Genomic DNA, 115,343 nt, shown 5'->3' on the forward strand with positions numbered 1-115,343 from the left:
CCCTATTTTTATCGGCGAGTCGCTGATCGATTGGCGGGTGACCAATGAGCAATCAGACGTCCGTATGCTGGCCCCTGACCATCCGATGTTCCAGGAGCCAAATGTGATTACCCAAGCAGACTGGGATGGATGGGTGCAGGAGCGCTCCATCTACAATCCTTCTCGCTGGGGAAGCGAGTATACCGAGCTGATTGCGACAAGTGATCCGGGAGAACCGGAGTTTCGCGGCATTTTCCTCACGGCGCACTATGGAAAAGGGACGTACACCTACAGCTCGCTTGCCTGGTTCCGCGAGATTCCACAGCTAGTCCCTGGCGCTTTTCGTTTGTTCGTCAACATGATCAGTCAGAAGCAGTAATGCCCCATCCACTCCGGGCCAACCGTGGGTCGATCCATGGCTACATCAATGAATTACAAACGTACAGACCGCCATGATTGATATAGACATCAATCTGAAAATGGAATGGAGGAACGTTCATTGAGTAAGGGGAAACTTGCCAAGCTGTACACGATTACGACTGCAGCGGTGCTAGCCACGAGTCTGATTATGCCGGTAGCACCCGAGACCGCCCATGCAGACCGCGGGGTTGTCGACCTGTGGAAAGCCATTAAGCCGCTCACCACGATTGCCAGTGCGATGAACACCGGAGCACATCCGGACGATGAGCACAGTTCGATGCTCGCGTATTTGTCGCTTGGCAAAGGGGTGGACACATCCAGTGTCATTGCGAACCGAGGCGAGGGAGGACAGAACGAGATAGGCAGCGAGCTGGGTAATGCGCTGGGGATCATTCGTACCCGCGAATTGCAGGAAGCTTCCAAAATCACGAACATCCATCTGGAGAACCTCAGTGAAAAAATCGATGACCCTATTTTTGACTTCGGCTTTTCCAAAAGTCCGGATGAAACTCTTCAAAAATGGGGCGAGGATGTCGCGTACGAAAAGCTCATCCGCCGTATCCGGACACTGAGACCCGATGTCGTGATTCCCGCATTTTTGAACGAACCTTCGACTCACGGTCATCATCGCGCGATTAATGTCATTACGGTACGGGCATTCAAGGATGCCGCAGATCCAAACGTTTTTCCGCAGCATGCAAAGGAAGGCTTGGCTCCTTGGCAGGTGAAGAAGCTGTATCTGCCTGCAAAGGAACAGGATTACTCGGTCAAGGTGCCTGTTGGCGACTATGACGAAATTTATGGTGCCTCTTACGTCCAACTCGGCGAAGAATCCCGTTTTATGCACAAGAGCCAGGGGATGGGACGTCACTATGACGAAGGGCCAAGCTTCAATTATTACAAGCTCGATCAATCCATCGTAGAGACAAAAGACAAGGAAGCGGACTTTTTTACGGGAATTGCCTATTCGTTTGACGATTTAGCCAAGGAAGTTGCCAGACAGTCTGGCGGGGAAAAAGTCGCGGGTGAACTGAAAAAGCTGCAAAAGGATGCCGCAGAAGTCATTGCTGCGTACCCAAGCTTTGCCTCAGTAGCCAAGGAAGCACATGAAATGCTGGCGGATGTGGAAAAAGCGACGGCAGTAGTCGAAGCGTCCTCCTTGCCAACTGACACGAAAACAGACTTGCGCCATCGATTGGGAGTGAAGAAATCCCAGTTGAACAAGGCTAGTGCCGAAGCGCTCTCGCTCGTAACCAAGGTAAAGCCTGAGACAACTGAGCTGGTAGCAGGCCAAACGACAAAAGTAACGGTTACGGCTTACAACGGCGGCCAAGCAAAAGTCGGGAAGATCAATCTCGCGCTGAATGTACCAAAAGGCTGGCAAGCCAAGCCGCAATCGTCCACCAGTTTCTCATCGCTCGGCTACAATCAGACGGTGAAAACGACATTTGATGTTACGGTTCCTTCTGATGCCGCTCTGTTCCAACCGTATGCCGCTCCAGCCATTACGGCAGATGTCAGCTACAACTTCGCAGGCTCGACGGCGAATAGCCATGTGACACCAGCAGATGCCATTGCAGTTCTTCCATCTTTTTCTATGGTGCTGAGTCCAAATGCGACGGTTTTGAATACGCAGAAGCCAGAGGAGCCAATCCCTGTCAAGGTTACGGTGAAAAACTACAATCCAGGTGCAGCCAAAACAACCATTACTCTCGATGTGCCAAAAGGCTGGAGTGTAGAACCACAAGCAGCACCGCTCGCCTTTGAGGCCAAGGGAGAAACGAAGTCGGTTGCCTTTACAGTCAAAGCAGATGCTTCGGTCCAACCGAATAAGTATACGGTGACAGCAGTAGCATCTGGCAATGGTAAAGAGAGTCGACACGGCGCCCAAGTCATCCGTTACCCGCATATCGGCACGACTTACTTTGTTCAACCAGCGACGCTTGCGATCCAGGCATTTGACCTGAAGGTGCCGGAAGGATTGAAGGTCGGTTACGTATCCAGTGGCTTTGACAATATCGATCAGTATTTGTCCCAATTGGGAGTCAATGTGACCAATTTGTCGGCAAAAGACATCGAGTCTGGCGATTTGGATCAATACGATACGATCGTGCTGGGCATACGCGCTTATGGTTTCCGACCTGAGTTGATTCCTTCAAATGCACGCTTGTTGAAATACGTGGAAAACGGCGGAAATCTGGTCGTGCAATACCACAAGCCAGAGGATAAATGGAAGCCGGAGCTGGCTCCTTATCCGATCAAAATCGGTGCTCCGCTGATTCAATGGCGTGTCACAGACGAAAAATCCAAGGTAACAGTATTGGCGCCTGATCATGCATTATTCCATTCGCCAAACAAAATCACGGAGGAAGATTGGGACAACTGGATTCAGGATCGTTCCGCTTACAATCCTTCCGAGTGGGGCAAGGAATACACAGAGCTCATCTCCAATGGAGATGAAGGTGAGAAGGAATTTACGGGTACGTACCTCACTGCCAAGTATGGAAAAGGAACGTATACCTACAGCTCGCTCGTGTGGTATCGCGAAATTCCGTCACTCGTACCGGGTGCGATCCGATTGTTTGTCAACATGATCAGCCCACAGCAGTAATCATAGTAGAAGGGAAGGCGATCGTTCGGCGGTCGCCCCCCTCCTAAAAGAAGATCAGACGCAAAAATAGAAGCGGCATACGAATGGGTAGGAAGGAGATGCAAGAAAGATGAATTACAGAGATCGAATTTTTCAACAGGAGGGAGCCAGTTTCCCTGGCAAGACATACGTGGAGGCGGTTTTGGAGCCTGCATTCAATGAAGCGAAGCACCATTTGCTGCATCCGATGATGGCGATCAACAAGGCACATTTGATCATGCTTCGTGAACAAGAATTGCTCACAGACGATGAGGCCAAAAGAATTGCTGGTGCACTGTGTGGGATCGAAATGGAAGAGCTGCGCCAATCGCATTACACCGGACAGTTTGAAGATTTGTTCTTTCAGGTAGAGAGCCGTTTGCTGGAACTGGCTCCTGATGTGGCAGGAAATCTGCATCTGGCTCGCAGCCGCAACGACATGGGGATTACCATATACCGTATGGTGCTGCGTGAAAAATTGTTGGTGACCTTGGCTTCTGCCCTCTATCTGAAAGAGCATTTGCTCCTCTTTGCAAATGAGCATGTGGATACGATCATGATTGGCTACACGCACACACAGCAGGCACAGCCGACGACCATGGCGCATTACATCATGGCGGCTACTGACATGCTCAGCCGTGATATCAAACGACTGATCCAAGCCTATCACACAGTCAATCGCTCACCGATGGGGGCAGCGGCCTTGACGACTTCTGGCTTTGCGATCAGCCGGGAGCGGATGCGCGAATTGCTCGGATTTGATGAGCTGGTGGAAAATTCCTATGATGCAGTCTGCGGCGCTGATTATTTGGGGGAAGTAGCGACAGCCGTACAATTGGCAGCGATTAATTTGGGGCGTACGGTTCAAGATATGCTACTGTGGTGCACACAGGAATTCGCGGGGTTAAAAGTCGCGAGTCCATACGTGCAGATCAGCTCCATCATGCCGCAAAAGAGAAATCCGGTTTCCTTTGAACATATGCGCTCTCTGTTGTCCAGTGCAGCAGGCAATGCGACGACAGTGCTTACGATGATGCACAATACGCCTTTTGGCGATATCGTGGACACCGAGGATGACATGCAGCCGTACGCGTGGCGGAGCATGGGAGTACTCGAGCAGATGTATCGCTTGATGGCGAGTGTTGTGGGTACGATGGAAGTGAACAAGGACGTCCTCTTGGAGCGGGCAAAGGGCAGCTTTGCGACCGTCACAGAGCTGGCGGATACATTGGTGCGCACGGATCAGCTTTCGTTCCGCAAATCTCATCACATCGTGAGTCGTGTGGTAAAAGAAGCGATGAGCGAGCAACTCGCTGCAAACCAAATCAGCTTGGAGCTGGTAAACCGTGCAGCCGTGGAAGTAATCGGGCGGGAGCTGTCGCTCACAGCAGAAGAGCTCAGACTGGCGCTTGACCCCGTTCATTTCGTAATGATCCGCAAGCTTCCTGGTGGACCAAATCCAGAGGAAATGAAGCGCATGATCGCCGTTCGCCAAGCGGTTCTCCAGCAGGAAACAGAATGGCTGGCACAGAAGAAGCAGGCGAATGCGAATGTGATGAAAGGGCTTGATCAGATGACAGCTGAATGGAGTGTGGGGTAATGGCAGTGGTGCGAATACCTCTTCTGGCAGTGGACGGAGGGGGCACCAAGTGTCTGGCGGTACTGGTGGACCGCTCCAGAAATGAAATCGGTGCAGGACGCTCCGGTTCATGCAATTATCAAGGGATCGGGGAGGAAGCGGCAGCTCGTGAGTTGGTTGCCGCGATCAGCCAAGCTCTGGACGATGCGATCGCTCGTCAAACAGTTGCCCCCTTTATGAGTGGCACTTCGACACTGGATGGACCAATCGAATGGGAAATCGAGTGCGCGGTGTTCGGGATCGCTGGCCTGGACACAGAGTATGATCGACAGGTAATCTCGCGGATGGTGAGCAAGGTACTGCACCAGCTCGATATTCGCGTCCAGCACCTGATTGTGGAAAACGACGGATTTGCGGCATTGCTCGGTGCGACCGGAGGCAAACCCGGCATTCTGGTCATCGCAGGCACAGGTTCGATTGCCTTTGGTGTAAACGATGAACAGGAAACGGCTCGAGCAGGAGGCTGGGGGCATCGGGTCGGTGACGAGGGTAGCGGCTACTGGATCGGCAAGCAAGCGATTATGGCTGTATTAAAAGCAGCGGATGGCCGTGGCGAGCCGACCGTATTGAAGGAGCTGCTCCTCCCGCACGTTGGACTGGGACGCGTAGATGAATTGTTTAACTGGACGTACAGTGAGCATTATTCCGTAGAGAAGGTAGCAGAGCTGTCGCCGTTGGTCAGTCAAGCAGCACTTGCCGGAGATAAGGTGGCAGCAGCTATTTTGCAGGTCGCAGGCGAAGAGCTTTTCGATGCTGCTCGGGCTGTCATTGATACGTTGCAAATGAAAGCCAAGCCGTTTCAGATGATCATGCAGGGGGGCGTTTTGCAAAACGATGATCGGGTACGTGAGATCGTCGTAGAGCGCGTCCGAGAGTACGCTTCGCAGGTCGTCATCGAAAATGCACAAAACGATCCTATTTACGGTGTCATTGCAAAAGGATTGGCTTATTTAGAACGCCAATCGGGCGGCAAGTGAGGTGCTAGAAATGAAAAAAGTAATGGTTGTCTTTCCACATCCGGACGATGAGTCTTTTGCCTGCGGGGGAACGTTGGCAAAGTGCAAGGACGCCGGACATGAAACGTGCTATTTGTGCATTACCTCCGGCTGCAAAGGACGCAGTGGTCCATTCGATATCGATTGCCGAGTCAAGCTGGCAAAACATCGAGAGCTAGAGCTGAAAACAGCGGCGGAAGTGCTCGGAATCAGTCGTCTTGACTTGTTCCGGTACCCGGATGGTTCCTTGCAAAATGCCGATCTGGATGAGCTGGTGGGTAAGATTCGGGAAGCGATAGAGGAATGGAAGCCCCATGTCGTCGTGACGTTTCCGCCGGACGGGGTAACGGGTCATCCCGATCATATCGTCACGTGCGAGGCGACGACGCGAGCGGTCGAACAAGCGGAAGCGAGCTTGACTCCCGCAGAATATCCTGATCTGTACTATGTTTCGATCCCGCACTACTACGATCATTGCCCGGATCATGGTCCAAAGCCAGCAGTTCCGATTACAGGCAAGGTCGATATTTCGAGCTATCGGAAACAAAAAGGAGAGGCGCTGAAGGCTCACTTGAGTCAGGAGTATTCCGTGAATCGCGCTTATCCGGGTGTGATCGATGGGGACTTTGGTGTCATTGGCTGCTATGAGTACTTTACTTTGGTGCGGTCAGCGGGCAAGGCGATCGAGCCGGTTAGTGTGGGTGGGAGTATTCCTCTCATTGACCTGTAATCTAAAAAGTAGAAAGGGCTGACCAGCATGATTTTTGCTTGTCAGCCTTTTTCGTTGGATAGAACATCAGTCGGATTGTTTTGCCCTGCTAGATTTGCTTACAATGTGATCAAGTGCAAGTGGAAATCAAAGGGAGAGAAGACATGTCACACAGAGTCTATGTATATAACGTCAGTGAGCCCTCTCAAGCGCAAGACAACGACACGATGATGGTGGAATGGGGCTATGAGGTCCCACTACTCTTGCAGCCGCTCTTCATAGAAGGTGGTTCAATCGCCGGAAACAATTACAACAACCATACCGAGCCGGACAATTCCGGACTCTATTACGACGCGCAGACAGGCATCGAAAACGTGAAGCGATTCTACGATTTTCTGGAGAGACAGGAAGGGCTAATCCGTAACAAAGAAGCATTTTTATATGCGAGAAATCAGCTTCTGAGCTATCTGGAAAAACGAACGCTTCCGTATTTTCACATCGATGCCTGGGATGTATTCAATATGGATGACATCCCTCATGACGAGCAGGCGGAAACTTTGCGCGCCAATATTGCCAATAACAACGAGATCATGACAAAGGCAATGGACAACGATGACATCTCATTGCTGAACTACTCCGAATTGATGGACGTGAACCCAGGCTTTCGTTCTTTTGCCGAGCTGCTCAATTATGAGGACTACCAATACGGCTGGGGACACATCTGGCAGCCTTATGAAGAGCATTCCGACGTGGAGATTTTTGAGGAAGCTGGCTTGCTTGGTCTAAAAGACGCAGAGGGAAACGTATTGCTCGCTCCTCAGTTCGATGCCTTTTATGATTTCGCTTCCGAAGATCTCGCTGTGGTCGCCCGAGATGGTAAATACGGCTATGTACATAAATCCGGGAGAAGTGTCATTCCATTGGAGTGGGAGGATGCCTACGATTTTGAATACGGCTCTGCTGGTGCCATTGTCAAACGAAACGATCGATATGGTCTGATCAATCTGGAAGGCAAAACAATTGTCCCTACCGACTATGAAGAATTGGAACCGCTCGATTACCAACGATTTTATACGGCAAAGAAAGACGGAAAATGGGGCGTGCTGGGGGAAGCTGGTTTTGTAACGATAGATTTTGAGCATGAAGAAGCTTTCAAGTGTGGGGACGGATTTTACCATACAGCGGTTAAAGGCAGGAAAAATCAGAAAATCTTTAACGAATATTGGAAATACATCGGGGAATTCCCTCTGGCGGCGGTGGAACAGATCGACGAAGGGCTTATCCTCGTCAAACCACACAAGGATGCAAGTCATAGCACCTTGTACAAAAGAGACGGCGCTGTCGGCGCATCCGGCTTCGATAAATTGAATCGGCAAACCCATTTTCCGAATCTACTTGTTCTACGCAAGGGAAAGAGGTACGCCGCTTATGGCAAGCAGCAGGAGAGCCTTCTGTTGCCGTATGAATACGATGAACTGATTGATTTGCAGGTTTATACGGAGACAAGGCAGGGCAATCAGGTGCTGGCCAAAAAAGATGGAAAGCTAGGCGTTTTTTATGGAGATGCCGATCAGCCAGCATGGTTATTCCCCTTAGACGATTATGAGAATATTTTTCGGATGCATCAGGATGCGTATGCTTTGAAGAAAAATGGATTATGGAGCATTGCCTTATCGCCGGAAAAGAGATGGAGTGATTTTGAATTCGATTTGGTGGTGAAAAAGGCATTTGTCGGGGGTTTTGCTTATGCCCTCAAGGGTCACGACGTTTATGTAGTAAGCGAGTATGGGCTGTCGAGGGCAGAGAAAACGCTCGTTCTGGAGGATGTAGAAGATCGTTATTCCAGCTATTATTTTGATGCTGAGGTTCGCAAGCGACTGCTGGCCTATGCCAAAGGGGAGCAATCCGATGTTGACAGTGTAGATCAGTACACGCCAGTAGAAACGTTGTACAATCTGGGCATGGAAGCGTATGAAGCAGGTGATTATGAGAAAGCCATTCTGTACGATACGCTTGCTGCTAAAAAGGGCTATGCCCCATCCATGAACAACCTTGCGCATATGTATTACAGTCGAGAAGGCTTCGAGGATGCTGATAAAGCTTTTTACTGGTATGAATTAGGGGCTGCGGCAGGCAACCACCATGCTATGAATGGATTAGGCTGTTGCTATCGACACGGGGTAGGCACGGAAGCTGATGCCGATCAGGCAATGTACTGGATGGGCAAGGCGGCAGAACACGCTCATGCGCTGGCTCACAACAATTTGGGCGCCATCTATTATGACGGAGAACTGGTGCCGCAAGATTTGGACAAGGCCCTCTGGCATTATGAGCAGGGGGAGTTATTGGGCTCGCCGGTTTATGGTTGGCTTGGCTATCTTCACGATTCAAAAGCAAACTACGAAAAGGCGCTGCATTATTATCACCAAGATTACGAAGTAGGCGGCGATATCAGTGCCTATAATTTGGGGATCTTCTACTATAATGGCTACGGTACAGCCAAAAATATCGACGCCGCTATCACTTATTTTCACGCTGCTTTGGAAAGAAACTACCCGCATGCGCATCTCGAACTGGCAAGGATTTACCGGAATGAAGAACAATTTACGGACGAGCTCCTGGTGAAAAAGCACATCGAAGAAGCGGAAAAGGCAGGTCTTGATATTCCTGAGGAGCTTGCACAATCGTAGAAAAAGCAAAAAGCGGATCGACAGGAAAAGTCGTCGGTCCGCTTCCAACTAACCAGCATGCTAAATAATGGCTTCCACTTCAATTTCAACGAGCAGACGCGGGTCAATCAATGCCTTGACCTCAACCATCGTAGCGACAGGCTGAATCTCGCGGAAAAACTCCCCGTGTGCTTTTCCGATCTCTTCCCACTTGCTGATATCCGTTACAAACATCCGCGTTCTGACCACATGAGACAAATCGGCATCTAATTCTCGCAATGCTTTCTCAATCGTCTCCAGGATGAACCGCGTTTGTTCATAGGCATCGTCCACACCAACGACTTCCCCGTCCTTCATGGCGGTTGTGCCAGCCACTTCAATCCGGTCGCCGATTCGGATTGCGCGACAATAGCCTACAACCGGTTCCCAAGGTGAACCTGTGAATACTTTCTTTCGATGCATAGTAGAAAGCCCCTCTCTTTTCCGCAATAATTGGAATATACTACAAAAAGGAAGGCGAGTGGAGCGGATGATAGACTTTTTTTTCACCCTTTTTTCCAAGTACAAGTGCTTGATACACACCGCGTTTGGTCATGAAGAATACATCCGCGTGGTAAACAAGCTAAGTGCTCATGGCATTCGTTTTCGGACACGCAGTCACTCTCAAGCAGTTCGTCATTTAGGGGGAGACATGGGGATGTTGCCCCAAGAACAAGACCATAAGCAGTATGACATCTACGTGGCGAAAGAAGATGAACACCAAGCACATTTGGCGATTCATTCCCGTTGATGGATACCTATACGATCATGACAACCTCTTATATAATGAGTGGGATCAGTAAGAAAATGGTACACCCGAGGAGGAACCAATATGTCCGTACTAGAGGCACTCAAAAGCAGAAGAGCCGTGCGTAACTATATTCCAAAAGAAGTAGAAACAGAAAAAATCCAAGCGCTGCTAGATTGCGCAGTGTTAGCGCCGAATGACCGCTTGCGTCAGCCGTGGCATTTTTACGTGATCAGAGGAGAAGCAAAGCTGCGGTTTGAGGAAATCGCGAAGGAATTTTTGCTGGAGCGTTTTCCGACCAAGCCGAATCTCGTGCAGGATTCCTTGGCCGTCCTGGAAAAAACACCGCTCGTCATTGTCGCGACTGCTGATGTGATCCCAGGGGATGAAGCATCTTCAGAGGATAACGAATACGCGGTTTGCTGCGCGATTCACTCCATGTGGCTGGCAGCGAAGGAACTCGGACTTGGCATGGTATGGCGCACAAGAGGAGTCGGCTTGGTTCGCGACGAGCGCTTGCTGCAATTCCTCGGATCGCCTGAAAATAAAAAGGTCGTGGGCACGCTGTTCATTGGTTATCCCGAGGCAGATGCGCCTGAGACGAGTCGGGTGGCGGCGGAAGAAAAGACGACCTGGCTGTAATCAATAGAATAGCAATCGAGAAGAAGCCTCCTATTGCATCTGTCGATTATCATAAAGACTAGAAGCACCATCACTTTTGGGAAGCGGAGGACTATTCATGAATCAGCAAGTAACGGATTATATTCAAAACATAACCAATGAATCTCAGGTAGAAGTTTGCAAGCGGATTCGCCAGCTCATTCATGAAAATATCCCGAATGTAGAAGAGCAGGTGAAGTATAAACAAGCCTTTTATGCCATTCAGGGCAAGCAGACATGTGTGTATTTTCCGGCAAAGGATTGGATTAATGTGACGCTGTTTCAAGCGGCGAATCTGGATGCTCCAGCTGGCTTTTTTGAGAAGTCTGATCATGCTGACCGGAAGACCATCAAAATACGGAACGGAAAAGAATTTGATTTTGATGTTCTTGCAGGCCTCCTCAAAAAACTGGGTGAAGCGCAGTAGTTGTTTGCAACTAAGTCTCCCCACGCACGTATAAATGGATAAGGTTAGACCGTACATATCGAGGGGAGCTGTTTCATTATGTTTGGAAAGCTTGCGGCAGATGCGCTTGGCTTGAGCAATGTGGGAATCGTGGTAAAACCAGCAGATTACGACAAGGTGGATGCTGATGATTACATCATGCACGAGGACAATGAGAAAATTTATTTTTTGATCAAATCAAAGTCCGACGAGTATTGCTTCACCAATCTGGGGCTAGTTCATCTGGATGGAACGAGTGCCACCAGCAAAAAACGCATGCTGCGCCGCTATTCCTACCATACACACCCGATCTCTGACGTGTATCTGGAAACAGCGGGGACCGTAGATTTGGATGTAGAAATCAAGTTCACCATGGGCAATGAGCACTACTCGATCGATGTCAACAAAAAGCATTTGGAGGAGCTAAAAGACCTCTACAAAGCTCTTGTGAAGATCGCATCGATTATGCACGATAACGAACTCGCGCTCCAGCATGCAAAAGAAAGCCTCCACGTCGCCCAAAGCACACTGGGCCGCGTAACAGGCCAGCAAGCAGACGTAGCTTCACAATTCAAGTCCATCAACCAATACACCTTCGATTGGTTGGAAGACATCCGATACAAGTATGTCGTGAAAGACTTTGGGAAAGTCTTTGAAAAATACATTCAAAACTAAAAAGGAAGAGCCTCTTTGAAGAGGCTCTTTTTGTATTTTAGCGAAATCTTCGATAAGCCCCTACTTCTTACGAGTAGAACTAATCGGGCAAAACAAACAGCTGTACGGGAAGGCGTGTCACATGTTTGGAAGGAGACCGCCCGAACAAAGTGAGGATACAGGCGACTGGAAAACATGTGGCACGCCTTCCACCCGACCACAGCAGCAGGAAGACAACGCTCCTTCGAGCTCTACTCCTTGTGCAAAAGCTTGCCGATCTTGAGCGCCAGCTGGATTTGAAGCAACTCCTCCGAGTTTTTCAAATCCATGTTCAAAATCTCTTTGATCTTTTCGATCCGGTAAATAAACGTATTGCGGTGAATGAACATTGCTTTCGCCGCTTCACTGACGTTTTGATTGTACAGAAAGTAATTGTCCAAAGTCACCATGAGGCTCGTGCCGAACTCTTGATCATGCTCGTACAGTTTCCCCAGTCGCTTCAAAAAGAAGTCTTCCAGTTCAATGTCCTTAATGTTGGAATCCAGGAAATGATAGACGGAGTAATCATCGAAATGAGAGACGTCGCCCTTGCTGTTGAACTTCTGCATCAGGCGGATCGCTTCATGTGCTTCGGAAAAGCTTTTATGAAGCGAAGCGATGTTTTTATACTGACGTCCTACCCCAATAAAGAACAAGGTTTTCTTGATTTTATCCACGAGAGCGCTGTACAGCTCATTGGCGAATTGTTTGGCTTCACTTGCAGACACCACGGGTTTTTGCTCATTTTGTCCGATAAGGATGATGATCCGATTGTTTCGATAAAAGCAGGTGATTTCTCCAGGAGCTTTGCTCGAATGGTCATAGACGAGATCGACGCATTTTTTGGCGATCCGATCCAGCTCGTACTTGCGATCGATTATATCCTCCAAATTTTCTAGCTCAACCGGCTCGATATTAATAACCATACAAAAATACATGTAGCTCGATTGCAGCCCGTGTAAATCGCACAACGTTTGAAGGGAATCAGCCGACGTGATTTTTCCCGTTAATAGATCATCGAAAAAGTCTTGTCTGATCTTCAGCTTCACTTCCTCGATTTCCCTCGCCTTGATCCGCTCCAGCGCCACGATGGTGGACGCCTGTTCCAGCACAATGTAGTCAAATTCAGTTAGCTCCCAAATGGTTTGCCAGACGACGATGTATCCATAGATGTGATTGGCCACAGCAACAGGTAGAATCCTGCATTTAATCTCATCATCCTTTACATGGTAGATACGCTTGATCGACTTTTTGATCTGGCTAATATTTTTCGGGACGGACTCCGTGAAGTCACGGGTAAAAACAGGTCTGTTTTTGATCAAGGTCAGGCAGGAGTCAAGCGGAATCGGATTGTGCCAGATTTCTGTGTAATGAAGCAAATGCCAGTCCTGATCCAGAATAAGGATCGGGTTGTTGATCGTCTCAGATAGCTCGGAAGCGATGCGATCCAGTCCGCCACCTTCCAGCGCAATGCGAAACAGTGCGTTATGCATGTCCAATGTTTTGCGGTTCAACAAATCATAACGCCCAGAGGCTTTTTCGTTAATAATGGCAATCACTTTAGACAACGTGTATTCAAAAGGCAGGGCCAAGAGCGGCAGACCGTACTTGTTGGCATGCTCAATCATGTTTTGCGGGATTTGATCGAAATAGCGATGCATCTTGATTACGAGCCCGGAGCAGTTGATTTCCGCCAGCTCTTTGATGATTTTATTTTGTAATTCAGGATTGTCCTTGAAAATATACCCGGTGGAGAGCAACAGTTCGTTGGAAGACAGCCAGTCAAAAGCATCCGGGTTTTCCATAATATTGACGATGGAGATAATGTTGTTGATGCCTTGCTCTCCGGCGATGATTTTGATGCCGTCTATGGATTGAATGGTAAGCAAATCTTTGATGGTCAGCACCCTGTTCACTCCTTTGCCACAAAGGGATTCCTGTAATTGTGCAATGTGCACAAGTGAACCTCAGTTTTTTTAGTTTCGATACACAATGACGATTCCATTCACCATGTCTAAAATAATGATGTAAGTACGAGGGCTTGTCTAATTGTTTTTTAAAAGAGCAAGCGCTCAGCCAATCTTGGCGGGTTGTTCAATCACGAGATCATGGAGGGCTTACTATGACAGACAAAAGCGTAGTACAAGCATTTCTCGAGGCAGCGGCTGAGGGGAATATCGAAGCACTGAAAAAGCATTTGGAGCAGGGCGTAGATATCAATGCAAGAAACAGACAAAAGCGTACAGCGATTCTGACTGCTGCCATGAATGACAAATTGGAAGCGGTATCGTTTTTGGTAGAGGCGGGTGCAGATGTAGATTTGCAGGATGAGACATGCTTCAACCCGTTCTTATTCGGATGCATCAACGGTAAGCTGGAGCTTGTCAAAATGATGATCAAGGCAGGAACAAACCTGGAGCTGTTGACTCGTTTTGGAGGAGTAGGGATTACACCAGCGTGCGAAAAAGGCCATGTGGACATCGTACGTGAGCTCGTAACGACGACTGACATCAACGTAAACCATACCAACTTTGTGGGTTGGACACCACTCATCGAAGCGATCATCCTCAATGATGGCGGTGAGAAGCAACAAACGATCATCAAGCTGTTGATTGAGCATGGCTGCAATGTGCAGATGGTAGATAAATACGGCGTAACACCGCTTGAGCTTGCGAGAAGAAAAGGCTACACCGAGATCGAAAAAATCTTGCTGGAAGCAGGAGCAAAGTAAAGCGTCCCATGTACATCCAGGCGTTGTCTGGCGATGCCGGTTTCCTTGAGCGATTGGCACGAGCAAACTTTAGCGGGACCGTACACAGTATTTTTGAGCGAACGATCAATCTGACATGCAGCGAAAACGGGGAATTGTACACCATTGGAAACTATCAGCTAGACAATGCACCGAACACGCTCATCATTGATAGAAAAGGCTTTTCAGAGCTGGGGCTGTCAACTAACGCTCCGGTTATGACCGAAAATAACACGCTCGTTATCGGAGCGAATTTACGAATATGGATCCAGCAAGCAACAAAGTGGGAAGGTGAGCTTCCTTCCTATCCTTGTGACATAGAAGGCGTAGATGTATTGCGCAGAAATGTGGCGTTCACGAAAAACTACGTGGACGTATACGGCAAGACGGGGGGCATGAAAATGTCCTCCCACCCTGCCAGTCCGTTTGAGAAAGAGATGTCCCGTATGCTGATCCAGCGTGCAGGCATGCTTTCCGACGATCTGGCGAACAACCGCATAGAGTCATCTACTCAGCATGCGATAAGTCTTATCGGACTGGGGCCGGGGTTAACACCCTCAGGTGACGATTTTTTAGTGGGATTGTGCAGTGTATACAAAATGCGAAACATTTCCTCTTGTTTGTCATGCCCATTTTTCGATGAAATCGTCCGTTCGTCCCAAGTATTAACGAACGAAATCAGTGCGATCACGCTGAAAAAAGCAGCCCATGGACAAGTAAGAGAGTCGCTAAATGACTTACTTTCATGCATGGTGTCCGGCTCCATGGAAGAGCTTGTCCCTGCTTTAGACAAAATCATCGGGATCGGCTCGTCGTCGGGTACGGATATCCTGCTTGGCATCCTATGTGGTTTGGAACGAAATCTAGAAGCTGGAGGTAACGTATGTCTACCAAAGTCGTAATCAAGCAAAGCACGTATTTTGACTCGGTATCCCTGATGTCTCTCTCTACAAAAGCAAATCAAATTGAAGGTGTCGAACAAGCGGTTATTGCGATGGGCACCGACATGAACAAAGAGGTATTGAAAAACGTAGGCTTGCTCACACCTGAGCTGGAAGCAGCGAAAACGAGCGACCTGATGATCGTGGTGAAGGCGGCGACAGACGAGCTGTGCGAGAGCGCTCTCATCGCCATCGATGAACTGTTCAAGAAAAAAGGCGGCAGTAAATCCGCAACGGAGATCAAATACTCCACGATTGATTCAGCGGCAGCCAGCATTCCAGAGGCGAACCTCGCTGTGATCTCTGTAAACGGCGCGTTCGCGGCGAGAGAAGCAAGAAAAGCGTTGGAAAACGACCTGCACGTCATGCTGTTCAGTGACAACGTGAGCATCGAGGAAGAGATCGCTCTGAAGCAATTCGCGCATGAAAAAGGCCTCTTGATGATGGGACCTGACTGCGGTACAGCGATTATCGGCAATGTGGCACTGTGCTTCGGAAACGCCGTGAGAAAAGGCAACATCGGCATCGTGGGTGCATCTGGCACAGGTAGCCAAGAGGTAAGCGTGCGTATTCACGACTTCGGCGGCGGTATCACGCAGCTGATCGGTACAGGCGGTCGCGACCTCTCCGAGCAAGTAGGCGGCATCATGATGCTCGACGGAATCAAAGCACTGGAAGAGGATGAGGCGACAAAGGTTATCGTGCTCATTTCCAAGCCACCAGCACCGAGCGTTCAGGAAAAAGTATTGGCGCAAGTGAAAAACTGCAAAAAGCCTGTGGTTGTGTACTTCATTGGTGGAGAAGAAACGCCAGTTCTGGAAGCAGGCGGGCATTTTGCAAAAACGAGTAAGGAAGCAGCCATTAAAGCAGTTGTATTGGCAGGTGCCAACGAAGACGAGCTCAACAAGCGCGCCCTCAACTGGCCACTGATTGAAGAAGTTCGGGCAAAACTGACACCTGAGCAAAAATACGTTCGAGGTCTGTTCTGCGGCGGTACACTGTGCGATGAAGCGATGTACCTCGCGATGGACAAGTATGAAGACGTATACAGCAACATTCAAAAGAAAGCAGACTACAAGCTGAAAAATATCCATGAGAGCAAGGCTCACACTTTCCTCGACATGGGCGATGACGACTTTACAAATGGCAAGCCGCACCCGATGATCGATCCTTCCACGCGCATCGCGAGATTTTTGGAAGAAGCAAAAGATCCTTCCGTCGGCGTGATTTTGATGGACTTCATCTTGGGCTTCGGTTCCCACGAAGATCCAGTAGGCGTGATGCTGCCAGCGATCATCGAAGCAAAAGCGCAGGCTGCCAAGGAAGGAAGACACCTGGAAATCTTGGGCTACGTGCTGGGTACCGACCTCGATACACCGAACTTCGACGAGCAAGTGAAGAAGCTGATGGATGCGGGTGTAACGATTGCGAGCAGCAGTACGAATGCAGGTCTTCTTGCTAGAGAATTTGTTGCGAAAGGGGAATAATCATGAGCAAAATCAACGAGCTGTTTAACGGAAAAATTCATGCGATCAACGTAGGGATCGAGTTTTTCAAAGACGATATCATCAAGCAAAATGCGAATGCGTCTCATCTGGATTGGAAGCCTCCAGGCGGCGGAAAGCCTGAGCTGATCAACGCTCTCGACAGACTAGAAAACGCTGCTGTCGCTGATAAAATCGCTGCGGCAAACAAGCTGGCGGTAGAGCGTATCATCAACTCCCAGCCGATGCTTGTTGGCTTCGACCAAGCGATCAATGTGGTGCCAGGCATGACAAAAACCACGATTCTGCACGCGGGTCCGCCTATTACGTGGGACAAAATGTGCGGCGCGATGAAAGGTGCCGTAACCGGAGCAATCGTATTCGAGGGCTTGGCAAAAGACATCGAGGAAGCTGAACAGGTAGCTGCTTCCGGCGCAATCACGTTCTCTCCATGCCACGAGCATAACTGCGTTGGCTCCATGGCAGGTGTCACATCCGCTTCGATGTTCATGCATGTAGTCAAAAACAAAACGTACGGAAATGTCGCGTATACCAACCTGAGTGAGCAAATGGCGAAAATTTTGCGCATGGGTGCCAACGATGAAAGTGTCATCGCCCGTCTGAACTGGATGCGCGATGTATTGGGACCAATGCTGCGTGATGCGATGAAGATTGCAGGTGAAATCGATCTGCGTCTCATGCTGGCGCAAGCGCTGCACATGGGCGATGAATGCCACAACCGCAACAACGCGGGTACGAGCTTGTTGATTCAAGCACTGACTCCGTACATCTTGGAGACAGATTTCACCAAAGAACAAAAACGCGAAGTATTCGATTTCGTAGCAAGCAGCGATTACTTCTCCGGTCCGACATGGATGGCGATGTGCAAATGCGCGCTGGATGCAGCACATGGAATCGAGAACAGCACGATTGTCACCACAATGGCGCGTAATGGCGTAGAGTTCGGTATCCGTGTAAGTGGTATGGCTGGCAACACTTGGTTCACAGGACCTGCTCAAAAGGTAATCGGTCCCATGTTCGCAGGCTACAAGCCAGAGGATTCCGGTCTGGATATCGGAGACAGTGCGATTACAGAAACGTACGGTATCGGCGGCTTCGCGATGGCGGCAGCTCCAGCAATTGTTGCGCTCGTAGGCGGTACGGTTGAAGAAGCGATCGGTTTCTCCACCACGATGAAAGAAATCACGACAGCAGAAAATCCAAACGTCACGATTCCTCTCCTGGACTTCCGAGGTGTAGCAACAGGCATCGATATTCGTCAGGTGATCCAAACGGGCATCCTGCCAATTATCAACACTGCCATTGCGCATAAAGACGCAGGGATCGGTATGATCGGTGCGGGGATTACGTATCCACCGATGGAAGCTTTTGAAAAAGCATTGCTCGCAGTAACGGAAACGGTTAGCTAATTGCTTTTCATCCTAGGTGACTCAGCTTTCGCAGCAAAAGAAGGTTGCGAAAGCTGGGTTGAATGAGGAAGGTGAATGAACATGGGACAGGCAAACGTAAAGGAATCATATGAAGAATTCAAGTCCTATGGATACGCGGACGATATTTTGCCAAAGACTTCCGAAAATCGAGATTGGGGCACCTTTAACTACGTGACCGTGTGGATGGGCGCTGTGCATAATCTCATGTCGTACATGACTGTAGCCGGATTCTTTGTCCTCGGATTATCCGTTCCGCAAGTCTTGTGGGCAGTCATGATTGCTGCCTTGATTGTTTCGGCGGGCTATGTGTTGAATGGCTATGCGGGACAGAAATACGGGATTGGCTATTCGATGCTGTTGCGCAGCTCTTTTGGTGTAAAAGGCTCGATCATTCCTGCTATATGTCGCGGGCTTATCGCTGGTGTTGTGTTTTTTGGGACAAAAACAATTATTGGCGCACAATCCTTTAATGTCATTTTTGAGAAAATATTCCCTGGTTATATGAATATGGTTCCAGGTTTTGATTTTCTCGGATTAGATTTCCCGACGATGCTTTCTTATGTGATCCTCTGGGTCATTACAGTTGGATTGTTTTTAGGTGGAATGAAAATTCTCAGTCTGTTTAGTAAATGGTCTTCCCCGATCATCTATATTTTCATTGTAGGTGCAGCGATTTGGGCGATCAGCGTTGCTGGCGGATTTGGTCCGATCTTTGCTTATGCTCCTGCCAAACCGATGGAGAATTGGCTTGTATTTATCGCATGTGTAAGTGCATTGGTATCGAACTGGGGTGGCCCGATTGTAAATATTGCAGACCTTACGCAAAGGGCAAAACACCCGAAAGCTCCGATGATTGGTCTGCCGCTTGGAATGATTACATCCTATATCCTGTTTGGAATTACGTGTGTAGGATTGTTGGTTGGAACGCAAATTGCGTTTGGCATCAAAGACTTTAATGTCGTCGCTGCCATTGATCAAATTGGGAATCCTGTTGCCGTCATTGTCTTGTTGCTGGCACTGAATATAGGTTCGACGAGCTATGTTGTGTTTGGGAATTTGCTTCCATCTGGACTACAGATGACAGCGCTTCTTCCGAAAATGTTTACAGTGAAATCAGCGGCTATCTTAACAGCTGTATTGGGGACTGTCATTTTACCTTGGAAGCTGGTGAATGGTACCGCCGCGCTGTATATGTTCTATAGCTTTATCGGCTCCATGTACGGTCCGATTACGGGGATCATGCTGGTTAGTTTCTTCATTGAAAGAAAAAGAAAGCTGGATTTATCCAGCATCTACGTAAAACCAGGTGAAAACGGAGAATACAAAAACGGCGTTAATATGGTGGCATGCGGCGTATTGATTGTCAGCTTCTTGATTACGCTATCCGGCTCTTTCTTGCCAAATGTGCCACTATTGGCAAACATCAGCAAGTCTGCTTTCCTTAGCGGGATGATTATCTCCAGTGTTCTCTATGCATTGAGCTATAAATGGAACAAATCAAGTGCGATCACGCAGCGTGAAACCACTGCAAAAGTATCTTAACCAAAGGAGAAGTGCCCAGTGGAAAAACTCGTAATTGTTGCTATCGGCGGCAACTCGTTAGTGAAAGATAATGGTCGCAATACCATTCAAGACCAATATGAAGCCGTATGTGAAACCACGGCAAATATCGCGGATATGGTGCAAGAAGGCTACAACGTTGTCGTTACTCATGGCAACGGACCACAGGTTGGATTTGCTTTGCAAAGATGCGAAATTGCCAATGAAGTGTCCGGGATGCCTACGATCCCGCTAGTCAATTGCGTGGCGGATACGCAGGGGGGAATCGGCTACCAAATCCAGCAGGCACTCACCAACGAATTCGCCAAAAGAGGAATTAACAAAAAGGTTGCGAGCGTCATCACACAGGTAGAAGTCAGCAAGGATGATCCGAACTTCGAAAATCCAACGAAGCCAGTCGGCTCCTTCTTCACACTGGAGCAGGCGGAAGAGATGCGCAAAGAGCATCCGGACTGGGTATTTATCGAGGATTCCGGTCGTGGCTACAGAAGAGTGGTTCCTTCCCCGAAGCCAATCGACATCGTGGAAAAAGACGCAATCAAATCGTTGATCGAAGCGGGATATGTGGTAGTCGCTGTTGGCGGCGGCGGTATTCCGGTTGTGAAAACGGGCGAAAATACGTACGATGGGATTGATGCTGTCATCGATAAAGACTTTGCTACCAGCTTGCTGGCAGAGCAAATCGATGCACAAACATTGATCATTACGACAGGTGTCCCGCAGGTATGCATTCACTTCGGCAAGCCGAATCAAAAGGCGCTGGAGCGCATCACCGTAGAGGAAACGAAGCAATACGTTCGTGAAGAGCACTTCGCAAAAGGCAGCATGCTGCCAAAAATCGAGGCCAGCCTGAGCTTTTTGGAGAAAAACGGATCAAGCGTGATCATTACGAACCCAGAGAGCTTAAAGGATGCCATTACGAACAAAGCAGGGACACACATCGTAAAATAAAGGCCTCTTGAGGGAGGGTGCAAGACAATGGATTACATGAAGCTGGCAGTGGAAAAAACGATAGAAGGCATGAACAACAAGCTCGGTGGACCTTTTGGAGCGGCTGTGGTGAAAGGGGACGAAATCATCGCCGTATGCAGCAATCGCATGATGGCCGATATGGACCCGTCCCAGCACGCAGAGATGGTAGCGATTCGTGAAGCGTGCAAGACCTTGGGCACGATGGATCTGACAGGCTGCGAAATTTACGCGACATGCGAGCCTTGCCCGATGTGCGTGGGGGCTATCATTTGGTCTGGCATCAAGGTCGTTCATTACTGCTCGACTGCGGAGGATGCGCATGAGAATGGTTTTTCGGATAAGCATCTGCGCGACTATTTTTCCGGTAAGGATACGAGCGTTTTGAACATGATCAAGGTCGAGAAGCGTGAGGACTGCGATCAGCTGTTTACCCACTTTCATCAGTTGAGCAAAGAGTAGAAGGTAACTGAATAGCAGACAAGAAACACGGATGTTCGGAGCATGAAAAAAGGGCCTTATAAGGGCCCTTTTCTTCTTTGTTATTTTCCCTAAATTCAAAAGTTTTGATGCTATCTCATTTTGTTGAATATAGTGCAGCTAGTCGAGCTGCGTTATGAACGGAAATGACTCCTGATTATGGTATAATCTACCTAATCAGGAGGTATTAAAGATATGTCAATAAAAATGAAACGGAGTTTACTCCTAGCTTCAGTTTTGGTGATTTGCGTGAGTATATGGACGATTGTCATACAAAATATGACAGGTTCGAATTCATTATCAAAGCCAGCCTTCACTTCTACTAATCAACAACAGAAAACGATTGTTAATGAGGAACTACTTATTAAGGAACCGGAGCCTGAAGATAATCAAGAACTTCCAAATCAGCAAGAAGATACTGCTAGTAGCAATCCTAATTATAGAGTACCTAGTGAGGTGGAGCAGCTATCAATAAATACTCTTCAAGAACCCGAGGTATCTATGAATCTCGATTATGAACAAATTGTAAGAATTGGCCCGAATGTTAAAATTGTAGCCATTTCAGATGATAAGATGGCTTCTGATGAAGCAAGACAGGCAAGAAAAGAATTAGAGGCTTTAGTTCCTCAATTCAACGCACTATTTTTCATTGATGCCGCTTCTGAGAATGAATTAGATATTCTAAAATTATTTTTGAAAGCTGGAATGGACCCTGATGCATATGTAGAAGTGAAAGAAGGTTCCAAGAGTACTGCACTCGATCTAGCAGTTTCAAACGGCCACCTTGATGCTGCAAGGTTACTTCTAGAAAACGGGGCAAATCCGAACTTACTGATAGAAATTAAAGGAGGTTTCAAGAGTACTGTACTCCAAACAGCAGTTTCAAACGGCCGACTTGATCTTGCGAGGTTACTTCTAGAAAACGGGGCAAATCCGAACTTACTGTATGATCAGTTCACCATAATCACCTTAGCAGTAGCAAAGAATAATTATGACATGGTAAACGAATTACTTAAGTATGGCGCTGAGCCTGATTTGAATTATCAGAACTTTAGATCACCACTAATGCGTGCAGTTCAAGATAACCGCTTACATATTGCAAAGTTGTTATTGGAACATGGAGCTGATCCTCTTCTTGCTACACAGTATGCCCCAGAGCACCCGACCAAGTTGGGGAGTCCGATCGCAGAAGCAAGAATGTTGGGGAATCGAGAAATGATTGCTTTGCTAGAAGCATTTATCCGTGATTAGAACCAGAGATTGCTATCAATCAAACCTCATTTTCAAGGGATCATGCTCAAAAGCGGCAGGAATCACGCTAAAGGTAGCATTGCTAGGTTTCAATGCATACCTGTGGCAGTAAGCAAGCCTGAATCGAAAAAGCAGTCGTCGACAAAGGCCGTGCAGACGGCTTCTAGCAAACAACCAAAGAAAGCGGTCAAAAAGCCTTCAACCCATCGAAACAGTTGGATGGTCCAGACGTTCAGATAAGCTTTACAGTTGAACCAACTACGATACATTATTATGAAGAGACGACTTATATAACAACGTGCAGCTACGGCGGTGGGTCGTTCAATATGCCGCTCGAATATAATTCGTATACGGGATGTCATTTCACATGTTCCTCATGCAGGAACATTTTTTTTGCAAAAAATTGGTCGAATTTGAATTTAATAAGGGATAGTTGTCCAATTAGATTATTTGGAGGATATGGATTGATCACCATGGAAAGCCAGAGCAATGAATTTCGTTTCTACCTAAAAATTTGAATCGTGCATGAGGCGATTCCACGAGTGATGTGACAATTTTTGCCAAGCGCCGTCTTATTGTGTAAGCTTCAACTTCAAGAAAAAATGGAGGATAGACGTATGACCTCTCAAAGGCGTTATCCTGTACTAGCAAGCTGCGTACTAACAACCACACTGCTCCTGTCACCAGCCTCGGACACAGTCATGGCAAATCAGACAGGGAACCAACAAGCAGCCGCTCACCTTCAGGAAAATCAGTTAAGCGAAAAGGCAAAACGAACGGAGCAAAAGCTGCAAATGCTCTTCCCAACGCTCGATGACACATCAAGACAAATTACCTTGGAAACGAAAGACCAGCCTGTGTACGATATCGGTTATGAAAAAAATAATGAAATCTTTGCCAGAGCCAATATCCATGCAGAAACCGGGAAACTGCTTTCGTTTTATTGGGATAGTAAGGTTCAGGATTTTAAAATTCCTGATGATAAGCTGGCCTATAAGAGCGCCGATACCTTCATGGAGGGCTTGATCGGTGAAATGCGCAGCTTGTACGAGGTAACGCGGGCTCCTGTAGGCGATGTCATCTATCGTCGCTATGTAAATGGCATCGAGGTAGATGGCGATGAGTTTCGGGTGGCAGTAAACAGTGCGGGACAGGTAACCGGCGTTTCGGCAGGTGAAAACACGCTGACCAACGTCAATCCCGCTGACTTCCTTCCTCCAGCCCAGGCGATGAAGAAAGATCAGCTCAGTCGCTGTATCCCACCCCTACTGCAACTCATGTACAAGACTGGTGAAAATCAGACCGATCTCGTCTACTCCGCTGTATTCTCCGGTTATGTGGACGCAGTAACAGGAGCTGAGCTGATCACTGATCGGCAATACAGAACCTGGAGGTGGAAACCAATCTCCCTCACGCCTGGTGGAAAGGTAGTAAAGGTGAAGAATGAGCAGGAGGCAACGCGGATTTACGAAAGCGAGTTTGGTATCAGCCTGAAGGGTAGGACCTTCAACAGCAACGGCGGCAATAGCGAGAAGGAAAGTGTTTATTTTTCCCCTGATGAAAAAGAGTTTTTATTTACGAAGGATGACGTTGTGATCGGATTTCAAAGCTATGCGAACGGCCAACCCCAAAAAGGGAAGGCAACATTGTCGGAAAAGCAGGTTCTTGAGAAAGCTGTTCAGTTCCTGCAAACCTATCTCAAACGGGAAGAAAAGGAGTTCTACTACAGGGTGAATCATCCTGGTACGCAGAATCCACATGTGTACGTAGTAACGTTTGTGCCATCTGTTGAGGGACTTCCTTTGGACTACCGAGGAGGCAGTGGTATGGGTGTAAATGGAGAAACGGGGAAAATCACATGGTACAATCAAAGCCTCGACCAAAAGCCCGCCAAGCTCCCGGATAAGAGGAAGGCTGTCTCCATAGATGCAGCAGCCAAGGCCCTGCTGGCGAAACCCACTGAACTGCGATACATCTACCCATTCGTTAATGGTGAGAGGTTAGCCAAACCGGTCCTTGCCTATTCAATTCATATTAACACTATCAATGCCCTGACAGGTAAGGTCGAAGAGTAGGTAGAATGAAAATCGACAGTTAGAACACATCATTTGTGATAAGATAAGAAAAAATGAGACGTAACACGAATGAATAGACAGCGAGTGAAAAGAAATCTATTATCTGCTAGCGTTCTTTTAAACTAGAGGTGGCAACATGTTAAAACGTTTACTTGTTTCAGGATACAAAGCTCACGAGCTTGGCATTTTCAATGAAAAAAATCCGGGGTTAGCCATTATTAAGAAAGCACTGAAGCGGGAACTCGTAAGATTCCTTGAGGAAGAATTGGAATGGGTCATCATATCAGGCCAACTCGGGGTAGAAATGTGGGCAGCCGAAACTGTTCTGGAATTGAAAAAGGACTATCCACATCTAAAACTGGCGGTAATTACTCCGTTTTTAAATCAAGAGGAAAAGTGGAAAGAAGAGACCCAGGATTACTACCGAAATATTGTGATGCAAGCCGATTATATCAATAGTGTCTATCAAACACCTTACCAGGGTGTTTGGCAGCTTGGAGAGAAAGACAAATTCTTGCTATCCAATTCAGACGGTATCTTGTTAGTTTACGATGAAGAAAACGAAGGCTCGCCGAAATTTCTAAGTAAGCTCGCCGCAAAAAAATCAGATATGGGCGATTATCAGTTTTTTCGAATTAACGCATATGACTTACAGAACATTGCAGAGGAGCAGCAGCAAGAATTATATAATGACTATTTCTAAACAAAGAAACCAGCTATGAAAAGCTGGTTTTTATTCTTGGAAAGTCGCTCCCGTTTGTCCAACATTAGTTTATTGCTTTAATCGTCCATTGTCTGGGGCAAACAATCATATTCATGTCACAACCTATCAACAAAGGGGACCTGCCGGGTTCCCTTTTGTTATTTCAGACTCGTTTAGATAACATCTTTTTCTGTTCGCTCCAGGGGAGTGGCATGGTATGAAAGGATGATGTGAACTGGGAAGACCCTCCCGTGCACGGAAAGAAAATTTTTTTATTCCCGTAACAAAGTGATCTATAAGTCCAAAAGATGAAATGATTACTAGCAGGAAGGGAGTCCGAGAGGCTCATAGTAGACCACATACATAGTGTTCCCAACGCACCAACCCTAAAATCTAGTGACCTTCACCTGAAATCTAGCGGATATATTACATGACAGGTTCCTCATATAATGTTAACAAAGTCCAGCAATTACCACGATCACGCTCATCACCACCAGCGGGTGAACACTCCAGCAAATACATAAGTGCGTCGGTGCTTTCCCGCCTTTATTTTTTTGCTGAATTGCGAAACGGGAGGCCTTCTATGCCAAGACCGAGGATCAAGCTCCACAACGCGAAGGACATGCCGGCGACGACCAGCTCAAACACGACTTCGACAACGACGGATTCGACGGGTAAAAAGCCATGAAGCGACGGTATCGCGTTGACTTGCTGCTGAATGAAATCGTGGAATCTCCCGAGTAATGACGAATTAAAGGAGATAATCGATGACGATACCATCGACTATACAATACGAATAGCCAAGCTTTGCGAACTACTTTCTCTGACGATTGGGGGGAGTAAGCAAGGGGCATAGGGGTAAGTGGACGGGAGTGGCGCAGCACACCTTCGCCCTCCCTTCATCACTCCGCTTGTTCGGTTCGGACAGACGATTAATGAATGAACGGGTGAAAGTTTGTATTTGATCTTCACTTTCCTAATTTGGACTAACTAAGGGGGGATACACTGTGGAATTGCGCCAGCTTGAATATTTTATTCAAATTTGCAAATCAGGAAGTTTCACCAAAGCTAAAGAAGAATTAGGTGTGACTCAGCCTACATTAAGTCAGCAAATGCGGGTTTTGGAAGATGAGTATAATATTCAATTGTTCGATCGGGGAAGTAGGGGAGTTGAAGTAACGGAAGCGGGAAAAATTCTCTTGAATAAGGGCAACGCTATTATGAATCTTCTTGAGGAGGCGCGAAATGAAATAAATGGCCGAAACAAGAAATCTAGAGAAACAATTTCTATTGGATGTTGTCCTACTGAACTTGAATATCTTGCTCCTTACTTTATGAGATTTCACCAAAAGTACCCGAATATTTTATTGAAAATTATCGATGCAGAAGATGCCGAGAAAAAAGTTTTGGAGCAAGAGGTAGATATTGGAATCACTGCATATCCGGTTTCTAATGCTTCGGTCATTTCAACTTATTTGTATAGACAAGAAATGGCGCTATTGATTCACTCAGAACATCCTTTGGCAGATAAATCTTCGATTCCTTTTCGATCTTTGAAGCAAATGAATTCGATCATGTTCCGAGAACAAAACAAATCATTAATTGATATGTATTGTTTCTCTTGTGGTTTTACCTTGAAGTCGAAAATAGAAACGTCCTCCGCTTCAGTATTGATTCATTGGGTTCGTCATGGACTTGGAGCAGCTCTTATACCAACATCTTTGCTCGAAAATCTATGGGACGATTCTTTGCGTATTGTCAAATTAGAAGGCCACACTCCTTATTGGGAAATATCTCTTGTATATCTTAATTCCGTTACTATGAGGTCCACTGCACGCATATTCATTCAAGAGATGAATTCATATGTAAGAGAGGATGAGGTGAATCTTTCATGTTCAGGCAATTAGAATGTTTCATTCAAATTTGTAAAGAAGGAAGCTTTACTAAGGCGGCAGAAGTTTTAATGACTTCTCAACCTACGTTAAGTCAACAGATCCGTTCTCTAGAGATAGAAGTTGGAACCCCTTTGTTTGAGAGAGTTGGTAGAGGGGTAAAGATTACAGCTGACGGGGAAATACTTTACGAAAAAGCTCTTTCCGTGATGAGGCTCATTGAAGAATCGAAGAAAGAAACTTACGAGTTACGCAATGCTCGGGCAAATAAACTTTCGATAGGGATTTCGCCCATGGACTTTTTTTGTTTAGCACCCCGTTTTTTGAAATTCCATGAACAGTATCCTGACATTACATTCAAATTTACCAGTGCAGAAAATACATCACAGCAATTATTGGATAGTAGTATCGATATTGGCATTACCGACAATTATAATCCAAATAAAGAAATTCATTTGATGCACCTGTATAAAGAAGAACAAGCATTGGTCGTTTATGCAGATCATCCATGGGCAGATCGAACCTTTGTTTCTTTTCAAGAGCTAGAAGATTTAGAATCTCCCTTATTTGTTGGGGATATAAGTTTAATCGAGCATCTTCATACATTCAGCGCTAAAATCGCCAAATCCTTGCAATCAAAGTTTGAGTCAACTTCCACGGCAATTCTTCTTTCTATGGTACTGCATAAGATGGGGGTAGCTATTTTGCCTACTTCTCTAATTGAAAACTTTTCTGGTCAGCAATTGAAAATGATTCGTCTCGTCGCTCCAACGCCTGTTCGTGAGATCAAGCTTATTTTTAAAAAGTATCATTACAATAATCCTTCTGTTCAAAAATGTATCGATTTTTTTCTAGAATAATCAAAAAAGTTTTCAGGCTACGGCCATCGCAAATAGGGCATTATGAGGCTTAAACGCTACCTAGATTTACCTCCCAACCCCTATAGAAACCTTTTCCGAAAAAGAAAAGATACAATCGAGCGAAGCTTCGTGGATACCAAACAGCTCTATAGGAGCAGCTTCTCACCCAGAGAAGTTTTATGCAATGGAGTTGAAAGACCTGAAAGAGAGCGACTTTAAAAAGCTAGCTTTCCTGCAGGGTGTTTTCCTTAGAAAGAGGCGGCAGGGAAGATAGATAGATAGATAGATAGATAGATAGATAGATAGATGCCAGCGTGCTGGATATATAGATATTAGCTATACAATGTATAGAGAGGAAGAAGTTGTTTTCTAATTTATTTTGCCCTATGATAGGAATCAAGTAAATGTTTTCCATATACACCGTACCGGTAGGCGCACTTGGTATTTGGAAAGAGTGTCTTACTACGCTGGAGATTATGAATTATAACTAGAATTTCATAGCTAATGAAAGCGAGCCAGGACGAAGGAATATTTCCTTGTCATGCTCGCTTATTCGCGTTGTCGGCATAGGAAATCTGGCCTGCATATAATGTGAGCGTGGGCTCTTTCCTTCTGCTTGCAGTAACTTTTATACTAGAAGGATATATTACAATAATAGGATATTAATTTCACCGCTGTACAGACAAAGGAGAATTATGAATGGATAAAATGCGTAAATCAGCAATGCTATTACTAGCTCTGATGATGTGTTGGACGTTAGCGGCTTGTTCCGGGAACACTAACACGTCGGGCAATGGCACTGCTGAGGATCATGCGAACTCGAACGCTAATCTTGTGGTGGCAAATGCATCTCAAATAAAGCCTTCTCCGGATGAGCCTGCCTGGAAGCTGGACACAACACCGATCACGTTTGACTGGTATATCAACTTCGATTGGTTCACCGGCAAGTGGGGAGGAAACGTCGTTTCCGATTATATAACGAAGAAGACGGGCGTGAGTTTGAACTTTATCGTGCCAACTGGCGACGCCGGCGAGAAGCTCAACACGATGATGTCAGCAAGGTCGCTCCCTGACTTCATCACGTTAGGCTGGTACGAGGATGCCGTGCAGAAGATGATTAATGGAGATATGGTGCTTCCATTGAATGAGCTAGCCGATCAGTATGATCCTTATTTCTTTAAAGTCGCAGACCCCGCGAAGCTTAGCTGGTTTACACAGGCTGACGGCAATGTGTATAGCTATCCGAATGCATCTTCATCCCCTGCGGATTATCGAAAATATGGTCAGCTTTTTACGTCTAATCAGACCTTTGTTGTTCGGAAAGACATATATGAAGCACTTGGGAAGCCGGATATGAGCACGCCGGAAGGGTTTCTCGGTGCGCTGAAGGCTGCGAAGGAGAAGTTTCCGGAAGTGGACGGTCAGCCGCTCATTCCGATCGGCCTGCATGAATTTACGGAAACTGGCAACTATTCGTTGGAATCGTATCTTCAGGACTTCCTGGCTATTCCGCAGCAGAAAAACGGCAAGCTGTACGACCGTCGAAGCGATCCAACCTATCTGAAATGGCTAAAGGTGTTCCGCCAAGCGAATGAGGATGGGCTGATGCCGACAGATGTCTTTCTTGATGAAAAACGATGGGAAAAGGATGAAAAAATATCGCAAGGGCGCTATTTTGCCATGCTGTATCAGTGGTCTGATTTTTCAGAGATTAACCAAAAGTTGTATCAGAAGGACCCGAATAAGGTGTATATCGCGATTGATGGTCCGGCGAATGATGCGAATGATGCGCCAACACTTGCAGGAAATGGCATCTCCGGTTGGACGGTGACGCTCATTTCGAAGAATGTCAAAGATAAGAAGCGGGCAATTGCCTTCCTCAGCTATTTGCTCAGCGAAGAGGGAAATAAGGATCTGTTCTTAGGAAAGAAGGGCGTTACTTACGATACGATAGACGGCAAAGATCAGTTCCTACCGGAGGTCATGCATCTCCTCAACACCGACAACCAAGCGTTCGATAGAAAATATGGCGGTAATTATATGTACTGGATGCTAATGGATACGAACATGAAGCTAGCTTGGATGATGGGGATGGATGCTGAGCCTTCCAAACAAATTGCCGATTGGACGAGGGGCAAGACGATCAGCATGAGCGAGTTCGAAAATCTGGATCCTGACCCGACGACGAAGGAAGGTATTGCGTTTGAAAAAAACACGCGGCTCTGGGCCGAAACGCTGCCGAAACTGTTGATGTCCAAGTCGGATGCCGAATTCGATCAACTGTTCACCAAATTCATGAAGAGCACTACCGAGGATCCCGAGTATGAATTCATCCTAGCTAGCCGCCAAGCAGCTTATGAACGAAATGTACAGAAGCTGAAGTCGTCGCTCAATCAATAGTTGTATAAAGGAAGCAGCAGGATGTGAAACAGGAGATGCGATTCACGGCAATCCGATGGTTATTGGGGATACGTGCACTTACGATTAAACTTTCGCTTCAAGTCAAACTGATTCTGTCATTTGTATTCGTTATCTTTATACCGGTTGTTCTATTCTCCTGGTATACGCTCAATGAAGAGTCCGCCAGTGCAATGAAAGAATTGACGGAGAACAACGAGAATGTGCTGGAAGTAGAGAAGATAAACATTGATAATAACATAGAACTGATGAGATGGACCGGTCAGCTTGCGTTATCCAATCGGGAAATGAACAATTATTTGCAAATTGAACAGTTTCAGGATACAGCATATGTTCTTCATATTAAGAAAGATGTGGTCAACAGCTTTCAATATTTTCTGTTCAACAATCCACGAATTGCGAATGTCCGGTTGTTCACGGACAACCTTTATGTGAATGAGATTTGGCCCGTCATCCTACAGGAATCACGTATTCAGGACAAGCCTTGGCATGAAGAGGTGATGAAGCAAAGCGGTGTGCCTTGGTGGGAGATACAGGAGAACGTCGCCCTCACCAGTGCGCCATCCGAACCATCGCAGAATGAGCCCTTCATGACGTACTTGCAGGAATTCAAATATGCGGACAACGTAACACATAACGGAATTCTAGAGATATCGATGAAGTTGTCGAATTTCTTCTCTCAAACGTTCAGTAGCGTGCAGGACATGAACTCTCAGCTGATCGTAGTAGCAAGGGGCGGACGGGTATTCAGCTTGAAGGAGTCACCTGTGTTCGAACAGCACAGCGCGGAGCAGTTGATAAACAGCGTGAAGCTGACGAGCAATACAGATATCGAGACGGTACGGTTCGAGGTTAATGGGCAGTCCTACATGGCATTTCAAAGCTACATTCCGTCGATCGACGTACATTTGGTCAATATGGTTAGTCTTGCGGAGACGATGGAAGGCATTAACCATTCAAGAGTTCGTTATATTGTACTCATTTCGTTACTAGTGGCATTTCTCGTACTGCTATCTTACTCGATGCAGGCGATGATTTTGCGCAGGCTTAAGGCGTTAAGAGAATCGATGCAACAGGTAAGAAGCGGTAACTTCAACGTTGAGATACCGCTGATTACCGGTACCGATGAGGTAGGAGAGTTGGGCTTTCATTACCGTATGCTTATACTAAAGATTAACGAGCTCATTCAAGAGCAGGCAGCTAGGCAGGCTGCAGGTAAAGAAGCCGAGCTTCGGGCGCTGAAGAACCAGATAGATTCCCACTTCCTCTACAATACGCTGGAGAACGTCAAGATGCTGGCGGAGATTGAAGGGCAGTACCTTATATCGGACATAATGACCTCGCTAGGCGGTATGATGCGATATTCGATGGAATGGAAGCGGGATTACGTGATGCTAAGCGATGAGATCCAGCAGGTCCAGCATTATGTAGCCGTCATGAACATCCGTTATGATGGAAGACTTGATCTCCGATTGATGATTGCACCGGAATGCCTCAAGCAGGAATCTCTCAAAATGTCACTGCAGCCCGCAGTCGAGAATGCAATCAAGCATGGGATGAGCCGCATGCATTCCAGTGACGGAAATCTTGTCATTACGATCTCTGCCGTCCGGCGTGATCAAGCTTGTGTCATAGAGATCACTGACAGCGGCTGCGGCATACCGGAAGAGAAGCTAGGCTTATTGAATCAAATGCTACGAATGGAAGAGTCCGCTTACCAGGAGGTCCGGCAATTGTTTGTTCGTAAGGATAACCAGGAAAGCAATGGAATCGGTCTACGTAATGTGGACCAGCGTTTAGTGATGAGCTATGGGGCGGAATATGGTATTCAGATCGAGAGTCAGGAAGGAAGCTATACACGCATTATCATGATTTTGCCGTATCGAGTCATGGGAAGGAGAATGGACATCTATGATTAGCTTGCTTATCGTCGACGATGAGAAGATCATTCGGAGGGGCTTGCAATCAATAATTGAGAGGCAGTTTCCTAATCTGTTCAACTACCGATTTGCCGAGAATGGACAAGAGGCGCTGGAGCTGCTTCGCCAGGAGCCTGCGGATATTATGTTCACAGATATCCGAATGCCAATTATGGATGGGATCGAACTGCTCGAACAGCTGCAAGACCATCCGGTTAAACCCGAGGTAGTATTGCTGTCTGGCTATAATGACTTCGAATATGCGCAGAAAGGAATTCGCTGTGCTGCGAAGGATTACCTCATAAAGCCTGTGGTGCGGGAGGAGTTATTTGCCGTCCTGGAGCGATTAATGCGGGACATAAGGATGAGAGAAGAGAGAGCAAACAAGGCGGGCGAAGATGCCAGCCTTTTTGCTGCCGAGCTAGTTACCATGCATTTGACCCAGAAGGATGTGGGTGATGCTATAAAACAGAACAAACTGAAGCAGGCCGGTTTAAGCTGGTTGAATGCAGGATATACGCTGGGCTTGCTTACGCGACGCGGTGGAGGATCACAAGCTAGCAGTACGGATGCTGCTTCTTTCAGGAATCAAATCGCTGAGCTGTTACAAGGGCATATGGATTGGATGCTCACGCGTGATGGAAAAGGCGGAACGATTATGATCGCACGCGATCCGGTTTTGTTCTACCAGTTGGCACAACGGTGGAGGTTGAGTGTATATGAGCCGCAGCTGCGAATTTCGATTAGTGATTCTGTTCAAGGGATAGAGCAGATAAGGTGGGCATACAACCAAGCGAAGCAAACCTTGAAATACGGTATTCTGCTTCCAGAACTCGATGTGCTGGACTACACCATTATAAGTGAACGCAATGAGCGGCATGTCGTTCCTGTTGAGTTGATTCAACGAATATTGAATCTCTTTGGAATGGGACGCGGGGATGAAATCAAACAGCTTCTCGATCAAATCCTCGATGTTCGCATTATTAGCAGCTGTGAGATCGGCTATCTGGAACGTATTAGCCAGTTACTCAACGAGGAGCTGTTCGACAAGTTGTTCCGCATCTACGGGTATAAGGTACTCTTTCTATTAAGTACGTACGCCCATGTTGGTCACATCGGGAACTTCGATCGATTTGAAGATTATTACATAGCCATCGAGCAGCTTCTCGATAGTCTGGATCGGTTCATCCAAGATCGGAGAGAGCAAGCGCCGACGGAACAAAATACGATGCAAAAAGTTCTCACCTACTTGCAGACGCATTATGCCGAAGATTTGAACATGGCGGTCGTGTCCAACCATTTCTCACTCAATTACTCGTATTTCAGCCATGCTTTCCAAGAATATAGCGGTGAGAGTTTCTCGAACTATGTTCGCCGATTAAGGTTGGACAAGGCGAAGGAACTGCTGGTGCACTCCGATTTGAAGGTGTACGAAATCAGTGATCAGGTTGGATTCGATAATGTGAAGCATTTTACGAGAATATTCAAGGATACTGAAGGCATCACAGCGCTGGAATTCCGAAGGCAGCGAAGACTGTTTGAAGCCCAAGTATGAGCAAAGATTGCACTGAACTTACCAGGACCCTCAAATCATGCGACTACTCTTAACTCGTTGATCCTTGGCGAGTCCTTCTTCACCATACCGGTCGTGTCACGTCACCGTTTCAGGCTGTGCTTAGGCTTCTTATCGATGGCATCCAGGTCAAAGCAGCCGGCGTTGCCTCCAACTTTCTAATCTGCTCTTCTGTAAATAAGGCTCGTTTCAGCTTTCCCATTTTCGTCTCGCTCCTCATCCATACCTAAATTATAAAAAATGACCCACAAGAGGGTCATTTTTTCAAAGTGTCCTTCTTATAGGTCACAGTTCACACCTTTTCATCAATTCTATGGGTCCTAGTTTATTTTAACTCTCGGCTTTATTCCAATATGAAAAGTCTCGAAGGGCTTTATATGAAATAACTGATGATTCCCGAGACTGTTCATTCATTTTGTATTAAGGAAGTGAATCAAAGCGGTATTGAATTCTTCAGGGTGAGTCGCGTTCAAACCATGTGGTCCACCTTCAATTACGACGAGTTGACTGCCTGCAACAGCTTCGTGGGACAGTTGACCACTTACCTCAAGCGGCACGATCGCATCAGAATCGCCATGGATAACAAGCAATGGGATATTAAATTTCGCCAAATCGCCACGGAAATCCGTCCGGCCGAAGGCATCAATGCAATCCAGCGTCCCCTTTGGCGAAGCATAAGAAGCAATATCAAGGTTGTATGCACGGAAGGACTCGCTCACCAGGTCGGTTCTATCCCCGGCTTTAAAGAAATTGTGACTGAAGCCGTCAAGGAAGGCGAGACGGTCTTTTTTCAAACCGTCTTGGAAGCCCTGAATGGTGGCTTCATCCAGACCGCCTTCCGGATGCTCGGCAGATTTATAAAAGAACGGCGGAACCGCAGCAGCCAACACGGCTTTTTTGACACGGCTTGATCCGTATGTGCCAACATAACGGGCAACCTCTCCGCCACCCATCGAAAATCCGACCAGTGTTACGTCGTTAAGGTCTAGATGTATAATTAGCTTATGGAGATCCATCGCAAACGTATCATAGTCGTAACCGTTCCACGGTTGGGAGGATTGTCCAAATCCGCGGCGGTCATAGGTAATCACGCGGTAACCTGCTTCGATGAGCGCTGGAACTTGACTCTCCCAGGAGCGCCCGCTCAGTGGCCAGCCATGTACTAAAATCACAGGTTTGCCTGCGCCAAGATCCTCAAAGTACAATTCAATGGGTTGCCCGTTTTCTGTTCCGACTTTTAATTTAGCCATGCTTTTCACTTCCTATTAGAATTGGTTTTAGCATAGTACACTCACTTTAGGCATATTCCACAAGCTAAGACAGTCATAATCAAACTGTTTTTGGGATGAATAGGCTTATCCCCCGTGGCCGCCAAACATCGTTTGGGCATAAACAACACCCACACCATAAGCTCCGCTGTGTTCCATTACGATCGACATAACTGCGTCATATGTTTCTTCGCGTGCCCAATCGCGTTGGTACTCAAGCAGAACAGCCTGCCAGGTAACGGGGATTGCTCCTGCTTGTATCATGCGTTGAATGGACATGTTATGCGCTTCCGTAGTCGTCCCACCTGAAGCATCCGTTACAATGTAAACTTCATATCCTTCTTTGATGGCTGCAATTACAGGGAAAGCAAGACAAACCTCCGTCCAAAGTGCTGCCATGATGAGCTTTTTACGGCCTGTTTTCTTCACAGCTTCTACGAAATTTTCGTCTTCCCAAGAATTCATTGTTGTACGGTCAATCGGTTTATGATCTGGAAATACCTCTTGAATATGCGGATGAATCGGGCCTGAGAATGTTTCCGCAGCTACAGTCGTAAGAATGATGGGTGCATTGAAAACTTTAGCTGTCTTGGCCAATCCAACCGTATTGTTAATGATAGTTTGGCGGTCAGCACTTTGAACACCAAAGAGCATTTGAGGCTGGTGGTCTACAAGAATAATTGCAGAGTTATCAGCCGTAAGTAAATCTGTCTTCCCGTTAAACATACTAATATCCCTACCTTTTCCAGATGTGATTACAACAGGAATTCCTGCTGCATGTACTCAGTCTATTGAAATGCAATTGCGCAAACAATATTCAATTTCCTATATATTCCATAGAAGAATACTATAAATATCAAAAGAATTTTATAAAGTATGTGCATAAGCAATTCCTATGGCTGTTTCTGGAAAGTAATTTGCGTTATCGAGCATCTTCTTTGTGCATGATTAGAAGGGGGACGTCAATATTGTTTGAACAATTCCCCGAAGAAGACGGAATCATTACGTTCCGACCAGTTGGTGGGACAATCGAGTACGGGGAAGATAGCAAGTCGGCAGTCAAAGGGCTTATCGGTCTGAGGGGGAGTGTACAAAACAAGCAGCTAGAGTTCAGGGAGTTCCTGGAGTTACTAATTAAGTATCGGGAGGTCCGTTTATCCATCAAAAAAGGGCTGAGAGTGTTTCTCTCAACCCTTTTCACTATTTCACAATCAGAAGAGGAATCTTCGATTGATGGATCAGCTTGTATGTCACACTGCCCATGATTTGTTCGGCCATCCAGTTCAATCCTTTGTATCCCAACACGATCACGTCTGCTTTTTCGTCTTCGGCCACTTCATTGATGATCTGTGTCGGATGGCCAATCGCTACTTTCTTCCTGTAAGGAAATTGCTCATGCATAAACAGGTTTTCATATTCCAACAGGAGTTCTTCCCCTATGCGTACCAGCTCTTCCCTATCTTTCCTGACCATGTCTGCCAACACGGGAGAGTAGAGCACCGGGGGAGTGACTACATGCACGAGGATACATCTTGCGTTCGTTTTTCTTGCGAGATGCAGCGAAATTTGCGCAGCTCGATGTGATGTTTCAGAACCGTCTACGGCAACCAGTATGGTTTTGATTTCTTCCGACTTTTCATAACCGTTCGGAACCAATAGTACTGGGCAGGATGCTTTTTTCAGTACCGCGTTGCTTACGCTACCCAGGAGAAAACTCGTAATCGGACCACGTTCGTGTGTTCCCATGATGACTAGATCATGTTCGTCTGCGTATTTCGCAATCACTTGAGAGGGTTCCCCGAATTCATACTCAAGTGTATGGGGAATGTGGTCCTGTTCAACTGATTGCAGCGTTTGTGTTAAAGCAGCGACCGCATCTTCCTTAAGGATCTCCTCAACAACTTTTCGTCCTACGTAATGGATTACTCTGGAAGATGCGAGGGGACGAATAACGTGGAGAAGAGATAAGGCCTGACCTTCTTCCAGAAGAGTTTTAGCAAAAGAGATCGCCTGTGCGGAAACGTTGTCTGAGTCGATAGGCACCAATAATTTATTCATATATACACCGCCTGCTCTTATTTGTCATTATTGTATTGGTTATCGATCGATAATGAGCTCGGGAAACTATAACTCAACAAATAAACACAGCAAAGGTTGTCATCCGTGAATCGACAACCCTTGCTGTGTTAACATGAAGAATTGTTATTCATATCTTAACGATCATTGAAAGCTTTAAGCATCCATATATTTTTCGCAACTGTGCTGTGGATCGCAAGCAGCATGTCGGCTGTTGTTTCATCATTCGCGTTCCCAGCCTTCTCCATCCCTACCTTCAGCTCCTCGACAACAATGTTGAAATCCTCAATCAAAGCATCGATCATCTGCTCGGCACTCTCATTGCCCCTGGCCTCCTTAATGCTGGAGATCTCCAGGTAGCGCTTCATGGTTGCTTCTGGTTTGCCTCCTAAAACGAGCACACGCTCGGCAAGATCATCGATGTAGAGTGCCGCTTCTTCATAGAACTCTTGGAATTTTGTGTGCAGTGTGAAGAACTGAGAGCCTTTCACATACCAGTGAAAGTTGTGAAGCTTTACATACAGCACATTCCAGTTTGAAACTTGTTTATTCAAAATACCCTGAATCTCTTGAATTGTTTTATTTTCTACCGTAGTTTTCATGTAGGAACACTCCATTATAAAAGTGACATTACCTCTGTTCTCATATGGCGTTGCATCTATCATCGTTGGCTTGTTTTAACGGATTTCAGCCGGCTAAAACTTTGAAAATCATACTGCTCCCTCGTGCCCACCAAACATAGTATGGGCATACAAAACACCTACGCCGTATGCGCCGCCATGTTGAATAACAATTTCCATAACGGAATCGTAAGTATCTTGGCGAGCCCAATCACGTTGATACTCGAGAAGAACAGATTGCCAAGTAACCGGAATCGCCCCAGCTTGGATCATACGCTGTATGGACATGTTATGCGCCTCTTGAGTGGTTCCGGCAGAAGCGTCAGTTACAATGTAAACTTCGTAGCCGTCTTTAATCGCCGACAGTGTAGGAAAAGCAAGACAAACTTCTGTCCACAATGCAGCGATAATCAGTTTCTTTCGGCCTGTCTTTTTTACAGCAGCTAAGAAGTTTTCATCTTCCCACGAATTCATGCTTGTCCGGTCGATAGGTTTTTGATCGGGAAAAACCTCTTGAATTTGCGGATGGAGTGGACCCGAGAAAGAATTAGCGGCAACGGTAGTTAAAATGATCGGCGCTTGGAATACTTTCGCCGTTTTAGCCAGCCCCACTGTATTGTTGATCACGGTTTGCCTATCGGCGCTTTGTACTCCGAACAGCATTTGCGGTTGGTGGTCGATAAGGATGATGGCAGAGTTGCTGGGTGTAAGCAAATCAGATTTGTCATTGAACATGTATTATTCCCAACTTTCTTTTTAAAATTTACGACAGCATTTCGTCGCATGTATTTATAGTATTGAAAACCAAATACTTCAATCAATTCTGTTTTCTATATAAAAGATATAGATAGATCCTATGGTTTGAAAGTCTATCAAAACATAGGATCTCCTTATAGTTTATATAGATATACCCATATTGATAGATACTTTATGACGCTAATATAATCAGGGCGAAAGGGCGAAAGAACCTTTTAGTCCAGAGTCTTCCGAGAGAGGAGGCACATTTATGTGGTCTTTATTATTAGCGCTAGGTACCGGGATTGTGATTGGAGTTGTTTTTCAATCCCTGCGTATACCGTCGCCGGCCCCTCCAATGTTAGGGTTGATAGGGCTCATTGGCATGTTTCTAGGACAACGGCTTATCCCATGGATTAAATTGCTGCTGAATCATCAATCATCTTAATAACTCAACTTAGGAGGGGATAAAGGGATGTCGAATGAGACTAACATGATAGAGGCTGACCTATTGATTTTCAACGCTAACATTGTGACGATGGACGAATCTAACCCCATGGCAACGGCAGTAGCTATTAAGGGAGACCGTTTTTTAGCCGTAGGCAGTGATTCCGACATTATGCAGTATAAAGGACCTGTAACGGAAGTCGTGGATGGAAATAAACGCCTTCTGATTCCAGGATTAAATGATTCCCATATTCATCTCATACGTGGTGGATTGAACTATAACCTCGAACTTCGTTGGGATGGAGTGCCATCGGTTGCCGACGCCTTGCGTATGTTAAAAAATCAAGTGGACCGCACGCCTGCACCCCATTGGGTTCGGGTTGTAGGCGGATGGACAGAGTTTCAATTTAAGGAGCGCCGGATGCCGACATTGGATGAAATCAATCTGATTGCTCCGGAGACTCCGGTATTCATTCTTAACTTATACCGACAAGCCTTTTTGAACAAAGCAGCCTTGCGGGTAGTTGGGTATACGAAGGATACCCCTAATCCGCCGGGCGGAGAAATTCAGCGTGATAGTAACGGCAATCCGACTGGAATGCTAATTGCAAGACCGAATGCAACGATATTGTATGCCACTCTTGCAAAGGGACCAAAGCTTTCCTATGAAGATCAGTTGAATTCCACACGGCTGTTTATGCGGGAATTAAATCGCTTTGGAATTACGAGTGTAATTGATGCTGGCGGTGGTTTCCAGAACTACCCCGATGATTATCAAGTTTATGAGGAACTGGATAAACGTGGGGAGATTACCGTCCGTACGGCATACAATCTTTTTACCCAACACCCAAATCATGAACTGGACGATTTTCAATCATGGACAGCCACTTCGCAGCCTTATACAGGCAGCCCTTACTATCGTCACAACGGCGCGGGTGAAATGCTGGTTTACAGTGCGGCTGATTTCGAAGACTTCGTTGAGCCCCGTCCGGAATTGCCTGCTGTGTTGGAGAATGATTTATTCGGGGTAACCAGACATCTGGTGCAACAACGATGGCCTTTCCGGCTCCACGCAACGTATGGTGAATCGATCTCACGTTTCCTCGACGTGTTTGAACGTGTCAATAAAGAAGTTCCATTTAAAGATTTACGCTGGATTTTAGACCATGCTGAAACGATTCGTGAGAAGGATTTGGAACGTGTCGTCGCTTTAGGTGGTTCGATTGCCGTCCAAAACCGGATGGCTTTTCAAGGAGAATATTTCGTTGATAGGTACGGAGCGGAGGCAGCGGAAAACTCACCTCCCATTACGAAGATGCTTACGGCAGGATTGAGAGTAGGTGTAGGTACAGACGCTACAAGGGTAGCCAGTTATAACCCGTGGGTTGCCCTCTACTGGCTGGTTACTGGAAAAACGCTTGGTGGGCTTAGCTTGTACCCTGCTTCTAATCGGTTAGACCGCCATCAAGCGCTTCGTATGTATACAGCCGGAAATGCTTGGTTCTCGAGGGAGGAGGACGTAAAGGGAAAAATTAAAGCAGGCCAATATGCGGACCTGTCGATCTTGTCTGATAATTTCCTCCAAGTTCCAGAAGAAGAAATCAAGAGAATCGAATCGGTGTTTACGGTCGTAGGCGGAAAGATTGTTTATGGATCACTTGAATTTCAAAAACTATCACCCCCGGCTCCTAAAGCCAGTCCGGACTGGGCACCACACAATTACTTTGGTGGTTACTATAAGGCCTCAAATCATGGAGGCGGTGGTGGCGCCGCGTTACATATGCCCCATAGTCATCATAAATGCAATCATCATCACGGCAACGGTTTTTGCGACTTGGATTGCTTCGTGTTCTGATGGAACTTCAGAGGGGTTGCACAAAAGTAAAATAGATTCGAATTCGAAAGGGAATGAGCGAATGTCCAATGTAACAATTAAAGTGATAGACAACGGACCGTTGCGTGTAACGGGTAATGTAGAATTGGTGGATGCAGAAGGGAACCGCTTTGAGACAAAAGAATCTTTCATTCTTTGTCGCTGCGGACTATCAAACCAAAAGCCATTCTGTGACTTGACACACAAAGGAAAATTCGAAAGCACTACTCGGGCTTAATGAATCTAAAAGGTATCGTGGCGGGGTCATGAGTGACCCCGTAACCTTGCAAGAGTGCTTTACTGAAGTCAGGCGGTCGCTAACAGCTTCTTGACTTGATTCTAATGATTAACAGGGGGCATTTTAATGGGTGTACGCTTTTTGAAAATGGCAGTTATATATATTGTTGTTGGTATTAGTATCGGTGTTTACATGGGTACAACACTGAATTTTGCATTAACTAGCGTACATGCTCATGCGAATCTTTTTGGGTGGGCAACAATGGCTCTTTGCGGGTTTACCTATTTACTTTTTCCAAAAACATCAAAATCTCGTCTGGCTAAATGGCACTTCTGGTTACATGGCCTCGGCTTACCTGTAATGCTTATTACGCTAACCTTAATGGTCCACGGCTATGCACCGGATTGGATTATTATGTTAAAGCGGATTGGTGAAGCTGTGGCTGGAACCGGTGTCTTGATATTTGCTATCAATGTCTTTTCTAACGTAAAGGCGTCTGACATTCAAAATAAACGTAATGATGATGTTTCCATGAATAAAGCAGGGGGAGAACATTTTGGGTAACGAACAATTTGTTAGATCGTCAAATATCGCATTCATTACCGGAATCCTTTTCTGGTGTACTTTAGTTGTTGTATCGTGTGTGTATTTAACTATTCCATTAATAGCAGTGTTTGAAGATGCATTCAAAGTGTCGTCTTCGCAAGCTGCTTGGAGTAGCAGTGCCTTCTCGCTTGCTTTTGCAGGTGGGGGTCTACTGTTTGGAGTGTTATCAGATCGATTTGGACGAAAAAAAATGATGCTATCGGGGTTATTATTGCTTACGGTAATAACACCACTAATAGGTAATGTCGACAGTTTTTCTTGGCTTGTTGCTCTTCGGGCCTTGCAAGGTTTAGCGGCATCGATGTTTCCTCCGTCTGTTTTGGCTTATGCGATGGAAATGTTTCCGTCTGAAAGAAGAGCAACCATTATCGGGTTTATTAGTACGGCTTTTTTAATGGCCACTATCGTTGGACAAATATATAGCAGCTTTGTTGTTTTGGAATTAGGAGATTGGTCCTATGTATTCTACCTACTTTCCGCAGTATATGGAATATCTTCTATCTTGCTTACCTTTTTTATACCAAACGACAAAATACAGCAAACAAATGGCAGCTTTGTTACTTCTTTTTTGCGGGTAGGCAATATTTTCAAACGAAAAGGATTGCCTCTGTGCTACATCGTTTCCGCTTCACTCTTTATTTCGCTTGTCGGATTTTTCGCGACTCTTGGAAGTTACTTAAGCAGCCCACTCTTCGGGTTAAGTCATCAAGATATTCTATGGGTTCGTGCGATTGGTATTTTGGGTATGGCAGTTTCTCCGTTTGCCGGAAGATTGGTTACAAAAATTGGTGTCAAGAACGTATTATGCTGTGGATTAATCTTAGCTGGAAGCGGCTTAGGATTGTTAGGTTTGAGTCTTAACCTCATTTATTTAATATCGATGAGTGTTGTATTTGTACTGGGAATAGCTATGGCTCTTCCATCATTAATCTCACTAATCGGTCACATGGCTGGGGAAATCCGAGCGATTGCGGTTTCGTTTCATATGTTTATGGTGTTCATAGGCGCTTCTCTTGGGTCGATCCTTTCCATTTACCTAATAGATTTCGGGGGCTATTTATTCACTTTTGAAATCTTGGCAGGATTATTGTTCTTAAGCATGATTGTGCCCTTTTTTATTCATTTGGAAGAACACAAGGACTTGGAAAAAACTAAATAAACTAATTAAACTAAATCACGATATTCATAACCAAATATATATGACCCTTATGATTTATATTCATTTTAGTAATTCATAAGTATAGTGTATTATGGGCATATGAAATCGTGATATAGACACATGTGTCTATATCACCTCAATTTCACTTGATCTGTTAAATGCCATCATGACCTGGGGTGAAATAGTGGTAATTCGACAACTTGAATATTTTATTCAAATATGCAAAGCGGGAAGTTTCACTAAAGCTGCGGAAGTATTGATGGTTTCTCAACCTACATTAAGTCAACAGATTCGTTTGCTGGAGCACGAATTTGGAGTCTCGTTATTTGATAGAGTCGGAAGGGGAATAGAAATAACTGAGGCAGGGAAAATCCTATTTCAGAAAAGCATCGCCATAATGGGAATGATTGAAGAAGCTCGCAAAGAAGTGTCACAATTAAAACATATGAAGAGAAACGACCTCATCATTGGTATCTCTTCCAAAGTTAGGCATTTCTCTGTATATCAGCGTAGAAACGACATCAACATCAAACTTGCTTAATATGGTTCAGTCCAAAGTAGGTGTAACCATTCTATCCTGCCATCTCGTTAAAAGTTATGACTGTCCAAATATCAAATTGATCCGTCTAACCGATCCTACACCTACTTGCAAGATTAAGCTTATCTACCCTAAGTATAAAGTGATGCCTCATACAACGAAAGCCTTTATCGATTACATGTCGGAATTCATTATAGACCCTTATTAAAGGAGTGAACTCATATGACATTAGAAACGGCAGGGATCCATCACATTACAGCATTTGCACGTAATCCGCAGGAGAACGTCAATTTTTATGCAGGCATACTCGGTCTTAGGCTCGTTAAGAAAACCATCAACTTTGACGCTCCAGAGGTTTACCACCTTTATTTCGGTGATAAATCAGGAAGGCCTGGCTCCATTATGACTTTTTTTCCTTGGCGTAACTCTCGGCGGGGAGAAATTGGTGGGGGGCAAGTAGGTATAATTACGTTTGTCGTGCCGCACGGCTCACTTGACTTCTGGGAAAAGCGACTTAATAGCTTTGACATTACCCCAATGAAAGCAACCAGGTTTCAAGAAACTTACCTTCAGTTTAGGGATAACGATGGGCTTCATCTTGAACTTGTTGAGCGCGAAGAAGGAAGAAGCAACAGTTGGTCATTTGGCGGAATTCCTGCGAACAAAGCGATTATAGGATTCGGCGGTGCTGTTCTGCTCAGCGTAAATGCAGAGAAGACGATGCATGTGCTCGAACATGTAATGGGGCTGAAAAAAGTAGGAGAAGACGCCGAATATTCACGTTTTCAAGCTTCTGGAGATATCGGGAATCTGATCGATATTCCTCTTGATAATCAGAAGTGGGGGCATGGAGGAGCTGGTACGGTTCATCACATTGCCTGGCGTGCGAAAGACTTCCAGGAGCATGAGCAATGGCATCAAAAAGTAACTGAGAGAGGGTATAAACCAACTCATATTATAGATCGGCAGTACTTCAATGCGATTTATTTCCGGGAGGACGGCGGTATCTTATTTGAAATTGCAACTGATCCTCCAGGTTTCGCACGCGATGAAGCTCCCGAATCTTTAGGTGAAAAATTGATGCTCCCGGAGTGGTACGAATCCGAACGTGAGAAAATTGAAGCTAACTTGACCTCAATCGAAGTGAGAGTGCTTAAAGGGGACAAGAGATGAGACACATCTTTGAAAAGGGTGGCGATTTACACGCACCTACACTTGTCCTTTTTCACGGGACGGGCGGGACGGAGCAAGATTTGTTGCCACTGGCAACACTCGTTTCCCCAAAATCGTCCATTCTCTCCTTAAGGGGAAATGTGCTGGAAAACGGAATGCCACGTTTCTTTAAACGAATCTCGGAAGGCGTGTTTGACGAAGAGGATTTAGTATTCCGCACCAAAGAAGTGAATGAATTCTTGAACCAGTCGGCCAAGGAATACGGGTTTGATCGCGATAATTTGGTTGCTATTGGCTATTCGAACGGAGCGAATATCATTGCGAGCCTTCTTTTCCATTATCAAAATGTGTTCAGAGGAGCGATCCTTCATCATCCGATGATTCCATTGCGCGGTATCCAATTGCCGGATTTGTCTAATGCTACCATTTTTATCGGTGCCGGGAAAAATGATCCGATTTGTTCCCCACATGAGACAGAGGAGCTCCAAAGCTTGCTGCGTGATTCGGGAGCTGTTGTAAGAGTTCATTGGGAAAACAACGGTCACCAATTAATCTATAACGAAGCGAAAGCAGCTGCAATTTGGTTTAGGGAAAAATTTCAAAATCAATCGGTATGAAGGGGACGTCCTTAACTTTTATATGAGACCAAATAAAGGAAGTACTGAGATTGTAGGCGAGAAAAAAGTAACTTGGTTGGAACTTTTTTATGATTTGCTTTTTGTAGCGGCAGTGTCAAAAGCAAACCATGTCTTGTTACATTCTAGCCATGGGACCATTTCCGTTGAATACTTAATCAAATTTGTTTTAATATTCATTCCAATCTGGTGGAGTTGGGTGGGACAAACACTCTTTAATAATCGCTTTGGCCAGGATATTAGTAATCATCGGATTTTCATGGTCTTTCAACTGTTTTTTGTTCTAATTATGACAGCAAGCCTATCCGTCAATTTTGATCGATACTATATTCCCTTCTTTGTAGGCTATATTGGATCGAGAGCACTGACAGCCATTCAATATCTTACGGTACACAAATCAAATCGAACACATCAGCGAATGACCGCCAAATATTTGGGGACTTACTTTTGGATAGGCATACTCATATCTACCTTCTCGCTTTTCTTTGACTCATGGATCCGTTATGTGATTCTGTATGCTGGAATAGCTGTAGATATCATGCTGCCATTATTCAGCCGGCGGTACCTGATCATTACACCCACACATACCCATCACTTATTGGAGCGCTTTGGATTATTTACACTTATTCTTATAGGTGAGTCGGTTATTAGTATCCTAACGGTCTTGCAGTCTAGTAGCTGGACCTGGACATCTATTTTGTTCGCCTTATTTACATTTGTATTGGTGATTGCAATGTGGTGGCAGTATTTTGATAATCTGGAGAGAAAAGTGAGTAAGGAGATACAAACAGCCGGCCAAACGATTATTTATGGTCATTTATTCATTTATGTATCCATGGGCTTTATAGCTGCTTCGATCCAATTACTTTTTCAGCAGCAACTACATTATCCACTTATGTTGGATTTTATTTTCGGGGCGGTTCTGCTTTATTTTATGTCAACATCATTTGTTTTCCACCGATACAGACCGAAACATACAAGGCTGCGAGCCCGCTCTTTGGCGGTATTATTAGGACTGCTCGGATGTTTCTATGCGTTGGACAACATTTTTTACGTACCTAATTATATTGTAATTGGAGAAATAATGATGTTCTTTATCATCTATGCGAAAGTAACAACTTGAGGATTATATGGGAGAGTGAAAGATATTGAGTGATGATTCTAAGCAATATGTAGGGAAAGATATCGATGTTATATTTCACCCGGGAAGATGCGTTCATTCGGCAAAATGTGTTAGTGGGTTACCCGGAGTATTTAATATTAAATAGAAACCATGGGTTCATGTTGAGGGAGAAACGGCTGATAAAATAGCATCTCAAATAAATCATTGTCCGAGTGGTGCGTTGGAATATGTATGGAAATCACACCTTTTGAATGGGGGAAAACAAATGTTCGAAATTAAAGAAGGTACAAACGGTTTTTATGTTGGAGAAGAGGATCATAAAGAAGCTGAAATTCATTATGTTCAAAATGGAAATCATATTATTATAGTAGATCACACGATCGTTTCCGATAGTCTAAAAGGTCAAGGTGTAGGACAGGCGTTAGTGAAGAGATTAGTCGAATTCGCTCGGACGAAAGGGATTAAGATTATGCCATTATGTCCTTTTGCCAAAAGTCAATTTGACCGCCATGAAGATTATGCTGATGTACTGTTGTAATAAAATATAGGTCAAATGATTCTAGGAACTATGTAAAAAAGTCGCGCAGCACTGTGCTGTTTCGCGGCTTTTTTACGGAGGTTATTTGAATCTAGTAAAGAATTGCGGAAATAATTGCAGGGCAATTTCAATGAATAATTTTACAGAAATCCCACTATCCTCAAACGACAAAACGGCCATATGAATATTACGATACACTGGGGGATCAAGTTTTCGTATCAGGACGTTTTCAGATAAATGTTCCAGGGTTAATTCAGGCATGATTGCGATACCGAGTCCCTCATGAACCAAATTAATTCCTGTCATGTAGTTATGGATTTCGTATCTCACTTTCGGTTTCCCGCGGGATTTTTCAAACCAATCTATAACTGGAGTTTCAAATCCTGATTTACAAAAAATCAAAGACTGATCCAAGAGATCTGTTGCTTGAATCATATTTTTTGTAGTTAAAGGATGTTCCTTGTTTAGCACAGCATACATTTCTTCTTGGTGTAGTGGAAAGGTGTTGAATTCCTTATCTGGTGGACAAGCAATGATAAAGCCGATATCAATACGTTGAGTATCGATCCATTCTTTCACTTCGGTTACAGTTCCTTCTAAAACGGTAAATTCGATATTCGGATATTTTTTAGTTATGTTGCTGATAATTTTAGGGACGAAATAAGAGGAGGCCTCAGGAAATGCGCCTATTTTGACTATCCCTTTTTCAAGTCCCAATTCATGAGCAATTTCCTGATCAACCTTTTCATAATCGGATAAAATGGCTCTAAAAATACGTATGATGCGTTCGCCTATAGGTGTAAGCATGACTCCACGACGACGATTTCGAATCAAAAGAGTCACCCCAAGTTCGGTCTCAAGACCGTTAACTGCTTTACTTACAGCTGGTTGAGTCATATTCAATTCTTTTCCAGCTTGTGTGAAACTCTTTGTATCAGCAATTTTAACCATTAATTGCAATAATGATTTATTCATAATTCCTCCCAATCAGTATTCCTATTCACTAGCAAGGTATAGAAAGTCGCTATAAACGAGATCGGTGCTTCATTCAATATCGAGATTTGGGGAGGCACAATTTTTCTGGGCTTTACCCAATCTTAATATATACGGAGGAAGGATGAAAGACATGAGAAAAGTGGATGTGAAGGAAAAAGCCAGAGTTCGAGAGTATCGTGTCTTGAATCAGTGGAAACAAGAGAATACTTTTAGAAAATCAATTGATAATCGGGCGGGGAAACCGAACTTTGTGTTTTATGAAGGGCCTCCTACAGCCAATGGTTTACCTCATATTGGTCATGTTCTCGGTCGTGTGATTAAAGATTTCATCGGTCGCTATAAAACAATGTCAGGATTCAGAGTCGTCCGAAAAGCCGGATGGGACACTCATGGCCTTCCAGTAGAGCTTGGCGTGGAAAAGCAGCTTGGCATTTCGGGAAAACAGGAGATTGAAAATTACGGAGTCGCCAAATTTGTGGAAGAGTGCAAAAACAGTGTGTTCGAATATGAAAAGCAGTGGCGAGAACTTACTGAAGGCATAGCCTATTGGACTGACATGGAGGATCCCTACGTCACTCTGACTAACGATTATATCGAATCTGTCTGGCACATCTTGTCTGTCATCCATAAAAAAGGTCTATTGTATAAAGGACACCGCGTGAGTCCATATTGTCCTGACTGCCAAACGACACTAAGCTCTCACGAAGTGGCGCAAGGCTATGACAATGTCAAAGATTTGAGTGCAACGGTGAAATTCAGAAGCAAGACTGGGAGGGATATCTTTCTTGCTTGGACAACTACGCCATGGACACTCCCGTCTAATGTGGCTTTAGCGATCAACAAAGATATCGAATACGCGCGGGTAAAACAGAACGATGAGGTATACGTAGTTGCTAAAAATCTTGTAGAGAAAGTAATGAAAGAAAACTATGAAATAGTGTCTACGCACAAAGGATCAGAATTCATAGGGACAGCTTATGAGCCGCCGTTTGATTTTTTTCATGTAAATAAAGGTCATATCGTCGTAGATGCTGACTATGTCAGCGATACAAGTGGTACTGGTATTGTTCATACGGCACCCGCGCACGGGGAAGACGATTATCGCACATGCATTCAGCACGGATTGGATTTCGTTAACGCAGTAAATCTGGCTGGACGATACACGGATCAAATCAGCGATTACGCCGGACGCTTCGTCAAAGATTGTGACGTCGATATCGTAAAAAACTTGTCTTTCCGTAATCTTTTGTTCTCTAAAGAACGTTATGAGCACAGCTATCCTTTTTGCTGGCGCTGTAAATCTCCTCTTCTTTACTATGCTATTGAAAGCTGGTTCATCAAAACGACCGCGATAAAAGAACAGCTTATTGAAAACAACAGGAAAATTGATTGGTACCCTTCCCATTTACAAGAAGGACGTTTTGGTAAATTCCTGGAAGATCTCGTCGATTGGAATATCAGCCGGAATCGGTACTGGGGAACTCCTCTGAACATCTGGCTTTGCCAGGATTGCGGGACTGAGTATGCTCCAGACAGCCTGAAAAACCTGCGCGAAAAGTCAGTCGAGGTCGTGAATGAAGACCTAGAGTTACATAAACCTTTCGTAGATGATGTCAAATTGCGTTGCTCATGCGGTGGAACCATGAAAAGAACACCAGAAGTCATCGATGTTTGGTTTGATAGCGGATCGATGCCATTTGCCCAATACCACCATCCTTTTGGTGATGAGAAACTGTTCCAGGAGCAGTATCCTGCTGACATAATTTCCGAGGGCATCGACCAAACAAGAGGCTGGTTCTTTAGCTTGCTGGCGGTATCCACACTGTATAACGGAAAATTGCCATACAAAGCGGTCATTTCAACTGGGCACGTTCTTGATGAAAACGGACAAAAGATGTCTAAAAGTAAAGGGAATGGCATCGATCCTTGGGAAGTCATAGAAGAATTTGGGACTGATGCGTTCCGGTGGGCCCTGCTTTCTGACAGTGCACCGTGGAGCAGCAAGCATTTCTCTAAAAGAATGGTAGCCGAAGCGAAGTCTAAAGTGATCGATACGATTCATAATACGCATGTTTTCTATTCGCTATATGCAACGATCGATCAATACAGGCCTGAGGACTACCCTCAAAAAGCGTTTGAGAACGAGTTAGATCGCTGGCTTCTTTCGAGGCTGAATTCCACCCTGCAAAACGTAGTAAAAGGCCTTGAAACATACGACTTTCTAAATCCGGCAAAGCACATAGAAGCGTTTATCGACGAATTTAGTAATTGGTACATCCGCCGTTCCCGTAACCGTTTTTGGAGCAGTGCGATGACTGAAGACAAGGTTTCCGCCTACCAAACACTACACAAGGTGTTATTGACGGTGGCCCGCATGATTGCGCCGTATGCACCACTCATTGCAGATGACATCTATAGAAATCTTGGCGGCGAAGAAAGCGTGCACCTAACAGATTATCCACAGGTGAATACGGCAGTTATCGATGAAACTCTCGAAAGCGAAATGGAAACCGCCCGTCAAATCGTTGAGCTGGCTCGGAACATCAGAAACGAAAGCGGAATCAAGACACGCCAGCCTCTGTCCGAACTTATCGTCTCCATAGACCGCCCGTTCAACATGAGTAGGTTCGCGAACATCATCAAAGATGAGATAAACGTAAAAGAAATCCGAGTAGAGCAAAGTGACAGCAGCTTTATTACCTATCACTTTAAACTTAACTTAAAAGTTGCCGGTAAAAAATACGGGAAACTCGTTGGAACGATTCAAGATCGTTTGAAGCAACTATCCATCACCGAAGCCAAGCAAGTTGTGGACAGGGGTTTCTTGGATGTCATTCTTTCAGACGAAGCCGTCCGTATTACGCTTGATGAACTGCTCGTAGAAAAGCATGGTAAGCAGGGCTTTGCTACTGCTTCGGGTTACCGAATCAATGTTGCTTTGGAAACGACGATAACAGAGGAACTAGAACAGGAAGGGATGGTTCGTGAAGTCATCCGCGTGATTCAAGATTACCGTAAGAAAATGAATTTCCCTATCGAAAAACGAGTGATACTTACTCTTGATGTCGATGACCAGATGAAAGTAGCGTTGGAACGTTTTGATCATGTTTTGCAGGAAAACGTAATATTGTCGGAGATCAAATTTGTTAAAAAAATAGGCATGGAGACGGTTTCGATTGGGGACAAAAACTTCGGGTTACTGATTGAATAACAAAAATATGGAATTATAACCCTAAATACCAAATAGGCAAATTCAATTGGACAAAGGAGTGTACGAATATGAAAACGATGGGTATTCACCATATTACTGCAATTGTAGGTCATCCACAGGAAAATGTGGATTTTTATGCAGGAGTATTAGGTTTGCGTTTAGTAAAACAAACGGTTAATTTTGATGATCCAGGAACATATCATTTGTATTTTGGAAATGAAAGTGGAAAACCGGGAACCATTATCACATTTTTCCCATGGCCAGGTGCTCGCCAAGGAGTAATCGGCGGCGGTCAAGTGGGGGTAACTTCTTACGTTGTCCCAAAAGGTGCTATGGACTTTTGGGAAAAAAGACTGGAGAAATTTCAAATCCCTTTTGTAAAAATGGAACGGTTTGGAGAGCAGTATTTACAATTTGACGATCCCCATGGCCTGCATTTGGAAATAGTTGAAAGAGAAGAAGGGAAAGCTAACACCTGGAATTTTGGTGAAATCACTTCCGCGTTCGCAATAAAAGGATTTGGCGGAGCTACACTTTTATCCATACGTCCGGAAAAAACCGGAGAACTATTGGAAAAAGTGATGGGCCTACAGATGATTGGTACAGAAGGTGATTTCATCCGGTTTCGTTCCACAGCTGATATCGGAAATGTGATTGATCTAAAATTATCACCTATGGCTAGAGGAGCTATGGGCGTTGGAACAGTACATCACATTGCTTGGCGGGCTTTACATGACCAAGATCAATTGGTTTGGAAAAATTATGTTGAAGCACATGGTTATGGTGTTACCCCTGTACAAGATCGAAACTATTTTAATGCGATTTACTTTAGAGAGCACGGCGAAATTCTTTTTGAAATCGCAACAGATCCGCCAGGCTTCGCTCACGACGAGTCACATGAGACCATGGGAGAAAAACTGATGTTACCTGAACAATATGAACCGCATCGAGAACAGATTGAACGTGTGTTGTTGCCATTTCAAGTAAGAGAATTAGACTAACTTACGCTGGGACTTCAAAAAGAGCTTAAAAGGTAACAACTACCCTATGTTTTTATGTCGAATCAGGTTTACCACTTGAACGAGATGGATATCGTAGAGTGTGTTGTATAACGAACTATTTTATTTAAGGAGATTTTTTACATGAATATCAAACTTGCAATCGTGTATTACAGCTCCACCGGAACTAACTTTCAATTAGCTCAATGGGCTGCGGAAGGGGCAAAGGAAGCCGGCGCGGAAGTGAAAATCTTTAAGGTTCAAGAATTGGCATCTCAAGCAGTGATTGATAGGAATCCGGCTTGGAAAGCCCATGTGGAAGCCACAAAAGATATTCCAGTTATTACACCGGATGACATCGTTGAAGCTGATGCCATTATTTTCAGTACGCCTACACGTTTCGGAAACATTGCCGCCCAAATGAAACAATTTTTAGATACAACAGGTGGAATCTGGTTCCATGGAAAAACGGTTAATAAAGTGGTAAGTGCAATGACTTCTGCTCAAAACGCTCACGGTGGTCAAGAAGCGACTATCCTTAACTTATACACCTCCATGTATCACTGGGGGGCAATCGTGGTTGCTCCAGGATATACTGATGCTTCCTTGTTCGCTGCCGGAGGGAATCCGTATGGAACAAGCATATCTGTCGATCAAAACAATCAAATTGTTGGAGATAAGGAAGCTTATCAAAATGCCGTTAAACATCAAGCGAAGCGTGTGGTTACGGTAGCTGAATGGGTTAAAAAAGGAATGCAATAAAAAATTATCTCTATACAAGGAAAGCATATAATCGTGATCCGAATGAACGTGAGACAACTAACGTACGGGTAATTCACGGGGTATCTACAAAAACGCCTGGTAACACGGGCGTTTTTTGTTTGTGCGAGGGGGAAGTGTTGTGTGATACCATGGAAAATATTGCTGAGTCATTCTGTAGAGAGAAAATTACATTGGCGTATTTGGAAAGGGGAGAAGGAAATGTCCACGATCGAACAGATTACCGAGCATATCTTGATTATGCATGCAAGTCATGACACGGATCGCCCCATCCTAGCAGCCATTACGGGGGCAAGAAAAACCCTCTTGATTGATGCTGGAAATTCACCGGCGCATGCCGATTTGTTTCGTCAGGAGTTGCAAAGGCTAGGCGTTCGTCTTCCAGATCTGCTCATACTGACTCATTGGCACTGGGATCATACATTCGGAATGTCAGCATGGGATCTACCTACCATCGCGCAGGCAAAAACCGCACATTCATTGAGCAAACTGATGGGGCTGGAATGGTCGGATGAAGTCATGGAACAGCTCTGTAAGGAGAAGATCATCAATGCCAGTACGATGGCGAACATCAAAAAAGAGTACGGAATGAACCGGGACTTGATCCGAATAGTCGAGCCGGATATCCTATTCGATGAATCGATCACGATTGACCTTGGTGGCGTGACATGTCAGGTGAACCGTGTCGGAGGAGATCATTCGGAAGATTCGTGCTATGTGTACGTAAAAGAGGATCAAACGCTGTTCCTGGGAGATGCCTTGGGTCCCTCAGTCTATGGCGGACCGCGCAGTTATACAGCCTCCCGTTTTCTGCGCGTGTTGAAGCAAGCGTACCAGTCTGAAGCAATCCTTTTCGTGGAATCGCACGGTCGGCCATTGGATCGAGCTGCTTTTCAAAAGGAGCTCAGTGATTGGGAGCAGCTAGCTCTGCTCGCAGAGCAATACGGGCAAAACAGAGAACGGATTGTAAGCGAGATGTGTACCTTCCTCCGGGTGTCAGAGCTTCCTCGTGAATTTTCAGAAGCTCTCGAATGGTTCATGGTAGGGGCTGCCTATCAATGATCCGATTCATTGGGTTGGTACATATGATTTTGTGATAGCTATCTACTAAAACTCTTACAACCGCAAAATTGAAAGTAAGGTATATGATTTGCAATATTGTACAAACTGATAATAGATACGGAATTACAGATGTGTTTCCTATAACCCACGGCTGGTTAAGCCATACACAATTAGTTAGGCCATTTGATTTCGTTCGTGACCCATAATTCTTAATTGAATGATGGGTTTTTTAATTTGTATGAGTAATATCGTTTTGATTGTTTCAAGAGAATACTGTTGGTTCTCTTTTTCATAAAGGTGATGGGACTATTTATGCGTCGCTCTAGATGGGAGATAGTGGTATATTGAATCATAACGGAAATGGAGGGAGACAGCCATGGAGAAACACCGAGTATTGTTGCTCGGGGGAAGCGTCTACTTGGGGAGTCAAATCTATCATGAGCTTTTGCAGCGATACTGCAAGAGTTTTCACGAACGGCTACAGACCCGTTGTCGTCAGGCGGGATGGGAAAATGCAATTGGTAACGATAGCGACAAAGGAGAGTAGAGAACAATGAAAACAATCGGATTAATTGGCGGCATGAGCTGGGAGTCCTCCTTGGTCTACTACCGTTTGATCAATGAAACCGTCAAGGCGAGGCTGGGCGGTCTGCATTCGGCGAAAAGCATTATGTATTCCGTTGATTTTGCCGAGATCGAAGAAATGCAACGAGAAGGACGATGGGAAGAAGCAGGCGAGCGGATGGCGAGTGCGGCGAAAAGTCTGGAAGCGGCAGGCGCCGACCTGATCGTTCTCTGTACAAATACGATGCACAAACTGGCGTATGCCATCGAGGAAGCGACCAGTTTGCCGTTTCTTCATATCGCGGATGCGACAGCACAAGCGATCACGAACCACGGGTATAAACGAGTGGCACTGCTTGCGACGCGATTTACGATGGAGCAGGAGTTCTACACAGGACGGCTGCGTGACATACACGGATTAGAGGTACTGCTTCCGGATGAAGAAGAGCGAAAACTTGTCCATGACATCATTTATCATGAGCTGTGCGTCGGGACCATTCGCGAGGAATCCAAACGTACATACCAGTCGATCATTGAGCGATTGGTCAAGGAAGGTGCTGAGGCAGTCATCCTCGGTTGCACGGAAATCGGTCTGTTGATCACAGCCGAAGATTGCACGGTTCCGGTATTTGATACGACTGCGATTCACGCAGAGGCGGCTGTGGAGGCTGCTTTGCAGTAGAAGATAGGCAAAAAACAAAAGACTTAGCGCATCCCATTTTCTACTTGAATGGATGACTGAGTCTTTTTTTGTGCAAACGAAACGTGAATGTCCTTTATTTGTCCTTGAGTAAATCCGAAATCAAGATTCCGTTTATTTTCAACCCAGTAATGTCGCAATCCTTTATCTCCACATTGGATAAATCACAATTTTTGAATTGCCCACGAGTAAGGTTACAGCTGTGAAAGCTTACCGGTTTATACTGCCCATCGGGATTATAATTCCCATCTCCCTCATTCGGAAGAACCACGTTATGAAATTCTGTTCCAAACAAATGTGCCTGATCAATAACAGCGTGGCTAAGATTAGCATGCTGAATGTCTAAGCCTGACAAGTTTGCGTTCGAGATTTTGATTCCACTCATATTCACATCATTCAAAGTCATTTGACTCATATTTACGTTGTTGATTTTGGTCTTTGCCAAGCTGACATTATCCATATCAAGTTCCTCAGCTCTAACCTCCTGCCATTTAGAACCTGATATATCCGCCATTTGCAAATCCAACGGTTCCACCTTTAGGTCCATCCTCATATCCCCCTTTGAATTATGAATGAAGGCGTTTGTAACTTCGACATACGCCTTATATTTCCTTTATTACCCAGTTGTTTTTATTTGTGTTAAAATCCAACTAAACACAACTAAATACACATAAAAACAATCTATTAACGTTTCGTTCACATCCGCTTAATATTTTCCCCGTAAGATTGGTTTCGTAGGAAACAAGCAATGAACAATCCGCAAAGAGGAGAGGTTCTTATGAAAAAATGGCATTATCCTTTACTTGCTTCCGTTCTATCAATCGCGTTTTTAGCAGGATGTGGACAATCAACAGGATCGCAACCAAACACACAAGCTTCCAAAACGGAAAGTACAACCGCCTCAGGAGAGATTACTGTTTATACGGCGCTGGAGGATGACCAGATCAAAACGTATTTGGAATCCTTCAAAGCAAAATATCCAGATGTAAAGGTCAATATCGTCCGTGATTCTACAGGGATCATCACCGCAAAGCTGCTGGCGGAAAAAGACAACCCACAAGCAGACGTTGTATGGGGAACAGCAGCGACAAGCCTACTCGTACTCGAACAGCAAGGCATGCTCGAGGGGTATTCGCCAAAAGGAATCGAGAAAGTATCCCCGGAGTTTAAGGATTCCAAGGAACCTGCAAGCTGGGTAGGAATCGATGCGTGGGAGACAGCGATCGCGGTCAATACCAAAGAGCTAGAAAAACGCAATTTGCCTATCCCACGCTCATATGAAGACCTGATCAAGCCGGAGTACAAAGGATTGATCGTGATGCCGAATCCAGCGTCTTCTGGAACTGGGCTGCTCACGATTAACGGAATCATGCAACTGAAAGGCGAGCAAGAAGGCTGGGCGTACCTTGACAAGCTGCATGCAAATATGGCGATCTACACACATTCAGGCTCGAAGCCAGCGAAAATGGCCGCATCGGGCGAATATCCAATTGGCATTTCCTTTGGCTACCGTTCGATTACCGAGAAGAAAAAAGGTGCACCCGTTGAAGTCGTCTTTCCAACAGAAGGCTCGGGTTGGGATGTAGAGGCGAATGCCTTGATGAAAAAGAGTGAGATCAAGCCAGAAGCCAAGCTGTTCTTGGACTGGGCCATCTCCGATGAAGTCATGAAAGCTTATAACCAGAACTTCGCCATCGTCAGTGTCAAGCAAGAAGGCGCGACACTCCCGGAAGGTTACGCAGTAGATCCAATCAAGCAATTAATCAAACTCGACCTGAATCAAGCCGCACAAAATCGTGACAACATCTTGGGTGAGTGGGAAAAACGATACGCGACCAAGAGTGAACCTAAGTAAGCAGCGAGGAGAACAGCATGACACAATCCTATCTATCCATTCAAGGGGTCAGTAAACGCTTTGGTTTGTTTGCCGCATTGGAGCACATTTCCATCGAAATTGACAAGAATGAATTTGTTTGTCTGCTCGGTCCCAGTGGCTGCGGTAAAACGACATTACTGAGAATGCTGGCTGGATTGGAGCAGCCGACGACAGGCAAGATGATCCTGGGAGGCAGGGAGATTACTTCCCTGCCACCAGCGAAACGAAACATTGCGATGATGTTCCAGTCGTACGCCTTGTTTCCCAATTTGACGGCTGCCGAAAACATTGCCTTTGGCCTGCAAGAAAAGAAGCTGGGGAAAAAAGAGATCGCAGCCAAAGTAGAAGAGGCGCTAGACATGGTAGATTTGTCTCATGCCGCCGCCAAATATCCCAGCCAGCTCTCAGGCGGTCAACAGCAGCGAATTGCCTTGGCGAGAGCGATTTCTCTATCGCCGGATGTCTTGCTTTTAGATGAACCACTATCCGCATTGGATGCAAAAGTAAGACAAAAGCTGCGCCGGGAGATTCGGCGTTTGCATGAGCAGTACGGCATGACAACAGTGATGGTCACGCATGACCAGGATGAGGCATTGACCATGGCAGACAAGATCGTCGTCATGGATCACGGCGAGGTCGTTCAGGTAGGTACACCCGAGGAGATCTATAACAAACCAGCCACTCCGTTTGTTGCTGATTTTATCGGAGCGATCAACTTTTTTGAGTACAGTCGCTTTGAGAATGCGCAATCTGATCCGAATCGCTTACTTGCGATCAGACCGGAGCATGTGCGGCTTTTGCAGAACGAGTCCGAATGTGCCATACCTGCGACTATTTCCGAGATAGAATTTCGCGGTGCTTTTTACCGAATCTTTCTGGAGTGGCAAGAGGAAGGTCAGATAAAAAAAGAGCTTCTGACAATCGATTTGATAGCGGCCGAGGCACAAAGACTTGGAATTGCCCGAGACAAAAAGGTGTGGCTAGAGTTTCCGCTGGAGAATTTGCTGACCTTTGAGCATGCGCCAGCCATAGAGGAACAGGGGTGAGCAGCATGAAGGAAATGACATCGATCTTCGATGGAAAAGCCATGCAAAAGTGGCTCATCGCTCTCATCGTTCTTGGATTGTCAGCGAGTGTTCTGTTGCCACTTGGCCAGCTGTTTTCCAAAGCATTCTATAACAAGAACGGTCAGTTCATCGGCCTGGACAATTTCGTTACGTACTTTTCCACCCCAGCACTGGCAGGGTCGCTGAATAACACCTTGTATATTTCTGCGATGACGACGCTGATCGCAGTCACACTCGCTTTTCTGTTCGCGTATGCCTTGACGCGTAGCGGGATTCGCGGAAAACGAGTCTTTCGGGCGATCGCGCTGCTGCCGCTGTTTGCGCCCACGATGATGCACGGAATCGCCCTGACCTACCTCTTTGGGAATCAAGGGCTGGTGACGACGGGGATCTTCGGGTTGCTCCCGTTTCAATGGGACATCGATCTGTACGGCCCAGTGGGGATTATTTTGGCGGAGATCGTCTATGTTTTCCCGCAAGCGTATTTGATTCTCGCTGTTTCCCTTGCTTTTGCCGACTATCAGCTGTACGAAGCGGCGGATACGCTCGGAGCGAACCATTGGCGCAAGTTTTTTGTAGTGACGATTCCTAGCGTGAAATACGGTATCGTCAGCGCCTGCTTTGTCTGTTTTACTCTCTCGTTTACTGACTTCGGAGCACCAAAGGTTGTCGGCGGACAGTTTTCCGTACTGGCGACAGACGTCTACAAGCAGGTCATCGGTCAGCAAAATATGACGATGGGAGCAACGGTTGGGCTGCTTTTGATTATTCCCGCTCTCGTGGCGTTTGTCGTGGACCGGATTGTTGAGCGGAAGCAACACGCGGCTGTAACAGCCAAGTCCAAACCGTATCGAATCAAGGAGAATCGTTTGCGTGATTTGTTTTATTCCATCCTTTGTGTGAGCGTCAGCGGATTTTTGCTGCTCCTCATGGCTGCGGTGGTGCTGGCTTCTTTCATCAAAGTATGGCCGTATAATCTGACTTTTGGCTTGGATCATTACGACTTTTCCAACGTTGCTGGAGAAGGGATCGAGCCACTGTGGAACAGCATTCTTGTCGCCTTGCTGACGGCAGTGATCGGGACGGCGGTCACGTTTATTACCGCCTACACGATTGAAAAATCCCAAGTGTGGAAAGGGCTTCGCCAAGCTGGATACTTCCTGTCGATTCTCCCGCTGGCATTACCGGGGATGGTCATTGGACTAGCGTACATTTTCTTCTTCAACAATCCGTCGAATCCATTTCACGGTATGTACGGAACGATCTGGATTTTGATTTTGGCGAACGTCATTCATTTTTTCGCAGTAGGCTTCATTACAGCAACGAGCGCGTTGAAAAAGCTCGATCCCGAGTTCGAGCAAGCGGCAGAGTCCATGGGGATCTCGCAGACAAAGCTAATGTGGCGCGTCACGATTCCCGTCTGTATGCCGGCGATTGTCGAGATGGCGGTGTACTTTTTCATCAACTCGATGGTGACGATCTCGGCGGTTGTTTTTCTGTACGCAGCGGATTTCAAGTTGGCTTCTGTCTCCATCGTCAACATGGATGACGCCGGGGATGTGGCTCCGGCAGCAGCGATGTCGGTATTGATCGTCTTCCTCAACATCATCGCACGTGCTGGTGCAGAATGGATCGCATCCAAACTTCGCAAGCGGACAACAGGGTCCTACCAAGAGAAAGGTCAGGTGGCATAAAGCATGAAAGCAGTAGTATTTGATTGGGCGGGAACGATGGTAGATTACGGATGTTTTGCTCCTTTAGCTGTCTTTTTACAGGTGTTCAAAAAACGGGGGATTGAGCTGACAGCAGCAGAAGCGCGCGAACCGATGGGAATGCTCAAGCGCGATCATATCCAGGCACTTTGCAAAATGGAGCGGGTAGCAGCGCTATGGCAAGAGCGTTACGGTCGACTTCCAAATGAAGCGGATGTGGACGAATTGTACGCTGACTTCGAACCGATGCTGATGGAGACGCTGCACGAGTACGCCACTCCTGTTCCGGGAGCAATTGAATTGGTAGGACGACTTCGCGAGCAAGGAATCAAAATCGGCTCGACCACAGGCTACACGAGGGACATGATGAATGTTGTAGCAGCATCGGCTAAGCAACAGGGCTACGAACCGGACGCACTTGTCACCCCAAGTGAAGTGCCTGCTGGACGTCCATTTCCATGGATGTGCTATCAAAATGCGATTCTACTGGACGTATTTCCAATGAACGAGATCGTCAAGGTCGGTGATACGACGAGCGATATGAAAGAAGGAAGAAACGCCGGGATGTGGACCGTTGGCGTCCTGAAGGGTGGAAGCGAACTCGGCCTGTCCTTGGAGGAAGTGAATAGCATGCCACAGGAAGAGCTGGATAAAAGACTGGCTATCGCAACAGAACGACTGATGGCGGCGGGTGCGCACTACGTGGTCGCGGAGATTGGATGCTTGGATGAGGTGCTAAAAAACATCGAGATGCTTCATGCAGAAGGAGAGAGACCATGAATCAGACACGACTAACCGACAATTCGTACTTGTTGCTCACCCCCGGACCATTGACCACTTCATCAACCGTACGCGAGGCAATGCTGCGGGATTGGTGCACGTGGGACCGTGATTACAATGAACTCGTACAGGCAATCCGCCAAAAGCTCGTCCGATTGGCAACCTCCCAGGTAGAGGATTATACGAGCGTCTTGATGCAAGGCAGCGGGACCTTTTGTGTGGAAGCGGTGGTGAGCAGTGCGATTCCCGCAGACGGCAAGCTGCTCGTCCTGACGAATGGCGCATACGGGGATCGGATCGTGGAAATGGCACAAGTCCATGGAATCGCAACAGAGGTAATTGACTTTGGTGAAGTGACAAAGGCCGATGCAGAAGCTTTGGAGCAAAAACTCGCGGCAGATGCAACGATTACGCATGTGGCTGTGGTGCATTCGGAAACGACTACCGGCATGCTTAATCCCATCAAAGAAATTGGTGAAGTCGCCAAGAAGTACGGAAAAGTCTATATCGTAGATGCGATGAGTAGCTTCGGTGGCATTCCGTTGGATGCAGCAGAGCTCTCGATCGATTTTCTGATCTCAAGCGCAAACAAATGCATTCAAGGCGTGCCTGGTTTCGGCTTTGTTGTTGCCAAAACGTCAGCGCTCATCCGATGCAAAGGGATTGCCCGTACGCTGTCCCTCGATTTGTACAGCCAGTGGAAGACGATGGAGGAGCAAAACGGAAAGTGGCGCTATACTTCTCCGACTCATGTCGTGCGAGCCTTTTATCAAGCACTGATAGAGCTTGAGGCAGAGGGGGGAGTTGAAAAACGGTACGAGCGTTACCAGCGAAATCAGCAGTTACTCGCAGAAGGTATGGAGCGTATCGGTTTTCGCATCCTGTTGCCAAAAGAATCGCAATCGCCTTTCATTACTTCCTTTTATTATCCCGAAAGCGAGGCGTTCACCTTCGCGGAGCTGTATGAACGTTTGAAGCAGGCAGGTTTCGTCATTTATCCGGGCAAAATCTCGCAAGCGGACACGTTTCGGATAGGCAATATCGGAGAAGTTTACCCCGAAGATATTGAGAGATTAATCGCTGCGATGGAAAACAATCGTTTCTGGCTGGGGTAAAGAAAAGGAGGCTATCGTGATGAAAGTGTTTTGCTTGGGTGGAGCGGGAAATATTTGTCGGGAAGCTGTGCTCGATCTCGTGTTGCATTCGGATTTTGAGCAGATCACGATCGGTGATTTTAATGAAGAAGAAGGTCGCAAGGTAGTCGAGTGGCTGAACGATCCTCGCGTAGATTTTGTTCCGGTAAATGTACGCGATCATGCGGATACGGTCCAAAAAATGCGCGGTTACGACATCGTCATGGACGGAACCACGATCACACTGAACGGCCTGTCTACTGCTGCGATTGCGGAGGCTGGCTGCCATGGCATCAATTTGAACGGCTTTGGGGAAGAAAACGCCTCGGATGCGATCTTCCGCGACCATGGGAAGACCTGCCTGCCAGGCTTTGGCATGACGCCTGGACTGACCCAAATGATGGCGATGCATGCAGCGAACCAGCTCGATGAAGTCGACGAAGTGCGTGTCAGCCACGGTTCCTTTCGCCCGATTGCCTTTTCCAAATCGATCACAGAGACGACGACCTATGAGTATGATCCAGATTTGCCAGGGCGCGTCGTCTATGAAAATGGCGCATTCATTCAAGTACCGCCATTTGCTCGCCCACGCGAGATAAAGCTTCCTGAGCCATATGGAAAAACCATTCAGTACATCATTCCTCATGCAGAAACGAAGACGCTAGCACAGGCTTTGTCTCCAAAAGGAGTAAAGCTAATCGAGGTGCGGGGAACATGGCCGAAGCAAAACATGGAGCTAGTCAAATCCCTCTATGATTATGGCTTTTTACGGAACGATCCCATCACGGTAGGGGAAACAAAGGTGGGAATCCTTGATTGTATCTCCCAATACCTCTACAATTCTAGGGAGGGAAAAGAGACGGAATTATACGGGTATTCGCTTCATGTCGAGGTAACAGGTACCAAGGACGGCCGCAAAGTAGGGCACACCCTGTACCATACACATCCGGCATCAGACGGCTCTGTAGCTGACTGGGCAGGGCTGCGCGCCTATACCCGCAACGTAGGAATCCCACTGGCGATTGCGACTGAGCAGATCGCGAAAGGAAATGTAAAAGCTATTGGCGTCATTACACCAGAAGAAGCATTTGATCCGGCTGTGATTTTTCACGAGCTGGCAAAACGTCAGATTTACATCCATGGAGAAAAGATCGAACTGACGTAAAGCACGAGATAGGGGGACATTCGGCGTGTCGTTGTTCGGGGAAGAGCGTAAGCAAATCATTTTGCAGTTGATCAATTCCAATGGCAAGGTGCGGACCAATGAGCTGGTCGAAAAGCTGCAAGTATCGTCTGAGTCTATCCGCAGGTATTTGGAAGAGCTGGAGGCGGAGAAAAAGCTGAAGCGCGTCTATGGCGGGGCAGTAAAGCTGACAGTGGAGCGCTCCGAGCCCTCTCATTTTGCCCGTGAAGTCTTGCGAGCGGAAGAAAAGAAACGGATTGGGCGGCTGGCAGCGGACTTGGTGCAAGATAGCGATACCATTGTCATCGATGAAGGGACTACGCCTTTGCAAATGATCAGCTTTCTCGTGACGAAAAAAGATTTGACGATCCTCACTAGCTCGATCACGGCGCTGAATCGATTAATCGAGTACCAAAACAATGGAATGCTTGCGGCAGATATCTACTTCCTGGGTGGAAAGGTGAGCGCCAAGCATCATCGGGTAAGCGGGACCTATGCAGAGAAGATGATGAAACAATTTTATGTGGACAAGGCGTTTATCGCGGCTGACGGCATCCTGCTCCATAAAGGCTTGACCTGCTATGAGCCAGATCGAACGGAACTCGCCCGTTGTTTCATCGAAAATGCCAATGAAAGCATTGTGCTAGCGGACCATTCTAAGATCGGTGTCAGCACATTGTGCAAGATCGCAGACTTAGGAGAGGTCGACATCGTGATCAGCGATATGGCAGCACCAGCAGAATGGAATAAAGGACTCCAAGCAAAAAACGTAGCATGGATGGTAGCAGAGGAGTAGTAGTAAGAGTAAGCAGGCCAGCGATTCCCCACGACAGGGAAGCTGGCCTGTTTGCTTCAGGAAGAATGGCGCAGCAAAAGTGGCAGCATTTGCAGCAATCTCTCTCTGGTAAGAGCAGCGCCCCAATTCCATTTTTGCGCTTCTACAAAATAGACATAGCCGTTCTGAACGGCAGGCAGACTCTGCCACCTATCACTTTGCATCAATTCAGAAGTAGCCTGACGCGATTTAGTGTCTTCGGACAGCAGCATAAAGATCCGATCGCCTGCGTACAGGGGGATGTCCTCCTCACGAATTTCGATAAAGCCGTAGCCAGCTTGCAGTACTTCTTGAATTTTATCCACAGGAGAAAAACCGTTTGGATGGTAGAGGGCGGAGGAAAGTCCTGAGGTGCCCATTACGAACAGACGCCCGCCATGCTCATGGATAAAGACAGATGCAGTCTCACCAGGCACAAGCTCGGAGCGGAGCTGATTCCACATGGTGGCAGCATTCATGTGGTATTTCCTGAGCCATTCCCGCGCCTCGTTCTTTTTCCCCAGCCAATCTCCGAGTGTATGCAACCGTTCCTCCAGCGAAGCAAATGAATTAAACGTGAGCGTTGGGGCAATCCGGCTCATCTGCTTGTATTTGTCTTCTTCTGCGTTCGCGAAAATGATCAGATCTGGCTTCAATGACTTCAAATGGTCATAGTCAACGGGAAAGTCGATATCCTGCATGTGTCTTACCTTGTCTCGATAGATGGTTCGTTCCATCCAGGTAAAATTCCCTCCGACGATATTTTCAACATGGAGTGCGAGCAAATCATTAAACGTCTCCCCAATATAAAGGATGCGTTGTGGCTGAAGGGGGATCTCTACCTCATGGCCTGTCCAGTCCTGCACGAGCTCCATGCGGTGAGTCAGCCTGGAATATTGCCTTGGCGTGTAACCGGTCGTCTTTCGAAAGCGACGATTGAAATAATACTCATCCATGAAGCCGACCTGCGAGGCGATGTCCCGCAATGAATCGTTCGAGCTTTTCAGGAGCTCTTTCGCATGATGAATACGCAGCGCTGTCACATATTCCAAAGGCTTTTTACCCGTCAACTGGCGAAAGAGCTGCGTGTACTGCCACGACGGCACATTGGCGAGTTGTGCCAACTGCTTGACCGTCATGTTCTCTTGATAATTTTGTTGGATATAACGAATGCTGTTCTCGACCTCTTTGCTCTTGCTAGGGATAAGGTCAGGAGACAGATTTTGTTCCAGCAAAAATCCGAGCAGCTTCTGGAACCGCAATTGCTGCCAATAGCTGTCCATTTCTGAAGAAGTTGATTTGCCTAAGAGCAAAGCGTCACATAAGCGCAAGAGCCGGGCAGAGGGGTGAGCGGACAGCTCGATACGGCCATCAAGCAATGCGTATGGGTACGGTAGGGGTCTATTGTCTGGATCGAACGAGATGACAGTAAACGAGATTTGGTAGCACTCAGTCGCGCTGTCGTACAAGGATTCGATCGCAAAAGGAGTAGACGGTGAAAGCAAAAAACACTTTCCTGCCAAAGGCGAAATCGTTTGATCGTGAATACGGAGGCTGCCGTAACCTTTTGTGAAGAAGAGCAGGGTATGGAAGGGAGTGGGTGAAGGACTTGCCGTCTGCTCTACTTGACACAACTGAAAATGAAGGGAACCGAGCGGGGGATGAGGTGGTATAGATTGAAGCATCGGTTATGCCCTCCTTTTTTATATGAGAATAATTATCACTCGCTTTATCAATCGTATACAAAAAAAAGAAGCTTTTCAATCATTGTTGAAAAGCTTCTCATGTTTCATTCAGGCGGACATGATGGACTACTTCGCCAGGATTTCAGGAATCCTTTGCAGGAGCCACTCTCTTGTTGTCGCATCACTGCTAGATTTTTCGATATCGATAAAGTAGACATAACCGTTTTTAACAGCAGGAAGGTCTTTCCAGATGCGTGATTTTAGCAGCTCCTGCGTTGATTTCTCAGCTTCCTCGCTCGCAGTATTCAGAATAAAGATACGATCTCCCGCTATTTCGGGCAAACGTTCCACAGAGATGAGTTCAAATCCTTTTTGTGCATCGAGTATTTCCTGAATGGGCGCAGTGGGCTTGAATCCGTTTGTATCGTAGAGGACTTGGGAAAGCCCTGTTCTTGCCATGACAAACAGCCGATCACCCGGATAATAGGTAAAGACAGAGACGGTTTCTCCTTCTTTCATGATGCCAGACTCCTTCAGCTTCTTCCACATCTCCTCCGATTTGAGCTTGTAATCGGCAAGCCATTTGGTGGCTGCTTCCGGTTTCCCAATCATATCACCGAGCTGGGTCATCCGCTCTTCCAACGGGGCGAATGTATCAAAAATGACGGTAGGGGCGATTTTGGATAGCTGTTCATATTCTTTTTCTTCGGTATTTGCATGGATGATCAAGTCGGGCTGTAATTCCAGGACCTTTTCGAGATTAATGGGAAAACCGACATTCTGGACATCGTGCAGTTGGTCTTCAAAGATTTGGTTGGTGTACCCGAATCCCCCAATCGGCTTCACGCCCAACGCGAGCATATCGCCAAGTGTCTCACCGGAATAGATGATTCGTGCAGGGGAGACCGGGATGTTGCCTGCATGCCCGAGATAATCAGTATATGGACGCGTTTGGCTTTTCTGACTTGCCTCGCTGCTCGTTGCGCTTGTTGCTTCTTGTCCAAGTGTGGAAGCGGTAGTTGTTTGCGAAGCGGATGGACTGCATCCAATGAGCAAGCTGCCAGCCAGTATGAAAATTCCTAACGTTCCGGTCATGTTGCGCATGTGTTTCATTTCTATTTTCCTCCAATAGTCGTTTGAATCTGTTTGTTATCCAATGATAATCATTATCAGATATAGCTTAGCAGCTCAATGGACAAACGTCAGATAGCCATCATTGATTTTGTACAAAGAGAAGGGTTTCACACGGACAGTTGTGGAGTTTGGACAAAAAATAATGGAGAAAATGCATTGTCAGATGGCGAGGAAACACATATGATCAGGATGCAAATAGTGAGAATGAGAATCAATTCGATAATCATCAACAGATGTGAGAGAGGGTAGAAAGATGGTAAGAACGGTTCGGAATGCAGGATTGGCATGGATGGCATTATTATTGATCATGATGCTCGTGTTAACTGCGTGTGCAGAAAAAGCAGCGGAGCCAACATCCACTGAGCAGAAAGCACCGACAGAGAACACCGCTGCGAAAACCAAAGTGGTGAAAGACGCCTATGGCGATGTAGAGATTCCGGTAAAGCCACAGCGGGTAGCTGCTATTTATCAGGAGGACTTCTTGACAGCATTGGGTGTGACCCCGGTTGTCCAGTGGTATCACCCGGCATGGGGCAAACAGGATTACCTTGGGCTGGACGTGCCGCTTTTTGATATTACAGGAAGTATGGAAGCGTTGCTTGCAGCCAATCCGGATATTATCATTGTGGATGGCTACGCTGATCCCAAGAAATATGAGGAATTCAGCAAGGTAGCTCCTACGTACAAGCTGCCGGATGAACTCCGTAACGACACGATTGGAAGACTCAAGAAAATCGCCGAGGTGCTAGGCGTTCCAGAAAAAGCAGACGAAGCGATCCAAAAGTACAATGAGAAAATTGCGGATACGAAAGCAAAGCTAGAAAAGGCGATTGGCAATGAAACAGTAGCTGTCATTCGTTTGAACGTGGGAAATAAGCCGAATTTGGCCCTCTTCGGAGATGGCAATGTTTACACAGGCATGCTTTATAAGGAGTTGGGCCTTACGCCATATTCCGCTGCCAAAAATCAAGAAACACATGTGGTATTATCAGAAGAAGCCATCCCGGCTATCGATGCAGACCATATCATTGTTTTCCCGTCGAACGGCACGTGGACTTCCGAAGAAAACAAGGATGCGCTCAAGATTTTGGAGAGCCCAATCTGGAAATCTGTTCCTGCTGTGAAAAAAGGCCATGTCTACCCAATGGAGCGGACACATTGGCAATCGGGTGCCATACTGGCCAATATGAAGAAGGCAGACGACTTGGTCAAAGCGTTTGTAAAGTAATCGAGTTCAATAGAGAAAGCGCGTCATATCGGCTGATGCGCTTTCTTTTTCATTTGTGGAGCTTGTCCTCGGGATGTTTACTCATTATAATAATAAATGATAATCATTCTCACGAGAAGGGTGAGGGAGATGAATAACGAAGCATCCGGGGCCAAGCTATCTCCACCATCATTCTTTGCAATGACGGCCATCCAAAAAGGAAATGTGGAAAGATGGCAGGACTATCAAGAGCCGGAAGACTACACGATGATTGTAGCGACAGACGGAGAAGGGCTCATTGAAATCGAATCATCGACTTATCGGTTCACTCGGGAGCGTTGCTGGATTGCAGCACCGCGTCAGAACGTTCGGATCAGTTGCACGAGTCATGTTCTCGACTATTATTATCTGACTTTTCGTGTCGTCCACACGGGAGCTCCGACGAAGGCACAATCTTCCGAGGCTTTTTTCTGTACGGGGGAGTTGACCTGCACGCCTTTTTCACGTGTCGTTGAATCGATTGCGGAGATTTACAAGCATCGCGATGCCACGGAGGCGCTGCAACTATTTTTTAATCACGTGCGGTTTGAGGAATTGCTATGCGCTTTGGCCCAGCAAAATGTGCCAGGTAAAACAAGTTTGGACCCGAGGCGAGCTGTTGAACGTTCGATTGCGTATGTAGAGGAGCATTACCAGGAGCCGCTGACCGTAGAGCAGTTGGCAGAGGAAGCGCATGTGGCACGTTGGCGATACACACAGCTTTTCAAAGAAATAACAGGACAACTACCGCTTGATTACATCCATCAGCTGCGGATGAATCAGGCGAAGCAGCTACTGCTCATGACAGGTGATCGGATCAACGAGATCGCCCAAAATGTCGGATTCAACAGCGAGTATTATTTTAATCGTCGTTTTAAGCAGAGTGTAGGGCTCGCGCCAGGAAAATATCGCAACATTCATCGGGATGATTTACGAGTCGTCTCTCTTTATATGGAGGATTATTTGCTAGCTCTTGGCATTCGACCCGTCGTTCAATGGGCGCATACATATTGGGGGCAGCAGGACTATTTGGGCCTGCATGATGTACCAACCTACGATGTGCTGACAGATGACGTGCAGCTCTTGTCCAGTCGTGCCCCAGATGTCATTATGCTTCGGGAATGTACAGGCTGGAAGGAGAATGCGTATGCCAAATGTGCCCGGATTGCCTTCACATGCGTGATTCGGCAGTTCGGTCCTGAGTGGCGAAAAACATTGCGCACCCTTGGTGATCGGTTGGGCCGAAGTGAATTGGCAGAGCGGTCAATCGAGCAGTATGAACAAAAAGTAAGAGCTGCCAAAAATGTAATGGGACGCAGTCTCAAAGGGCAGAAGGTAGCCTTCTTGCGCATATCGGCCGATGAAATCCTTGTGGAGAAAAACTACACATCGCAGGTGTTGTTTCAAGATTTGGAAATGGAGCCAGCTCCACTGGTAAAAAAACAATTTGCCAAGCAGGGGAGAGAAGGGGTATCGTGGGAAGAGTTGTCTACGCTGGATGCTGATCATATTTTTTTCGCCTTTGACAAATGGCATCAGGGAAAACCAGGTGCCGAACAGCTACAGCTCAACCATCCCGTGTGGCAAGCGCTTCCTGCTGTCCAAAACAAGCGGGCGTACCAGGTGGATTTCATGACCTGGATGAACCACGGTGTGATCGCCAACGGGAAAAAAGTCGATGATGTCCTCAAGGTGTTAGCCTAAATGTACAAAGATAAGTGCGCGTTTGTCCATTGACACTGTTTTCATACATCGCCTAAAATTCTTTTATGATAATAAGAATCAATATCATCAAAAACAACTCAGCTCCATACTAACAAAAAAAGGTGGCACGTATGAGTCAACACGCACATTCCCTGAAAGAGGGGAATAACGGAAAGCCGGTTGCGTTTCGCTCTCGCCCTTGGGCAGCGACGCTAATTTTGACCGGCGGGGTTTTCGCATTAATACTGGGGATGTTTTTGTCTGTGTCATTTGGAGCAGCCGACATCCACTTTGCTGTCGTATGGGAAGCTATTTTTCAATTTAATCCTGATATTACGCAACACCAAATTATTCAGGAGATTCGTTTGCCGCGACTGCTCGGTGGTGCAATGGTCGGGGCCAGTCTCGCTGTTGCAGGTGCCATCATGCAAGGGATGACACGCAACCCGCTGGCAGATTCCGGATTGCTTGGTTTGAATGCAGGCGCCGGATTTGTTTTGGCTCTCTGCTTCGCTTTTTTCCCGGGTCTGCCGTTCATGTACCTGATTCTCTACAGCTTTTTGGGTGCTGGTGTCGGGGCAGGTATGGTTTACGGGATTGGGTCCTTGGCAAAAGGCGGCTTGACTCCCGTGCGACTCGTTTTGGCGGGTGCCGCATTGACCGCACTATTATCTGCGTTAAGCGAAGGGATTGCCCTTTACTTTAAAATTGGACAAGATTTGGCCTTCTGGTATGCAGGCGGTGTGGCGGGAACCAAATGGTTTCAGCTTGAAGTCATGTTTCCGTGGATTCTCGCAGCCCTTATTGGTGCCATGATGCTGTCGCGTTCCATTACGATGCTCAGTCTTGGAGAAGAGGTAGCAAAAGGATTGGGGCAACGCACGGCATTAGTGAAACTGGCAGGCATGATCATCGTTCTTATTTTGGCTGGATCAGCAGTTGCCGTTGTTGGGGCAGTAGGCTTTGTTGGATTGATCATTCCGCATATGACCCGCTTTTTGGTTGGGGTCGATTACCGATGGATCATTCCTTGTTCAGCCATTTTGGGCAGCTTGCTCGTCGTTTTCGCCGATTTGGCCGCAAGAATGGTAAATCCGCCGTATGAGACGCCGTTAGGGGCACTTATTGCGCTAATCGGTGTACCGTTCTTCCTTTACTTGGCGCGTAAAGAAAGAAGGGAGATGTAATCATGCAGCATATGGTTTCCCATTACCAAACCCGCAAAAGAAATAGAGCCTTTGCGGTTATGACGATACTCGCTATCCTCATTTTCATCGCGTTTATCATCAGTATGAACACAGGCTACATACGATTGTCACCAAGCGATCTGCTGATGACGCTGATCGGTTCTGGAACAGACAAACAAAGCTTGATCTTGTTTGAATTCCGCTTGCCGCGGATTGTTATTTCCCTCCTGATTGGGGCAGGACTTGCCGTATCTGGGTGTATTATTCAAGGGATTTCCCGCAATGCATTGGCAGAGCCCGGTATTTTAGGGATCAACGCTGGTGCTGGCTTGATGGTGATGCTGTTCATTTCATTTTATCCCTCGACGTCTGCCGCACCTGTTTTTTTGCTGCCGGTGTTGGCTTTGCTTGGGGCCAGCGTGACAGCAGCGCTGATCTTCGTATTGTCATATAAAAGACACAAGGGATTGTCTCCGACCCGTATTGTATTGACGGGGATTGCCGTGGCGGCTGGGATGAGTGCCGCGATGATCGTCTTGACGCTGAAGCTGAGTCCGGATAAGTACCAGTTTGTGGCGACTTGGCTCGCCGGTAGTATCTGGGGAACCAACTGGAAGTTCGTTCTTTCGTTGCTGCCCTGGATCGCCATTTTAATCCCCTATGTTTTTTACAAAGCACGTGTCATGAACGTGCTCAATTTGGGAGAAGAGTTGGCGAAAGGCTTGGGTGCACCCGTTGCCAAAGAGCAATTGAAGCTGCTGGCTGCCGCAGTCGGGCTTGCTGCTTCCTGCGTGGCAGTGAGTGGAGGCATCGGTTTTGTCGGGTTGATCGGTCCGCATTTGGCCCGCAGACTAGTGGGGCCAAAGCATGAGATGCTTTTGCCTACATCAGCGCTAGCGGGTGCACTATTGGTCATCGTGGCTGATACCATCGGACGCTGGATCATGCAGCCGTCAGAGATTCCGACTGGTATCGTTGTAGCCGTTATCGGTGCTCCGTATTTCTTGTACTTGCTGGCACGTTCAAAAGCATAGTTTCGCAAATTGTGGATTTGGCGAGCGTTTTCCCGTCTAGTTACGAGGAAGACGCTCGTTTTTGTATACAGCGAAGTGGAGATCAGGCAATTTGGGAATTGAAAAGAGGGAAATGTTGGAGGACAATGGGGGGAAGAAGCAACCGCCTTGTGTTTGCTATAATATCAGCATAAGCATGTATCGGGACGAGAAGGAGTAAAGGCATATGATCGATCGATTAGACCACTTGGTTTTGACGGTAAAAGACATCGAAGCAACCTGTCACTTTTACGAAAAAGTCCTGGGAATGAAGGTTGTAACGTTTGGCGACGGCAGGATGGCCCTGCACTTCGGCCAGCAAAAAATCAATTTGCATCAAAGCGGACAAGAATGGGAGCCAAAAGCGATGCATCCAGTCGCCGGCTCCGCTGATCTATGTCTTGTCACATCGCTTCCACTGGAGCAAGTCATCCAGCATATTCATGCATGCGGCGTCCATTTGGTGGAAGGACCTGTTCCAAAAACAGGCGCCATCGGGCCAATTCGTTCGGTGTATTTGCGTGATCCGGACCATAATTTGATCGAGGTCTCCCAGTACCTGCCACAGGAATCAGGGGAGGCTTCCCTTGCTCCTGCCATCAAGGAGATTTCCAAGAGATTGCAAGAACGTGAACGAGGGACGAGCGGCGCATACAGTGTCTTGCTCCCGCTCGTCAAAATGGCTGACAACCAGCTAGGCATTTTATTTGAAAAAAGAGCCAGTACGATGCGGCGACAGGCGAACGAGGTTTGTTTTCCGGGAGGGCGTGCTGAGAAGAGTGACGAATCCCGTTGGGCGACGGCTGCTCGGGAAACAAGCGAGGAGCTGGGTATTCCACTTGATCGGATTCATTTTGTAGGCGAACTGGATCAGGTGATTGGGCCAGGCTCCTCCATTATTACGCCCTTTATTGGATTCGTGGAAGGAATCCCTGACATGAAGCCGAATCCAGACGAGGTCGGAGAGGTCTTTATCCTTCCACTTGATCGGCTGTTGGCAACACAGCCAGCGAAGTATCTTTCCTCAGTCATGACCGAGCCCGAAGAGGATTTTCCTTATCATCTGATCCCGGGTGGCAAGCGATATCCATGGCGAAAAGGGACAGTCGAGCATTTGTTTTATGAGGTGGACGGGCGTGTCATTTGGGGGTTAACCGCCCGGGTGTTGGCTCTGTTTCTTGAATGGATTCGCAGCGACGACCAATCAACTAGTAAACAATAAAAGCGGTTGTTCATTTTGAACAACGATAAGCTGAGGAGTGGATTTACCATGTGGACAAACAATCCTATCACTTCGCGTTTACATTTGAAATGGCCGATTATTCAGGCGCCAATGGCAGGGGGGGCGACCACACCTGCCCTAGTAGCCGCTGTCTCAGAAGCAGGGGGACTCGGAACGCTCGGTGCGGCGTATATGTCACCTGAGCAGATTCGTGAGGCGATCAAGTCTATTCGGGCGTTAACGGACAAACCGTTTGGGGTGAATCTGTTTATCCCGGAAGATTATGATGCCGACCAGCCGATCGCAGAGAGCATTGCCCAGGCAATGAATGAGGTACGAGATCGACTGGGTATCCCGCAAAATCCGCAGGTGACACAATTTACAGAGCCGTTTGGTGAGCAGATGGCTGTCGTTTTGGAGGAACAGCCCGCCGTTTTCAGCTTTACCTTTGGTGTTCTGGATCATCGCTTGATGGCAGAGTTGAAGCAGCGGGGAATCACTGTCATCGGAACTGCGACAACCGTTCGCGAAGCGATTGCATTGGAAGCGAGCGGAGTTGATATGATTGCCGCCCAAGGCAGCGAAGCAGGCGGGCACCGTGGTTCCTTTTTGCCGGATTCACCAGGCAATATGATTGGAACGATGGCGCTCGTCCCGCAAATAGTGGATCGGGTCAAGATTCCCGTCATCGCGGCTGGAGGGATCATGGATGGTCGAGGGATCGCAGCAGCACTCGCGCTCGGGGCACAAGCGGCACAGCTCGGAACGGCTTTTCTGACGTGTAAGGAGAGCGGAGCACATGCCCTGCACAAGAAGGCCATTTTGGAGACGAGGGAAGAGTCCATCGTGATGACACGTGCTTTCTCTGGTAAATGGGCAAGGGGTATTCAAAATGAGTTTATGACAACGCTCGCCCCATTTGATCACGAGCTCCCGACCTATCCGGTACAAAATGCCCTGACCAAAGACATTCGAGCCGCAGCGGGCAAGCAGCAGCATATTGCGTACATGTCGATGTGGGCGGGGCAGGCAGCTCCACTCAGCCAGGAAATTAGCGCGAGTGAGCTCGTTGAAAAGCTGGCAGCGGAGACGACGAGGATTTGCAGCAATCTGGGGCAACCCCAGTAGAATAAACGCGCAAAGAAAGCCACGCGAAAGACGGAGGAAATCAAAGTGAACCAGGAATACGCTCTCAAGGGGAACCTTGTCGCAGATGGACAGGAATTGCATAATGGTCTCGTAGTCGTGGGAAATGGAAAGATCACCTATGTTGGTAAGGCTGATGAGTATGGAAAAGCTTTGCCAAATCATGTGGTGATAGTAGAGGATGGCTGGATTTGCCCTGGATTCGTCGATATGCACATGCATGGGATTGATGGATACGACACGATGGACGGGACGCCGAAATCACTTCAGGCCATCTCGACTGCACTTGCACGGCATGGGGTGACGTCTTTTTTGGCGACGACGATGACAGCTCCTTATGATCAATTGGAGCAGGTGCTGGTAAACATCGCGCAGAACAGCAGGGAAGGGCTTCCGGGGGCGCAAGCGATCGGCATCCATCTGGAAGGCCCATGGATCAATCCTCGTTACAAGGGAGCGCAAAAAGAAGAAAACATCGCGATCCCCAAGCTCGATGCAGTGCAAAAGCTGTATGGGTTATCAGAAGGTCTGATCAAGGTCGTGACGATTGCGCCTGAACAACCGGAAGCACTTGAAGCGATTGCATGGTTAAAAGAACGCGATGTCATCGTGTCTGCTGGACATACAGGCGCTACATTTGCCCAGGCGACGGAAGCGGTAGATGCGGGCGTGCGCCATTTTACACATTGCTTCAATGCCATGACAGGACTGCATCATCGGGAGCCGGGCGTAGTGGGCGCCGCGATGTATCATGAGCAGTTGAGCACAGAGCTGATCGCAGATGGCATCCATGTGCATCCAGCAGTCATGAAGATTTTATATCGGGTCAAAACGGCTGAACGTCTCGCCCTCGTCAGCGATTCCATGCGGGCAGCCGCGATGGGCGAAGGGACGTACGACCTTGGTGGACAAGAGGTTCACGTCCACGACAACCAGGCAAAGCTCGCAGACGGAACACTTGCTGGAAGTATCCTGACGCTGAATCGGGCCGTCGGCAATATGGTGAAGCTGAGCGGAGTAGCGTTGCCAGAGGCAGTGGAAATGGCTTCCCATACGCCAGCAAGTATCCTTGGCTTTGGCGACAGAAAAGGACGTCTGGCAGCAGGGTACGATGCAGATATCATCGTATTAAATGAACAATTTGATGTGACGATGACTTTCGTTGCGGGGAAAGAAGTGTATCACCAGTCAAAGTAGTTTCTTATTAGAAAAAAGCAGTCCAAGATCGCTCTTGGATTGCTTTTTTTTAGCTTGAAAGAATAAAGATGTCCTTGAACGGTTGTGGTCGGGGAGAAGCCCTGCCACATGTTTTCCAGTCGCCTATATCCTCTCTTCGTTCGGGCGGTCTCCTTCCAAACATGTGACAGGGCTTTCGTACAGCTATTGTTAAGTTCAGGGTTTTACCCCATTTTCTGAGGTCAACTCAGGGATGCTTTCATAATCCTTCGAAGAATGGCTTCTAGTATCACCTTGTTTTAATAAAAAGCCGCGTGGGAAGAAGTGCATTTCCAGTCTAAGCGCCTCTGGAGCCCGCCCCAGCGTAGAAAAGAATGGCGGGGAATTTCAGCTTTTATCACATACAAAAACGTTGGAACGTTTTCTGGTTTGAAGCGCTCCCGCCATTCTTTTCGGAGCGGACAGTGATACCCACAGCGGGGCGGAGGCCGAAGCGTAGACTGGAAATGCACTTCTTCCTCCACCACAACCGCGCCTCTCGTTACAACTGCTGCTGCAACGCCTCCGGCTGAAACCAGATCTTATGAAAGTCCAGCCACCCCGATGAATTGATCGATACGCCTCGTAGAGACTTGTGAAACGACGTAAGGGTCTTTTTCTGAACCAGATACAAGACAGCATAGTTTTCCTTGATCATGGCTTCGATCCTGGCGAGATGGTGTTCCCGAGCAAGCCGGTCTGGCTCCTGAAACGTCAAGCAAATCTCCTTGTTGATCGCCCGAGCCAATGTTTCATCAAATGCGGGGAGAAAGTAATTTCTTTGCAAATACATCTCCAGCTCGCTAATTTGATCGCTGCTAAACACATTGCCGTACAGCTGGCAGTCATGTTCAGGCAAACAATCGCGATTCGAAAATTCCCATGGTTCTCTCACGGCGACTTCCAGATGAATGCCATAATCGCCGCATCGCTGTTGAATCCATAGCGCATCTTCTTCATGGTAGGCTGTGGTCACGAGACGCAATGTTTCTCCCTGATAGTCGCTTTCCTGTAGCAGGGACATGATCTCAGCATGGCAGAGCTGCTCGTTCTCTCTCGCTCTTACCTCCCTTAAAGCAGGGTGATACGTGCGGAAGCCTTTTGCCGGGTGTATGCGATCTCCGCCCAAATCGGCTATCATTTGATTCCGGTCAATTAGCCGATCCAGCGCTTGGCGGAACTTGATATGATTGTGCGGACCGCTCTTCCACTGGTTAAAAACAAGCAAATTGCAGCAGGAAAAAAACGCCTCCGTATCGCACCAGTCCTGACCATCCTGAATGACTGCTTCCTTCAATGCTTGTGCTTTCGACTGGACCCCGTGCGACACCATCACTGACGCCCAATTTGGTTCTTTTAGGCGCCCCATATCCAACTCGGGGAAGATCAAAATTTCCACACGATCCAACTGCGGTCTCCCAAGAAAATGAGCTGGAAATGCCTCTAGAATACAGATCCCCTCATCAAGGCGGGTCAGTTGAAAGGGGCCGGTTCCAATTGGCTTTTCCCCAAAGCCTTTTTCATCCTGCCGAACGATTTCTTCTGGAACAATGCTTGCGTGAATCGTTGCCAGTAGCCGCAGCAGCAAGTAATTCGGTTCTTTTAGCAGGATGCGCACGGTTCGCTGATCCATAGCCTCAATCAGTTCTATGTCACGAAACATCCAGCTTGCTTCATACTTGTCTGGATGAAAACGTAGTCGATTCAAGGAAAAAACGACATCATGGGCAGTCAATTCCCGTCCATGGTGAAAAAGCACGTTCTTTTTCAAATAAAAGGTCCACTGCTTTGCATCAGGGCTGCTTTCCCAAGAATGGGCGATGGAAGGCAAAATAGACCGACTGTTCAGATCATAATGGACGAGCGTATTGAATATCTGTCCCGCCAAATGGGCATCGAAGTGATAATAAGCGTGACCAGGGTCCAGCGTCACAATCGTGCGGTACACCGGAAAGCGGATGATATCTTGGGAACGGTTCGATACCGAGTGGTTGGAGAAGCCCATTCCTTCTGAGAGCCAATCCATGATCTGGTCTTTGACGGCAGCTTTGCCGTAGCGATTCATGAGCTCCATCGCTTCTTTGACGTCGCCCTTGTCTATTTGCAGCTTGACCTGGGTGAGGAGGATTTCATCGGAATCAGCATGAAGCGTCATGACCGAGACATTCCCTCGCCCGCGTCCCGCCTTCCATTCGATCCAACGCAGCTCGACTAGCTTACGGACAATCAGCTTGGCGTAGCGAGGCGTACAGTGCCAAATCCCAGCCAACTTTTCGATGGTGACAGGGAACGGTTTCCCGAGTTCTTCTTGATGAAAAAACGAACGAAGCTCTAAAAAATGCAGAACGGTAACCATGCAGGCCCCCATTTCTCATATAAAAATGCATAGGCGAAAAGGTGATCGAATTCAATCAAATCGAACCCTTTTTCCCCTTTTTCTAGATCCATATACTGAAGATAACACGAGAGATAACAAACGGGAATGGGAAAGAGAGATGGGGAGAATGAGATTTCATCCGGTGGCATGGGGTGTCATTATTGGAACCTTTTTGTCACGCACAGGCTTTTTTATGACGCTTCCGTTTTTAGGCATTTATTTAGGAAAGGTAAAAGGAATTGATCCGGCGATCGTTGGTTCGATCCTCGCACTCAGCTTGCTGGTTGGAACGATTAGTAGCTTTGCCGGGGGAGCACTGTCAGACCGATTGGGCAGATATCCAGTGATGATCACTGCGATGGGAGCTTGGAGCATCGTCTTGATCGGATACGTTTTTGCGACGGAGACGTGGATGTTCTTTGTTTTAAGTGCCTGCAACGGCCTTTTTCGAAATGTATTTGAGCCGACTGCCCGTGCCCTGCTGGCGGATGTCACGTCGGATGATCAGCGGGCAGCTGTTTTCAACGCCAGGTATTTCGCAATCAACCTGGGGGGAGCAATCGGTCCGTTAATCGGCTTGCAGCTGGGCGCAGGGAGCACATCCTTGTTACCCTTCCTCGTCACAGCCATTATTTTTGCCGTGTACGCAGCTGTGTTGGTGGTATTTATGGTCATATTCAAGGAACAGTTGAAGAAGGACGTGGCTGCTGATCCGGTCACCATGAATCAGATGGCACGCATTGTTTTTACAGACAAAGTATTTCTTTACTTGTTGCTCGGGAATTTGTTCGTTGCTGGTGCCTACTCACATCTGGACACCACACTCTCCCAGTACATTGGGCATGATCGAATAGAGGCATATTCCTTTTTGTTTGTCGTGAATACTATCTCGGTTTTAGCGCTTCAATATCCGCTCGCGAAGTTTATGAAGCGGTACTCATCGATGACCGCGTTGAAGCTGGGCTGTCTATTGTTTGGACTGGGGTTGCTCGGTTTCGGGCTATTTACGAATTTATTTTGGCTCTCCGTGGCGATGGTGGTATTTACGATCGGCGAAATCTTGTGCTTTGTCGTCGGAGATATCCTGATCGGTGAGATCGCTCCCCAGCATTTACGTGGAGCGTATTATGGCGCCAGCGGCTTTGCCTTCCTTGGACAGAGTGTTTGTGCGTGGGTCGGCGGGGTATTGCTCCAAGTACTCGGCTTTGGGCAAGGGCCGATCATCTTCGCTATCCTCATGCTGTTGACCTTTATCGCGTTTCCGTTCTATCAACGCGGCCAGCACTTATGGGAGCAGCGGCAACATCAAAGAAAAAGCTGTGAAAAATCATCACATGTAATGATTTGAATAGGGTGCGATCTCTTGTTTTTTCCATATCCAACTGACTAGTTGTTCTTCTGAATGACTCCCCACATGTTTCCGCTCGGGTCAAAAAACTTGAGCACCCATCCGAAGCCATCGTTTTGGTAGTGGGTAATCGAGACTTCATGGGCCTGCAAATAATCATGGAGTGCATGCACATCGGAAGTGGTGTACAAAAAGACAGGCATGGGTTGATGATCAACGGTAAAGGTTGTGGACGTCTGCTCATCCGTTTCCCATATCATCAAGGTGGGCCCCGCAGACAATGCAAGAAAAGCGGAAGTACGATACTGCGCCTGTAAGGAAAAGCCAAGGTGATTGCAGTACCAGACAATGGCCTCTTCCAAATTTTTTACGGGAACTTGTACGTGAAGCAACGATTCCAAATGTGCCATGATCAATCATTCCTCTCTCCATCCTTTTTCTTTATATTGCCAGAATCCCCCATCTTTCGTTATCATTTTTTGAGAGGAAAGATAGGGGAGGCCATGACATGGGACAGATAGAACGGGAAAGAGGTCTGAAAAAAGGCACGATCCTGCAAAAAGCTTATCGGATCAAAAAGACCATTTCCACAAGTGAGCTGTCGAATGTGTATGTGGTCTACCATATGAAAAGCAAGCGGACACTCATTCTCAAAGAGTTTTTCCCTCAAGTATTAGCTATGCGAGATTTGGATCACGTGAAGGTCATTTGTCGCAGACCATCGTTACAAGCCAAATTCGACATGCTACTAGACAGCTTTTGGCAAGAGGCGTCCCTACACCAAGAACTGAATCATCCAACTATCATCGGATACATCGACCATTTTGCCGAAAATGGCACAGGTTATCTCGTCGTTGACTATTGCAAAGGGAAGACGCTGGATGAGTATGTATTAGCCCAAGCCGAGCTTGATCTGGGAGCATTTTTGCATCAGACGGTACTTCCGGTATTTGACGGATTAGACTATTTGCACAAAAAAGGCATCATTCATCGCGATATCAAGCCCAAAAACATCTTGGTCACAGAAGCTGGTCATCCTATGCTGATCGATTTTGGCTCCGCGATCTATTTCGATAAGGATGAACCCAAGCCGATCGTGACGACAGAAGGATATTCACCGCTTGAGTTTTACTCGGGTCAATCCAAGCAAGGAGTCATCTCAGATATTTACAGCCTGGCTGCCACGCTGTATTACTGTCTGACCAAAGAGCGTCCCGTTGATGTGGCGGCAAGAGTGATTGAGGATCGCTTGCCATCGCTTCGAACGATCAACCCTGAGGTTCCGCTGCTTCTGGCGAATGTCATTATGTGGGGCTTGGCCGTCGACTCGAAAAAAAGATGCCCCACACTCAAGCTGTTTGCGACAGCGATTCGTGCAGAGCATCTGATTTGGAAGGGAAAGGCGCGCTTCTCTTTTAGGAAGCTTCCTCACTAGACGTTTTCTTAAAGCGAATTTCGATCTCGGTCATCCGATCCTCGAAGGTCACATACACCTTGTCGTTGTATTGGAGGACGAGCTTTTTATGTCGGGGCATGGCTTCCTTGCCCTGCTCAACTGTGCAGTGACTATGATTGACCAAGAGTAGCGTCTGATTTTTTCCTGGCTGGAAGTAAATCTTCTGCGCTTCGGGCAAATGCTCATTCACGTCCAAACTGGTGAACAGATCCTGCAACGTGATCCGTTGTTTCTTGCCAAAGGAGGCGAGAGGCCAAAACTTGACAGGAATGTCATTGCCGCTTGCCGTGTGCAGGAAATACCCCTCAAGACGTCCCACAAAGGCAGGTTTAGGACGTGTAAGCAGGTAAACACCATAGCCGATCGCAGCTACGAGCAACACAATCATGCCGATGGTGATGTAGCGATCCCATACCGAGTGTACGGTAATGACGAGCGGGCCTGTGACACTTGCTCCTTCCGCATCCGTGGCGGTGATGGTGATTTCTGATGTGCCGCTTTTCTCTGGTGAGAGCTTCAGAGCCGCGTCTTGAATCGTAGCGACAAATCGTTCGTCTGGATCAGCGGTGACGATGGTATAGGTCAGCTTGTCGTTATTGGCGTCGGTGAAGAACGAACCTAAATCGATAGCCTGCTCACCGTTTTCCTTCTCGATCGTCAAGGTATTTACCGAGGCAGCAACTGGCGCGATATTCGTGATATCAAAAACGCTCGTAGCCGTCTCGCGATAAAAGTCCGGGCCATTCATAAAAATTCTCCACTCGTACTTGCCCGTGTGAGGGAATACGTAGTCGACTCTAAAGCTATCGCCAAGATTCTTCATCGGGACCTTTTCTTCTTTTTTCCCCGCGAGATCGGTTACGATCAGTTCTGCTTGCATGGATGCGTACACATCCTTGTCATCCAGTCGTTTGCCCCCCTCCAGATGGTGGAGATAGGTAGTAAACGTAGCAGGATTCCCCTTGATAACAGGTTCAGGTTTGACCTCTACACCAGCCATCAAACTGTAATTCCCCAGTAAATTGATTTTCACCAAATCCCCGGGTTTGCCTCTAAATTTTACGAGATAGTTTCCCTTCTTCGGCTTTTCTATTTTCATCAGGGAGTATTTTTTTGATTTCATAAAATGCACATTTTGCGATTGATAGTACACTTGCGATTCCAGCAGCGGATTGTTCGACAATAGGATAATGTTCGCTTCCTGCATGCTGGCGTTAGGAATGGTCACGGTCACTTCCTGCAAGCCCCCGGTAGCTGTCATCGCCGCCACCGACACGAGCTGCGATTGAATATGCTTGGCAAAAATCTGATTGAAGATTTCGGGCAGATCATCCGTACTTTGTGTGACAAAGGAAGTTCCGCCTGTTGCCTCTGCGATTTTTTTCAGTTGTTCCTTTTGGACGGTGCCATCGCTATTGAGGCCAATCGTATAGATGGGATAGCCTTGCGCTTTTGCTTTTGCGATAGCTGTCTCCACGTCCTTGTTGGATGCTGCCACACTCCTGCCACCCGCATTTTGCCGCAAATCTGTTCCCCCGTCTGAGAGAAGGATCAAAAATGGCTTGCGTGCCGGGTCCTTTGCTTTTTCAATCAGATCTGCCCCTCTGCGCAAACCGAGTCCTAAATCCGAATACCCAGAGTACCGCATCCCTTGAATGGTTCGCTTGAGCTGTTCCCGATTTCTTGCTTCGGCCATGCTCGCTAGAGACTGAGCTTGTACAATCCGATCATTATAAGCGACAAAGCCAATGCGGGTACGCGTGGCTTCGCTCATATCAATGAACATACTCATGACCTCTGCGGCTGTTTTGCCAGGGTCCGTTTTGTTCATGGAATTACTCGTATCAATGACAAAGACCGCGTCTACTCCCGCATCTGCTGTTCCATTTGCCCCCGCAGTAAGAGGGGCGGACAAGAAGAGCATGGGAAGGAGCAGTCCAATGACCACCATTCGAAAAAGTGGCGGCAGAGAGAGGGTTGACTGACGATTTTTGTACATACATTCACCTTTTTTCTGAAAAAAATTTTAAAAAGTTCATACCTTACTAAAATGGGACGATTTACCTATAAATGTTTGTTCGTATAAAAAATCGGTTTCATATTGCCGATGTATATAAAAGTTAATAACACCCATTTATGTAAATATGAGGTGAATGCATAATACTCCCCAGCGGCAACTAGGGAGAAATATCTATCAGTCCTTGTGCTTCTTTCCTAGTAAGAGAGTGGACAAGGCTGTGCTTATCACAATTTTTTCGAAGAACTAGGAAAGGAGACTCTGTGTCTTCAGCATAAAACGAGAATCCAAGAAAAGGAAGATTTGTGGAATAAAATGGGTCTAAATACTGGGAATGGTCTTCGGGATATAGGAAAATCGTCACGTTCCGAGGAATGTTGACAAATTATGCGGGCTACGTTTAATTTAGAGGCAAGATTTTTTGCTTGTTTTTGGTATAAATGTCACGATTTTCATTTTCTTTCGAGAAGCAGGACTCATCATCTATCAAGTAGGACTAAGTGGTTATGCAGACAACAGAAAGGGGCCATTTATGGACATTATTAACCAGACCAACCGAACCATGCTGTTCGAAGAGATCAACCCGGAAAAATTGGACCTGATCACTATTGTTGGAGATGTAAAAGGCATCGACAGTCTCAGTGACGACAAGATCAAGGAGATCAACGAGCACCTCCTCGTGCGTAGCTTCGATGAGTTTTTGGACAAGTTCTCCCCGAGCGTGTATTCGTTCTACAATGCAGCGAACCAAAAAGTGATGTACACCTTGAAAAAGCCTGACGGAATTGCAGAGGATGCGATTTCTGAGATCAAGATCGATCAGAGCAACGACTTCTTGAAAATGCTGTTTACCCTGATTGATACGAAGCGCAGCCAAGGGATCACAAATGTGGATTTCAAATTCGAGAATTTGCTCGATATGATTTCCCCGAAAAAAGTGATGGATGACATCCGTCAGGTGCGCAAAGAGATTCACTACTTGTACGGCCATTACGAAAAGCTCGATGATGGCGATCCGAAGAAGCTCGATCTCGGTGACAAGCTGAACACGATGTTCGAGGATGCCAGCAGAAACTACAACAACGTCATGGCGATGCTGCCGCTGGCAATTGAAGATATCAAAACACGACTGCTCTTGGGCGGCGCACAAGAAGAGAACCAATCCGAAGCGATTCAGATCGGGATGCTGACGATTGGGGAAGACGGAGAACTGAAGATCATCGAAGCACCGAAGAATGACAGCCGCGAGCTGATGGTTCTCGATGAAAACAGCGGAAACGGTCTGATGAACGTTTTCGAAGAGGATTACGAGTCGATCACTGAGACGCCATCCTCCTATGTAAAAGATCTCGTGGTGCGCACCTTCTGCCCGCTACCGACGGTACATACCGAAGTCAACATTGAGACAGAAGTACAGAACTACAATACGTATCTGGAGTTTTACAAAAACGCCAAGGACGACTTCGTAAAAACGGTGAAGCCTTTGGTTGAGAAAATTTTGGGCGTGAAGATGTTCTTCGATCAGTACGTGACCAAGAACAAAGGCATGCAGCCAGCTATGCTGATCACGAATACGAAGCTCGACATGCTCGTGAAGTCCAGCAACATTCCGCGTCTGGAGACTTACCTGAACACGGTCAACGCGAAAAACGACTTCACGGATACGATCTGGTTCGGAATCGTTCCATCTGTTGATATGGATTCCGCCGGAAAAGCACAAGTGACTCGCGAGCGTTTCCGTGGGAACGAAAAAGTCGTCAAGCAGGACGGCAATACGATGGAATCGCTCACCATGCTGCTCCAAGTCGTCAAGGACTTCAAGGTACAAGTGTTCTTCAGCTTCAGTACAGGTGAAGAAACGACCTTCAACAGCATGGCGACTGCGGGTATTGATAAATACATCGACAAGTGCGGAATCCTAGTGCGCAAAGAATTCAGTGAATTCGCGATCCCGAGCATTCCGAACTTCACGATTATTCCGAAAGATAAATCAGGAGTTGTCATCGACAGCAGAATGCTGCAAACCGAAGACGGCGTGAAGCTGTCCCAGGAAAAAGAAGACATCCTGAAGCTGTGGATCGAGGGTGTTTATGTCGGTGCCAGCTATGTAGCTGCTGGTGTCGTGGCAGCGTACCAGTGTCCAGAGTACTTGCGTGAGGCATTCAAAGTGGTTAGCCGCGAATATCCGGGTGTGCGCTTTGACATCGAAGCAGGTGAAAATGGACTGCGCGCTATCACGACAATGGCCAAAGAAATCTCTGGCTTTACCAACAACATTAAAGATTCCATCAACCGCAAAAACTTTGGATTCGTCTTCTCTTCGGAAAATGCACAAATCCAAGGCAAAGATATCAAGCGCATTACGGTGTACAAGGCACGCAGCCTCGCCATGGCAGAGGACGGCTTTGATTCCATCTACAAAACACTGGTCAGCACCTATATCGAGCGGATTCTCCGCTTCCAGACTGGTGATTTCAAACACGATAACATCGTGAAGTTCTTCAGTAACAATCCGAGCAGCCAAAAAAGCAAATGGCTGGGCACACGCGGCTTCGTGAACTCCATCATTCACGATGGTGATGACATGAGCTACATCATTGATGACAAGAGCAATCTGTGCCATATCGATCTGGTGTTCAACGGCAATGTGAAAAATCTGGAGGTCACCATCACCAAAGGAACGACTCCGGTCAAAGCATAGCATTGATCCCCTGGAGAGCTGTTTATGAAACTTTTTGACACATTACGCAGGTGGTTAGAGGTGTGTTTCCCAAAACGCACCCTTACACATAAGCCTCGAAGCCAATCAGGTATTTCGAGAGCAAGATTTCATTTCAAGGAGGTTTTATCCATGGGTTTTCGACTCAAAGTAGAAGGTTCTGAAACAATTGAGCTGGGCATGGACAACATTCAGACAGTAAAGTACGACACTGACACGCCAGACGATTCCAACGCGCGCTCCACAGATGTGGGTGCAACACTGAAACTGACTGGCAAAATCATCACTGCAACAGATGGTGACAGTGCGGATGACACCATGAAGCTGGCTCTCTGGTCTTTGGTACCAGCAGAAAAAGCGGATTGCTACCGCAAAGTAACACTGGAAGTAATCGCTGCTGATCAAGTGATCCGCAAAATCCATTTCCCGAACGCATTCGTAGTGGATTACAACGAGAGCTTTGGCGATACCGAGGGTGTAGGAACATTCAGCATCTTCATCAAGCAAAAGAAAGACAAAACCGAACTCACCAAAATCGAAGGCGGCTACGCTGTTTAGGTTTTGAGAGAAGTAAGGTAGGAAGAGCCGTACCTCGAAAGCCGTGTTCGAGGTACGGCTCTACAAAATAACGAAAATCATTGCCAGACAGAGGGTGCATGCATGAAAAATTATTACGAGATTCTGGGGCTAACCAAACAAGCTTCCACGAATGACATCAAAAAAGCATACCGTCAACTGGCAAAGCAGCATCATCCGGATGTAAATGCCGGGAGCAGTGAGTCAGAGAGAATTTTTAAAGAAATTACCGAGGCCTATCAAACATTGCAGGACCCAGCCTTGCGCGAGGCGTACGACGCGCGTTACGAAGCTTTTCAGCAGAAGAAACAACAGACAGGCCATACAAGTGGCACGAAACAAGGGCAAAGCAAACAGCAAGCACAGACTGCACCGGGTATGAACTTCGAAGATTTGGGAAGCACCTTTGAACGATTTTTTGGATTTAATCCGAAGACAGGCGAGATGAACGACAGCATGAAGTCCGGCAAAAAAAATCCACTGGATACAACGGATATGTTTGAACAGTTTTTCCGCATGAAGAAAAAATAAGATGGAAAAATCGGGCTTGGATGACAGCTCTTTCATGACATAGAGGTAGTAGCAACCTGCTCCTGTCTTTGGATGGATGTCCATACATACACCATTCGCCCAAAGCTCGGAGCATTTTTCTTAAAAGGAAGTTCAAAAATTCGTCTTTTGATCACGAAGTCATTCGCGAAGTTGATTCGGCATCGAAAGTTACGTTCACCTCTGAAGTCCGGTGCTCATGTAGGGCCCCTACACTGCGCTCCTCCTTCTTCAGGTTCACGTAACTTTCTCGGTGCTGAAAAGACAAATTTTTGAACAAAAGCAGTTATAGGTAGTTGATTGGGGGGAAAGATGTGGCGAAGAAAAAAGGGTACCAAAAGTCCATCAGAGTGAAGCTCATAGAGCTGCTGATTTCCATTCTTGTGATTAGTGCACTCATTTATGTCTTTGGTTATACGGACAGTAACACTCTGAAAATTATTACAGGAATTGCCTTCGGACTCTTTTTGTTCGGGGTCATAATCGTCAAATTCGGAAGCCCCGACGAACCAGAGCCAAAGAAAGAGGATGGCGTCACCAAACTGGTTCTATTAGATGAAGAGGGAGAGAGCGTGAAGGAGTGGTACATCCAAGGGGAGACATCCCTTTTGATCGGCAAAAGCTCCGCGCAAAACGAGGTCGACATCGACTTGGCGGACGCGGAATACGCTGCCTTGATCAGCAAGCAGCATGCGGTTCTGAATCAAGCGTCTGGGAATTGGTTCATCGAGGATATTCATTCCAAAAACGGCACAGGCATCAAGCAGCCGAACAAACGAGACAAGAGCAAGCTGGAGATTGAACAGCCGCATAACGTTAAGGCTGGCGACATCATTTACATAGCCAATACCCGATTGTTGTTGAAATAACAACGGGGGAAACAGCGCTTTTACACACATACATATCGTCCTTGCACGGAACGAAACGGGGGAGCAGAAGAATGAGTTTGACAAGATGCGCGAATGGTCACATGTTTAGCACCAGAAAACACGGAAGTACCTGCCCTTATTGCAGTATGGTCGTTGAGCCTGGGGCAAAGCCAGACAATAAAGCACAAGCGAGAGTGGCAGACGACGATAAAACGATGCCGTACCTGGGAGAAACAGAAGGGATTGAGCCTGTTACCGGATGGCTGGTATGTATTGAGGGGCCGCAACAAGGTCAAGATTACCGCATTATGGCGGAGAAGAACTTCATCGGTCGCGCAGAGGATATGCATATCCGAATCGTCGGAGACAACACGATCTCTCGCCGCAATCATGCGGTAATTGTTTACGATCCGAAAAAACGCAACTTTTACTTGCTCCCGGGTGATGCGTCGGGGCTTGCCTATCATAACAATGAAGCAGTGTACACACCAGTCGAGCTTACTGCGTACGATGTGCTTCAGCTCGGAAAGAGTACCTTTATTTTCATCCCGCTGTGCGGTGTCCACTTCGAGTGGGACAACTCTAACAAAGGCAAGGAATGATGAGCATGTTTCAACAGGGCGCAATCCCGTATCTAGTCGTCCTCGGCGTGATCATTGCCATTACTCTTTTGTTTCGTCTGCGTGCAACTTTGATCCGGCAAGAAAAGAATCCCGTCATCCAGATCGGAAATGGACAGACGATCGGCAGACGAGAAGAACAGGATGATTACTTTTCTACAGCAACATCGTCTCATGGGACGATTGCGATCTTGGCTGATGGAATCAGTGGACTGGCTAACGGCAGACTTGCTTCAACGCTTGCCGTGACTACATTTATCCGCGAATTTACAAAGCTGGACAACCCGAAGCATATGTCCCTCTTCTTTTCCCGGGCTGCTTCTCTGGCCAATTCGGAGATTTTGCAGGCGCTGAGAGGAAGTCGGGGTGGGACCACGCTGGTCGCTGGCGTAATCGTAGAGGACAAGCTGTACTGGGGAGCGGTTGGAGACAGTATCATTACTGTTTTCCGGGATGGAGAATTCATCCCGATCAATCAAAAAGACATTTATGAGTCGGTGCTGGAGGCTCGTTTTCTGTCCGGCGAGATTACGAAGGACGAGGCGCTGGAGCATCCGCAGAAAAAACAGCTGATCAACTACTTGGGTTACGACAACTTTCAAAATATTGAAATTGGGCGTGAGCCGTTTCCACTTGAGAAGGGAGACAAGGTCATTCTGTGTAGTGACGGCGTCTACGATACGTTAACCGAGATGGAGCTCGAGCAGATTTTGTTCCAAAAAATCGCTGCCCATGACGCGGCTGACCAAATCATTGAAGCGGTGGAAAGCAAGCAAAAAGCCAATCAGGACAACGCAACCATTCTCATCCTGGAAAAAGGCTGGTAACGGGGGAGCGGGTAGTACGAATGAGAAAGGACAACAGTGAATTCATTACCGGGTTTCTATCCGAATCAGGCAGCTTCGTTCGCAACAAGGATTACTTTGCCTATGCCGAGCTGGATGATATCGCGTGCTGGGTAATCGCCCGCGGATTGGACAACGATCAGGAAGTAGAGAGTGCAGAGTTGGCGGCCAAAAGCGTTCTTGGCTACTTTTTGCAGAGGCCGTCTATTTCGCGTTATCGTATTCGCCGCTATTTACAGGAGGCCCATCGTGTCCTACAAGCTGAGAGCCATCGCGTCAGATTAAAAGCGAGCTTGACGGTAATCGTAACGGACTATGCCAGAGTGAGGTACGGTGTCGCTGGTAACACCCGTCTGTATCAGTTTCGCAATGGCCGACTGCAATGGCAAAGCAAGGATCAGAGTCTTGCCCAACAGATGGTGGATGGGGAGGAAATCGCAGAGGACTCGCTTGATCAGCACGAGGAGCGGCATAATCTCTTGAGCTATTTGGGGACACCCAATGAATTTCGCCCGTTTATCTCCAAGAAGCTTCCGCTCTATGACGGTGATGTTTTTCTGCTTGCCACCCCAGGTCTGTGGGAAAAGGTGAATTCGGCCGAAATGAAGGACGGACTTCAAGAGGCGACAGATCCGGAAACCTGGATCGATACGTTGGAAGACGTGCTTTTGAGCAAGCAAGAGCATGTCGTTCAAAACTACACGGCAGCCGCTATTTTTGCGAACAAAATTTTCAAGACAGACCCGCAAAAAAAATGGCGGATTATCAAACGGGTGGCACTCATCCTTCTCGTGCTTGCCTTGGCTGGAGGCGGAGCTCTGCTGTTCAAAATGAAAGAAACGGAGCGCATCGCGGATGCTGCGACAGGCATGTTCGAGCATGAAACAGCCGGAGACGCTTTCATTGCGGAGAGCGATTATCCGAAGGCACTCAAGGCGTACAGCGAAGCCCGAAATGCCGCAAATATCGTCAAAAACAAAATTCAAGCCACTCTCTTGGCGAAAAAAATCCGCATTACACAGTTGATCGTGGATGGAGATACGGCTGTAAAAGATGAGCAGTTCGCCAAGGCATTGGATAAGTACGACAAGGCGCTCAAGGAAATGAAAGGGCGCGAAGATTTTAACGAACCGGAGATTTTGGAGAAGAAAGAAAAGACACAATCGTATGTACTCGTCATGCAGTGGAAAAAGGAAGGCGATCTCTTGTTTGAGGCGCAGGATTACGCTGGGGCAGAAGCCTATTACCAAAAGGCGCGCAAGCTGGCGTTGGAAACGTCTTTTGTAACAGGAGAAAAGGAGCTTCGCACCAAGCTGGATGAGGTAGCTTCCAAAAAGACCGGCATTGACAAGGAAAAGAAGACGCTCGATGGTGACAAGCTGGAGAAGCAAGGCGACGAGAGCTATGCGGCGCAAGACTTCGAGGGAGCGATCCAATCGTATACGCAGGCGCAGGAAATTTATCAGGAGATTGGTGTGCTGGAAAAAGTTTTGGCGATGGAGCGCAAGGTGACAAAGGCAGAGGAGAAGCTGAATCCTCCTGCTGCTCCACCTTCGGCAGGTGCGCCAGCAGGCCAGCCACCGGCAGCTCAGGTGAATCAAACGGCACCAGTTAACCAGACAGCTCCGATCAATCAGGCAGTCCCAGTCAATCCGGTGGCGCCAACGTATCAGCCAGTTCCGGCGCCCCAAGTAGCGCCGACCAATCAAGCAGCCCCGCCAGCCGAGACAGCTCCGGCGACTCAGCCAGTTCAGTCACCGCAAGCTAATCCACCAGCTACAGCCAATCCGACACAGGAGGAGGCAGCGAAAACGCCATGAAAGAGATCGTACTGGATCGTTTGAACAAAATGGAGGAGCTGGAGCAGCGCAGGCTACTCAAGCAGATCATGAACGGTGTCTTCCTCAACCTGGTCGAGTATCAGGAGGAGATGCAGAAGAAGCTGGAGGAGCGTGTTTTTTCCGAGATCGAGGACAAGGAAGATAAGCATGACATCTACGTGACCCTCTGCCATCGCGATGATTTTGACCCGATCCACGAGTATTTGTACCCGATGATCCCTGGCGATGAGGAAAAGAAGATATGTGATCGCAAAGAATTGGCGGTCAGGCTCAGCAACCAGGAAGAAGCGGTCATGATGACGATCTTTTTAGAGTGTGAATATGACAAGATTCAGGCGCTGATGATGAGCAAGCGAACCTTCAAGGGTCGTCTGAACACGGCAGGCAATCACTATCCAATCGAGGTGCGCCTCCAACAAAGTCGTGTGTATATGGATGAGCTGGAAAAGCTGTACAACATGTTTCAAAAGAACGGGATGCCGTGGAAAACGGTGAATCACCCTTACGCCAGCAAGTTTTTCGATGTCATTCTGGTTGCCTGTGAGGGCACGTTTACAGAAGACGAAGAGATACTGGAAATGTCGATGACCCTTGATGAGTGGGAGCCTTACAAAAAGCTGGACGTGATCCCGTTGTGGAACATCGAGCGTTTGGCTTTAAAAAACATCGGCTTTCCCGTACCTGCCATTGACCGGGTGAACTTCGAGCATGTCCTGTCGTTACGCAAGACGGGTAGTGAGCACGGGTATTTGGTGGATGGAGATGAGGAGCTGATTCGCTACATCAAGCGTTCGCCGGAAGAGCTCACGATCGTCTCGCCTCAGGAGAAGTCGGGAGTTTGGAACGTATGCAAAATTACACAGCCTGTCACGACCCGCATCGGGAGACTGGATTACGAATTGGTGTCCAATCGTCGCAAAAACAGCTTCGTTGGGAGCTATGCGCGGAAGCAGGCGATGACCGTACGGGCTAAAGGAGAGATTATCCGAATCGTCCATTCCTTTGAAGCCGCTGAACAATTGGAGCTAGTGAATGTAGAGATCCGGGACAAAAACAATCGGCCTCCCGCTACGTACGGTTTAAATCCGTTCATTAGCGATAACGTCCGTGTAGAAAACGACAAGAAGATCATGGCTCTCGGCTTTCGGAGACGTGGGGCGAACAGCTTTCTTCTCCAAGACATGATGAGCTTCCTCGTCTCCGAGGTTCAGATGTATTTTCCGGAATACAAGTGTGAAGGAGAATGGGCTTGAATTACATCTGGGATTTGGTTATTCGTGCAAAACGCGCCGGGATCGCCCCAAAAGACATCCAGTTCCAAGCGGCCAAAGTGTATTCACCCTACATGGAGCTGAGTCATGAGGCCATCAACGCCAAAACGGTGGATAAGACAGTAGAAGTGAATCCGTACTACCGCTTCGACGATATTTTCCGTGACCTTTTCGACGCCAATTACTCGGACGATGTAGAGCTTCGGCATACCTTGTTTGATATCATCATCCATTTGCTGGCCGAGATTGATCTGTCGCAAGGGATGAACAAGCGTGAATACCACATCCGTTTTGTATTGCGCGATTTGGAAGCGGGGCTGTTCGGCAGTCGGGTACAGGAAAATATCCGACTTTTTACCAAAGAGGAGCGAGAGATTATCGCAGGCAATATTTTGCGCTTGTATGAGACCGGCGAAGCGGTGTACCTGCTCAAGGATACGATGCGCAAAATTTTCTCTCACTCTACGATTTACGCCAATTGCGAAGAAAAAGATGAACTGCTGATTTACGTTGGGCAGTCGGAAAGTGAAACGGCACATGCCAAGCTCGCTTTAATCAAGGATATTTTTCTACCGGTTCGGTTCCATACAGAGATTTATTGGCGAAATCATTTCGGCATTTTGGATGTCGAGGAAACGATGCAAATCGACAGTGTTGCACTGTACTAGAGTTTTTTGACCGATTGACCCCAACGATGGTCGGGAGAGAGGAGAGTTGGGATGACTACCTATTCATATAAGCTTCATCTCCAAAAAGGCAGCGGGGATGGAAATCAACGCAATCATCCAGGCGAAGCGACCTACACACGGGACGAGCTGATGGAGATGACGACCTTTCAGCTCCGCAATATTTGCTACAAGGAAAAACTGGTCGGCTCTGTCGTGAACAATCTCGATCGGGAGGGACTGCTGCAAACGCTTCTGCGTTTTCGTGGGGCAGAAGAAAACCTTCTGATTGAGCGCGCTGTTCCAGGTGGTATTGAACGCCTCGAAGCTGTACTCCACAAATATTTAAACACACCGATGCCAGGTGTAGATGCGATCAAAATTCCAGCGAAGATGTGCTTGTACATGGGTCTCGCCATTGACAGGCTGGACAACTATCGCGTCGAATCCTCCCAAGGCTTGTCCGAATCCAATGTGCTTTTAGTGAATGACCATATGGAGCTATGCGGCATTCTGCATCTGCATAAAGACAAAGACGATAGGAGAGCGGGGCATTTTACGCTGCACGCTCACCAGGATGCTCCATTGAGAAAAACCGTCAATCAAAACTACAGCCTGCTCTTTTTCCGCAAGCAGGATTCGGAGTACTTGTACAAGGCGTATCACCAGGACCATCCGTTGCCGCCTGTCAATCTCCACTACTACAAAGTACCGGTGACTGACCTCGAGATCAGGGAATTGGAAGAAACAGATGCCGTTCTCGCGATTGATTTTGGTACCTCCTCGACGACAGCGGGTACTTTTCTCGACCATCAGTATGTCAGCTCCCCTTCTAGCAACGACTTGTTGAATGGACGTATACGCTTGAATGCGATCAATTACGTCTCTTTCCCCGATACAACGCAAAAAAACGAGGAATGGATCGAGGTGCTGCCGACGGCTGTCAGCGTGGCGGATTGCTCCTCCCCACATGACGTTCGCTTTCACATCGGTTATGAAGCACTGCGGCACATGAAAAAGAACGGATACAGCACGAACGCGACCGTGTTTCAAGGCATCAAGCGCTGGGTGAACAGCTATCACAAGATCGAAGAGGTCATGGACAGCCAAGGGAATACCGCGACTGTGAAACGAAGCGACATCCTGCGCCAGTACCTTCTTCACGTCATTCAAATGGCCGAGCATCAATTCAAATGCCGCTTTCGTCATCTGCATATCACAAGTCCGGTCAAGCTGAAAACGCAGTTTCTTGAGATGTTCACCGAGATTTTGCCTGAGTACCGCATCGAATCAGAGCACGCTCTCGATGAAGGAATGGCCGTCCTGTTCAACACGATTGCGGATCAAATAGACAAAAACAGCTTTCTGGACGGGGAAACGTACCAAGCGCTCGTCATCGATTGTGGTGGAGGAACGACGGATCTGTCTTCATGCCATTTCCGGATCGAGGACGGACATATCTCCTATCGCATCGATATCGATACGACCTATGAAAACGGCGACACCAATTTTGGTGGCAACAACATTACGTATCGCATCATGCAATTTATGAAAATCGTCTTCGCGGACTATTACGGAAAAGGGCGGCAAGTGACCGACATCGACCAGATCATCGACATCCCTGGATCGGAAATTTTCCGGTACGTGGATGAATACGGCGTCGACTCCATCTATGAACGCTTCGAGGCGAGATATCGGGAAGCTGAGGCGATTTTGCCGACTCGCTACAAGGAGTACGAGAATAAGAGCCGGGACGAGTATCAGCGTGTCCGCAATAATTTTCACTTTTTGTGGGACCTCGCTGACCACATGAAAAAAGAATTTTTCCGTCAGACCGGTATTCTGCGAAATCGCTTCACATCCGATACAGAAAATCGTCAAGAGCCTGATCTAAAGCTGACGGCAGTCGAGCGATGGGTGTTGTCGATACGGGAGGATGGTCACTTCCGGGATGTGTTTGATTTTCCGGATGTCGTATTCAACGCGAAAGAGATCAATCACCTGATCAAGGCGGATATTTACGAGATTTTGCGCGTCTTCTTGGACGATTTTTACCAACAAGGAAGGCTGGCTGACTTCTCGATCATCAAGCTGACTGGGCAGTCGTGCCGGATTGATGTTTTCCGTGAAGCGCTCAAAGAGTTTGTCCCAGGACGCAGTATCGAGTTCCGGCAAAAGTCAGAGGATGCAGGCAAGGTGCCAGATCTGAAGCTGTCTTGCTTACGTGGGGCACTGCGCTATCAAAGTGCCAAAAAGGCAGGCTTCATCGAAGCGCAAATTACGAACCATGCGCCGATCGTCCCGTATTCCGTGACCGCCTTCACGTATAACAAGCAAGAGAGAGTGCTGATTCACAGTCAGGAAAAGCTGAGTCTCGTGCATGGCTCTATCTCGCGTCCCTACGGCGTGAGCGAAGTTGAATTTTATCTCAAGGAAAATGATGGCCAGCTGCGCCAGCGGTACTTGTACATGGATGAGCCTGCTCAATACAAAAACGTGTTGTATGAGGACATCGCGAGCAAGTACGGAACGCATATCCCGCAGGATGAGACTGACTCGATTCAAAATGGCGAGTCGAAATACTTCGTTTTTGCGAGCGGCAGTGAGTGGGGATTCCATGTCGTGCCAGTAGCTCGTCTGAATGAACAGCTTGCTTTGGGAAAAAAGGTTTTCTTTGCTTTTGAGAGTGACTTGTCCGAGCTGGATTTCTTTGACGGGATGAAATGATCAAGTAACCAGGCAGCTTAAATGAACAGGAAGGGGGAACAGCGGTGTTTTCCCATCTCTATCCCAATTTTCATAAAGGGCGAATTCTCAAGCGAGAGATGCTTGAAAATCTGCGTGATTACCCGCGGCATTTTGTAGATTTATACTTTCAGGATTATACAGACGGCATTATTTCTGGGTTGGATGTATCGATAGGCGATGAGCACCTCACTGTCGGCAGAGGAATCGTCAAGCATCAAGGACGGATTTATTTGTTCGACCGCGAAGAGCGTGTTCCTTATGAGGCCACAGGTACGGAGACGGTACTCAAGATTCGCTTTCACGAGGAGACTTCGTTGACCGACTATTACGTTTACGAGACGTTGTATGTACTCGATCAGGAGATAGAGTCACGCCAGGATGAAAAGGAACTGGGGCGCTTCAAGCTCAAGCAAGGGGCAAGGCTTCGCGGGGATTATCAGGATTTAGCCGATATGGCGACGGAATTCAATACATGGAATATCGTGCATGTCGAACATGCCGGGAGAAACGAGCCAACACTTGCTCCTTTCATCCTGCGGTATTTTGCGAATGAAATGCTGAAAACGGTCACCAATCACCCGTATGATCTCGCCTTTGCCATGCAGTGCTTGAATGCGGACAGGGTAGAGCGGGGGCTCATTCTTCATTATATAGGCAACAGAATGGGGAATGGTTACCGCGAGTACACGAACCTGCAGATTCTCAAATACCTCGCACGTATATTGGATGACGCCAAGAGTGGCGGAAAGTCCTCAAAAACGGAGTGGAAAACAGGCGGGCGTCAGCGGGTTATTGTTGATTAACGAGAGGATGGTGAATGGAAATGGCGCGCATGGATGAAAGCATTATCGGCATGTTGAATGAGCTTTCCGGTGAGGATGCACAGCCAGCAGCAATACGTTTTGGTCCAAAGGGCAAAAACCGACTGGATGTCGTGAACAAATCATTTATTACAGTCGGTGAAGAGAGAATTCCCATGGAGGACAAGCGCGTTCTCGACGATCTCGTACAGATTCGACTCCCGAAGACATTTTCCATCATGAGTCCAGAAGTAGCAGCGCTGAAGTATCCATCGGAACGTAGGCCTTCACTGATTTATACGAACGAAACGGCGTCCATTAACTTGGCTTTCACCTATACCGAGAGCAAGCTGACCGATTCTCCTGCACAGCTGAAGGCCTTCATGGATGTCATGAAGCAGGTTTTGCGGAGAACACAGCCACTCGCTCGTTGGCAGGAGGAAGGAATACGTGAGATTGCGGGGAACAGCGTCGGATTTTTCGAGTTTGTTGCGCCCGCATTGGATACGGACATTTACAACCTGATCAGCTTTGTCTCTCTACAGGAACGCGCTCTTCTCTGCACGTTCAATTGCACGGAGCAGGAGCTGTCGGACTGGAAGCCAGTAGGCTGGGGGATCATGGATTCCTTGTCGCTCGTATCCACCAATTCAAATGAAAATGGGAAGGGAGAAGGGAAAATATGAGTCTTCCTGTCATTGCCTACAACAATTTGCAAATCTCTCCTTATCAATTGACGCATCTGGTAGAACTGACGATTACGAAAAAGATTAATGAGCACGCTCGCCTGACATTTACGGGGATCGTACCAGAAGAATTGAAGGACAGCTATGTAGAAATGACGGAAGCACAGACCCCGATCGAAATCAGTCAGGTGGATAGCGACGGCAACGCCACGCCGCTTTTTGCGGGGATTGTTCTGGAGATAGGCATCAAAGCCGTACGAGACGTTTATTATCTGTACGTCGAAGCTGTCTCGCCTACGTACAATCTCGACGTGAAGCGCAAGAGCCGTTCGTTTCAAAACAAAGCCATGACCTATGGTGCCCTTTTGAAAACAATCGCAGGAGAATACCCAGGCATGGACATGATGGACATGGCCTCCAATGGCGGGAAGCTGGGCTCCTTTACCATGCAGTATCAGGAGACGGATTGGCAGTTTCTCAAGCGGCTTGCTTCGCGTTTTCAGACCGGACTGATGCCGGCATCCGTTTTTGAAAAGCCAAAGTTCAGCTTTGGTGTGCCAGAGGGTGCCTCGAAAGGTAAGCTGGACGATTTTCACTATCGAGTGCGCAAAAATTTGAACGAATACCGCCATTCCTCGGAAAACGGGGTCAAGGGCGTGGATGAAAATGATTACATCTTTTACGAGGTCGAGACGGATCGCGTGCTCGATTTGGGCAACGGTGTGGATTTCAAAGGGAAGAGCCTGTATGTGTATGAGGCCCATACCGAGATGAAGAAAGGCTTGCTCAAGCATAAGTATTTGCTTGCGTCCAAAAAAGGAATGAGCCAAAAATCGCTCCACAATTCGCTCATTGTAGGGGCATCGGTGCAAGGAAAAGTCATTGAGGTCTCCAAAGACAACGTCAAAATCCACCTTGATATCGACGAGAAACAGAGCAAGAGCGAAGCGCACTGGTTCCCGTATTCCTCGGTTTATACAGCCGAAGGAAACAGCGGTTGGTATTGCATGCCGGAGCTAGATGACTACGTCCGCGTCTATTTTCCGAGCAACAAGGAAAGTGACGGGATTGCGATCAGCTCTGTCCGGAAAAATTCAGACGAGGGCGAAACGAACAAGCTCGGGAATCCCGATATCAAATACTTCCGCACGGCCAACGGAAAAGAACTGATGTTCAGCCCGTCGGAGGTATTGCTTAGCGCAAAGGACGGGGAAATCCTCATTCGCATGACCGACGCGGACGGCATCCAGATTTTCAGCAAGAAAAATATCAAGGTTGTCTCCGAAAAGGACATTTTGATGGATTCTGCCACGAAGGTGATTATCTCGGCGAAAGAGGAGATCAGTCTCACCTGCAAAGAGAGCAACATCAAGATGGACGGAAATACAAGCATCGTCGGGCAGGAGCTCAAAACCAATTGACACACATGGTTGCCACGCGGGTAACCGTGTGTTTGGTGTATGCAAAAACGGTGAGAAGAAGGAGGGATTGGCATGGAGAGAGAGGAAGCCTTGCAGCATTTCAAGGAGCACGAGGTGCCGAAGAGAACCATCGCCAGCCTACATACCTTGGATGCTTACTATCAAGCGAATAAAGAGAGGCTGGCAAAAGAATTTCTCCGTTCCTTTGAAGCAATATGCCGACGTGTGATGGATAAGCAGGAGCAAGGAACAAAAGGCAAACTGGCGTACTTGACCTATTCCATGCTGCGGACGGAGCTTCTTCTTGGAAGCAGTCATTATTTGCTGGAAGCTACAGACAGCAGTTGGTTTTTCGATCCGGTGGAGTGTCAAACCAGCTATGATGCGAGCTGGGCTTTCCGCTTTTTGGATCGGCTCGCAATCGAATGGAACGAGGCTGCCAGAGCGTATGCCGGACACGTAAGACTTCCCGATATCGAACGGATCAAGCTCGTGGAGGCAGAGAAGTTTCATCAATATGTAGTCCACCTGATCCGTTATGCCATGGTGAAGGCTGTTCAGCTGGAGGTCTTCCAACAGGTGGACAAGGAGCCGGAGTTGGAGGTGCGTGTCGGAGAATATTTGGATCAAAGCGAGATCGTGTACTGTCTGGACACTCGCCACAAAGATTCCGAGATGATCCGTGCTTGGCTGGAAGAAAAGCAAGAGCTGGAATACGGCTACAAGGTTTTGGCTGGTCTCGATTTAGCAAAAGGGCAATTCGACGGTTTGGACCTGCGCTATTCGGACTTGTCGGACAGTCACTTAACGAATGCAACCCTGCGCGAATGTGTTTTGGTCGGAACGAGATGGCATCGTGCCCAGCTAAAAGCGGTTGATTTCGGCGACAGTCTCATTCACGGAGCGGATTTTACCGGAGCGAATCTGCTAGGCGCGAGCTTTCGTGAAGCATCCGGGCCAAGGGGTCTTTTGGAAACAGATGCGTGGGAGATGCCCGGTTTTGATGGTGTCTTGTTCGTCGGGGCGGACTTGACCGGGACTGATTTTACCGGAGCCGATCTGCGCGGCGCAAACTTTACCGATGCGATTTTGACCGGAGCGAATTTTAGCGGAGCGCTTCTGGAGAGAGCCGTATTCTCGGCGGAGGCCAGGGAGTCCATTCTGTTGGATGAGCTTCAGGAGCGACATGTCGTTTGGCGAGAGGGGAGTCAGGTATGAATTATTTCATCTTGTCACAGGACGAGCGCATCGCGAGTGCGGTAGAGCCAACCAACGTTTTTGACGTCATCCGGCAGGAGTGGCTCACCCCGGATTATCAGGAAGAGCTGGATGAGGCGATTATCCAGTTCGACATCAAGCAAAAGAAAGAGAACGACTATCTGGATTTTCTTGATAGACCGATCCCGCTCTATTCCAACCGCTTAAAGACAATCATCCACAAGTTCGCGCCGAAGCTGTTCGTCAAATCCGTCGTGCTGGTAGACAGGGAGCGGATCAAGCAGGATTTGTACTGGATGATGAGCCTGCCGCGTGTGAACTGTTTGTCAGAGCAAAGCGAGTTTCACAATGACGGCTCACTTAAACGGCTGGTTCTCGATCCAGAAAAGATTGGGCGTCATACGATTTTTCAAATCGAAGGGATTCGTGAACCGTATATCATCATCGATTTGCGGCTGGCGGAAGCTTTGCTGCGCAGGGACTTTTTCGGTATCCGCTTGAAAAAAGCAGAGCAAGCAGGGAGGAGAATGAGTCATGCCCATGATTGAAGATGTCGATGTTGTACCTTCGTCGGCTCCGAAGAAAAGCTACGTCGTGGCGGGAGCAATTCTCACGTGTGACTACGGGAGCCAGAAGAACAAGCTGAAAACGCCGTTTAGTCATGGCGTGTACATTCGCAACCAGGCACAAATGAACGTGAATGACTATATGCCGCAAGTGAACATCATGCCGTTTGGCAAATGCAAATGCGAGAAAAATCCAACCGTCGCGGCTGCTACTGCTGCCAACAACGGTGTACTCAAGCCGATGCCATGCGTTCCTGTAGTCACCATGCCCTGGATCGATGGCAAAGCAGATGTACTCGTGGAAAACCATCCCGCCCTGTTAAACAACAGCACGAACATGTGCATATATGGAGGCTGCATTCGCATCGAAGACGACGGACAGGAGCAATAGTGAGGGGGATTGTATGAATACGACAGAGAAGCTGGCTGGATACGAGAATATCCAGTTGGTCTCACCCTTTGAAATCCAAAGCCTACAAGATGTCAGAATCGTAAGGAAAGTTAATGAGCACGCCAGATTGTTCGTCACCGGAATCATCCCGGAGGAGAAAAGCGACCGGTACATCGAGATGGCGACGAGCGAGGATACAGTCGCGCTGAATTTGGTGGAAAACGGCGCGCTGACGAAGACACTGTTCAAAGGACTCGTGGATTCCGTCAGTGTGAACTTCGTTCACGGCGTCTACCATTTGGAGCTGGAAGCGGTCTCGCACACCCAGCGAATGGATGGTCAGCGCAAGCTGCGTTCTTTTCAAAATAAAAAAATGAGCTATGCGAGCCTGCTCGACGAAATCACGAAGGACTATCCCGGTTCGGATTATTTAGACCATGCTTCGAACGGCGCGCCGCTTGGGACCATCGCGATTCAGTATCAGGAGACAGATTGGCAGTTTTTAAAGCGACTGGCCTCTCGCTTCGGTTCTATTCTCGTCGCAGAGGCTGTCGCGGATAAGCCAAAGTTCTGGTTCGGCTTGCCCGAGGGACGCACCGCCCAATTGACAGACGCCAGCTACACCATCAGCAAAAGGCTGGCGCCCTATATGGAAACGACAGAAAACGGCTACGCAGCAGGTATGTCGGAAAATGATTTTCTCACCTATGAAGTAGAAAGCGGACAGGTGCTTCAGCTCGGAGACCGCGTGAACTACCAAGGCAAAGAGCTGGTCGTCGCCGGGTCAACAACGAGGATCGACCATGCCCTTCTCATTCACACCTATCAGCTCATGCCCGAGGCAGGCATCCGGCAAAACCCTATCCGCAACGACGACATCTGCGGCGCTGCCCTGGAAGGCAAGATCATCGACATCCAGAAGGACACCGTCAAAATCCACCTCGACATCGATCAAAAGCAGCCAAAGGCAGAGGCGAGCTGGTTCCCGTATGCCACGGTCTACTCGGCAGAGGGCAACAGCGGCTTTCACTGCATGCCGCAAATGGGCGACTCCGTGAAGCTGTACTTTTCCACACCAGATGAAGAAGGCGCCATGGCAGTCAGCTCCGTGCGAAAAGGTGGAGGAAGCACGGCGAAAACGGGCAATCCCGGCATCAAGTACTGGGGAACCAACTTCGGCAAAGAGCTGATGATGGGCGGCAAGGAGCTCGTACTTACTGCGAAGGAGAGCAAGGAAGGCAATATTTTTATCAAGCTGCATGAAGAGGACGGCATCGAGATTCACAGTATGCATCCCATTGTTTTTTCTTCGGAGAAGGATATGGAGATTAGGTCAGATACGAAGGTCGAGATCAAGGCCAAGGAAGCGATCTACCTCATGTGCAGCACAAGCAGCATGATTTTGGACGGGGAAGTGGATCTTCAAGCGCCGAAGATTGAGATGGTCGGGCTGACGAAGGCGCCTGTGGTTGTGGAGGATTTGCCGCAGGAGGAAGAGGAAGAAGTCGTCGAAGAGGAGCAGGAGGAAGAGGATTCTGGATGGGGTTTTCTCGATAGTCTACAGCTTGGACTCGATATCGTCGGAATGATCCCTGTCATCGGAGAAGTCGCAGACGTTGTCAATGCGGGGATATCTGTCGCACGTGGCGATTATGCTGGTGCCGCTATGTCCCTTGCAGCCGCGATTCCGGGTGCGGGTACGGCAGTGACTGCGGCAAAGCTGACTACGAAAGCCGTGAAGGCAACAAAAGCGATGACCAAGGCAACGAAGGCGGTCAAAGCAGCGGATAAAGCACTGGGTGTATCGAAAGCGGTCAAGGCGACGGCCAATGCAGCAAGCGCAGTGAAAGGCAAGGTCGTCACTGCTGCGCGGAACATTCAGGAGAGTATGGACAAGCTTGCCGCTGTGCAGAAGCTGAAGAAGAGCATGGTCGGCAAGTTCATGCAGAAACCTGTTGTGAAAGAAGTGATCAAGGAAGCCGGCTCAGAGGCATTGGATTATGCGACGGATGGTGTTTTCTCAACCGTAGCGGGAATTGCCGGGGGTCGGAAAAGAATCAAAGGGAAGCACAAGAAACCAGGCAAGGTAAGAAAGATGAACGTCAAAAAAGTAAAACCGAAAAGCTGCATCAAAGACCCGGTCCATGGTGGTACCGGAGCGCAGTTTATCGTTCATCCTGCCCTCAAGCTGTATGGAGCCGAGACGTGGACGTTTGAGCTGCATTACAACTCCTTGCTTTTGCAAGAGGGAGCACTGGGCAAAGCATGGACGCATAATTACGAAATGCGCCTACAATTCCTGGATGAGACACGCGAAGAAATTACGGTTTGGTGGAATGCTGGCCGAGCCAATACCTTTACTCGCGTTCAGGACGGATTATACCGGTCCAGCGATGCGGATGTCTTTTTTGACGAACTGAGGGAAAGACAAGACGGCTATACGCTGTGGGTCAAGGAAACGAGAGAGACGTACGATTTTGCCAGAAATGGACAAGCACTTCGTCATACGGTGGCTGCCGGAATGTCGCTGCTCTTTAGCTATGATCAGCATGGCAGGCTGAATCGCTTGACAGAAGAGCGGAGTCGTCAAGCGTTTTCACTGGAGTATGGGGCGGATGGTTTGGTGTCAGCATTGTCTGATGGGACTCGTTCCCTTCGCTTTTCGTATGATGCCGAACGCAGGATGACTCGCTACACCAATCCTAATGGTGTTGTCACTGACTTGTCCTATACAGGAAATGACCAACTGGAATCTCTGGCATCCGATGGCGTCATCGTCTACACGAATACGTTTGACGAAGAAGGGCGCATCATCTGCCAGACAGACGCGGCAGGCATCCCTAGTTATATTCACTACGATACCGAGAGCCGCCCTGGCATGATGGTCACGACCTTCACAGACGGCAATGGGCATGTCGAGATCATGATCCATGACGACAATGGCCAGTTGCTGGAGAAGACTGAGAAGGATGGAACGCTCACCAAATACACTTATAATGAGTGGGGACAAACCACTTCTGAAACAAACGGAGCGGGCGAAACAACCACTTACACGTATGACAGTCGCGGGAATCTGGTAAAAGAGACAGATCCTCTTGGCAATACAACGACGTATACGTACAACGAAAAAGACCTCATGACAGCAGAAGAAGACGCGGAAGGCGGAGTCACGACTTTCGCCTATGATGAACACGAGCGGCTGGTCAGCATGACACGACCAGACGGCTGCACCTCTTCCATCGGGTATAACGAGCACGGGCAAAGAAGCACTTATATTGATTTTACAGGCGCAAAAACCACTTATCACTACGATGGACAGGGAATGCTTGTTTCCGCTCAAGACCCAGAAGGCCGCATCTTCCGTGTCGGCTTCGACCCTACAGGCAGGATGACAACCTTTACGGATGCTTTTGGGGGTTCGCTACGTCAGGTATTCGATGCCAATGATAATCTTGTCGGTGTCACAGATCCTCTCGGAAGGATGCATTCCTTTACCTATGATACACAGGATTGTAGAGTAGAGGAGACTACGGCTAGCGGAGCATCGACGAAGATCGGGTACACGATTATAGAAAAAGTAGAATCCATAACGAATGCATATGGTGAAACCACTCGTTATGAGTATGACAAGGAATGGCAGATCGTTGGTGTGGTAGACCCAACCGGAGCGAAAACCAGCCTCGATCGCGATGCCATGGGCAGAGTGACGGCTGTCACCGATCCATTGGGTAACACCCAGCGCTATGAATACGATGGGGCGGGTCGCTTACTCGCCGTCTATGATGCAACCGGACAGAAAGTGAGCGGGCTCACCTATGATGGCGCAGGCAATATTCTTGCCCACATTGACGGACTCGGACGAACAACCCAATACCAATTCAACAAGCTCCATCAAGTCATAGCCACGACGAATGCGGCTGGACAGAAAACCAAGTTCTCCTACGATGCAGCCGCACGACTGACAGAGGTATTGGAAAATGAAGCAGCCGTCTACAGGCAGCAATACGACGGAGAAGGACGCCTAACGAGCTATACGGATGCCAATGGCAATGCCACCACCCTCTCCTACGATGCCAGTGGTTTGCTTTTAGCTGAACGCAATGCTACCGGAGAAGGAACGACCTATCGCTATGACAAGCGCGGATGGCTGACCGACAAGACCAATGCGCGCGGTCTGGAAACGCACTACCGCTACGATGCAGCCGGACAGCTTATTGAGCAGCAGGACGAAGCGGGGACTGTTCGCAGGACTTTCGACGCCGAGGGTCGCGTGGTAAGTGTCAAAGAAGATGGAAAAGACACCAAGCGCCGTACCTACGATCTTTTGGGACGAATCGTCTCCAGCACAGATCAGTATGGGAATACGCTACAGTACACCTATGATGCGGGGGGCAGACTGGCAACGCTCATCTATCCAGATGGCAAAACGGTTGGCTATATCTACGATCTCGCAGGTCAATTGACCACGGTCACAGACTGGGCAGGTCGTGTTACAAGGTACACGTACGATGAAAATTACCGCCTCATCCGTACAGAGCGACCGAACGGTACGGTAGAGCAGCGTCACTATGATGTAGCCGGGCAGCTTCTGCGTCTTTGGGATCAAAATGCGCAGGGCGTCATGCTCCAGCAATATCGGTTTTTGTACAACGAGCTCGGGCAGCTCATCCAAGAGGAAGAAAAGCAGTACACCTATGATGCCCTGCGGCGCCTGACGAGCGGATCCATGGCAGGACGAAAGATTCTCTATACTTATGACCAGGGCGGGAATATTACCGCAATTGGGGATTCAGGTTCGAGTCTTGCTACGGCGATGACGTACGCAAAGGACAACCGACTGGACACCGTAGATGGTCAACACGTTCAGTATGACGAGGACGGCAATCTGCTGCTACTACCGGGCAAGCAACAGTCAGAAACGTATGCGTATGATGCCCGCAATCGTCTCGTCCGTGCCGGACAAGCTCGCTACACCTATGATGCCGAATATGTGCGCACCTCGATGACATGGAATGGTAAGACGACGCGGTATGTGGTTGACCAGAACGCCGATTTGACCCAGGTTCTTATGGAACTGGAGGAAAGTGGAGCAGCCAAAGCGTATTATGTATATGGACTGGGGCTCATTGGTCGTGAGGATGCACAAGGCGATTATTTGTCCTATCACGCGGATACGCGCGGAAGCACGACCCTGTTGACCGACGAGCATGGTCGAGTCACAGACCGTTATACCTACGGATTGTACGGGGAACTGGAAGAGCACGAGGGTAGGACGAAACAGCCGTTTTGCTACAACGGCCGCGATGGAGTCATGACCGATCCGAATGGGTTGTATTACATGCGGGCGCGGTATTACCATCCGGGGTTGAAGCGGTTCCTGAATCGAGATGTGCTCCAAGGGGATATGACGGACGGGCAGACGTTTAACCGTTTTGCTTATGTGAATGGGGATCCGATTGGGTTCATTGATCCGTTGGGGTTGATGAAGTGTAAGGATGAAACGGCTAAAAAGAAAGTAACACCAGCAACAAAGAAAGTAGATGAGCTAGGGGAATATTACGAGACAACAATACGTTTTGAAACGAACGTAAAATGGGGTGACGAGTATCGTGATATGAACCGAAGAGATTTTAACCGGAAAGTTAAATATTTGCAAAAATTGAGCGATGCGAATTTATTAAGGAAAGTAAAGCCGGTAAGAGATCAAGAGTTAACAAAGAAATACAAAGCCGCTGTAATTAAGAAAATAATTAAACATTATTATCATAGGGATAAAGAATTAGCTAAAAAGCTAATAGACAAAGTTAGAGATGATTTGGATCCGGATCATATGTGGGATTTAGGACTAGATGGACCAGATGTTAAACGGAATTTAAAACTTATGGATCAATTTACAAACAGAAGATTAGGTGGAGTATTAGGAGTACAATTAAAAGATGTTCCGTATGGTTCTAGAATAAAAATAAAAATAGAAAGGTGAGGAATATGATCGAATTATTAATCAAAAAAATAGATAAAATTAGTGAAATATTAAGTGACGACCCATTTAGTTTGACATTTGCGGACATTACAAAAAGTACTAATGAAGAACAATTCACAAATTCCGAGAATAGTAATTTAAAAGATTATTATTTAATTACAAATCGATATGAAAGATTAATTGGAGGAGTTATTAATATTTTGGGTCAACAGAAAGTTGCCGAAATTCAATTTTATGTAGAGGAAATGCAAAGGTTTGATGGTGACTGGATTTGTATAGGAAAAATTGAAAGGTATCCCCTGTTTATTAATAAGGAAAATGGTCAAGTAACGTGTTTATTTGGAGATCCATTAGATCAAAATTATGTTTTGGAGTCGTATGGAGACTTCAATAACTTCTTACTTAACTATTTTCTAGGGGAACAATATGGAGAAATTGGATTGAAGCTTGTTGAATCTGGAGGAAGTATAAATACCGTTGGTTCAAAAGAGGATGAATGGTATAAAATGTTAGAAGAGAATGGTTTGTTAACGCAGTAAGAGCCTTTCAATACAACTCAAAAATTATTTTCATTTGATGAACTTACAAAGGCTTATCCATCTTAAAGATGAGGATGGATAAGCCTTTTTTATGACGAAGCAGGGAGACCGTCAAGTTCTACTTTTCCCTCTATATGAAGCTTTAGCCTTGGTGGTCAGATGCGTGCGCGGTATTACCATCCAGGGTTGAAGCGGTTCCTGAATCGAGATGTGCTCCAAGGGGATATGACGGACGGGCAGACGTTCAACCGGTTTGCTTATGTGAATGGTGATCCGATTGGGTTCATTGATCCGTTGGGGTTGATGAAGTGTAAGGATGAGAAGGGGAAATCTCAAACTAGAACGGAAATAATGGAGATTGTTCGAGAGACTTTGAGTCCTGAAGTGAAGAAGATAAAAAAATTAGATCCAAATGCAAAAGTGGGATATAGAGGTTCCCTAGCTACTCGTAGGAAGGGTAGACACAAGGGATATGCGCCTTTTGATCCAACAGATTTCGATATCGATATCGATGCATTTATTGTTAGCGATAAATTAGCTTCAAGATTTAATCCTGATGTCACTTGGAGAGCAGGAACCGAGATAAGAGAAATTAGGCAGATACAGAAGGAAGTAGATAAAACTCTTAGAGGATCTTTAAAGGGGTTAAGAAAGTTCGATAAGAAAGGAAGACCGGATAAATTTACTTTCCGAATATTCACTGAGGAAGAGTTCGCCAACCAATATAGAAAAGGGAGTAAAATAATTGACTAGGAGAATTAGCATATATGAGAAAAAAGTACCCCTATTTTACTTGTTCATTACCAATAGCATCTGAAGAAGATATTTATGGTGTTGCAAATATTATTTCGGAAAAGTTAGTTGGTGGTATTACATTTGGTGGATTAGAAGATTATATTTACGAAGAGGTTCCAACAGTATACATTAATAAGAGTATTTTGGGACTGGAATTTGTTATACAAGGTTATGGAGGTGAAAAAGGATATATAGTAGAAGTTCATTCTCACCCTGGTAATGATGAACCAGATAATGTAAATGAAGTTGAAATTGATATAACATGTTACGTTGCTTCTCTTCTTGAAGGAACGGAAAAAATAAAGATAAAATATGAACAAATTGCTGAACAGGATTATATTATTATCACAGAATAGTTTCCAATACTGGATGAATTGGTAAAAAGTTGTTCATAAAAAGGGGCTTATTCCAACTTGAATGATGAGGAGGAATGAGCCTTTTTAATTTGTTGGTGAACAAAAGAAGATGATAAGTTAACCGATTTTTTAGATTAGTTAGAGCTATGAAATCGGGTATCCTAATATTAACAACATATTTAAAGACCATAAGGAATTGCTCCGAGAATTGATTTTAATTCTTAACTTCCTACTTAATAAGTGCGTAAGATGTAATATTTGGAGCATCTGCTCAAGAGCTAGGTTTCGAAAAATACATACACTCGCTAGTAGCTTTAGGAGATAAGTAAATTGAGCGATGTCATAAGCCCTAAAGACTTAGAAAGTACATTATAATATGTTAGGAAAAGGAAAAACTCGGATAAAAAGTATCACTTGAATAATTGAACGAATGTATCATAAAAGTAAAATATAGGAGGATTATAATGACAAAGAAATTAAGTAGAGAAGAGATTATTGATACGATTGATAAAATACTATTAGCGGAGGGGACAGACGAGGAGGAAGATCTCTGGCTAGAGCAACTTAGCATCAGTGTGCCTTACTATCAAGAGATTTATAGAATTATTGCTACTAGTACCGAAGATTTAACTGCAGAAGAAATTCTTGATAAAGCTAAGACGAATCATAAGCCTATTATTTTATAGTACACTTCACCATAATGGGGTGGCAGGGTCATAACAAAGGCGCTGTCCCAAAAGTGAACTGTAAAACGTCAAAAATTCGAATAAGCGGCTTTGGTCCTCAACTTTAATGGGACTAGAGCCGCTTAATTTTGCTTGGATTGGTTGGTTATAGTACAAACGGATGAAGTCAAACATACTTGAGCTCCTTAAAGGTACTGAATGTATAAAAAAATACCTCAATTATTGTAGCATTCATTAGAAGACTTTCACCGAACCACTATCAATACAACTATTAACTCGGGGCATGCTTTAGGTTACTTTTTCCACTAACAACTTTTTGAATACTAACAGAGTTTATATTGAAAGCCTCGAACACTCGCTGTAAAGCATAGGCTTGCTACTACGGCTCATGGTCGAGTCACAGACCGTTATACCTACGGATTGTACGGGGAACTGGAAGCACACGAAGGCCGGACGAAACAGCCGTTTTGCTACAACGGCCGCGATGGAGTCATGACCGATCCGAATGGGTTGTACTACATGCGGGCGCGGTATTACCATCCGGGATTGAAGCGGTTCCTGAATCGAGATGTGCTCCAAGGGGATATGACGGACGGGCAGACGTTTAACCGTTTTGCTTATGTGAATGGGGATCCGATTGGGTTCATTGATCCGTTGGGGTTGATGAAGTGTAAGGACATTAGTTCAGACCTAGGAATATCAAAAGTAAATGATAAAACGCGTGGTCATGTTATTTTGGGTGAACTTGATCACTTAAATCGACCGACAGGTATAGTTGCTACAATAACGAAGGACATGATAGGAACTGGTTCTGAAGCACTGTCCTCAATTAAGCCTCCTGGTTCTGCTGGTGGAAAAGGGACAAAACATGCACGTGGTCATCTCTTAGCAAAAATTCTGGGTGGCTCAGGGAAAGACAAACGAAATTTAGTTACCCTGTTCCAAAATCCTACAAATTCTCCGCTGATGAGAGATTTGGAGTTGAAAATTAGAGATGCTGTGAAGGATGGTGAAATTATTAGGTACAGAGTTATACCTATCTATGATGGTGCAAACCCTATACCAAAAGCTGTAACGATGCAAGCAAGAGGAACAAATGGATTCCAATTAGATATCTCTATTTTAAATAAACCAAAGAAATAATAAGGAGAGTGTCGGAATCGTGGCTATTCAAAAATTAAAAGAAATTTTACCCCCACCTATTAAAGCCATTCATACTGGAAATGAAGAAGCCTTTAATGAATTTCAGGACAAATTAGGTGTGATGCTTCCAAATGATTACAAACAATTCGTATTAACGTACGGTGTGGGCTCAATTGACGACTTCATTTGGGTTCACAACCCATTTGTTGAGAATACAGCTTTAAACTTTAATGAACAAATGAGCGACATGCTTGAGGCGTATAATGAATCACGAAAAAATCACCCAGACCATTTTAAATTTCCAACATTCCCTGAAAAAGGAGGGATTTTGCCGTGGGGAGGGACTGACAATGGGGACGAATTGTATTGGTTGACTCAAGGAGATCCTGAAAATTGGAAAGTGTTAATATATGGTACTAGATCTTCAGATTTTGTACAATACGCTTTGACGATGACTGATTTCTTGCAAAAAGTATTGAACAAAGAAATAATATGCGAGTTTTTCCCTGAAGATATTCCAAGTGAAGCACCAAAGTTTACACCTTATGAATAGGTATTAGTAGAAGAAAATAGAGCCTTGTTGAGGGTCAAACCTCACAAGGCTTGTTATTTTAAAATCCTGTACCAGTTCCGATATTAATTCTTAATTTCAGAAGCTTCTGTTAAGAGTTAGACTTCGATGTATACATTCACTCGCCAGTACCTTTAGGAGGAAAGTAAATTGAGCGATGGGATAATTCCTAAACACTTAGAAAGTACACTTAATATGTTAAAAAGGGCTTATCCAAATGGTATTAGTGACAAAGAATGTTTTCCATTGATGTCATTATTGTACGAACATATGTCTGACAGAAACTTAGCTGAGGTTATTTCTTTTATAACTGGGAAAGAAGTTGCAATCGCTCTTAATGATATTCACAAATCAGTATCAACAAAGCAACTTAGTGAGCAGGAAATAAACATGGTAAGAGAAAAACTGCTGGAACACGGATTTGAAAAATGGATAGATGAGTAATGTCTTTAACGTTGATTGGCTGTTGCCTTTCAAGGTTTCATTATTTGGATGGCTGTTGAAGAAATAACCATCCAACCAATAAAGAATTATTTGTCCTATCACACGGATACGCGCGGCGGATATTTTTAATGATAATATTACGAGTTTTGAAAGGATAGAAAAATGAATCAAGAACTAAGAATACTAATAAAAAAACTTATTGGTGGCGAAATAACAGATCTAGAATTTTTGGATTTGGTCAAGGGAAATATAGAAATAACTAGCTACTTTGACAAACTGTTAGAAGTTATTTGTATAGAAAAAAATAAAGATGACCTAGGATTACTATTTTATATAGGATTTACATTCGATTTGTTTGATGAAAGACATTTGGTAATGTTAAACCAGTTAATTACTGAGGCTTGGCATAAGGCACATGAGGATATTGCTGGCTTGCTTCAATATTTTCAATCAAATTCATCAGTAGAAAGTCTTTATAAAGCAGCAATAACTAAATTTGAGTATCTTCATTACACAAATGCCCTTGCCGTAAAATGTATCTGGGCTCTAGGTGATATAAATACGCCAGAGTCTAAAGAGAAATTAGAACTCTTAAGTAAATCAAAGGAAAAAGAAATTAAAAAGAATGCGTTGCACCAATTAAAAAGAATCTCTATAAAAGAAGGGATTATAAAATAATTCACCAAAAAGAAAATTTTAGGAAGGAAGGAGACTTTAAAAGTAGATATAACCGCAAATAATACCAGTTTTCAAGATGAGAAAAAACAGCAGTGAAGGAGATTGTGTCATGATCATAAACGATCCGGTTTTTGGTGAACTTTCATACTTTCTTGTTTGGTCAAAGCACATGACCATTCATTTTTGCGGGAAAGAAACCGAGATAGCACTCACGGTAGAGGGTGAGGAAGACGGTAAATTTGATGAAGAACAATACAATGGCTTATCAATCACTCATGCAAAATTGGGAGCACATACAACAGCTTGTTTTGCAAGCGATCCTCGACTACTACAAGCAAAAGCGGCATGATCTCGGGTATGATATTGGATACCATGATGATTATCCCCTAATTGAAACACAAGACCAACTACTTAAAAGGATCGTTTTACTTGAAATTGTTGTTCCCTATGGTGATATTTTTGAAGGCCGTGATATCGGATTACTCTTCGATTGCACCTGGGACGAAGAAAATGGTCTAGGACTTCGGCTTTTAAATGAAGAAGTAACGGAAGTCGGCTACCAGGATGTTGCCATTTAACCTTTTATATGAATAGTGGAAAATATTGTTGTTTTGAATATGAAAACGGACTCATTATAGAACGAGAATGTTATGCTCTAAATGAGGAGGAATATCTTTGGAGTTCGAAGGGATCATTAGAAAATTTCGTCGTAACTTCGAAAGAGACGGAATGGCCCCAGAAGACATCGACAAAGCCTTCCAACAAGCAAATACCGCTCACCTGCATTCCTTACTAGAATGGGTAGATTTGAAAACATATACTGTACCGGATTCGGTTGTTGCCTTTTATGAGGCGTATAATCCTCACTATCTGCCTACTTTAAGCGGTGGAATAAGGCTATTGAATATAGAATCCATAAAGATAGAGAACTCATCTGCTGTACCAAGTATGTACCTGCTAAAATTCGGGCTGCTCACAATCGCTACAACAATAGGTGGCGATGCTATTTGTCTCGATTTGAATAGCACAAATGATAGCCAACTACGTGTAGTAATCGCAGATCAAGCGTTTTGCTCCTATAACCATGATCTGAAAGTCGTAGAATGTGTCCTTGTTCCAGATGATATCGCTGAACCCTACGCGGATGACGAGCCTATTCTTTTGTCTTATTCACTCATCAAGCAATGTCTGCCAGAGATAGCACCATCTTTTCGAGCATTTTTAGAAAGACTGTCCCATGAAGCTTATGAGACTATCGAAGAAGGCTTTTTAGCATAACCTAAATAGGAACCTTGTTACACCAAGAACGGTTATATCAAATAGTTTTCTCTGAGTGAAAATCCAGATCGACCCAGGCCTCTCCTAGGCTTTTTGTGTTTTTCCCAAATCCCACACTTTCCCCTTACTTTTCACGAGGTTATCCCGAACATTCCCTATGCTCGTACGTTACGATTGGTTTGTAAGAAACAATAGTAGACAGGGAGTGTTCACGCATGAAAAAAATGCTTTCCGTATCTGTAATTGCAGCGAGCTTGTTGGCAACGAGTGCCGTAGGAGCTTTTGCCGCTGAGAAAGAAGGGAAAGAAGCAGGGTGGAAGAGCCTGCCTGAAGTTCAAGCACTAAAAGCACTGCAAGTGGAGCAAAAAGCTCTCCAAGATAAACTGAAAGCTCAAACCCAGACTAACAAACAAGCATGGGACATTCTTTGGGGCGATGTGACGCCAGAAGTACGTGAAACTGTGAAAAGCGCGCTGGCAGAGACAAAGCCGCTGCGAGAAGAGAACAAGGCGCTGTCTGCTGAATTGAAAGAAGCGAAGAAAGCAAAGGATAAAGAAAAGGTAGCGAGCATCAAGGCTGAAATCGCCGCGAACCATACAGCTATCGAAGAAAAACTCGCTCATGTCCAAACTGAATTGGCGCAGGTAAAAGAGAAAAAAGCTTCTTTTAAAGAGATGAACCAAGAATTGAAGCCAATCCGCACAGAAAAGAAAGCAAACAAAGAGCAAGCAAAAGAACTGAAAACAAATGAGAAAAACGCAGTGAAAGAAGCAAAAGAAGTATTCAAGTCCGGTGACAAGGAGCAAGCAGCTGCATCCTTGCAAGAGGCTGCTGATCTGTTGAAAGAACTGATCGAGGTACAAACCGAGATTTTGGAGCAAAAGCAAGCGATTTCCGAGATTATTCAATAAGGAACGTCTCCGAGAATAGTGACAGCCCGAATCCTGTTATTGACTAGACAGATGTTCCCCCTCACATAAGAGACAGAAAGCCCGTTGCACGCCAGCGGGTTTTTTTCATTCCCCAATTCGTCAAACTCCTTTGGAACATCTATAGTAAAATGGAAAATAACGCCGTAGAGGCAGGAGGAGGTTTCGCATGGATATTCTAGAGAGAGCGGGCAAACTGATGCATACCGTGGATTACAAAATTCAAGGGCCTTTGACGATATAAGGGTTATCGATTTCTTCCCCAAGATTATCTAAATCTTGCGTAATATTGATGATAATTAAGTACCTCGATTTGCCTTTATGGTTACCCAGATCGACAACTTGATGAACCTCGATCATATCGTTTTCATATTCTCTCTGAGAGTAGCACGTTTCAACCAGCGATGATGGCAGATCTGTGTTGTCCCGATTAGCTATCTCCAATTGTACAAAAACTTGTTTTTTCTTTATGTCCATCCGGCTTTTCCCCTTTATTTGCGTTCTATTTCTTTCACTATCATCCTATAAATGGTAACAAAAGTGCAAATGGCATGACATGTGAGGGAATCAATGAGAAGAAAACAATCTCCTTATGAACTACGGATGAGAGCAGACATCAACCAAATATACGCAGGAGCCTATGATGACATAAATACGATTACCACTGTTCCTCTCGAAAAGGGAGTGAAAGTGTTGACGGTCTTATTGGAGTCCGCTTGCCATGGACAAAATATCGGGCCGATTGTCTTGGCAAGAGGTCTGCTCAAGAACATATCCAGCGAGTGGCTTTATCAACATTTGCCTGTCATTGTCCGGGAATGCATCGACCTCGATGATGAATGGGAGTATCGCAGATTGTTGGAAGTAGTACAGGAGATAGTCCCGTTGCTACTTAAAGAATACGTCCTGTTGGGATTGCATTCAAAAAACGAGGAAGTGAGAGAGGCAGCGGAGGATTACGGTGTTTAAGACTCTCCTGAAGAATGCGGATGAAAACCATTACTGCCAAATACAATCCGATTGTACAATGGAAGCGCGTCGATTTGATCGACAGCGAAACCAATCTGCGAAACGTTTACTGGGCCATGCAAGTACCTGCTGTAGATTGCCTTTCCATGGAGACTGCGTTTCATTTGAATGGAACAGTAAAGAGGCTTGTATTAGATACCGATAAGATAAAGGCACATCATTTCTTTAAGATTCAGGGGGTTTTGGAGCCGTATATCGTGGTGAGTCTGGATGCTGCGGAAAGAGCCATGACGATCTACTGGGATGAAAAGATTTTGGATGTATGGAACAGCATCCAGATACGGCGTCAACTCGCTGAAATGGAAGAACAGCAGGTGCAATTGACGCTTGCGGAGTGTTTGGATGGCGTGCGAAAAGGCTACCTGGAGTACGAAGGACGCAGATTCGAATTCGAGGAGAAGGTTCTCTTTGACGGGCAGCTCGGCATGAATCATATGGTACACCTGTTGCCGATGAGCGGCGTAGAACCGTCTGTGCAAGCGATGA

102 protein-coding genes and 2 pseudogenes (2 of these 104 cut by a window edge) are annotated in these 115,343 nt (G+C 46.7%); 89 read left to right on the forward strand and 15 right to left on the reverse strand.

Annotated elements, in window-relative coordinates:
* The 6 genes from HPY27_RS22815 to HPY27_RS22840 form a co-directional block, all read left to right on the forward strand.
* Positions 1-358, forward strand: the end of a protein-coding gene (locus HPY27_RS22815; RefSeq protein WP_217438071.1) for an NEW3 domain-containing protein. 2,162 nt of this gene lie to the left of the window's left edge; only the last 358 of its 2,520 coding nucleotides appear in the window; the start codon falls outside the window, past its left edge; its stop codon occupies positions 356-358.
* A gap of 120 nt (positions 359-478) precedes the next feature.
* The gene (locus tag HPY27_RS22820) at positions 479-3,010 is read left to right on the forward strand and encodes an NEW3 domain-containing protein (protein WP_174226039.1); all 2,532 of its coding nucleotides are present in this window, start codon (positions 479-481) and stop codon (positions 3,008-3,010) included.
* Between the two features lie 109 nt (positions 3,011-3,119).
* Positions 3,120-4,628 carry an argininosuccinate lyase gene (argH, locus tag HPY27_RS22825; protein ID WP_069848172.1) on the forward strand — a complete coding sequence of 503 codons (1,509 nt, stop codon included), beginning with the start codon at positions 3,120-3,122 and terminating at the stop codon, positions 4,626-4,628.
* Positions 4,628-5,644 carry an N-acetylglucosamine kinase gene (locus tag HPY27_RS22830; RefSeq protein ID WP_017252156.1) on the forward strand — a complete coding sequence of 339 codons (1,017 nt, stop codon included), beginning with the start codon at positions 4,628-4,630 and terminating at the stop codon, positions 5,642-5,644. The genes argH and HPY27_RS22830 overlap by 1 nt, the downstream gene beginning before the upstream one ends.
* Positions 5,645-5,654: 10 nt before the next feature.
* Positions 5,655-6,392: a PIG-L deacetylase family protein gene (locus tag HPY27_RS22835; protein ID WP_174226040.1), complete on the forward strand. Its 738-nt coding sequence runs from the start codon at positions 5,655-5,657 to the stop codon at positions 6,390-6,392.
* A 143-nt stretch (positions 6,393-6,535) separates the two neighbouring features.
* The gene (locus tag HPY27_RS22840) at positions 6,536-9,061 is read left to right on the forward strand and encodes an SEL1-like repeat protein (protein WP_174226041.1); all 2,526 of its coding nucleotides are present in this window, start codon (positions 6,536-6,538) and stop codon (positions 9,059-9,061) included.
* Positions 9,062-9,121: 60 nt separating this feature from the next.
* On the opposite strand, the gene HPY27_RS22845 is transcribed toward HPY27_RS22840, so the two are convergent.
* Entirely contained in the window at positions 9,122-9,502 is a 381-nt protein-coding gene (locus HPY27_RS22845; RefSeq protein ID WP_174226042.1) for a RidA family protein, read from the reverse strand.
* A gap of 67 nt (positions 9,503-9,569) precedes the next feature.
* On the opposite strand from HPY27_RS22845, the gene HPY27_RS22850 reads away from it, so the two are divergent.
* From HPY27_RS22850 to HPY27_RS22865, 4 genes are all read left to right on the forward strand, one after another.
* A complete protein-coding gene (locus HPY27_RS22850) occupies positions 9,570-9,830 on the forward strand; it encodes a hypothetical protein (protein ID WP_170831594.1) in 261 nt (86 codons plus the stop codon).
* 81 nt (positions 9,831-9,911) lie between these two features.
* Complete coding sequence (locus HPY27_RS22855; protein WP_064202701.1) at positions 9,912-10,469, forward strand: nitroreductase family protein; 558 nt, start codon at positions 9,912-9,914, stop codon at positions 10,467-10,469.
* A 97-nt stretch (positions 10,470-10,566) separates the two neighbouring features.
* Complete coding sequence (locus HPY27_RS22860; protein ID WP_017252150.1) at positions 10,567-10,914, forward strand: DUF1801 domain-containing protein; 348 nt, start codon at positions 10,567-10,569, stop codon at positions 10,912-10,914.
* A gap of 78 nt (positions 10,915-10,992) precedes the next feature.
* Entirely contained in the window at positions 10,993-11,607 is a 615-nt protein-coding gene (locus tag HPY27_RS22865; protein WP_173624021.1) for a PH domain-containing protein, read from the forward strand.
* A 230-nt stretch (positions 11,608-11,837) separates the two neighbouring features.
* On the opposite strand, the gene HPY27_RS22870 is transcribed toward HPY27_RS22865, so the two are convergent.
* Positions 11,838-13,532: a PucR family transcriptional regulator gene (locus HPY27_RS22870; RefSeq protein ID WP_017252148.1), complete on the reverse strand. Its 1,695-nt coding sequence runs from the start codon at positions 13,530-13,532 to the stop codon at positions 11,838-11,840.
* 215 nt (positions 13,533-13,747) lie between these two features.
* Between HPY27_RS22870 and HPY27_RS22875 the strand changes: the two genes are divergently transcribed.
* The 15 genes from HPY27_RS22875 to HPY27_RS22945 all read left to right on the forward strand — a co-directional run bounded on the left by HPY27_RS22875 (position 13,748) and on the right by HPY27_RS22945 (position 33,932).
* Positions 13,748-14,356, forward strand: coding sequence for an ankyrin repeat domain-containing protein (locus HPY27_RS22875; protein WP_017252147.1), 609 nt, complete (start codon positions 13,748-13,750; stop codon positions 14,354-14,356).
* A gap of 8 nt (positions 14,357-14,364) precedes the next feature.
* Positions 14,365-15,276, forward strand: coding sequence for an oxamate carbamoyltransferase subunit AllH family protein (locus HPY27_RS22880; RefSeq protein WP_174226043.1), 912 nt, complete (start codon positions 14,365-14,367; stop codon positions 15,274-15,276).
* A complete protein-coding gene (gene fdrA / locus HPY27_RS22885; protein WP_174226044.1) occupies positions 15,258-16,802 on the forward strand; it encodes an acyl-CoA synthetase FdrA in 1,545 nt (514 codons plus the stop codon). The genes HPY27_RS22880 and fdrA overlap by 19 nt, the downstream gene beginning before the upstream one ends.
* A gap of 2 nt (positions 16,803-16,804) precedes the next feature.
* Positions 16,805-18,229, forward strand: a complete 1,425-nt coding sequence (locus HPY27_RS22890; RefSeq protein WP_173624018.1) for a YlbE family protein — start codon at positions 16,805-16,807, stop codon at positions 18,227-18,229.
* Positions 18,230-18,310: 81 nt separating this feature from the next.
* Positions 18,311-19,792 (forward strand): cytosine permease, encoded by a 1,482-nt coding sequence (locus tag HPY27_RS22895; RefSeq protein WP_106834275.1) that lies wholly within the window; start codon positions 18,311-18,313, stop codon positions 19,790-19,792.
* Between the two features lie 18 nt (positions 19,793-19,810).
* Positions 19,811-20,761, forward strand: coding sequence for a carbamate kinase (gene arcC, locus HPY27_RS22900; protein ID WP_174226045.1), 951 nt, complete (start codon positions 19,811-19,813; stop codon positions 20,759-20,761).
* A gap of 27 nt (positions 20,762-20,788) precedes the next feature.
* Complete coding sequence (locus HPY27_RS22905; protein WP_174226046.1) at positions 20,789-21,241, forward strand: nucleoside deaminase; 453 nt, start codon at positions 20,789-20,791, stop codon at positions 21,239-21,241.
* A 213-nt stretch (positions 21,242-21,454) separates the two neighbouring features.
* Positions 21,455-22,510, forward strand: coding sequence for an ankyrin repeat domain-containing protein (locus HPY27_RS22910; RefSeq protein WP_174226047.1), 1,056 nt, complete (start codon positions 21,455-21,457; stop codon positions 22,508-22,510).
* 617 nt (positions 22,511-23,127) lie between these two features.
* Positions 23,128-24,585, forward strand: coding sequence for a YcdB/YcdC domain-containing protein (locus HPY27_RS22915; protein ID WP_017252139.1), 1,458 nt, complete (start codon positions 23,128-23,130; stop codon positions 24,583-24,585).
* Positions 24,586-24,721: 136 nt separating this feature from the next.
* On the forward strand, positions 24,722-25,288 hold the full coding sequence (locus tag HPY27_RS22920; RefSeq protein ID WP_174226048.1) for an SLOG family protein: 567 nt from the start codon (positions 24,722-24,724) through the stop codon (positions 25,286-25,288).
* Positions 25,289-26,295: 1,007 nt separating this feature from the next.
* On the forward strand, positions 26,296-27,195 hold the full coding sequence (locus HPY27_RS22925) for a LysR family transcriptional regulator (protein ID WP_017252136.1): 900 nt from the start codon (positions 26,296-26,298) through the stop codon (positions 27,193-27,195).
* A complete protein-coding gene (locus HPY27_RS22930; protein ID WP_174226049.1) occupies positions 27,180-28,040 on the forward strand; it encodes a LysR family transcriptional regulator in 861 nt (286 codons plus the stop codon). Before HPY27_RS22925 ends, HPY27_RS22930 begins: the two co-directional genes overlap by 16 nt.
* Before the next feature lie 699 nt (positions 28,041-28,739).
* A complete protein-coding gene (locus HPY27_RS22935; RefSeq protein ID WP_254612968.1) occupies positions 28,740-30,440 on the forward strand; it encodes a type 2 periplasmic-binding domain-containing protein in 1,701 nt (566 codons plus the stop codon).
* A gap of 35 nt (positions 30,441-30,475) precedes the next feature.
* A complete protein-coding gene (locus HPY27_RS22940) occupies positions 30,476-32,377 on the forward strand; it encodes a sensor histidine kinase (protein ID WP_174226118.1) in 1,902 nt (633 codons plus the stop codon).
* Positions 32,370-33,932 carry a response regulator gene (locus HPY27_RS22945; protein WP_173624010.1) on the forward strand — a complete coding sequence of 521 codons (1,563 nt, stop codon included), beginning with the start codon at positions 32,370-32,372 and terminating at the stop codon, positions 33,930-33,932. The genes HPY27_RS22940 and HPY27_RS22945 overlap by 8 nt, the downstream gene beginning before the upstream one ends.
* A gap of 428 nt (positions 33,933-34,360) precedes the next feature.
* Here the strand turns inward: HPY27_RS22945 and HPY27_RS22950 are convergent, their stop codons facing one another.
* The 5 genes from HPY27_RS22950 to HPY27_RS22970 all read right to left on the reverse strand — a co-directional run bounded on the left by HPY27_RS22950 (position 34,361) and on the right by HPY27_RS22970 (position 38,649).
* Positions 34,361-35,200: an alpha/beta fold hydrolase gene (locus tag HPY27_RS22950; RefSeq protein WP_017252130.1), complete on the reverse strand. Its 840-nt coding sequence runs from the start codon at positions 35,198-35,200 to the stop codon at positions 34,361-34,363.
* Positions 35,201-35,305: 105 nt separating this feature from the next.
* Positions 35,306-35,944 carry a hydrolase gene (locus HPY27_RS22955; protein WP_017252129.1) on the reverse strand — a complete coding sequence of 213 codons (639 nt, stop codon included), beginning with the start codon at positions 35,942-35,944 and terminating at the stop codon, positions 35,306-35,308.
* 474 nt (positions 35,945-36,418) lie between these two features.
* Entirely contained in the window at positions 36,419-37,276 is an 858-nt protein-coding gene (locus HPY27_RS22960) for a universal stress protein (RefSeq protein ID WP_174226050.1), read from the reverse strand.
* 155 nt (positions 37,277-37,431) lie between these two features.
* Positions 37,432-37,896 (reverse strand): Dps family protein, encoded by a 465-nt coding sequence (locus HPY27_RS22965; protein ID WP_174226051.1) that lies wholly within the window; start codon positions 37,894-37,896, stop codon positions 37,432-37,434.
* A gap of 108 nt (positions 37,897-38,004) precedes the next feature.
* Complete coding sequence (locus HPY27_RS22970; protein ID WP_017252126.1) at positions 38,005-38,649, reverse strand: hydrolase; 645 nt, start codon at positions 38,647-38,649, stop codon at positions 38,005-38,007.
* Between the two features lie 271 nt (positions 38,650-38,920).
* Here HPY27_RS22970 and HPY27_RS22975 point away from each other — a divergent pair, with 271 nt between their 5' ends.
* From HPY27_RS22975 to HPY27_RS29955, 12 genes and pseudogenes are all read left to right on the forward strand, one after another.
* A complete protein-coding gene (locus HPY27_RS22975; protein ID WP_017252125.1) occupies positions 38,921-39,097 on the forward strand; it encodes a XapX domain-containing protein in 177 nt (58 codons plus the stop codon).
* A 27-nt stretch (positions 39,098-39,124) separates the two neighbouring features.
* Positions 39,125-40,951: an amidohydrolase gene (locus tag HPY27_RS22980; RefSeq protein WP_017252124.1), complete on the forward strand. Its 1,827-nt coding sequence runs from the start codon at positions 39,125-39,127 to the stop codon at positions 40,949-40,951.
* A 61-nt stretch (positions 40,952-41,012) separates the two neighbouring features.
* Positions 41,013-41,207 (forward strand): CDGSH iron-sulfur domain-containing protein, encoded by a 195-nt coding sequence (locus HPY27_RS22985; RefSeq protein WP_017252123.1) that lies wholly within the window; start codon positions 41,013-41,015, stop codon positions 41,205-41,207.
* A gap of 126 nt (positions 41,208-41,333) precedes the next feature.
* On the forward strand, positions 41,334-41,771 hold the full coding sequence (locus HPY27_RS22990; protein ID WP_017252122.1) for a hypothetical protein: 438 nt from the start codon (positions 41,334-41,336) through the stop codon (positions 41,769-41,771).
* Positions 41,764-42,972 carry an MFS transporter gene (locus tag HPY27_RS22995; protein ID WP_174226052.1) on the forward strand — a complete coding sequence of 403 codons (1,209 nt, stop codon included), beginning with the start codon at positions 41,764-41,766 and terminating at the stop codon, positions 42,970-42,972. Before HPY27_RS22990 ends, HPY27_RS22995 begins: the two co-directional genes overlap by 8 nt.
* Positions 42,973-43,156: 184 nt before the next feature.
* Complete coding sequence (locus tag HPY27_RS30445) at positions 43,157-43,513, forward strand: LysR family transcriptional regulator (RefSeq protein WP_017252120.1); 357 nt, start codon at positions 43,157-43,159, stop codon at positions 43,511-43,513.
* A gap of 1 nt (position 43,514) precedes the next feature.
* On the forward strand, positions 43,515-43,718 hold the full coding sequence (locus HPY27_RS23005) for a LysR family transcriptional regulator substrate-binding protein (RefSeq protein WP_238144511.1): 204 nt from the start codon (positions 43,515-43,517) through the stop codon (positions 43,716-43,718).
* Positions 43,719-43,732: 14 nt separating this feature from the next.
* Positions 43,733-44,683, forward strand: coding sequence for a ring-cleaving dioxygenase (locus HPY27_RS23010; RefSeq protein ID WP_174226053.1), 951 nt, complete (start codon positions 43,733-43,735; stop codon positions 44,681-44,683).
* Positions 44,680-45,300, forward strand: a complete 621-nt coding sequence (locus HPY27_RS23015) for an alpha/beta hydrolase (RefSeq protein WP_017252118.1) — start codon at positions 44,680-44,682, stop codon at positions 45,298-45,300. Before HPY27_RS23010 ends, HPY27_RS23015 begins: the two co-directional genes overlap by 4 nt.
* Positions 45,301-45,322: 22 nt before the next feature.
* The gene (locus HPY27_RS23020) at positions 45,323-46,441 is read left to right on the forward strand and encodes a low temperature requirement protein A (protein ID WP_174226054.1); all 1,119 of its coding nucleotides are present in this window, start codon (positions 45,323-45,325) and stop codon (positions 46,439-46,441) included.
* Positions 46,442-46,466: 25 nt separating this feature from the next.
* Positions 46,467-46,661 (forward strand): annotated as a pseudogene (locus HPY27_RS29950) ((4Fe-4S)-binding protein); the annotation flags it as partial.
* A gap of 45 nt (positions 46,662-46,706) precedes the next feature.
* Positions 46,707-46,979: a GNAT family N-acetyltransferase gene (locus tag HPY27_RS29955; RefSeq protein ID WP_217438073.1), complete on the forward strand. Its 273-nt coding sequence runs from the start codon at positions 46,707-46,709 to the stop codon at positions 46,977-46,979.
* An 81-nt stretch (positions 46,980-47,060) separates the two neighbouring features.
* Here the strand turns inward: HPY27_RS29955 and HPY27_RS23030 are convergent, their stop codons facing one another.
* Positions 47,061-47,954, reverse strand: coding sequence for a LysR family transcriptional regulator (locus HPY27_RS23030; RefSeq protein WP_174226055.1), 894 nt, complete (start codon positions 47,952-47,954; stop codon positions 47,061-47,063).
* Between the two features lie 151 nt (positions 47,955-48,105).
* On the opposite strand from HPY27_RS23030, the gene ileS reads away from it, so the two are divergent.
* The 6 genes from ileS (at position 48,106) to HPY27_RS23060 (ending at position 55,272) form a co-directional block, all read left to right on the forward strand.
* Positions 48,106-51,186, forward strand: coding sequence for an isoleucine--tRNA ligase (gene ileS, locus HPY27_RS23035; RefSeq protein WP_174226056.1), 3,081 nt, complete (start codon positions 48,106-48,108; stop codon positions 51,184-51,186).
* Positions 51,187-51,254: 68 nt separating this feature from the next.
* Complete coding sequence (locus HPY27_RS23040; protein ID WP_017252113.1) at positions 51,255-52,187, forward strand: ring-cleaving dioxygenase; 933 nt, start codon at positions 51,255-51,257, stop codon at positions 52,185-52,187.
* 141 nt (positions 52,188-52,328) lie between these two features.
* Positions 52,329-52,946 (forward strand): NAD(P)H:quinone oxidoreductase, encoded by a 618-nt coding sequence (gene wrbA, locus HPY27_RS23045; protein WP_017252112.1) that lies wholly within the window; start codon positions 52,329-52,331, stop codon positions 52,944-52,946.
* 219 nt (positions 52,947-53,165) lie between these two features.
* A complete protein-coding gene (locus tag HPY27_RS23050; protein ID WP_174226057.1) occupies positions 53,166-54,026 on the forward strand; it encodes an MBL fold metallo-hydrolase in 861 nt (286 codons plus the stop codon).
* 376 nt (positions 54,027-54,402) lie between these two features.
* Positions 54,403-54,573: a hypothetical protein gene (locus HPY27_RS23055; RefSeq protein ID WP_174226058.1), complete on the forward strand. Its 171-nt coding sequence runs from the start codon at positions 54,403-54,405 to the stop codon at positions 54,571-54,573.
* A 6-nt stretch (positions 54,574-54,579) separates the two neighbouring features.
* Positions 54,580-55,272, forward strand: a complete 693-nt coding sequence (locus tag HPY27_RS23060) for an aspartate/glutamate racemase family protein (protein WP_174226059.1) — start codon at positions 54,580-54,582, stop codon at positions 55,270-55,272.
* 94 nt (positions 55,273-55,366) lie between these two features.
* On the opposite strand, the gene HPY27_RS23065 is transcribed toward HPY27_RS23060, so the two are convergent.
* Complete coding sequence (locus HPY27_RS23065) at positions 55,367-55,837, reverse strand: pentapeptide repeat-containing protein (RefSeq protein WP_017252108.1); 471 nt, start codon at positions 55,835-55,837, stop codon at positions 55,367-55,369.
* Positions 55,838-56,068: 231 nt separating this feature from the next.
* Between HPY27_RS23065 and HPY27_RS23070 the strand changes: the two genes are divergently transcribed.
* The 7 genes from HPY27_RS23070 to HPY27_RS23100 are packed head-to-tail and all read left to right on the forward strand — an operon-like array spanning position 56,069 to position 63,837.
* A complete protein-coding gene (locus tag HPY27_RS23070) occupies positions 56,069-57,145 on the forward strand; it encodes a putative 2-aminoethylphosphonate ABC transporter substrate-binding protein (protein WP_017252107.1) in 1,077 nt (358 codons plus the stop codon).
* A 17-nt stretch (positions 57,146-57,162) separates the two neighbouring features.
* Positions 57,163-58,212 carry a putative 2-aminoethylphosphonate ABC transporter ATP-binding protein gene (locus tag HPY27_RS23075; RefSeq protein WP_173624000.1) on the forward strand — a complete coding sequence of 350 codons (1,050 nt, stop codon included), beginning with the start codon at positions 57,163-57,165 and terminating at the stop codon, positions 58,210-58,212.
* Positions 58,213-58,217: 5 nt separating this feature from the next.
* Entirely contained in the window at positions 58,218-59,927 is a 1,710-nt protein-coding gene (locus HPY27_RS23080) for a putative 2-aminoethylphosphonate ABC transporter permease subunit (RefSeq protein WP_017252105.1), read from the forward strand.
* Positions 59,928-59,930: 3 nt separating this feature from the next.
* Positions 59,931-60,725: a phosphonoacetaldehyde hydrolase gene (gene phnX / locus HPY27_RS23085; protein WP_173623999.1), complete on the forward strand. Its 795-nt coding sequence runs from the start codon at positions 59,931-59,933 to the stop codon at positions 60,723-60,725.
* Positions 60,722-61,840, forward strand: a complete 1,119-nt coding sequence (gene phnW / locus HPY27_RS23090) for a 2-aminoethylphosphonate--pyruvate transaminase (RefSeq protein ID WP_174226060.1) — start codon at positions 60,722-60,724, stop codon at positions 61,838-61,840. The genes phnX and phnW overlap by 4 nt, the downstream gene beginning before the upstream one ends.
* Before the next feature lie 19 nt (positions 61,841-61,859).
* Positions 61,860-63,023: a saccharopine dehydrogenase family protein gene (locus HPY27_RS23095; protein WP_017252102.1), complete on the forward strand. Its 1,164-nt coding sequence runs from the start codon at positions 61,860-61,862 to the stop codon at positions 63,021-63,023.
* Between the two features lie 25 nt (positions 63,024-63,048).
* On the forward strand, positions 63,049-63,837 hold the full coding sequence (locus tag HPY27_RS23100; RefSeq protein ID WP_017252101.1) for a DeoR/GlpR family DNA-binding transcription regulator: 789 nt from the start codon (positions 63,049-63,051) through the stop codon (positions 63,835-63,837).
* A gap of 56 nt (positions 63,838-63,893) precedes the next feature.
* Here HPY27_RS23100 and HPY27_RS23105 read toward each other — a convergent pair whose 3' ends face one another.
* Together HPY27_RS23105 and HPY27_RS23110 are read right to left on the reverse strand one after the other, a co-directional pair.
* Positions 63,894-65,540, reverse strand: a complete 1,647-nt coding sequence (locus tag HPY27_RS23105; protein WP_017252100.1) for an AraC family transcriptional regulator — start codon at positions 65,538-65,540, stop codon at positions 63,894-63,896.
* 126 nt (positions 65,541-65,666) lie between these two features.
* Positions 65,667-66,653 (reverse strand): ABC transporter substrate-binding protein, encoded by a 987-nt coding sequence (locus HPY27_RS23110; RefSeq protein WP_174226061.1) that lies wholly within the window; start codon positions 66,651-66,653, stop codon positions 65,667-65,669.
* 274 nt (positions 66,654-66,927) lie between these two features.
* On the opposite strand from HPY27_RS23110, the gene HPY27_RS23115 reads away from it, so the two are divergent.
* The 7 genes from HPY27_RS23115 (at position 66,928) to nagA (ending at position 75,428) form a co-directional block, all read left to right on the forward strand.
* Entirely contained in the window at positions 66,928-67,902 is a 975-nt protein-coding gene (locus HPY27_RS23115) for an ABC transporter substrate-binding protein (RefSeq protein WP_174226062.1), read from the forward strand.
* Positions 67,903-68,031: 129 nt separating this feature from the next.
* A complete protein-coding gene (locus HPY27_RS23120; RefSeq protein WP_174226063.1) occupies positions 68,032-69,624 on the forward strand; it encodes an AraC family transcriptional regulator in 1,593 nt (530 codons plus the stop codon).
* A gap of 131 nt (positions 69,625-69,755) precedes the next feature.
* Complete coding sequence (locus tag HPY27_RS23125; RefSeq protein ID WP_069848110.1) at positions 69,756-70,811, forward strand: FecCD family ABC transporter permease; 1,056 nt, start codon at positions 69,756-69,758, stop codon at positions 70,809-70,811.
* Positions 70,812-70,813: 2 nt separating this feature from the next.
* The gene (locus HPY27_RS23130; protein ID WP_017252095.1) at positions 70,814-71,845 is read left to right on the forward strand and encodes a FecCD family ABC transporter permease; all 1,032 of its coding nucleotides are present in this window, start codon (positions 70,814-70,816) and stop codon (positions 71,843-71,845) included.
* A gap of 205 nt (positions 71,846-72,050) precedes the next feature.
* Positions 72,051-73,085, forward strand: a complete 1,035-nt coding sequence (locus HPY27_RS23135; protein WP_174226064.1) for a VOC family protein — start codon at positions 72,051-72,053, stop codon at positions 73,083-73,085.
* A gap of 48 nt (positions 73,086-73,133) precedes the next feature.
* On the forward strand, positions 73,134-74,213 hold the full coding sequence (locus HPY27_RS23140) for an NAD(P)H-dependent flavin oxidoreductase (protein WP_174226065.1): 1,080 nt from the start codon (positions 73,134-73,136) through the stop codon (positions 74,211-74,213).
* A 45-nt stretch (positions 74,214-74,258) separates the two neighbouring features.
* Positions 74,259-75,428 (forward strand): N-acetylglucosamine-6-phosphate deacetylase, encoded by a 1,170-nt coding sequence (gene nagA, locus HPY27_RS23145; protein WP_174226066.1) that lies wholly within the window; start codon positions 74,259-74,261, stop codon positions 75,426-75,428.
* A 520-nt stretch (positions 75,429-75,948) separates the two neighbouring features.
* Here the strand turns inward: nagA and HPY27_RS23150 are convergent.
* Positions 75,949-77,802 (reverse strand): SgrR family transcriptional regulator, encoded by a 1,854-nt coding sequence (locus tag HPY27_RS23150; protein ID WP_174226067.1) that lies wholly within the window; start codon positions 77,800-77,802, stop codon positions 75,949-75,951.
* Positions 77,803-77,950: 148 nt separating this feature from the next.
* Here HPY27_RS23150 and HPY27_RS23155 point away from each other — a divergent pair, with 148 nt between their 5' ends.
* On the forward strand, positions 77,951-79,171 hold the full coding sequence (locus HPY27_RS23155) for an MDR family MFS transporter (RefSeq protein ID WP_017252089.1): 1,221 nt from the start codon (positions 77,951-77,953) through the stop codon (positions 79,169-79,171).
* 38 nt (positions 79,172-79,209) lie between these two features.
* Here HPY27_RS23155 and HPY27_RS23160 read toward each other — a convergent pair whose 3' ends face one another.
* Positions 79,210-79,581: a VOC family protein gene (locus tag HPY27_RS23160; RefSeq protein ID WP_026043370.1), complete on the reverse strand. Its 372-nt coding sequence runs from the start codon at positions 79,579-79,581 to the stop codon at positions 79,210-79,212.
* A gap of 98 nt (positions 79,582-79,679) precedes the next feature.
* On the opposite strand from HPY27_RS23160, the gene HPY27_RS23165 reads away from it, so the two are divergent.
* On the forward strand, positions 79,680-80,606 hold the full coding sequence (locus tag HPY27_RS23165) for a serine/threonine protein kinase (protein ID WP_173623989.1): 927 nt from the start codon (positions 79,680-79,682) through the stop codon (positions 80,604-80,606).
* Here HPY27_RS23165 and HPY27_RS23170 read toward each other — a convergent pair.
* The gene (locus HPY27_RS23170; protein ID WP_174226068.1) at positions 80,587-82,626 is read right to left on the reverse strand and encodes a VWA domain-containing protein; all 2,040 of its coding nucleotides are present in this window, start codon (positions 82,624-82,626) and stop codon (positions 80,587-80,589) included. The two genes, HPY27_RS23165 and HPY27_RS23170, sit on opposite strands and share 20 nt — an antisense overlap.
* 550 nt (positions 82,627-83,176) lie before the next feature.
* On the opposite strand from HPY27_RS23170, the gene HPY27_RS23175 reads away from it, so the two are divergent.
* The 28 genes and pseudogenes from HPY27_RS23175 to HPY27_RS23310 all read left to right on the forward strand — a co-directional run bounded on the left by HPY27_RS23175 (position 83,177) and on the right by HPY27_RS23310 (position 113,810).
* On the forward strand, positions 83,177-85,345 hold the full coding sequence (locus HPY27_RS23175; RefSeq protein ID WP_173624061.1) for a transcriptional regulator: 2,169 nt from the start codon (positions 83,177-83,179) through the stop codon (positions 85,343-85,345).
* 150 nt (positions 85,346-85,495) lie between these two features.
* The gene (locus tag HPY27_RS23180) at positions 85,496-85,921 is read left to right on the forward strand and encodes a hypothetical protein (protein WP_017252084.1); all 426 of its coding nucleotides are present in this window, start codon (positions 85,496-85,498) and stop codon (positions 85,919-85,921) included.
* Between the two features lie 102 nt (positions 85,922-86,023).
* Positions 86,024-86,470, forward strand: coding sequence for a J domain-containing protein (locus tag HPY27_RS23185; RefSeq protein WP_017252083.1), 447 nt, complete (start codon positions 86,024-86,026; stop codon positions 86,468-86,470).
* Positions 86,471-86,802: 332 nt separating this feature from the next.
* Positions 86,803-87,357: an FHA domain-containing protein gene (locus HPY27_RS23190; protein WP_174226069.1), complete on the forward strand. Its 555-nt coding sequence runs from the start codon at positions 86,803-86,805 to the stop codon at positions 87,355-87,357.
* Between the two features lie 71 nt (positions 87,358-87,428).
* Positions 87,429-87,959: an FHA domain-containing protein gene (locus HPY27_RS23195; RefSeq protein ID WP_174226070.1), complete on the forward strand. Its 531-nt coding sequence runs from the start codon at positions 87,429-87,431 to the stop codon at positions 87,957-87,959.
* Positions 87,960-87,964: 5 nt separating this feature from the next.
* Positions 87,965-88,804, forward strand: coding sequence for a PP2C family protein-serine/threonine phosphatase (locus HPY27_RS23200; RefSeq protein ID WP_017252080.1), 840 nt, complete (start codon positions 87,965-87,967; stop codon positions 88,802-88,804).
* A 20-nt stretch (positions 88,805-88,824) separates the two neighbouring features.
* A complete protein-coding gene (locus tag HPY27_RS23205) occupies positions 88,825-90,642 on the forward strand; it encodes a PP2C family protein-serine/threonine phosphatase (protein WP_174226071.1) in 1,818 nt (605 codons plus the stop codon).
* Positions 90,639-91,916 carry a normocyte-binding protein gene (locus tag HPY27_RS23210; RefSeq protein WP_173623985.1) on the forward strand — a complete coding sequence of 426 codons (1,278 nt, stop codon included), beginning with the start codon at positions 90,639-90,641 and terminating at the stop codon, positions 91,914-91,916. The genes HPY27_RS23205 and HPY27_RS23210 overlap by 4 nt, the downstream gene beginning before the upstream one ends.
* Complete coding sequence (locus HPY27_RS23215) at positions 91,907-92,602, forward strand: hypothetical protein (protein WP_017252078.1); 696 nt, start codon at positions 91,907-91,909, stop codon at positions 92,600-92,602. The genes HPY27_RS23210 and HPY27_RS23215 overlap by 10 nt, the downstream gene beginning before the upstream one ends.
* A 51-nt stretch (positions 92,603-92,653) precedes the next feature.
* Entirely contained in the window at positions 92,654-95,326 is a 2,673-nt protein-coding gene (locus HPY27_RS23220; protein ID WP_174226072.1) for an acetate and sugar kinases/Hsc70/actin family protein, read from the forward strand.
* A 44-nt stretch (positions 95,327-95,370) separates the two neighbouring features.
* A complete protein-coding gene (locus HPY27_RS23225; RefSeq protein WP_174226073.1) occupies positions 95,371-96,150 on the forward strand; it encodes a DNA and RNA helicase in 780 nt (259 codons plus the stop codon).
* A 14-nt stretch (positions 96,151-96,164) separates the two neighbouring features.
* Entirely contained in the window at positions 96,165-96,833 is a 669-nt protein-coding gene (locus HPY27_RS23230; protein WP_174226075.1) for a hypothetical protein, read from the forward strand.
* Positions 96,830-98,254, forward strand: coding sequence for a contractile injection system protein, VgrG/Pvc8 family (locus tag HPY27_RS23235; RefSeq protein ID WP_174226076.1), 1,425 nt, complete (start codon positions 96,830-96,832; stop codon positions 98,252-98,254). The genes HPY27_RS23230 and HPY27_RS23235 overlap by 4 nt, the downstream gene beginning before the upstream one ends.
* 72 nt (positions 98,255-98,326) lie before the next feature.
* Positions 98,327-99,472, forward strand: a complete 1,146-nt coding sequence (locus tag HPY27_RS23240) for a pentapeptide repeat-containing protein (protein WP_174226077.1) — start codon at positions 98,327-98,329, stop codon at positions 99,470-99,472.
* On the forward strand, positions 99,469-100,020 hold the full coding sequence (locus HPY27_RS23245; RefSeq protein WP_017252072.1) for a hypothetical protein: 552 nt from the start codon (positions 99,469-99,471) through the stop codon (positions 100,018-100,020). Before HPY27_RS23240 ends, HPY27_RS23245 begins: the two co-directional genes overlap by 4 nt.
* Complete coding sequence (locus HPY27_RS23250) at positions 100,007-100,429, forward strand: DUF4280 domain-containing protein (RefSeq protein WP_017252071.1); 423 nt, start codon at positions 100,007-100,009, stop codon at positions 100,427-100,429. Before HPY27_RS23245 ends, HPY27_RS23250 begins: the two co-directional genes overlap by 14 nt.
* 13 nt (positions 100,430-100,442) lie before the next feature.
* Positions 100,443-106,409: an RHS repeat-associated core domain-containing protein gene (locus tag HPY27_RS23255; RefSeq protein WP_254612969.1), complete on the forward strand. Its 5,967-nt coding sequence runs from the start codon at positions 100,443-100,445 to the stop codon at positions 106,407-106,409.
* 5 nt (positions 106,410-106,414) lie between these two features.
* On the forward strand, positions 106,415-106,948 hold the full coding sequence (locus tag HPY27_RS23260; RefSeq protein WP_174226078.1) for a hypothetical protein: 534 nt from the start codon (positions 106,415-106,417) through the stop codon (positions 106,946-106,948).
* Between the two features lie 159 nt (positions 106,949-107,107).
* Positions 107,108-107,701, forward strand: a complete 594-nt coding sequence (locus HPY27_RS23265) for an RHS repeat-associated core domain-containing protein (RefSeq protein WP_174226079.1) — start codon at positions 107,108-107,110, stop codon at positions 107,699-107,701.
* 14 nt (positions 107,702-107,715) lie between these two features.
* Complete coding sequence (locus HPY27_RS23270; protein ID WP_174226080.1) at positions 107,716-108,099, forward strand: hypothetical protein; 384 nt, start codon at positions 107,716-107,718, stop codon at positions 108,097-108,099.
* A gap of 464 nt (positions 108,100-108,563) precedes the next feature.
* Positions 108,564-108,785, forward strand: a complete 222-nt coding sequence (locus tag HPY27_RS23275; protein ID WP_174226081.1) for a hypothetical protein — start codon at positions 108,564-108,566, stop codon at positions 108,783-108,785.
* Positions 108,786-109,205: 420 nt separating this feature from the next.
* Positions 109,206-109,928 (forward strand): DNA/RNA non-specific endonuclease, encoded by a 723-nt coding sequence (locus HPY27_RS23280; RefSeq protein ID WP_254612970.1) that lies wholly within the window; start codon positions 109,206-109,208, stop codon positions 109,926-109,928.
* A gap of 19 nt (positions 109,929-109,947) precedes the next feature.
* Positions 109,948-110,481, forward strand: coding sequence for an SMI1/KNR4 family protein (locus tag HPY27_RS23285; protein ID WP_174226082.1), 534 nt, complete (start codon positions 109,948-109,950; stop codon positions 110,479-110,481).
* Between the two features lie 168 nt (positions 110,482-110,649).
* Positions 110,650-110,943 carry a DUF3349 domain-containing protein gene (locus HPY27_RS23290; RefSeq protein ID WP_174226083.1) on the forward strand — a complete coding sequence of 98 codons (294 nt, stop codon included), beginning with the start codon at positions 110,650-110,652 and terminating at the stop codon, positions 110,941-110,943.
* A gap of 162 nt (positions 110,944-111,105) precedes the next feature.
* Entirely contained in the window at positions 111,106-111,621 is a 516-nt protein-coding gene (locus HPY27_RS23295; protein WP_174226084.1) for a HEAT repeat domain-containing protein, read from the forward strand.
* Positions 111,622-111,730: 109 nt separating this feature from the next.
* Positions 111,731-112,199, forward strand: a pseudogene (locus HPY27_RS23300) (DUF6985 domain-containing protein).
* 97 nt (positions 112,200-112,296) lie between these two features.
* Positions 112,297-112,899, forward strand: coding sequence for an SMI1/KNR4 family protein (locus HPY27_RS23305; RefSeq protein WP_174226085.1), 603 nt, complete (start codon positions 112,297-112,299; stop codon positions 112,897-112,899).
* Between the two features lie 215 nt (positions 112,900-113,114).
* Positions 113,115-113,810: a hypothetical protein gene (locus HPY27_RS23310; protein ID WP_173623977.1), complete on the forward strand. Its 696-nt coding sequence runs from the start codon at positions 113,115-113,117 to the stop codon at positions 113,808-113,810.
* 240 nt (positions 113,811-114,050) lie between these two features.
* Here HPY27_RS23310 and HPY27_RS23315 read toward each other — a convergent pair whose 3' ends face one another.
* Positions 114,051-114,305, reverse strand: a complete 255-nt coding sequence (locus tag HPY27_RS23315; RefSeq protein ID WP_174226086.1) for a hypothetical protein — start codon at positions 114,303-114,305, stop codon at positions 114,051-114,053.
* A gap of 93 nt (positions 114,306-114,398) precedes the next feature.
* Here HPY27_RS23315 and HPY27_RS23320 point away from each other — a divergent pair, with 93 nt between their 5' ends.
* A complete protein-coding gene (locus tag HPY27_RS23320; RefSeq protein WP_017252062.1) occupies positions 114,399-114,797 on the forward strand; it encodes a hypothetical protein in 399 nt (132 codons plus the stop codon).
* A gap of 20 nt (positions 114,798-114,817) precedes the next feature.
* Positions 114,818-115,343, forward strand: the 5' portion of a protein-coding gene (locus HPY27_RS23330; RefSeq protein ID WP_254612971.1) for a hypothetical protein. It continues 254 nt past the right edge of the window; 526 of the gene's 780 nt are visible here — the first part of the coding sequence; it begins with the start codon at positions 114,818-114,820; its stop codon lies beyond the right edge, outside the window.

The sequence above is a fragment of the Brevibacillus sp. HB1.1 genome, from assembly GCF_013332445.1.
Classification (GTDB): Bacteria; Bacillota; Bacilli; order Brevibacillales; family Brevibacillaceae; genus Brevibacillus; species Brevibacillus porteri.

Coding starts and splice junctions, on each gene's coding strand:
- argH (WP_069848172.1), top strand. CDS start 3,120: ATGAATTACAGAGATCGAATTTTTCAACAGGAGGGAGCCAGTTTCCCT.
- HPY27_RS22830 (WP_017252156.1), top strand. CDS start 4,628: ATGGCAGTGGTGCGAATACCTCTTCTGGCAGTGGACGGAGGGGGCACC.
- HPY27_RS22835 (WP_174226040.1), top strand. CDS start 5,655: ATGAAAAAAGTAATGGTTGTCTTTCCACATCCGGACGATGAGTCTTTT.
- HPY27_RS22840 (WP_174226041.1), top strand. CDS start 6,536: ATGTCACACAGAGTCTATGTATATAACGTCAGTGAGCCCTCTCAAGCG.
- HPY27_RS22845 (WP_174226042.1), bottom strand. CDS start 9,502: ATGCATCGAAAGAAAGTATTCACAGGTTCACCTTGGGAACCGGTTGTA.
- HPY27_RS22850 (WP_170831594.1), top strand. CDS start 9,570: ATGATAGACTTTTTTTTCACCCTTTTTTCCAAGTACAAGTGCTTGATA.
- HPY27_RS22855 (WP_064202701.1), top strand. CDS start 9,912: ATGTCCGTACTAGAGGCACTCAAAAGCAGAAGAGCCGTGCGTAACTAT.
- HPY27_RS22860 (WP_017252150.1), top strand. CDS start 10,567: ATGAATCAGCAAGTAACGGATTATATTCAAAACATAACCAATGAATCT.
- HPY27_RS22865 (WP_173624021.1), top strand. CDS start 10,993: ATGTTTGGAAAGCTTGCGGCAGATGCGCTTGGCTTGAGCAATGTGGGA.
- HPY27_RS22875 (WP_017252147.1), top strand. CDS start 13,748: ATGACAGACAAAAGCGTAGTACAAGCATTTCTCGAGGCAGCGGCTGAG.
- HPY27_RS22880 (WP_174226043.1), top strand. CDS start 14,365: ATGTACATCCAGGCGTTGTCTGGCGATGCCGGTTTCCTTGAGCGATTG.
- fdrA (WP_174226044.1), top strand. CDS start 15,258: ATGTCTACCAAAGTCGTAATCAAGCAAAGCACGTATTTTGACTCGGTA.
- HPY27_RS22890 (WP_173624018.1), top strand. CDS start 16,805: ATGAGCAAAATCAACGAGCTGTTTAACGGAAAAATTCATGCGATCAAC.
- HPY27_RS22895 (WP_106834275.1), top strand. CDS start 18,311: ATGGGACAGGCAAACGTAAAGGAATCATATGAAGAATTCAAGTCCTAT.
- HPY27_RS22905 (WP_174226046.1), top strand. CDS start 20,789: ATGGATTACATGAAGCTGGCAGTGGAAAAAACGATAGAAGGCATGAAC.
- HPY27_RS22910 (WP_174226047.1), top strand. CDS start 21,455: ATGTCAATAAAAATGAAACGGAGTTTACTCCTAGCTTCAGTTTTGGTG.
- HPY27_RS22915 (WP_017252139.1), top strand. CDS start 23,128: ATGACCTCTCAAAGGCGTTATCCTGTACTAGCAAGCTGCGTACTAACA.
- HPY27_RS22920 (WP_174226048.1), top strand. CDS start 24,722: ATGTTAAAACGTTTACTTGTTTCAGGATACAAAGCTCACGAGCTTGGC.
- HPY27_RS22930 (WP_174226049.1), top strand. CDS start 27,180: ATGTTCAGGCAATTAGAATGTTTCATTCAAATTTGTAAAGAAGGAAGC.
- HPY27_RS22935 (WP_254612968.1), top strand. CDS start 28,740: ATGGATAAAATGCGTAAATCAGCAATGCTATTACTAGCTCTGATGATG.
- HPY27_RS22940 (WP_174226118.1), top strand. CDS start 30,476: ATGCGATTCACGGCAATCCGATGGTTATTGGGGATACGTGCACTTACG.
- HPY27_RS22945 (WP_173624010.1), top strand. CDS start 32,370: ATGATTAGCTTGCTTATCGTCGACGATGAGAAGATCATTCGGAGGGGC.
- HPY27_RS22950 (WP_017252130.1), bottom strand. CDS start 35,200: ATGGCTAAATTAAAAGTCGGAACAGAAAACGGGCAACCCATTGAATTG.
- HPY27_RS22955 (WP_017252129.1), bottom strand. CDS start 35,944: ATGTTTAACGGGAAGACAGATTTACTTACGGCTGATAACTCTGCAATT.
- HPY27_RS22960 (WP_174226050.1), bottom strand. CDS start 37,276: ATGAATAAATTATTGGTGCCTATCGACTCAGACAACGTTTCCGCACAG.
- HPY27_RS22965 (WP_174226051.1), bottom strand. CDS start 37,896: ATGAAAACTACGGTAGAAAATAAAACAATTCAAGAGATTCAGGGTATT.
- HPY27_RS22970 (WP_017252126.1), bottom strand. CDS start 38,649: ATGTTCAATGACAAATCTGATTTGCTTACACCCAGCAACTCTGCCATC.
- HPY27_RS22975 (WP_017252125.1), top strand. CDS start 38,921: ATGTGGTCTTTATTATTAGCGCTAGGTACCGGGATTGTGATTGGAGTT.
- HPY27_RS22980 (WP_017252124.1), top strand. CDS start 39,125: ATGTCGAATGAGACTAACATGATAGAGGCTGACCTATTGATTTTCAAC.
- HPY27_RS22985 (WP_017252123.1), top strand. CDS start 41,013: ATGTCCAATGTAACAATTAAAGTGATAGACAACGGACCGTTGCGTGTA.
- HPY27_RS22990 (WP_017252122.1), top strand. CDS start 41,334: ATGGGTGTACGCTTTTTGAAAATGGCAGTTATATATATTGTTGTTGGT.
- HPY27_RS23005 (WP_238144511.1), top strand. CDS start 43,515: ATGGTTCAGTCCAAAGTAGGTGTAACCATTCTATCCTGCCATCTCGTT.
- HPY27_RS23010 (WP_174226053.1), top strand. CDS start 43,733: ATGACATTAGAAACGGCAGGGATCCATCACATTACAGCATTTGCACGT.
- HPY27_RS23015 (WP_017252118.1), top strand. CDS start 44,680: ATGAGACACATCTTTGAAAAGGGTGGCGATTTACACGCACCTACACTT.
- HPY27_RS23020 (WP_174226054.1), top strand. CDS start 45,323: ATGAGACCAAATAAAGGAAGTACTGAGATTGTAGGCGAGAAAAAAGTA.
- HPY27_RS29955 (WP_217438073.1), top strand. CDS start 46,707: ATGTTCGAAATTAAAGAAGGTACAAACGGTTTTTATGTTGGAGAAGAG.
- HPY27_RS23030 (WP_174226055.1), bottom strand. CDS start 47,954: ATGAATAAATCATTATTGCAATTAATGGTTAAAATTGCTGATACAAAG.
- ileS (WP_174226056.1), top strand. CDS start 48,106: ATGAGAAAAGTGGATGTGAAGGAAAAAGCCAGAGTTCGAGAGTATCGT.
- HPY27_RS23040 (WP_017252113.1), top strand. CDS start 51,255: ATGAAAACGATGGGTATTCACCATATTACTGCAATTGTAGGTCATCCA.
- wrbA (WP_017252112.1), top strand. CDS start 52,329: ATGAATATCAAACTTGCAATCGTGTATTACAGCTCCACCGGAACTAAC.
- HPY27_RS23050 (WP_174226057.1), top strand. CDS start 53,166: ATGTCCACGATCGAACAGATTACCGAGCATATCTTGATTATGCATGCA.
- HPY27_RS23055 (WP_174226058.1), top strand. CDS start 54,403: ATGGAGAAACACCGAGTATTGTTGCTCGGGGGAAGCGTCTACTTGGGG.
- HPY27_RS23060 (WP_174226059.1), top strand. CDS start 54,580: ATGAAAACAATCGGATTAATTGGCGGCATGAGCTGGGAGTCCTCCTTG.
- HPY27_RS23065 (WP_017252108.1), bottom strand. CDS start 55,837: ATGGACCTAAAGGTGGAACCGTTGGATTTGCAAATGGCGGATATATCA.
- HPY27_RS23070 (WP_017252107.1), top strand. CDS start 56,069: ATGAAAAAATGGCATTATCCTTTACTTGCTTCCGTTCTATCAATCGCG.
- HPY27_RS23075 (WP_173624000.1), top strand. CDS start 57,163: ATGACACAATCCTATCTATCCATTCAAGGGGTCAGTAAACGCTTTGGT.
- HPY27_RS23080 (WP_017252105.1), top strand. CDS start 58,218: ATGAAGGAAATGACATCGATCTTCGATGGAAAAGCCATGCAAAAGTGG.
- phnX (WP_173623999.1), top strand. CDS start 59,931: ATGAAAGCAGTAGTATTTGATTGGGCGGGAACGATGGTAGATTACGGA.
- phnW (WP_174226060.1), top strand. CDS start 60,722: ATGAATCAGACACGACTAACCGACAATTCGTACTTGTTGCTCACCCCC.
- HPY27_RS23095 (WP_017252102.1), top strand. CDS start 61,860: ATGAAAGTGTTTTGCTTGGGTGGAGCGGGAAATATTTGTCGGGAAGCT.
- HPY27_RS23105 (WP_017252100.1), bottom strand. CDS start 65,540: ATGCTTCAATCTATACCACCTCATCCCCCGCTCGGTTCCCTTCATTTT.
- HPY27_RS23110 (WP_174226061.1), bottom strand. CDS start 66,653: ATGAAACACATGCGCAACATGACCGGAACGTTAGGAATTTTCATACTG.
- HPY27_RS23115 (WP_174226062.1), top strand. CDS start 66,928: ATGGTAAGAACGGTTCGGAATGCAGGATTGGCATGGATGGCATTATTA.
- HPY27_RS23120 (WP_174226063.1), top strand. CDS start 68,032: ATGAATAACGAAGCATCCGGGGCCAAGCTATCTCCACCATCATTCTTT.
- HPY27_RS23125 (WP_069848110.1), top strand. CDS start 69,756: ATGAGTCAACACGCACATTCCCTGAAAGAGGGGAATAACGGAAAGCCG.
- HPY27_RS23130 (WP_017252095.1), top strand. CDS start 70,814: ATGCAGCATATGGTTTCCCATTACCAAACCCGCAAAAGAAATAGAGCC.
- HPY27_RS23135 (WP_174226064.1), top strand. CDS start 72,051: ATGATCGATCGATTAGACCACTTGGTTTTGACGGTAAAAGACATCGAA.
- HPY27_RS23140 (WP_174226065.1), top strand. CDS start 73,134: ATGTGGACAAACAATCCTATCACTTCGCGTTTACATTTGAAATGGCCG.
- HPY27_RS23150 (WP_174226067.1), bottom strand. CDS start 77,802: ATGGTTACCGTTCTGCATTTTTTAGAGCTTCGTTCGTTTTTTCATCAA.
- HPY27_RS23155 (WP_017252089.1), top strand. CDS start 77,951: ATGAGATTTCATCCGGTGGCATGGGGTGTCATTATTGGAACCTTTTTG.
- HPY27_RS23160 (WP_026043370.1), bottom strand. CDS start 79,581: ATGGCACATTTGGAATCGTTGCTTCACGTACAAGTTCCCGTAAAAAAT.
- HPY27_RS23165 (WP_173623989.1), top strand. CDS start 79,680: ATGGGACAGATAGAACGGGAAAGAGGTCTGAAAAAAGGCACGATCCTG.
- HPY27_RS23170 (WP_174226068.1), bottom strand. CDS start 82,626: ATGTACAAAAATCGTCAGTCAACCCTCTCTCTGCCGCCACTTTTTCGA.
- HPY27_RS23175 (WP_173624061.1), top strand. CDS start 83,177: ATGGACATTATTAACCAGACCAACCGAACCATGCTGTTCGAAGAGATC.
- HPY27_RS23180 (WP_017252084.1), top strand. CDS start 85,496: ATGGGTTTTCGACTCAAAGTAGAAGGTTCTGAAACAATTGAGCTGGGC.
- HPY27_RS23185 (WP_017252083.1), top strand. CDS start 86,024: ATGAAAAATTATTACGAGATTCTGGGGCTAACCAAACAAGCTTCCACG.
- HPY27_RS23195 (WP_174226070.1), top strand. CDS start 87,429: ATGAGTTTGACAAGATGCGCGAATGGTCACATGTTTAGCACCAGAAAA.
- HPY27_RS23200 (WP_017252080.1), top strand. CDS start 87,965: ATGTTTCAACAGGGCGCAATCCCGTATCTAGTCGTCCTCGGCGTGATC.
- HPY27_RS23205 (WP_174226071.1), top strand. CDS start 88,825: ATGAGAAAGGACAACAGTGAATTCATTACCGGGTTTCTATCCGAATCA.
- HPY27_RS23210 (WP_173623985.1), top strand. CDS start 90,639: ATGAAAGAGATCGTACTGGATCGTTTGAACAAAATGGAGGAGCTGGAG.
- HPY27_RS23215 (WP_017252078.1), top strand. CDS start 91,907: ATGGGCTTGAATTACATCTGGGATTTGGTTATTCGTGCAAAACGCGCC.
- HPY27_RS23220 (WP_174226072.1), top strand. CDS start 92,654: ATGACTACCTATTCATATAAGCTTCATCTCCAAAAAGGCAGCGGGGAT.
- HPY27_RS23230 (WP_174226075.1), top strand. CDS start 96,165: ATGGAAATGGCGCGCATGGATGAAAGCATTATCGGCATGTTGAATGAG.
- HPY27_RS23235 (WP_174226076.1), top strand. CDS start 96,830: ATGAGTCTTCCTGTCATTGCCTACAACAATTTGCAAATCTCTCCTTAT.
- HPY27_RS23240 (WP_174226077.1), top strand. CDS start 98,327: ATGGAGAGAGAGGAAGCCTTGCAGCATTTCAAGGAGCACGAGGTGCCG.
- HPY27_RS23245 (WP_017252072.1), top strand. CDS start 99,469: ATGAATTATTTCATCTTGTCACAGGACGAGCGCATCGCGAGTGCGGTA.
- HPY27_RS23250 (WP_017252071.1), top strand. CDS start 100,007: ATGCCCATGATTGAAGATGTCGATGTTGTACCTTCGTCGGCTCCGAAG.
- HPY27_RS23255 (WP_254612969.1), top strand. CDS start 100,443: ATGAATACGACAGAGAAGCTGGCTGGATACGAGAATATCCAGTTGGTC.
- HPY27_RS23260 (WP_174226078.1), top strand. CDS start 106,415: ATGATCGAATTATTAATCAAAAAAATAGATAAAATTAGTGAAATATTA.
- HPY27_RS23265 (WP_174226079.1), top strand. CDS start 107,108: ATGCGTGCGCGGTATTACCATCCAGGGTTGAAGCGGTTCCTGAATCGA.
- HPY27_RS23270 (WP_174226080.1), top strand. CDS start 107,716: ATGAGAAAAAAGTACCCCTATTTTACTTGTTCATTACCAATAGCATCT.
- HPY27_RS23275 (WP_174226081.1), top strand. CDS start 108,564: ATGACAAAGAAATTAAGTAGAGAAGAGATTATTGATACGATTGATAAA.
- HPY27_RS23295 (WP_174226084.1), top strand. CDS start 111,106: ATGAATCAAGAACTAAGAATACTAATAAAAAAACTTATTGGTGGCGAA.
- HPY27_RS23310 (WP_173623977.1), top strand. CDS start 113,115: ATGAAAAAAATGCTTTCCGTATCTGTAATTGCAGCGAGCTTGTTGGCA.
- HPY27_RS23315 (WP_174226086.1), bottom strand. CDS start 114,305: ATGGACATAAAGAAAAAACAAGTTTTTGTACAATTGGAGATAGCTAAT.
- HPY27_RS23320 (WP_017252062.1), top strand. CDS start 114,399: ATGAGAAGAAAACAATCTCCTTATGAACTACGGATGAGAGCAGACATC.